This window comes from Klebsiella sp. KP20-425-1, from assembly GCF_025813515.1.
In the GTDB taxonomy this organism is placed as follows: Bacteria; Pseudomonadota; Gammaproteobacteria; order Enterobacterales; family Enterobacteriaceae; genus Klebsiella; species Klebsiella pneumoniae.
The window spans coordinates 1178167-1293509 of sequence record NZ_CP109614.1; the positions used below are offsets into that span (position 1 = coordinate 1178167).

Genomic DNA, 115343 nt, shown 5'->3' on the forward strand with positions numbered 1-115343 from the left:
TTAAAGCCGGTCGCGTGTGGACCAACTGCTATCATGTCTACCCGGCGCATGCGGCGTTCGGCGGCTATAAACAGTCCGGCGTCGGGCGGGAAACGCACAAGATGGCGCTGGATGCCTATCAGCAAACCAAAAACCTGCTGGTGAGCTACGGCACCGCGCCGCTGGGCCTGTTCTGAAGTCCATCTCATTTCTGACCGATCCTCAGTCCGCAATCCATTCGGGTTGCGGATTTTTTTTAACTTCAAAATAACCATTCGAAGAGGGTGGCTATTTTGCCGGCGGCAGCGCCCATGTATTTATGTCACTTATGTATTGGCTTTCACTTGAAAATAAAAACACTTCCATAATAAGGGATTAGCGGGTGGAGGTGGCGCACCCTGGCGTCGTTTGTGTAGAAATTATGAATATTAATACCAGGAAAATTCCTAATTTTTGTGTACGCTCTGACGAGCGCACAATAAAACAAGACGAATTTTTGAACAATTGTCTTTAAATTTGTTAATTGAATTGATCTGTTGTTGTTTAAAGGTATTTGAATTTCTTTTGTATAGATATGTAAATTAACATTGAAAAGCCATTTCAAAAATTAAATATATGGCGAACATAGCTATTAACTTATAGTTAACATCTTCCCGGGTTGCCTTTTGATACTTCGGGTAATATATTTATTTCGCACATCAAAATAACTCTTTTTTCTTCTGTTTGTTATTCATGGCCATCTATTGGCGAAATAATGCAGAGTAGAGGGGGATGTGCCTAATATCCTGCGGAAGGAACGCAACGTACATTTACAGGGAGGAGCTGACGAGCCGTTTCGCGATAGCTTTGGGGCTATTGTCGATGATGGAAAATATGTTCGTTAACGATGAGATAAATAATGAAAAAACAACCTCGCTTTATAACCATCCTCATAGGAGCGCTGCTTTCTGGCGTAGCCTTGCAGGCTACCGCGGCCAACACTATCAATCCTGACTCGGGCACCAGTTCGGAAGGCGCCGGCGGGCAGGTCATCTTCAATGGGTCAATCACCGACAGCTCTTGCAACGTCGATAGTAGTTCTAATGGCCAGAAGGTTGATCTGGGCAAATGGGCCAGCAACTATTTTACCGGCACTGGTTTTGAAACCACCAAAACCCCCTTCCATATCAAAGTGAAAGATTGCCCGGCCAGCGTGACTACGGTCGCCGTGCTGTTTGACGGCGCGCGCGATCAGTCTGATAACTCCCTGCTGGCCATCAACGGCGGCGCCAGCGGCGTAGCGATTAAGCTGTATGAGCACGATCGGTCGACGGCTGTCAGCCTCGGTAAAACGTCAGCCAAACAGACGGTCACTCCGGGTACCAGCGGCGGCACCGGCTCTGCCGACCTCGAGTTTTACGCCGACTATATCTCCACCGCGGCGACCGTGACGGCAGGTAAAGCCGACGGTACAGCTAATTTCAATATGATTTATAACTGATCTAATTGCGCGTTATTCAGAGTCAGCCCACTGCGTCTTGATTAATTACAGATAGCTAATGTGTTAATTGTCATGAAGTCACGAAATATATTCGTGACGGTATAGTTGTTTTTGCTAATTATCCCGTCGAGTACTGGCTCTGTTATTCACTGCTTTATTTTGTTGTCTGTTCAACTTTTACCTGATGGTAAGTCATGATGAAGAAAATAATTGCCGTTGCGGCTTTTCTGCTGTGCACCACGGCAGCGCAGGCCGGTATTGTCATGGGTGGAACCCGTGTGATTTATCAGGAAGGGAAGCGTGAAGCCGCTATTTCAGTCACCAATGCCGATACCCATACGCCCTATCTGGTGCAGTCGTGGGTGGAAAATTACGCGGAAAACGATAAGGCCAGGGTGCCCTTCATTGTAACGCCGCCCTTGTTCCGTCTCGATCCGGAGCAAAATAACGTTCTGCGGATTAACTTTATTGGCGCCTCGCTGCCCCGCGACCGTGAATCGGTCTTCTGGCTGAACGTCAAAAGTATCGCCCCGACGCCTCAGGGCGAGGTGAATAAGCTGCAGGTGAATATTAAATCGAAATTCAAAATCTTCTATCGCCCCAACGACCTGGCGGGCGACCCGGCAAAGGCCTGGCAGCAGCTGAAGTTTAGCCAGTCCGGCGGTCGGCTGACGGTGATAAATCCCACTCCCTACTTCGTCTCTTTTTACGCCGTCGAGGTGGGCGGGCAAAGCATCGACGATCCCGGCATGGTGGCTCCCTTCGGCGAGAAAACGTGGCCGGTGAGCGGGCACGGCACCGTCAAATGGCGGGCGATTAACGACTACGGCGGCGTCAGCGATTTCGCCCAGCAGTAATTCCCCTTTTTGATGAGCTTACCGGACGGCGCCAGCATGAAAAGAATAACAACAGCCAGGGTGCGGGAGTATGCCTTGTTGCCCGTTACCGCCGGGCGGGCGGTGGCGCTGGCGACGGTGCCGACGATGATGTTTTGTCTCAGTCCGTTGAGCCGGGCGCTGGCCGACGACTATTTTGACCCGGCGGCGCTGGAGTTTGCTGACCCGCAGCAGCAAACCTCCGATCTGCACTACTTCGCCAAACCCGGCGGCCAGCAGCCGGGGACTTATCCTGTCACCGTGGTGGTTAATGACCAGGAGCTGGGTCAGGCTGATATCACGTTTGTTGACGATGGCGGGCAGCTGCGCCCGGTGCTGACGCCCGGTCAGCTGGCGGAGTATGGCGTCAACGTCAGCGCGTTTCCCGCCTTTCAAGCGCTGCATGAAGGCGAAACCTTCACCCGGATCGAGAAGTTTATTCCCGACGCCAGCAGTCGGTTCAGCTTCGCTAACCAGCGCCTGACGCTGAGTATTCCCCAGGCGGCGATGAACGTGCAAAGCCGCGGCTATGTCGATCCGTCGCGCTGGGACGATGGCGTGCCGGCCGCGTTTGTCGATTACTATTTTTCCGGCGCGCAAATAAAGAACGCCGACGAAGGGGAGAGCAGCCGCTCAAACTATCTCAATTTACGCAGCGGCCTCAACCTGGGCGCCTGGCGACTGCGCAACATCTCCTCAATGCAGTATGACCAGCAGCGCCGGCACTGGGATACCCAGAGCACCTGGCTGCAGCGCGATGTCCGCTCGCTGAAGAGCTTGCTGCGGATCGGCGATACCTATACCACCGGCGATGTGTTTGACAGCATACAGTTTCGCGGCGTCCAGCTGATGTCTGACGATGAAATGCTCCCGGACAGCCAGCGCGGCTTTGCCCCCACCATTCGTGGCGTGGCGCACAGCAATGCTAAAGTGACCGTCTCTCAGCACGGGTATGTGATCTACGAGACCTTTGTGTCGCCGGGGGCGTTCGCCATCAGCGATCTCTACCCCACCTCGCAGAGCGGCGATCTGGAGGTGAAGGTGACCGAGAGCAATGGCGCGGTGCGTACCTTTACCCAGCCCTATTCCGCGGTGCCATATATGCTGCGCGAAGGGCGCGGCAAATTCAGTCTCAGCGCCGGCCGCTACCACTCCGGGGGGGAGTCGGTGCGCTCGCCGGAATTTCTGCAGGGCACTTTGTTCTACGGTTTGACGGCGGGATTCACCCTCTACGGTGGTACGCAGCTGGCCCGGGACTATCAGGCGTGGGCGCTGGGCCTGGGCCGCGGTTTTGGCGAGTTCGGATCGCTGGGAGGGGATGTCACCCAGGCCGTCACCCGTACGCCGTCGGGCAAGCGCTATACGGGCCATTCGCTGCGCGCTCAGTATCAGAAAAATTTTGTCAGCTCGGGCACTGCGTTCAGCCTCGCCAGCTATCGCTACTCGTCAAGCGGCTATTACGATTTTGCCGAAGCCAGCGCCCTTGAAAGCGCCCAGGGGCAAGTAGACAACCGGCGTCGCCGGGAAGAGCTGTCGGTGTCGCAAAGCCTTAGTGGCCTGGGCAGTCTGGCGGTTTCCGCCTGGTCGCAGGAGTACTGGCATCGGCAGAGTCGGGATGAGACGGTGCACCTTGGGTTCTACAGCGCCTGGAAAGGGATCTCCTGGGGCGTGGGCTATTACTACACCCGCGCCAGCGGCCAGCAAAAAAATGACCGCTCCTGGTCATTCAATATCAATATTCCGCTGGGTGGTCCGCTGTCCGACAGCGCGGTGAGCTACAACACCACCTCGGACAGCAATGGCTATACCTCGCAGCAGATGTCGCTGTATGGCGCGGTGCCGACGCGGCCAAATCTGTTCTACTCGGTTCAGCAAGGTTATGGCAACCAGGGACGAGGCAGCAACAGCAGCGCCTCCCTGGACTACCACGGCGGCTTCGGCAACGCCCAGATCGGCTATCGCCATGACGCCGCCAGCAACCAGTTGACCTGGGGAGGCGCCGGCTCGGTGGTCGCGCATCCGCACGGCGTCACCTTCGGCCAGACGGTGGGTGAGAGCTTCGCCATCGTCCGGGCGCCGGGGGCCGCCGGCGTGGCGGTGCAAAACGGCAACAATGTGCACACCGACTGGCGCGGCTATGCCGTGGTGCCCTCCCTGACCGCCTACCGGAAAAATGTCATTACCCTCGATACGGAGTCGATGGCCGACGACACCGACGTCGACCAGCAGGGGCAGACCGTGATCCCCGGCGGCGGCGCGGTGGTGATGGCCAACTACCAGACCCACATTGGCAACCGGGTGCTGTTTACCCTGCGCAATGCCCAGGGGCCGCTACCGTTTGGCGCCAGTGCGCGGCTGGTCGAGGAGGAGGAGAGCGGCAATCCGCCGGGCGGCATGGTGGCCGACGGCGGCCAGGTGTATCTCAGCGGTGTGCCGCAGGAGGGAACCCTGGCGGTGAGTTGGATCGTCAACAACCAGTCGCAGAGCTGCACGCTGCATTTTCATCTTCCGGATAACCCACAGCAGAGTCTGAATACGGTGAAAACCGTCTCCGGACTGTGCCAGACACGCTGAGGCGGCTATGAAATCTGTTTTTCGTCTACTTCCTTTCCTCTTTCTGCTGGGGCTGAGCGCCTATCTTCCCGGCGTGCGGGCTGAAACCTGCCGCGCAAATATCGGCCAGACCACGGTCAATATTCCTAATATCAAGTATTTACCCACGCTGCCGGTCAATACACAGATGACCAGCGCGATGGCGGATAACGGCAGCGGGATCCCTTTTTCCTGCGACCTGCAGCTGCCGACGGCGAGCGCCAAACGCATCGTCTATAAGCAGCTGAAAACCGGCGGCTCGCCGATGGTGATTAACGGACAGCATGTCTACCCCAGCGCTATCGACGGCATTGGTTACGCCCTCAGCTTCCAGTGCGCCGGCGGCCCGATGCGTGCCATCGATGGCAGCCACTCCGCCGGCGGCGAGTCGGTGGTGGTATGCGACAGTGCGACGCTCCCGGCGCTGATGACGCAGCAGCAAACCACGGTGAGGATTGCGGTAACCTTCTATAAAACCGGAACGGTGCAACTGGCGGACGGGACGCATACCAACTCGCCGCCGCTGCCGCAGGTGGGGGAGATGACCATTGAACAGCAGACCAGCGCAAGCGCCAGCTTTGTCGCCAGCGCGCCGGTCAGCATCGATATCGCCGCCCTGAATGTGGACATTGGCAGCAGCGGCAGCTGCCAGGTAGCGACATCGACGATCCAGGTCAGTCTGGGTACGGTTAACCGGGGGGAGTTTCATGGCAAAGGGACTACCGGCGGCCAGGCGAAGCGCTTTTCGATTCCGGTCTTCTGTCCGACGCCGACCGACGTGCGCATCGGCTTTTTCGGCGTCAGCGTGGAGAGCGATACCCTGGCCCTGAGCCAGGCCAGCAACAGCGCCAGCGGCGTCGGCGTGAAGCTGACCTACGGCAATAACCCCGGTGCGGCAGTGCCCGACGGCACCAGCGTTAAGATCAATGAGGCCAGCAACTTGCCGATCCTGAAAAGGGTGACCGGCGCCAGCGCCGGTACCGCCGAGGCGATCAATTTCAACGCCCAGTATGTGCAGACTGACGCCACGGTGGCGGCGGGCACGGCCAACAGCATGGTGACCTTCGCCCTGGAGTATAACTAGCCTGGCCCCGTGGGCAGACTGCCCTGCAGCGGGATCGGCACTACCGCGCCGTAGTCGTCGATATAGTTCAACTGGTACAGGCGAGCGCTGTCGGTGGTCATTACGGTATGGCTGCTGTAGGGCCGGAGCATCACGTTTCTTATCGGCGAGAGGTGGCCTTTATTATCGATCAGCGCCCCGTTGACCAGGGTGATATGCAGTGGGCCTGAGTTCGTCAAGCGCAGGTTATTGCCGCTCTGCTGCCACTGCAGCTTTTGCACCTCTTTGACGAGGGTGGTGGCGATGGTGGGTGGACGATAAAACAGCTTCAGACGTGTGCGGACGACAAATTGCAGCGTATGATTGCCGCCGGCGGTCGGCGGCGTCTCCTGGATATTGACCCAGAACAGGCTTTCCCGATCGTCGGGCAGCCCGCTGCCGAGATAGATAAAGCGCAGTTGGGCGGATTGCTGCGGCGATAAATAGACCAGCGGCGGCGTCGCCACCATCGGCAGGCCGACGCGCGAGGCATTGAGCCCGGCATCCAGCCAGATCTGCACTTTATAGGGGGTGCTGCTGCGGTTATTGATATTCAGGCTGGCGACTTTGTCTTTTCCTGAATAGATCACCCGTGAGGCATTAATGGTTATCCCGGCGCAGGCCTGAAAGGCCAATGCGCTGAGCAAAACAGCCACCTGAGTTTTCATGATCGCTTCCTTTACGTCGACGTTTCATCCCTGACCGGAAAGCTATTCCTGCATAATGGTAAACCGGGCCGTCGCGTTGCCGTCGCCAGGATCCATGTGGGCTTTATCCCAGGTGTAATAGAAGGCGTTCAGCCTGAAGGTTCCGGAGCCGCCGTCCACCGAGATCTCTATGCGAGGATCGTGTTGCGGATCAAGGCGTTCATCGAGGCTGAGTGGGGTGCCCGTGCGGTCCGTGAGCAGAATACCTACGTTGCTGGCCGGCTTGCCGCTGCCGTCGAGCGCCAGCACGCGGTTTTCAGGCGTGCCGGCAGGCGAGGGGCCGTCAACCACAATATAGTAAGTGCCTTTCTCACAATCTTTAACGCGAATGTCGATGCCGACCGCCGGCCCGGTCCCAGACTGACTGTTTTTCAGTCTCGACAGCGGAATAGCGCCCATACTGACGCCGATGACCCCGCTGTCGCTCACCCCTTCGAGCTTGCAGGAGGCGTTCACGACCTTGCCGATGAAATTCAGCTTGCCCTCTGCCGCGAGTGCAGAGCCGGCGGCCAGTCCGGCAAAGACCGTCGCCAGACACAGCGTGATTATTTTCATTTTCTTTCCTTCTCTATTGCCCGTAAAGCTGGCGCCAGGGCCGTTATTTTGATGAGTCTTATTTACGCCAGGTATGTTTTTTTATTTATTCATTTAACTGACTAATTTATTAATGCCTGGAAATAAACTGGCTTGTTATTTATGGGCTGCTTTTGTCAGGATAGTAGCGCGGGGGAATTGCGGCGTAAATAAGACGGTTATTGACGCGAATTGAATGCCAAATAACTCTCAATAAAAAAATTTTCTTTTTTATATCAGTGTGTTATAAATAGCTTATTGCTCTTTTTTGCCAAGCGAACGAACCCGCTTCATTGTGTAAAATACGATCGTTCACGTAAGGCTATGCCCGGCGGATGAGGGATCATTCACCGGATGGGGCTGTGTTTTATCGCCAGATTTGCGATCGGCAACCGCGCCGTCGGGTTGTATGTCCCGGTGTTTAAAAATAGGATGAATGCCCTGGCTCGCGCGGCGGATACTGTGACTGATGCGGCCGGTCACTCTGGCATGAAAAACGATAACTTTAAGGATGGCGAAATGAGACTGACGGTGGGGCTGGCGCTGACGCTGGCGATAATGACCTGCGGCGCCCAGGCGCGCGATATGCAATCCATCGAGCACAGCGGTGAACTGAAGGTGGGCGTGCCGGGCGATTACGCGCCGCTGGCGTTTCGCAATGCCGCCGGCGAACTGCAGGGCTATGACGTGGACATGGCCCGCGATCTCGGGCGCACGCTCGGCCTCAAGGTGAGCTTCGTCTACACCAGCTGGCCCGCGCTCGCCGCCGATCTGCAGGCGGACAAGTTTGATATTGCTATGGGTGGGGTTACCGAGACCCCGGCGCGGGCGCAAGCCTTCGCCCTCAGCCATCCGGTGGTGGCGAACGGAAAAATCGCCTTAGCCAACTGCCAGGCCGCCCCGCGGCTCGGTTCGCTGGAAAAAATTGACCGTCCGGACGTGAAAGTGATCGTCAACCCTGGCGGCACAAACCAGAGTTTTGTCGATGAACACATCAAGCAGGCGCAAATTATTCGCGTGCAGAACAATGTCGATAACCTGCAGGCGCTGCGGCAGAAAACGGCCGATATGATGGTGACCGATCTGATTGAAGGCGACTATTACCAGAGCAAAGAGCCCGGCGTGTTCTGCGTTGCTAACGAAACACCGTTCGCCGGTACCGCCAGCAACAAGGTGTATATGATGAGTAAAGATAACCCGGCGCTGCTGAAGAAAGTGAATCAGTGGCTGGATAGCCAGGACAAAGAGGTTCTCAAACGGAAGTGGAAAATTCGCGGTTAACCGCGGCGGCGCGCCACCGCCGGCAGATATGTCCGGCGGTGGCTATCGTCCACGGTTAGCGCTGCGGCGACAGCGCCTGTCGCGCCAGGCCGCGGAAGTAGCAGGCGTAGCCGAGGGTGGCGGTCAGGCACAGCATATAGCCAAACGACTCGCTGCCTTCCTCCACCGTATTTTTCACCACCCGGGCGTAGTTCTCTTCCAGCACGGCGTACCACAGGCCGTGCATGCCAAACAGCCGCGAGAAGACCAGAATCGCCAGCAGGCCGCTAATCATCATCCCGTAATATGGGGTGCGGGTATACTCCGCCAGCTGCGACAGGGTCTGACGCAGATGGCGCAACGGCAACACCAGCGACCCCGCGGTGGCCAGCAGGGCAAACCACACCCAGCTGCCGTGGGAGAGTAAATCAAACAGGCCATCCAGTTCGCGGATCAGCATGGCGAGAAAGAAGCCGCCGATGAGGATATTGCTATAGCGCAAGTGGGCATATTTCCGCGCCAGCAGCAGATGAACCAGCACGATAACGGCCAGCACGCTCTCCTGGACCACTTCGGTGAGCGACACCTCCGGGATGTCGTTGCCAAACACCCGAATATCCACCCACAGGCAGAGTACCGCGAGGGCGGCCGCGACCGCCGCGCCGAAAAAGAAAAGCAAGCTTCGTAACAGAGACATTAACACCACAACTTATGCTTAAAACAAATATCATAAGTTCTGGGAATACATGTTCCTGTTCACTTTGTGCGACTTTGCGGCTGTTTTTTAACATTTTGCGCTTTTTAGCGCCCAAGAAGGCGGCAGGGGAGGGAGCTCCCCTGCATAAAGGGGATTCAGAGAATATCATCCACCACGCCGCCATCGACGCGCAGCGCGGCGCCGGAGGTGGCTGACGCTTGCGGCGAGCAGACGTAGACCACCATATTGGCGACCTCTGCCACCGAGGCCGCCCGCTGGATCACCGAGCTCGGACGATGGGTCATGACAAACGCTTTCGCCAGTTCCTCCAGCGACTGACCGGTTTTCGCCACGTCGTCTTTCAGCATCTCGGCAAAGCCGTCGGAAATCGTTGGCCCTGGCAGAACGCTGTTAACGGTCACTCCGCTGCCGGCGACATATTTCGCCAGGCCGCGGGCCAGCGAGAGCTGCGCGGTCTTGGTGACGCCATAGTGGATCATGTCCGCCGGGATATTGCGCGCCGATTCCGAGGAGATAAACACCACCCGCCCCCAGCCTTTACTGACCATCGCCGGGAGCAGCCCCCGCGACAGGCGTACGCCGGACATGACGTTGGTCTGCCAGTAGTTGTCCCAGGTCGCGTCGTCGGTGGCGTAGAAATCCTGCGGGCCATAGATCCCGGCGTTATTGACCAGAATATCGACACCGGTCACGGCCCGCAGCAGCTGCGCTGCGCCGTCGGCGTCGCTGAGGTCGGCGATGGCGGGGCGCGCCTTCGCGCCCGGCACCTCATTTTGCAGACGAGCGATGGCGGCGTTCACGCTCTGCTCACTGCGCCCGTTAAGGATGATCTCTGCGCCGCTCTCCGCCAGGCCTTTGGCGATGGCGAAGCCAATACCCGCCGTGGAGGCGGTGACCAGCGCGACTTTCCCCGATAAATCAATCTTCATGTTCCTGCCTTCTGGTTGTGGATCTCCTATTAAGCGTAGCAGCGGCGATATAGCCGGGGATCAGTAACCGGCGTGCTTATTGACCAGGTTCTTCAGCGGCAGCCCGCGGCGCTGGCGCTGAATGTTCTCCAGCAGCTGGCGGGCGATCACCTCGGCAGGGGCCGCAGAGGCCATATGCGGGGTGATGACCACCTGCGGATGGCGCCACAGCGGATCGTCCGCCGGCAATGGCTCCTGCGGGAAGACGTCGAGCACCGCCCCGGCGAGCTGGCCGCTCTCCAGCGCCGCCAGCACATCCTCATTGACCATATGCTCCCCGCGGCCGCAGTTGATCAACACCGCCCCGGCGGGTAGCCGGTTGAACAGCGGCGCGGCGAGGATACCCCGGGTCTGCGCGGTGAGCGGCAGGAGGTTAATCAGCCCGTCAAGCGACCCGAGGAAGCTGTCGAGCGCCTCCTCGCCGCGATAGCAGGTGACGCCAGCCAGCTGCTTTTCACTGCGCGACCAGCCGGAGACCCGATAGCCGAGGCGGGCCAGCTGGTCGGCGATATAGCCGCCAATTTCGCCGAGCCCCATAATGCCGATATGGAAGTCGGCGGCGGCGCGCTGGGGATAGAGCTTCCAGGTTTGGGTCCGCTGGTGGGCCAGCGCCCGGTCGAAATGGCGCTGAAACCACAGGACGCTCCACAGGGCATATTCGAACATGCCGTGGCGAAAATCTTCATCGATCACCCGGCACAGCGGGATCTCGCTGGCGAACAGCGCGGGCGGCAGATGATCGACCCCGGCGGACGCGGCCTGGATCAGCTTCAGCCCCGGCGAACGGGTCAACAGCTGCGGGTCCGGGAACCAGCAGCTGGCGTACTGGGCGTCGCGCGCCGCCTGGTGATGGGGCAGAAGCGCCGTGACGTCGGGAAACTGCTGCAGGGCGGCGCAGATATCGCGGGCGAAATCCGCGTCGTTACAATCCACCACGATAGTGATATCAGACATAGGCGTTAGTCTTTGTAAGAGGTATCGAGACGGTCAAGACGGCGCAGCCACGCCTGCCAGACCTGTTGACGTTCATGCTCCACGCCCATCAGCTGCTCGCAGGCGTGCTGGCTAAGGTGCGGAGCGATGGTGTGGATCGGGCTGAGGGCCGCCAGCTGGGCGGCGGCCATCTGGATCTCGCAGGCGCGGTTCAGGTAGTACATGATGTAAAACGCGTCAGCCACGGTGCGGCCCACCGACAGCAGGCCGTGGCTCTGCAGGATCATAGCGATATTATTCCCCAGCGAGCGCTGGATGCGCGCCCGTTCGTCGAGGTCAAAGGCCACCCCTTCATAGGGATGGTAGCCGACGCGCTGGTAAAACTCGGTGCTGATCTGGTTGAGCTGCAGCAGGCCATCCTCGCAGGCGGCCACCGCCATCCCCGGCAGCGTATGGGTGTGGATCACGCAGTGGGCGTCTTCCCGGGCCATATGCACCGCGCTGTGGATGGTAAAGCCCGCCGAGTTAGCCGGCGCGTCGCCCGCTACGACCTTGCCCTGCATATCCACTACGATCAGGTTGCTGGCGGTGACTTCGTCAAACATCATGCCGAAGGGATTAATTAAAAAACGCGGCTCGCCGTCGCCGGGCAGGCGCACGGAGAAGTGGGTGTAGAGGGTATCCTCCCAGCCGAACAGCGCCGCCAGCCGGTAGGCGGCGGCCAACTGCTGGCGCAGGTGTTGCTCAGTTGCCATTTAGCGTACTCCCATAAATTCACGGATTCGTTGCAGAGAAGGGGCCTCTAGCGGGCTGCGGATCACCTGCGGGGCGATATCGGCCTGCACCACGCCGTTCTCCATCAGCACCACGCGGTCGGAAATCGACAGGGCGAAGTCCATCTCGTGAGTGACAATCAGCATGGTCATGCCTTCGCGGGCCAGCGACTGAATGACCTTCAGCACTTCGCCTACCAGCTCGGGATCCAGCGCCGAGGTCGGTTCGTCAAACAGCATAATGTCCGGCTTCAGCGCCAGCGCCCGGGCGATCGCCACGCGCTGCTGCTGGCCGCCGGAGAGCTGCCAGGGGTATTTGTGGGCATGGGCCAGCAGGCCGACGCGGTCGAGCAGCGCCAGGGCCTGCTCGCGGGCGACCGGCTGGTCAAGCAGCTGGTGATAGCGCGGGGCCAGCATCACGTTGTCGAGCACCGTGCGGTGGGGGAACAGGTTGAAGCTCTGGAAGACCATGCCGATGCGCCGCACCCCGGCGCGCATCTGGCGTTTGTCGACGATGGCTCCGCCCTTCAGATAGTCCTCGCCGTAGAGAATGATCTCCCCGCCATCAAGGCTTTCGAGGGCGTTGATGGTGCGGATCAGGGTGGTTTTGCCGGAGCCGGACGGGCCGATGATGCTGATCACCTCCCCGTTCTCCACCTGCAGATCGATGCCTTTCAGCACCTCATGCTGACCCCAGGATTTGCGGATGCCCCGCAGATCGAGCGCTGGCGGCGCGCCGTTGACGGCCGGCGTTTTGATCTCCTCCGTCAGCGCCGGCAGGCTCTGGCGCAGCGCCTGGCATTCCGCCTCGCTGAGGGTTTGCGGACGCTTGCGCTGAATATCGAGACGATTTTCCAGCGCCCGGAACAGCCAGGTGAAGACGGTAACCACCATCACGTAGTACACCGCCACCGCCAGCAGGGTCTCCATCACGAGGAAATTTTGCGCATACAAGCGCTGGCCGGTGAGCAGCAGCTCGGGTAAGGAGACCACCGACAGAATCGAGCTCAGCTTAATGATGGTGATGTATTCATTGATCAGCGTCGGCAGCGAGATGCGAAACGCCTGAGGGATCACGATCAGCCGCTGGATGCCGATAAAGCTGAAGCTCAGCGCATGGCCCGCCTCGCTCTGCCCCTTGGCCACCGACAGCAGGCCGCCGCGGTGGATCTCCGCCATATAGGCCGCTTCGGTGACGGTCATCGACACCAGCCCGGCGATAAACGGCACCCCGAGTAGCGGCTGGGTCACCGGAAACAGCTGCGGCAGGTTGTAGACAAACACCAGCAGCACCATCAGCGGCACGCTGCGAAAAAACCAGATATAGAGTTCGACGGGGATCTTGACCCAGCGCGGCGCGGAGAGCTTCGCGCAGGCTAACAGAAAACCGACCACCAGGCCGATCCCCCAGGACAAGGTGCTGACCACGATCACGGTCACGCACGCCTGCCAGAATGCTCCAATGCTAAACAGTGAAAAAAAGTATCCCCAATCGAACGCCATACCGACTCCTGTTGCGCAGTGCTTATTGTCTTAATCGATGCTTTCTAAGTTGTATTTTTTGATCAGCGCGGCATATTGGCCGTTGGCTTTCAGCGCGGCCAGGGTGGCCTTGATCGCCTCCGCCAGCTCGGTGTTGCCTTTGGCGACGTAGATCCCCAGCGGCAGCGGGTAGACCAGGCGCGTAGAGCTTATCGCCAGGCGGCCGCGGCTCTTGTCGACAATGATCTGCGCCGCCGGGGCAATCTCAAGCTGGGCGCCGATGTTCTTCGACAGCAGCGCCTGGGAGGCTTCCGGCGCCGTCGGGAACTCCTGAATGGTGATGGCCGGTTTGCCGTTTTTCAGGCACCACTCATCGGAGTGTTTTTTCAGGCTGGTCACCCAGGTGGTGCCCGCCTGCAGACCGACCTTCACGCCGCACAGCTCATCTTCGGTTTTCGGCTGCACCGCGCCGCCCTTCAGGGCGATGATCGACGCGCCGGAGAGGGCGTAAGGGATGGCGTCGGCCTGTTTCTGGCGCTCCGGCGTCACGTACATCCCGGAGATCACCGCGTCATATTTCTTGCCGATGCCGAGGATCAGGCTGGTGAACTTGGTGTCGATCAGCTGCGGTTTGGCCTGCAGATGTTGGGCGATCAGTGCGGCAAACTCCGGGTCGAGACCGACGATGTTGTTATTGCTGTCATAAGACTCAAACGGCGGGTAGGTGACCTCCATCCCCACCTTAAAGACGCCCTCGGTCAGCAGTTCCGCCGCCTGGGTGACAGGGGAAAAACAGGCGCTGACGGCGAGGGTAAGCGCAACGCGGCGCGAGATTTTTTTCAGGGTGCTAGTCATCATGGATCCTCACGGGTGGTTAGGGTTTTTTTTGCTGAGCCTGTTTTTTCAAATGGCCAAACGTATTGGTGCCGCGCGCGCGCTCCGGTAGCTGAAGTTCACCGCGATTGACCTTTTCGCGCAGGTAGCGATAGGTTTGCAGGGCCTGGCTCCACATATGCTCCCCGATGCTGAGCTCCTGATATTCACCGGCTTCGCCGGCGGCGAGAAAAGTCGGCAGCGGACGGATCAGCGTGTGGTAATCGCAGGCGAAAAACAGCGGGAAGGAGTACCGCTCCTGCGGCACTTTGCGCACCCGGTGGGCTGTAGCAACAAATGTGCCAGCGCTGAGCACTTCCAGCATGTCGCCGATATTGATCACGAACGCCTCTTCTCCGGCGGCGTTCTTGACGGGAGGTGCATCGATCCACACGCTTTCTTCATTGAGAACTTCAAGGCCGGGTTGGTCGGCGAGCAGCAGGGTGAAGCACTCATAGTCGGTGTGTGCACCAATTCCGGGAACATCTTCGACGCTGGCGTCGAACGGGTAATGGATCAGCCGCAGCTTAGCCGGCGGGCAGGTCACCATCGGTTTGAAATACCCTTCCGGCAGGCCGAGCGCGAGGGCGAAAGCGTCGAACAGACGGTGGCCGAGGGCGAAAACCGCGTCGTAGTAGGCCAGCACCCGCGCGCGGAAATCCGGCAGATCGGGCCACTCGTTGGCGCCGATCAGCGGCGTACCGGCGAGCACCAGCGGATGGTCATCCGCTGCCTGGAAGCCGATATCGAAAGCCTCTTTATGGTCCGGCTTGCCGGAGCCGTAGATCTCTTCTCCTTCCGGAACGTAGCCCTTATGGCTTTTGGAGTGGCCGATGTAATAGTTCATCTTCTCCTCCATCGGCAGGGCGAAGATCTGCTTCGCCGCCTCGCGGACGCCGGCGATCAGCGCCGGGTCGATGCCGTGGCCGGTGATGTAGAAAAAGCCCACCTCGCGCGCCGCGCGGCCGATGGCGTCGGCCACCGCCTGACGCCTGGCGAGGTCATCGCCGGCCAGATCGCGGATATCAATGGTCGGGAGTTCAGTAAAAGCGTGCTTCACGGCGGTCATGGCTGCGGTTCCTGTTCAGTGAGCGATAAAAACTGCTGAAAGTGGGCCTGCTGGCGCGCGGCCATCCAGGCGTTGAGCGACCAGAGATCGGCCACCGGAACGTTGGTGAACGGCAGATGGTGCAGATAGCCGTCGGCGCCAAACTCCGGGGTCAGCGTGGTCTGCGGGTAGCCGCGCTGGCGCTGCGAACGCCAGATTTGTTGCCAGAAGCGCTCGGCAAAGGCCAGCGCCGGCTGATACTCAGGCGCCGCCGGGTGCGGCACCTGCGGCCCCTGGTCGTAGCCCACCCGGGCCTGCACGTGATGCACGCGGTCGATAAAGGCGCTGAAGTCATCGCTGGGGTCATCCAGCAGGCGCTCGCTGACCACCACCCAGTGGCTGATGTCGGCGGTAAAGCGCAGCTGGGGGAGCTGCTGAATGATCTCCAGGGTGAGCCACGGGCTGTACAGCGAGGTGGCGCGATGGGTTTCAAAGCTGCAGGTCAAACCAAACCCGGCGGCCAGCTCGTGCGCCTTGCCGAGAAAATCGACCTGCTGCGCCAGCGGCCAGCGATCGTTGCCCGCCAGCAGATTGACAAAGCGCGGGTTGAGGCCGCTGGCCTCGGCGAAGCGGGACTGCAGGCGCGCCAGATGCTGCTCGGGCGTTTCATGCTGGGCGGGGAGCACCCCGCCGCCGCTGAAAAGAATGGCGATATACTCCAGCCCCGACGCCTGCAGGCGGTCGGCGAGCTGCCGCCGCTCGGCCACCGTTAACGGCACGCGGGCTTCGATACCGCAGCAGCCGACACGCTGCAGTTCATCCAGCGTTTGCGGCCAGGGGGTCGTCACTCCCCAGAGGGTGCGAAAGCATTTCAGCTCCATGGCGGCTTCCTCAGGCGTACTTCACGCCGGGCAGGACGCAGAGCATCTCGTACAGCAGGTTGGCCGCCAGCTGGGAGGTATTACCGCTCACGTCGTAGGGGGGCGAGACCTCGACCAGATCGGCGCCAATCAGATTCAGGCCGCGGCAGCCGCGGACGATCTCCAGCGCCTGAATGGAGGTCAGACCGCCAACCTCCGGCGTCCCGGTTCCTGGAGCCCAGATGGGATCGAGGCTATCGATATCAAAGCTGAGATACACCGGCCCGTCGCCCATCTGCTGGCGGACTTCGGCCATCAGCGGCGCCAGCGAGGTATGCCAGCACTGCTCCGCCTGCACCAGGCGAAAGCCCTGGTCAACGCCCCACTGGAAGTCGCCGGCGGCATAGCCCTGGGCGCGCTGGCCAATCTGCACCACCCGTTTGAGGTCGAGCAGTCCCTCCTCAACGGCGCGGCGGAAGGTGGTGCCGTGGGCGATTTTCTCTCCGAACATCTCATCATTGGTGTCGGTATGGGCGTCGACGTGGATGAGGCCCACCGGACCATGTTTTTTGGTCAGCGCCCGCAGGATCGGCAGGGTAATGGTGTGGTCCCCGCCGAGGGTCAGCGGGATCAGCGGATAACTATTCAAACCGGTGTAGTAATCTTCGATAATTTGCACCGATTTGAGCAGGCTGTAGGTATTGATCGGCACATCGCCGATATCAGCCACCGACAGCGAGTCGAACGGCGCGGCGCCGGTCGCCATATTGTACGGACGGATCATCACCGATTCGGCGCGAATATAGCGTGGTCCGTAGCGCGTGCCCGAGCGCTGCGAGGTGCCGATATCCAGCGGAATGCCGACAAATGCCGCGTCAAGTCCCTGTAAATCTTCGATAAACGGCAGGCGCATCATTGTGGCGCGTCCGGCGAAGCGTGGCATCTCATTGCCACCCTGCGGTTGGTGAAAGAGGTTATCCATGTCTGCTCCTGAATCTGACGGATGAAACGTAACAGGAGAGATAGTGCGCAACCCGCGCTGGACTTTACATCGTCTGGCGTAAATACTCAGTTCATTTATTGGTGAACTAAATACGATGCATCACGACGCCAGCCTCAATATTCGCCAGCTGCAGGTTTTCGAGGCGGTGGCCCGCCTGGAGAGCTACAGCCGGGCCCAGCAGGAACTGGGTATTTCGGTCTCCGCCATCAGCAATGCGATGTCGCAGCTGGAGGGACAGCTCGGCTTCACCCTCTGCCAGCGAGGGCGCGGCGGCTTTTCTCTGACCGAGAAAGGCCAGCAGTTTTTACAGCAGGCGATCCGCGTGCTGAGTGAACTCAATGAGCTGGAGCGGCAGTCGGCGCTGCTCAAAGGGGAGCACAGCGGCACCCTGTGCATCTCGACGCTCGACTCCATCGAGACCGAAACGGCGCTCTCGCTGCCGGTGGTTCTGCGCAGCTTCAGCGACAAATTTCCCCATGTGCATATCAAACTGATTATCCGCACCCCGGCGGAGCAACTGAACGGCGTGCTGAACAACCATATCGACCTGGCCATCGGCAGCTACAACTCGCAGGTGCATAACATCATCAGCGAGCCGCTGTACCGTGAACAGCACTGGCTCTACTGCAGCGATCTGCACCCGATGTTCTTCAGCCGCCAGCTCGATAAAGAGCAGATCAGCCAGTGCCCGCTGGTGACCCGCAGCTACTGGAACACCAGCGATCTCCGCCGTCGGGGCTTCAGCAAAGGGAGCGCCACCGTCGAGACCGTCGACGCCCAGCTGCTGCTGATCCTCTCGGGGAAATATATTGGCTATCTGCCGGAGCATTACGCCTGGCCGTGGATCAAAGAGAACCGCCTGCGGGTGCTGCTGCCCAACGAGTTTGGCTTTCAGTCGCCGTTCTCGGCCATCTGTAAGCGCGGGCGCAGCAATGAACCCTATCTGAAAGCGTTCCGCGATCTGCTGAAGAAAAACACGGTGGCGCGGCCGAAGTGGAATTATTAAGCGGGGCGGGCGCTTCCCTGCGCCGGGGTGGTGATTTTCGCGCTTAGCGCGCTGCCCGGCGGGGGAGTTTTCCCTGTTCAAAAAACGAACGGCAGCCGGTAGCCCGCCCGGGCTGCGGCTGCCAGGCAACTGCCTCCAGGTTATCCACAGGGTTAGGCGCCGCTGGTGTGGACAGGTCGCGGGGCGACAGGGCGCGGCTAGCGGAACAAAGGATGGCGTTTGCGTTAAATAAAACGGTACGAAGGGGAATCTGTGTTTGCCCCGCCTTTGCCCGTGAAATCAGAAAATTTACTTCGCAGGCTAACCGCAGATTGCTTCAAAAAAATTCCCGTATTTGTTATATTGTTGTTCATTGATTATTCACCTCTGCGGTGCCAAAAAGAACAAGATTCACCGCAACCCAGGACACTGCCATGTTAGATTACCGCTTCCCGACAGCTTTGCAGATGGTTCTCAGCGTAGCAATGGCGGAGCAGATGGGTGAACGTTCGACGAGTGCGATTCTGGCCTACGGCCTGGAAGCGAACCCGAGCTTTATCCGTAAACTAATGGTTCCGCTAACTCGTGACGGCATTATCGTCTCCACGCTTGGCCGCAACGGCTCAATTCATCTTGGCCGTCCGGCGGACAAGATCACCCTGCGTGATATCTATCTTTCGGTTATCGAAGATAAAAAACTGTGGGCGTCGCGTCCTGACGTCCCGGCCCGCTGCGTGGTCAGCGCCAACGCCTGCTGGTACTTCAAATCGGTTGCCGATGAAGCAGAGCAGGCTTCGTTAAACGTCCTCGCTCGCCATACCGTGGCCAGCGCGCTGGAGGCGGTCAAAAACGCCGATACCAGCGGCTGCGACCCGGTGCCGGAAATGATCGCCCGCTTTAAAAAAGCGCATTAATCATTTTCTGGTGACGAAAAAAAACCGCCTTCAAATTGTGAAGGCGGTTTTTTTGTTATCTGCTGCAGGCTAGGCGGGCAGATCCTCCTGGACCGGCTTCCTGCGGGTCACCAGTTTTCGCAGCGTCACGTAAAACACCGGCGTCAGGAACAGACCGAAGAGCGTCACGCCCAGCATCCCGGAGAACACCGTGATCCCGGTGACGCCGCGAACTTCCGCTCCTGCGCCGTGGCCAAGGATCAGCGGAATGGTCCCGGCGATAAAGGCGATGGAGGTCATCACAATCGGGCGCAGACGCAGGCGGCACGCCTCCAGCGCGGCCTCCATGATGCCTTTGCCCTGCATCTCCAGCTCACGGGCAAACTCGACGATCAGAATGGCGTTTTTACAGGCCAGGCCCATCAGGACCACCAGCCCCACCTGCACGAAGACGTTGTTATCGCCCCCGGTCAGCCAGACGCCAAATAGCGCGGAGAGCATCGTCATCGGCACGATAAGGATCACCGCCAGCGGCAGGGTCCAGCTTTCATACAGCGCGGCCAGCACGAGGAACGCCAGCAGCACCGCCACCGGGAAGACGATCAGCGCCGTGTTGCCCTGGGTGGCCTGCTGGAAGCTGAGATCCGTCCACTCAATATTCATCCCATTCGGCAGGATCTGCTTTGACAGCTCCTCCAGATGCGTCATCGCCTGCGAAGAAGAGAGGACCCGCGGATCGGCATCGCCAATCAGGTCCGCCGCCGGATAACCGTTGTAGCGGATCACCGGATCCGGCCCGTAGGTGGTACTGATATTCACCATACTGCCGATCGGCACCATTTCGCCCTGATTATTGCGGGTGCGCAGATTGGCGATATCTTCCACGCTCTCGCGGTATGGCCCATCGGCCTGGGCCATCACGCGCCAGGTACGCCCGAACTGGTTAAAGTCATTGACATAAGACGAGCCGAGATAGGTCTGCAGCGTACCGAATAGCTCGGTTAGCGATACCCCCTGCGCTTTCGCCTTATCGCGATCGACCTGCACGTCCAGCTGCGGCACGTTAGCCTGGTAAGTCGAGATCGGGAAGTGCATCCCCGGCGTTTGCATAATCGCCCCGGACATCGCATTCACCGCGCTTTGCAGCGCGCCATAGCCCAGCCCTCCGCGATCCTGGATGTACAGGGAGTAGCCGGAACCCTGACCCAGTCCTAAAATCGGCGGCGGCAGGATGGAGAAGCCAAAGCCCTGCTGGATTTGCGCGATTTTGGCGTTGATCTCCGCGTTAATTTCCGCCGCCGTGTGTTTGCGCTGGTCGAACGGTTTCAGGCCAAAAAAGACCGTCCCGGTATTCGGCGTGTTGGTGAACTGCAGCGCGTTAAGCCCCGGGAAAGCGACCGCATAGTCGACCCCTTCGGTATTCATCCCGATCTCGCTCATTTTGCGGATCACCGCGTCGGTGCGCGCCAGCGACGACCCTTCCGGCATCTTCACGCCGCCAATGAGATACAACTTATCCTGGGTGGGAATAAACCCGCCGGGGACGACTTTAAACATCACCCCAGCGGCGCAGAGCAGCAGCAGGTACACCGCAAACACTGCGCCACGGCGTCCAAGCGTTTTGCCTACCAGTCCCTGATAGCCGTTCGAGCTGCGCAGGAAAAAGCGGTTAAACGGACGGAAAATCCAGCCAAACAGGCGATCGATCAGCCGGGTAGGGAGGTCTTTCTTCGCGCCGTGCGGCTTTAACAGCAGGGCCGCCAGCGCCGGGGAGAGCGTCAGCGAGTTGATGGCCGAGATCACCGTCGAGATGGCGATGGTCACCGCGAACTGTTTGTAGAACTGGCCGGTGACCCCGGAGAGAAACGCCATCGGCACGAACACCGCACACAGCACCAGCGCAATGGCGATAATCGGCCCGGAGACCTCACGCATCGCCTGATGCGCCGCGGCAAGCGGTGCAAGCCCCTCTTCGATATTACGCTCGACGTTCTCCACCACCACGATGGCGTCGTCCACCACGATACCAATCGCCAGTACCAGCCCGAACAGGCTCAGGGTATTCAGCGAGAAGCCCAGCAGATAGAGAATGCTGAAGGTACCCACCACCGATACCGGCACCGCGATCAGCGGGATAATCGACGCGCGCCAGGTCTGCAGGAACAGGATCACTACCAGCACCACCAGCACTACCGCCTCCAGCAGCGTCTGCACCACCGCGGAGATGGAGTCGCGGACGAAAACCGTCGGGTCGTACGGCGCCGCCCATTGCATATCTTCCGGGAAGCGGGTGGCCAGCTCGGCCATTTTGGCGCGTACCGCGTTCGACAGATCGATGGCGTTAGCGCCGGGTGACTGGAAGATACCGATCCCGACCGCATCCTTATTGTTGAGCTGGGAGCGCAGCGCATAGCTACCGGAACCCATCTCGATGCGCGCCACGTCGCGCAGGCGGACCAGCGAGCCATCCTGCGCCGTTTTCAGAATGATATTGCCAAACTCTTCTTCGGTATGCAGACGGCCCTGGGCGTTAATGGAGATCAGGAAATCGCTCTCCTGCGGCAGCGGCTCGGCGCCAAGCTGTCCGGCAGACACCTGGACGTTTTGCTCCTGCATCGCCGTCACCACATCCGAGGCCGTCAGACCGCGGGCCGCGACCTTATTGGGATCCAGCCAGACGCGCATCGCATATTCACCGGAGCCAAAAATCTGGATCTGGCCGACGCCGGGCAGGCGCGCCAGCTCATCCTTCACTTTCAGCGTGGCGTAGTTGCGCATATACAGCGAGTCGTACTTACCGTTTGGCGAAAACAGATGCACCACCAGGGTCAGCGTCGGAGACTGCTTCTGGGTGGTGATCCCCAGACGGCGTACATCCTCCGGCAGACGCGCTTCCGCCTGCGCGACGCGGTTCTGCACCTGAACCTGCGCCTGATCCGGGTCGGTACCCGGGCGGAAGGTGACGGTGGTGACCAGCACGCCGTCGGAGCCGGCGACCGATTTCATGTACATCATGTTTTCAACGCCGTTGATCGCTTCCTCCAGCGGCGTCGCCACGGTCTCGGCAATCACTTTCGGGTTGGCGCCGGGATACTCCGCGCGCACCTGGACGCTCGGCGGGACGACATCCGGATATTCGCTCACCGGCAGCAGCGGGATAGCGATTAACCCGGTGATAAAAATTAAAATCGACAGCACCGCGGCGAAAATCGGCCTGTCGATAAAAAAGCGGGAAAAGTCCATGTCTTGGATTCTCTGATTAGGGATCAGTTAAGGGTGGCGCTGGAGGTCATGGCAACGGTTTTGGCGTTAACCGGCATACCCGGCATAAACACTTTTTGTAAGCCGTCGACGATGACGCTATCCCCAGGATTCAACCCCTTCTGAACGATGCGTAAACCGTCTGCCAGCCGCCCTGGGGTAATGTCGCGGCGCTGTGCTTTACCATCTTTATCAACGATATAGACGTATTTACGATCCTGATCGGTCAGTACCGCTTTGTCGTCGATCAGCGTGGCTTTGAACTCTGCGCTGCCCGGCAGACGCACGCGGGCAAACAGCCCCGGTGTGAACAGACGCTGCGAGTTATCCAGCAGCGCACGCATGCGGATGGTGCCGGTACTCGGCGTTAACTGATTATCGAGAAAATCCACTTTGCCCTGGTGGGGGTAACCCTCCTCGCCAACCAGGCCAATCTCCACCGGGAGCGCCTGATTATCGCTGGACGCGCCTTGCCCGCGGCGGGCGAGGTTTTGATAGTGGAGGTAGGTTGACTCGTCGACGTCAAAGTAGACGTACACCGTCTTCTGCGAGACCAGGGTGGTGAGCACGCTGGCGGTGTCGCCCGCGGTGACCAGGTTACCGCTGGTGATCAGCGCCCGGCTGGCGCGGCCGTCAATAGGGGCGGTCACTTTGGTGAAGTCGAGGTTAAGCTGCGCGGCATCCACCGCCGCCTGCGCGGCGCGAATGTCGGCCTGCGCCTGAACCGCGGCTGACCGGCGCTGCTCCCACTCTTCACGGGAGACGAGGTTGGTATGGACTAATTTATCGGTGCGGTTCGCCTCGCTTTGCGCCAGGCTGGCCTGCGTTTTGGCTCTTGCCAACGCCGCCTGCGCCTGCTCCAGCGCGGCGCGATAGGTTCTGTCATCTATCGTGAACAGCACCTGGCCCTTTTTCACCTCCTGGCCGTCGGTGTAATTCACTTTATCAATGTATCCCGAGACGCGAGGGCGAAGCTGAACGCTCTCCACCGCTTCAATGCGACCGTTAAAACTATCCCACTGACTGATCGACTTCACCAGCACCTTAGCGGCGCTGACCGTCGGGGCGGGAGGCGCAGCATTCTGCGCGACGCTGTCGTCGCAGCCGACGAGCAGAAAGGAGAGCATCATCGCGCCGAGCGCGGTCAGGTGAATGTTTCCCCAGGTTTTTTGCAGGCTCATTATTTTTATTCCGGTAAATGTAGCCGCCGGGCAAGACGCAGCGTGAGAAGCCGCGCCACTTCCTTTGTCCGGGCTGGCTTAAGGCCATTTGTGTCGATCATCGCCACAAAACTGTAACAATTTCGAATACACTATCGCGGCGATTGTAGGAAGGCACTTAACTAAGTGCAAGAATAATTGTTGCACTTTATGTGCGGTCCAGGGGGAGATAAAAAACCGCGATCCCGGCGTGGATTTAAATGTAACAATAAAACTTGCATTTTGTGTAAAAACAGGCCACCTTTAAATGCAACTGACAAAGATGCTTTTAACCGGCCGCGAGGGGGTAACATGATGAACACTGGCGCCATCATTCAGGATCTGATCGACTGGATCGACAACCATCTTGATAGCCGTCTGGATATTGACACCGTTGCCCGACGAGCCGGCTATTCGAAGTGGCACCTGCAGCGGATCTTCAAAGAACATACCGGGCATCCCCTCGGAGAATATATTCGGGCGAAAAAGCTGCAAAAGTCGATCGAACGCTTGGCCCACAGCAACGAGCCGATCCTGAACGTGGCGATTGCCCTCGGCTTTGACTCCCAGCAGTCCTTCAACCGCAGCTTCAAGCGCCAGTACGGCCAGGCGCCCGGCGTCTGGCGCCGGAGTATCAGCCGCTCTGTTGCGCAGACATCTCGTCAGCGATCCGCATGACCGGGGAGGGTCAGTCCTGGCCCGGCCCATGATCGAATTTGCTGCCTTTGCCGATGGCATAGAACTGCCCGCCTGCGACATAGTGAACGGTCCGTAGCTCGTCCGGCGCATCATCAAAAATCCAGTGTCCGTTGCGGAATACCCGGTCATCGCTCCAGGCGGCGACGATATCGCCCATAAACAGATTGTGTTGCTGCTGAATGTCCGGGTAGGGCATCACTTTGCACACCAGCCAGCCCGCACAGCCTGCCACAAGAGGAAGATCAAATTCCGGCTGATAAAAGAAGGGGATGGTGTCATTTTTATCCGGCGCGTCGGCATAGCTGCGCCCGCCAGCGTAGAGGACGGTTGCCATCTGGCTGACTACGGGGATCTGCACCACGAAATAGCCGCTCTTTTCCACCAGCTGACGAGTGAAAGCCTGGGTGCCAATATAGGCCACCACTTTTCGCTCGCCTGCCAGCCCAACCCAGGCGGCTGACATGACATTTTCGACGCCATCATATTTTGCGGAAATCATGGTGGTGGACCCGACCTGCAATAAACGATAGGCCTTACTTATTTCGACAGGCTGAACGGACATGGTTTTTCCTTTGTGCATGCTATTTAACGTAATGATTATCTGGATATTTATTGAGGGCATGTTCATTTTCGGGCCCCCTTTCGTAATCCACCGTGCAACGATACGCCAGGCGATTAAGCGTAAAAAGGTGCGTAAATTGTTTTCATTATTCATAATCCACGAATAATCATGCCGTCTGTCGGTAAGCTGCTCGTTACAGGAGAGAAAGAAGGTGGATCGTATTCAGGCTATGCAGATGTTTATGCGCGTCGCGGAGGCAGGAAGCTTCGTGCGTGCCGCGGAAACCCTTTCCCTGCCGGCCTCCACTGTCACCAGTACCATTAAAAACCTTGAAAAATACCTGAAGGTACGGCTGCTGAACCGGACCACAAGGCGGGTGAGCCTTACCCCGGAAGGGATGCAGTATCTGGCGCAGTGCCGGGAAATTCTCGCCCTCATCGAACATAGTGAATCCACCCTGAGCGAGTCTGTCGCGCGGCCTCAGGGGCGCCTGCGGGTTGATATGCCCGCGGGCATCGCGCATTTCATCGTCATGCCGCATCTGCCGGACTTTTACCGGCGCTATCCCGATATCTACCTGATGATCGGCGTCAGCGATCGCCAGGTCGATCTCATTCAGGAAGGCGTCGACTGCGTGATACGAACGGGAGAGCTGAACAACTCCAGCCTGGTGGCCCGCCCTCTGGGCCGCTTTCGCTGGGTCACCTGCGCGTCACCGGACTATCTCAGGGAATATGGTGTGCCGCCGTCACCGGAGGCGCTCTCTCAGCACCGGGCTGTACATTATTTCTCCGGTCAGGCGAGGCGGGCCGATGAGTTCCGCTTCGTTCGCCATGGCGAGACCTTTTCTGTACCCGTCAGCGGCAACGCCGCGGTGAATGAAACGGGGCTCTATATAAAAATGTGCCTGGCAGGATTTGGGCTGGCGCAGCTGGCGGAGAATATCGTTGCTGACCACCTGCAGGAGGGGAGACTGGTGGAAGTGCTGACGGACTGGCAGCCGCCCCCGGTACCCGTCACATTGCTCTATCCGCACCAGCGCTTTCTCTCTCCCGCCGTGCGGGCGTTTGCTGAGTGGATGAGCGAGGTGGTTTGAGGGGAGTATTGCTTGCATTTAGCGCTTCGCGATGGAGGGTAGGGTTCCAGCAGAAATATCTGGTCTGCTGATGAATCACTCGATATTCTGTAATGCTTTGTCTTTTTTGTGAACAGGAAAAAGTATGCTTAATACGCTACCCGATTTACACAGAAGTTTTGCAGAGCAACTGAAGCTTAAATTACAGTCTGATTCGCGGATCCACTCCCTTCTCGCCGGCGGCTCGTTTATCCATGGCGGGTTTGATCAATACTCCGATCTGGATTTCGTGGTGGTGATCGACCCTCTCTATTATGACGAAATCATGGCTCAGCGTATGGCGTTCGCCGGAACGCTCGGCCATCTGCTACATGCTTTCACCGGGGAACACGTCGGTGAGCCTCGCCTGCTGATCTGCCTGTTTGGCCCGGAACTTCTGCATGTCGATCTGAAATTTATCACCCTGGATATGCTCACTCAGCGCGTTGAGGAGCCTGCCGTGCTATTTACCCGTGATAACGATGCTCTCAAGCGACAGCTGGCAAAATTTAGCGCGCACTGGCCGAACATGACGCCGGAGTGGTTTGAGTCCCGGGCCTGGATCTGGCTGCATTATGCCGTGGTTAAACTGGGCAGGGGGGAACTCTTCGAAGCGCTGGGGATGCTGTCTTTCTTCCGGGAACAAGTGCTGGGACCGATGCTGTTTCGTCGCGCCAATCTACCGCAACGCGGCGTTCGTCGAATAGAAGCCCTCGGCATTGATCCCGATGGACTGCTGACTTCCACTCTGGCAACGCACGATCGTCACTCTGTCGGGATTGCCATTCGAAGGGCTGCTGACGCTTATGTCAACCTGCGGGCTGATGCGCTGCCTGACAATATCGCAGACGATGCGGCGCGTCGGGCGGTCCTTGCCATGCTGGACGCGTATTCTCACAAGGGGTAAATCTATCCCTCCGGCCGCGGACGCGGCCGGAGGGTGAAAGGTGTCGTTGGTGGTCTAATTCTGAGAGGGATGGGCTGCCGGGTAATTGGTAACGCGAAAACAACAGAGCTTTTCGTTTGGTCTATCAATGGGCCTAAAAGGTTCGGATTTAATGAGTTCTCTTCGGACTTCGCGGGATAAATTGAGGGCACAAAAAAGCCCGCAGGGCTTGCGCCGTGCGGGCTCTTAGGACTACATCGGATGACTCTGGTAATCACCGATGGAGAATTTTGGTGGAGCTGGCGGGAGTTGAACCCGCGTCCGAAATTCCTACATCCTCGGCACTACATGCTTAGTCAGTCTTTACATTCGCTTGCCAGCTGCGGACAGACACGCCACTAACAAACTAGCCTGATTAGATTTAACGCTTCAACCCCAGGCAGGGCATCCACGCGATCTCTTTTGGGTTTGACCTCTCTTTGATCCCCGTCTTAAGAGCGGAAGCTAGGGAGAGAGGGCTCAGAGCAGGTTATTAAGCTGCTAAAGCGTAGTTTTCGTCGTTTGCGACTATTTTTTGCGGCTTTTTACGAGGCCAACCGCCCCTCGGCATGCACCTTGGGTTTCGCAAATCCCGTCGAATCCAGAATCAGCCCCAATGTGTAGGTCAAGTATAACAGATTTGTGAATGTCGTTACCAGCCCCATCACGCAGGATTATTTCAGCAGGGTGGACGAAAAAGCAGCATCAACAAGGATATAGCGTAAGGGCCAGCGAGAGCTGGCCCTCGGGGAGGGGAAATTAACGTCCGGCGTGCTTCATAATACGCGCCTTGTCCAGCGCCCATTCACGATCTTTCAGGTCGGTACGCTTGTCGTGCTGTTTCTTACCTTTGGCGACGCCGATTTTCACTTTGCACCAGGCGTTCTTCCAGTACAGCGACAGGGCGACGACGGTGTAACCTTCGCGGTTAATGCGGCCGTACAGCGTGTCCAGCTCACGCTGGTTGAGCAGCAGCTTACGGGTGCGCGTCGGGTCGCAGACATAGTGGGTGGAAGCCACGGCCATAGGCGTAAAGTTGGCGCCGAACAGGAAGGCTTCGCCATCCTTCAGGATGACATAGCTATCGCCGATGTTGGCTTTGCCTGCACGCAGGGATTTGACCTCCCAGCCCTGCAGGGCGAGACCAGCCTCGTATTCATCTTCGATAAAGTATTCGTGACGGGCGCGTTTATTCAGCGCAATGGTGGCTGATCCAGGTTTGTGGGCTTTTTTCTTAGTCATAATGTCCTGAAGTCATCGTCTTATACACAGTTACCTCGATCGCATCCTGCGAGGTGTACTGCGCATCTTAGCACGAGTTGCGGCACAGCGTTTTTTTTAGCAGCAGATAAATGATATTATTTGCACTGTGTTTAAATGTGGAACCTGCTATGCCTCAGATTAGCCGTACTGCGCTGGTGCCTTTCAGCGCGGAACAGATGTATCAACTGGTAAACGATGTGAAGTCCTATCCTGATTTTCTGCCAGGCTGCACCGGTAGCCGCGTGCTGGAATTGGGGCCGACGCAAATGACGGCGGCGGTTGATGTGTCCAAAGCCGGCATCAGTAAGACCTTCACCACACGCAATACACTGACCAGCAACCAGAGCATTTTGATGAGCCTGGTGGATGGCCCGTTCAAGAAGCTGATTGGCGGCTGGAAGTTTATTCCGCTGAGCCCCGAGGCCTGCAAAATAGAATTCCATCTCGATTTTGAGTTTACCAATAAACTGATTGAGATGGCTTTTGGCCGGATCTTCAAAGAGCTGGCCGCTAACATGGTGCAGGCGTTCACTTCGCGCGCCAAAGAGGTTTACAGTGCCGGCTAATATTCGTGTTGAAGTCGCCTACGCGCTGCCTGAAAAGCAGTATCTGCAGCGGGTCACGCTGGACGAGGGGGCGACGGTCGAGCAGGCGATTATCGCCAGCGGTCTGCTGGCGCTGCGTGATGACATTGATCTGGCGAAAAACAAGCTGGGTATCTACAGTCGTCCGGTAAAGCTGCATGACGAAGTTCACGACGGCGACCGGGTCGAAATCTATCGACCGCTGATCGCAGACCCGAAAGAGCTGCGTCGCCAGCGGGCAGAGAAAAGCGCCGCAAAGTAACCTGCAGCAGACCGGCTATCAGCCATAAAAAAAGCGCTCACCGAGCGCTTTTTGCTTTTCCGGGCCTTACTGACTGGTCAGCGCAGGCTTGTTATCAATGTTAGTCAACACACCGCCGCTGTTGAAGGTCAGGGTCAGGGTCTGCTGAGTCACTTTCTGGTGGCCCGGCTCCTGACGGAAGACATAGAACCAGGTATTGGTGCCGAACGGATCCGTCATCATTGGCGTCCCCAGAGCATAAGCTACCTGCTGTTGCGTCATACCGACACGAATTTTTGCTACATCGTTTGGTGCCAGATAGTTACCCTGGTTGATGTCAGGACGGTAAACCACTCGTTCCAGAGTGGAACAGCCTGCGGTCAACATAAGAAGAACCGCTGCGGCAGCAGTCAGCGTTTTACAGCGCATAGTGATTTGATTCCTTTTTGGGCCCGAGCAGTACGTGGCTCATCTGTAATATGCCGATAATAATAGACCTTCGCGCCGTTGGAAACCTCCGGCTGCAGGTCAGCAGGCAATTTGCTGTTCACTATGACCCTGTGAAAATCAAAAAGTTTACGCCGCAAGCAACTCTTTCGCGTTCGCCAGGGTGTTGCGCGTGACTTCGCTGCCGCCCAGCAGACGGGCCAGCTCCTGCAAGCGAGCACGTTTATCCAGCGGCTGCATATGGGTTTCGGTCATCTCGCCATCGGTCTCTTTGCAGACAAAGAAATGATGGTGGCCGCAGCCTGCGACCTGCGGCAGGTGGGTCACGCACATCACCTGCGTGGACTCGCCCAGCTGGCGCAGCAGCTTGCCGACCACGGCGGCGGTCGGGCCGCTGATGCCGACGTCCACTTCGTCGAAGATGAGCGCCGGGGTTTCCATTTTACGCGCGGTGATCACTTGAATCGCCAGCGCAATGCGCGACAGTTCGCCGCCGGAGGCCACTTTGGCGATTGGCTGCAGCGGCTGACCGGGGTTAGTGGTGACGCGGAACTCAATATGGTCGGCGCCGTCGGCGGTGAGATGGCGTTCATCGAACGCGACCTCAATCGCGAAGACCCCGTGCGGCATCGAAAGTGAGTGCATACTTTCGGTGATAAGCTGGGTCAGCTCGTCGGCGCTGCCCTGGCGCAGGGCATGCAGCTGGCGTGCGGTCTCCAGCGCCAGCTGATGATGTTCGACCACCTGCTGGCTGAGGGATTCCAGCGAGCCGGCGCTGTCGTCCAGCAGGCGCTGCTCTTCCAGCATCGCCTGATAAACCGCCGGCAGCTCTTCCGGCATCACCTGATGTTTACGCGCCAGCGCGATTTGTCGGGAAATCCGTTGCTCAAGTTCAAACAGACGGTTCGGATCGAGATCCAGACGGTCATGGTAGTGGCGCAACTCGTCGCTGGCCTCGCTGAGCTGAATGGCCGCCTCTTCCAGCATATCCAGGACGCCGGAAAGCTTGCTGTCCATGCCCACCAGCTCGCTGACCAGCTGCTTCGCGGTATAAAGCTGGCTCTGCAGATTGGCCTCTTCGCCGTCCGCCAGTACCGTAAGGGCGTGCTGGCAGGTGCTGAGCAGCTGGCCGCTGTTGGCCAGGCGCTTGTACTCTTCGTCAATCTGCTCGAATTCTCCCGGCAGCGGGTTAAATTCGTTCAGCTCTTTAAGCTGATACTGCAGCAGATCGGCGCGGGCGGCGCGCTCCTGGCTCTGCTGCTGATGCTGGGCCAACTCGCGGCAGCTCTGGTGCCACTGGCGATAGTGCTCGGCCATACGCTGAGTAAGCGCATACTCACCGGTATAGCCGTCGAGCAGCGTTTTTTGGTGTTCGGGTTTGGTCAGCAGCTGGTGGGCATGCTGGCCGTGGATCTGGATCAGCAGCTGGCCCAGCTCGCGCAGCTGCGAGAGCGGGACGGCGGTGCCGTTGATGAAGCCGCGCGAGCGGCCGTCGGCGCTGATCACCCGGCGAAGTAAACACTCACGCCCGCTCTCCAGCTGATTCTCTTCCAGCCAGCGCTGGGCGGCAGGGGTATCTTTCAGCGCGAAGCGCGCGCACAGGTCGGCACGGGTGGCGCCGCGACGCACCATGTCGGCTTCCGCTCTGCCGCCGAGGCACAGCCCCAGCGCGTCGATGGCAATGGATTTCCCGGCGCCGGTTTCCCCGGTGATGGCGGTCATGCCGCTGTGGAAATCAATTTCCAGTTCACGAACGATAGCAAAATTACTGATGGTGAGTTGCGCCAACATAGCTGCCTTCCTGTATGAAAAACCAATACTGTGTTTTCGTACAGTATAGACTGGTTTTTTATCCAGTAAAGAGGCAGCCGTGAAAATCAGAACAATTTTTTCGACCAGCCGAGCTTGGTGCTTAATGTATTGAAATAGCTGTAATCTTTAGGGTGAATCAGATTGAGGTGATAATCACAGCGGCGAATGAGGACATCTTCGCCATCCTGGATCGGCAGGGCAATCTGGCTGTCGCAGCTGATCTCCAGATCGCTGCAGCGGTGAGAGAAGCGCAGGCGGATGGTGCTGTCGCCGTTGATCACCAGCGGTCGCGCTGAAAGGGTGTGCGGGAACATCGGCACCAGGGTGATGGCGTCCAGCGACGGCGTAAGGATTGGGCCGCCGGCCGACAGCGAATAGGCGGTGGAGCCGGTCGGAGTGGAGATAATCAGGCCATCGGATCGCTGAGAGAACGCAAAGACTTCGTCGATATAGACTTCGAACTCAATCATATGCGCCACTTTGCCGGGGTGCAGCACCACTTCGTTGATGGCGGTGCTGATACGTTTCTGGCAATCCTGCTGACACACCTGGGCCTCCAGCAGAAAGCGTTTCTCGGCGATGTAGTGGCCTTCCAGCACGTCGGCGAGCTGCTGCAGGGCGTTGTCCGGGTCAAGGTCGGTGAGAAAGCCGAGGTTGCCGCGGTTAATGCCGATGACGTTAATGTCGTAACGGGCCAGGGTCCGCGCCGCGCCGAGCATATTGCCGTCGCCGCCCACCACCACCGCGAGATCGGCCTGTTGGCCAATCTCCGCCAGCGTGCCGGTTTTCACGTTGCTGAGCTGAAGTTCATGGGCGATCTGCTGTTCAACCAGCACTTCATACCCTTTGCTGCACAGCCAGCGCCAGAGCATTTCATGTGTGGTCAGGGCGGTGGGGTGACGAGGATGTCCCACAATGCCGATACACTTGAAATGGTTCTTCATGATCTGGATGTCCTTGCGTTAAATGAAATAGTGACAATCTGTCCGCTTCCCTTGAAACCCGGAAACTGATCCCCATAATAAGCGAAGTTAGCGAGATGAATGCGAAAAAAACGCGGAGAAATTCATGAGTAGTAAAGAACAGAAAACGCCTGAGGGGCAAGCCCCGGAAGAAATTATCACGGAGCAGCACGACGACGTTGAGGCGGTAGAGCCTGAAGTTTCGGCTGAGCAGGTGGATCCGCGCGATGAAAAAATTGCGAATCTGGAAGCCCAGCTGGCTGAAGCGCAGAAACGTGAACGTGAAGTGATGCTGCGTGCCAAAGCCGACGAAGATAACCTGCGTCGTCGTACCGAGCAGGATATCGAGAAAGCGCACAAATTCGCGCTGGAAAAATTCGTCAATGAACTGCTGCCGGTGATCGACAGCCTGGACCGCGCGCTGGAAGTGGCTGACAAGGCTAACCCGGAGCTGGCGCCGATGGTGGAGGGGATCGAACTGACCCTGAAATCTATGCTGGACGTAGTGCGTAAGTTCGGCGTGGAAGTGATCGCCGACACCAACGTTCCGCTGGATCCGAACGTCCACCAGGCCATTGCGATGGTCGAGTCTGAAGATGTGGCGGCGGGCAACGTGCTGGCCGTGATGCAGAAAGGTTATACCCTGAACGGCCGTACTATTCGCGCCGCGATGGTGACGGTAGCGAAAGCGAAATAACGCTTGCTGCCTTGCTCAACGGCTGCCTGCGGGCGGCCGTTTTTTGTGTCATCGCTGCTGGCGCGAGATAAAAAAACGGCGGGCCGCAGCCCACCGTGATATTAATTCCTTCGCTCGCGCTACTCCGCGACGCTCTCGCGTAATGATTTCACCGGCATCACTTTCACCTGTTTGATCATGTTGTCCTGCACGTCGAGGATATCTATATCGTACTGCTCAATGCGCACGCGGGTGCCCGGGACCGGGATCTCTTCCAGCGCTTCGAGGATAATACCGTTGACGGTGCGCGCTTCATCTTCCGGCAGGTGCCAGTTAAACGCTTTGTTGATTTCGCGAACGTTGGCGCTGCCGTCGATAATCACCGTGCCGTCGTTAAGCGGGGTCACTTCCTCCGCCAGGGTGGGTGACATGGAGGTGGTGAAGTCGCCGACAATCTCTTCAAGAATATCTTCGACGGTGACCAGCCCCTGAATATCGCCGTATTCATCGACCACCAGACCGACTTTCTTTTTATTGCGCTGAAATTTCACCAGCTGGGTGCTGAGCGGCGTGCCTTCCGGCACAAAGTAGATCTCATCTGCCGCCCGCAGCATGATCTCTTTTGTGAACTCTTTCTTCTCCGTCATCAGACGGTAGGCTTCGCGAACGCGCAGCATGCTGATGGCATCGTCCAGCGAATCGCGGTAGAGCACGATGCGGCCATGCGGGGAGTGGGTCAGCTGGCGGACGATAGATTTCCAGTCATCATTGATGTCGATGCCGACAATCTCATTGCGCGGCACCATGATGTCGTTAACGCTGACCTTCTCCAGGTCCAGCACCGACAGCAGCATATCCTGATTGCGTCGTGAGATTTGTGAACGGGATTCATTCACAATCGTGCGCAGTTCATCTTTGCTCAGGGCGCTGCTGATGACGGTATCGGTGCGGATGCCCATCATGCGCATCAGTATGCGGGTGATGGTATTCAGCAGCCACACCAGCGGCATCATCAGCACCTGCAGGGGCGCCAACAGGAAGCTGCTGGGGTAGGCGACCTTTTCCGGATAGAGGGCGGCGATGGTCTTCGGCAGCACTTCGGCAAATACCAGCACCACAAAGGTAAGTACGCCGGTGGCGATCGCGACGCCGGCGTCGCCGTACAGGCGCATGCCGACGATGGTGCCCAGCGCCGAGGCGAGAATGTTGACAAGGTTATTGCCGATCAGCACAAGGCTAATCAGGCGGTCCGGCTTGCGCAGCAGCTTCTCCACGCGCTTGGCGGGGCGGTTGCCTTGTTTCGCCATGTGGCGCAACCGGTAGCGGTTCAGCGTCATCATGCCGGTTTCGGAACCGGAGAAATAGGCAGAGATAATCACCATGACGATCAGCGTTATGATCAGCGTGGTGGTGGAGATATGTTCCACGTAGGATTCCTTAAAAGACTTAGCTCACGAACTGCTGCAGCACGCGGCTACCAAAATAGGCCAGCGTCAGCAGACCGGCGCCAGCGACGCTGAACCAGACCACACGACGTCCGCGCCACCCTTCATGATAGTGCCCCCACAGCAGGACGATATAGACGAACCACGCAATAATCGACAGCACCGCTTTATCGATATTTTCGCTGCTGAACAGATTGTGCATGTAGAACAGGCCGCTGCACAGCGTCAGGGTCAGCAGCACCACGCCGACCTGGGTGATGTGGAACATTTTGCGCTCAATGCTCATCAGCGGCGGCATTTCGCTGCTGAAGGCCAGCTTTTTATTCTTGAGCTGGTAGTCGATCCACGCCAGCTGCAACGCATACAGCGCGGCAATGATCAGCGTGGCGTACGAGAAGAGCGACAGGCCGATATGCACCAGCATCCCCGGGGTGGTTTCCAGGTGGGTGATATATTCGTTAGGCACGAATGTGGCGAAGGCCAGGTTGATCAGCGCGAAGGCATAGACGATAGGCAGCAGCAGCCAGCCGCGATTGCGCGAGGCCACGATAGTCATCACCGTACAGATCATCAGGCTGACCAGCGACCCGACGTTCAGTAAGCTGAGATTTTGCCCGCTCTCGCCGCCGGGGAATATCCGTGCTTCCAGCGCAAAAGCATGGCAGATTAAGGCGATAGTCGCAGATAAAATCGCCATTCGCCGCCAGCTGCTGTTTTTTTGCAGCAAGCCGGGGATAATCAGCGCGAGGCTGACGGAGTAGGCGACAAGGGCGAGTAGAGCAAAAACAGGCATAGGTGTCGGCTGTTGGCTAAATAAGAAAGAGAAGCAGTATAACGTTAGCAGGCCTCTGCTCCAACCGTTGCAGCACATTCAGATTGATGTCGTGTTATACTCCGCCACATTCGTTTTGTGTGTCGCTGCGGCGACCGACCGTTTCCACCTCAGGCGAGAGACAATGTTTGATAATTTAACCGATCGTTTGTCGCGTACGCTGCGCAACATTAGCGGCCGCGGACGCCTTACAGAAGACAATATTAAAGACACCCTGCGCGAAGTGCGCATGGCGCTGCTGGAAGCGGACGTTGCGCTTCCGGTGGTCCGTGATTTCATCAGCCGCGTCAAAGAGAGCGCGGTCGGCCATGAAGTCAATAAAAGCCTGACCCCGGGTCAGGAGTTCGTCAAAATCGTCCGCAACGAGCTGGTGGCGGCGATGGGCGAAGAGAACCAGACGCTCGACCTGGCCGCGCAGCCGCCGGCCGTGGTGCTGATGGCTGGCCTGCAAGGTGCTGGTAAAACCACCAGCGTCGGTAAGCTGGGGAAATTCCTGCGCGAGAAGCACAAGAAGAAAGTGCTGGTCGTTTCCGCGGACGTTTACCGCCCGGCGGCGATCAAACAGCTGGAAACCCTGGCCGAGCAGGTCGGCGTCGATTTCTTCCCGTCTGATGTCGGGCAGAAGCCGGTTGATATCGTCAACGCGGCGCTGAAAGAAGCGAAACTCAAATTCTACGACGTGCTGCTGGTGGATACCGCCGGTCGTCTGCACGTTGACGAAGCGATGATGGACGAAATCAAGCACGTCCACGCCGCCATTAACCCGGTTGAAACCCTGTTCGTCGTCGATGCGATGACCGGTCAGGATGCGGCGAATACCGCGAAGGCCTTTAACGAAGCGCTGCCGCTGACCGGCGTGGTGCTGACCAAAGTGGACGGCGACGCCCGCGGCGGCGCGGCGCTGTCGATTCGCCATATTACCGGCAAGCCGATTAAATTCCTCGGCGTCGGCGAGAAAACCGAAGCGCTGGAGCCGTTCCATCCGGACCGCGTCGCTTCCCGTATCCTCGGCATGGGCGACGTGCTGTCGCTGATCGAAGATATCGAGAGCAAGGTTGACCGCGCGCAGGCCGAGAAGCTGGCCTCCAAGCTGAAGAAAGGCGACGGTTTCGACCTCACCGACTTCCTTGAGCAGCTGCGCCAGATGAAAAACATGGGCGGCATGGCCAGCCTGATGGGCAAGCTGCCGGGCATGGGGCAGATCCCGGACAACGTGAAAGCGCAGATGGACGACAAAGTGCTGGTGCGTATGGAAGCGATCATCAACTCGATGACCCTGAAAGAGCGCGCTAAGCCGGAAATCATCAAAGGTTCGCGTAAGCGCCGTATCGCCGCCGGCTGCGGCATGCAGGTGCAGGATGTGAACCGTCTGCTCAAGCAGTTCGACGACATGCAGCGCATGATGAAGAAGATGAAGTCGAAAGGCGGCATGATGAAGATGATGCGCGGGATGAAAGGGATGATGCCGCCAGGCTTCCCGGGTCGTTAAAAACAAGGGCATAAGGCTATCTTGTTTGCCATTTTAGCACCGGGGTGTGCTCGCCATCCTCACGTACTACCTGTACGTTACAGTGGTTGCGCACACGCTGGTACTAAACTGGCTGCACCGCCGACGGCCTTTTACAGCAGACTTATCAACTGCTGATTGCATTTTCCCCAGAAATCAGTAAAATTTTCGGGCTTTTAATATGACACCGGGCTCCGTTCCTCGATGGGGCCCGGTTGTTTTATTCACACAAGAGGATGTTATGGTAACTATTCGTTTAGCACGTCACGGCGCTAAAAAGCGTCCGTTCTACCAGGTTGTTGTCACCGACAGCCGTAATGCACGCAACGGTCGCTTCATCGAGCGCGTTGGTTTCTTCAACCCGATCGCTAACGGTGCGGAAGAAGAAACTCGCCTGGATCTGGATCGTATCGCTCACTGGGTTGGCCAGGGCGCTACTGTTTCCGATCGCGTTGCCGCGCTGATCAAAGCCGCTAACAAAGCAGCTTAATCTGTCACGGTGGTCATGATGAGCAAGCAACACACCGCGCAAGCACCTGTTGATCCGATCGTATTGGGGAAAATGGGTTCTTCCTACGGTATCCGTGGTTGGCTCAGAGTGTTTTCCTCCACCGAAGACGCCGAAAGCATTTTTGACTATCAGCCCTGGTTAATCCAGAAGGCGGGTCAGTGGCAGGTCGTTGAGCTGGAAAGCTGGCGCCACCACAATCAGGACATCATCATCAAGCTGAAAGGCGTTGACGATCGTGATGCCGCGAATCTACTGACTAATTGCGAAATTATCGTGGATTCATCGCAGTTGCCGGAGCTGGAAGAGGGTGACTACTACTGGAAAGACCTGATGGGCTGCCAGGTAGTTACGACGGAAGGCTATAGCCTCGGTAAAGTCATCGATATGATGGAAACCGGGTCGAATGACGTGCTCGTCATCAAGGCAAACCTGAAAGATGCATTTGGTATCAAGGAGCGGTTGGTTCCGTTCCTCGATGGGCAGGTTATCAAGAAAGTCGATCTCACTACGCGTACTATCGAAGTAGATTGGGATCCTGGTTTTTAAATTCTCCGGATAAACGGTAAAAGACGGCGCTATGTGGATTGGCATAATTAGCCTGTTTCCTGAAATGTTCCGCGCAATTACCGATTACGGGGTAACTGGCCGGGCAGTAAAAAATGGCCTGCTGAGCATCGAAAGCTGGAGTCCTCGCGACTTCACGCATGACCGGCACCGTACCGTGGACGATCGTCCTTACGGCGGCGGACCGGGGATGCTAATGATGGTGCAACCCTTACGGGATGCCATTCATGCAGCAAAAGCCGCGGCAGGTGAAGGCGCGAAGGTGATTTATCTGTCACCTCAGGGACGCAAGCTTGATCAAGCGGGCGTCAGCGAACTGGCAACGAATCAGAAACTGATTCTGGTGTGCGGTCGCTACGAAGGGATAGACGAGCGCGTAATCCAAACCGAAATTGACGAAGAATGGTCAATCGGCGATTACGTTCTCAGCGGTGGTGAGTTACCGGCAATGACGCTGATTGACTCCGTTTCCCGGTTCATTCCGGGAGTGCTGGGCCATGAAGCATCGGCAACGGAAGATTCCTTTGCTGATGGGTTGCTGGATTGCCCCCACTATACCCGTCCTGAAGTGTTAGAGGAGATGGAAGTACCGCCAGTATTGCTGTCGGGAAACCATGCTGAGATACGTCGCTGGCGTCTGAAGCAGTCGCTGGGCCGCACCTGGCTTAGAAGACCTGAACTTCTGGAAAACCTGGCTCTGACTGAAGAGCAAGCAAAGCTGCTGGCGGAGTTCAAAACTGAACACGCGCAACAGCAGCATAAACATGATGGGCAGGCGTGAGCCCCCAATATCAGTTTACCCAGGATAAGAGATTAAATTATGAGCAACATTATTAAGCAACTTGAACAAGAACAGATGAAGCAGGACGTACCTTCCTTCCGTCCGGGTGATACCGTGGAAGTGAAAGTATGGGTTGTTGAAGGTTCCAAAAAACGTCTGCAGGCATTCGAGGGCGTGGTTATCGCTATTCGTAACCGCGGTCTGCACTCTGCATTCACTGTTCGCAAAATTTCCAACGGCGAAGGCGTTGAGCGTGTCTTCCAGACTCACTCTCCGGTAGTTGACAGCATTGCTGTTAAACGTCGTGGTGCTGTACGTAAAGCTAAACTGTACTACCTGCGTGAGCGCACTGGTAAGTCTGCTCGTATCAAAGAGCGTCTTAACTAAGATTCGCTTTCGCGACATCCTGACAAAAAGGGCTGGCCTCAGGGCCGGCCCTTTTTTTATCTTTGTTGTAACCATCGTGATGTAAATCATTTACAATACGCCCTCTATACGGAGGGGCGGTGGTCAGCAACAGTTTTCAGCAAACGACACCTAAACGGCGAGCCGCCTGGCTGGCGCTGTTGGCGATCCTGCTGATCGTGGTGGCCCCCCTGATCTCCGTCTCCCTGCAAAAAGACCCCATGAGCGCCATGCCCGGCATGCACCACGCCACGATGATGGATAGCTCGTCCGCGAGCATGGCGCAGATGCCCGGGCACAAGATGGCAATGATGCACAGCACAGACGGCGCTACGCATACCGGACACGAAATGCCGCTGGACCATGCCGAAGCGTGTGGCTATTGCGTGCTGTTAGCCCATGTCCCGGGGCTCCTTTTCGCGCTGGCGCTGTTCGTCGCCATGCTCCTGCGGCGCATTCGCCTGCCGGTTTCTCGCCCGGTATTAAAGCACTGGCACTACTTTCCCTGGCTCTACCCCGAAACCCGCGCCCCGCCGCGGCTGTCTGCTTTTTCCCTTTAATAAAAATCAATCTGCGCACCGCGCAACGACCTCTTTTGCTTTAAAAAAGGAAAAGTATGACAACCTGCACCTCGCGCGCGGCATGGCTGAACCTGCTGCGTCGCCTCCATTTCTATATTGGTCTGTTTATCGGACCGTTTATCTTTGTCGCTGCCCTGACCGGTACGTTGTACGTGGCGACGCCGCAGCTGGAAAACTGGCTCTATCACGACGCGCTGCATGGCCTTGCCGAGGGGACTCCGCAGCCGCTCAGCGCCCAGATTGCGGTGGCCGAAGAAGCGACCCAGGGCAATCTGCGGCTGCTGGCGGTGCGTCCGGCGCCTGCGTTGGGCGAGACCACGCGCATTATGTTTGCCGATCCGGGTCTCGGAGAGTCGGAATCCCGGGCTATTTTTGTCGATCCGATCGCGCTGCGGGTGAAGGGCGATATGACGGTCTACGGCACCAGCGGCATCCTGCCGCTGCGCCAGTGGATTGATTATGCGCATCGCTCTCTGCTGCTGGGCGACAGCGGGAGGTTATACAGCGAACTGGCCGCCTCCTGGATGTGGGTGGCCGCGCTCGGAGGCATTGCCCTGTGGGCGATGACGCGTCCAAAACGGCGGCTGAATAACGCCCTGCAGAACCATCGTCGGCTGCACGTGACGCTGGGCTGGGGCTTACTGGTGGGTATGCTGCTCTTCTCCGCCACCGGCCTGACCTGGTCGCAATGGGCCGGCGGCAATGTGGACAAAATGCGGGCAGCGTTCGGCTGGCTGACGCCGCAGGTCAATACCCAGCTGCATGGCGAGATGCCGATGACGCACGATCCCCACGCCGGACATCATATGGATGCGTTGGCCATGGCCCAGCATCAGCCGGCGCTGCAGCTGGCCCAGTTTGACCAGGCGCTGGCGGCGGCCCGTCAGGCGGGGCTGAACGCCAGCCGGCTGGAGATCCGTCCGCCAGTGTCAGACGACCGCGCCTGGACGGTGAATGAGATCGACCGTCGCTGGCCGACGCAGGTGGACGCGGTGGCGATCGATGGCGCCACGATGCAGGTGGTGGATCGCACGCGTTTTGCCGACTTTCCGCTGATGGCGAAGCTCACCCGCTGGGGCGTCGATTTCCATATGGGGATCCTCTTTGGTCTGGCGAATCAGCTGCTGCTGGTGGGATTTGGCTGCGCGCTGTGCGTTACCATCGGGGTGGGGTACCGGTTATGGTGGATCCGCCGTCCGCCTCAGGCGGCCTGGGATCCGGCGCATTCGCTGCTGCAGGCGTGGCTGTCGCTCGCCCGGCCTGCCCGAAGCCTGGTGCTTGGGCTGGCGTTTGCCCTTGGATTGGCCATGCCGTTAATGGGAGCCAGCCTGCTGCTGTTCATTGCCGTTGACTACCTGCGCTGGCGCGCGGCAACGGCAATGAGGATGATGAAGTCCAGCGACTAAGCGAAGATTTACGGCGTGCTGATGACCACCGTTACCCGGCGGTTTTCGGCGCGCCCGGCCGCCGTGTCGTTGCTGGCGATCGGGTATTTTTTGCCAAGGCCGCGGGTGACTAAATTACTGCGTGGGACATGAGCGCCTTCCGCCCAGGCATCGGCCACGCTGTTGGCCCGCTTAAGCGACAGGGCTTCATTGTAGCTATCTTCACCATAATTATCGGTATGGCCTTCAAGGCGGCTATGGGTGATCCCGGTAGCCGCCAGCCGCGAGGCCATCGTGGTGATCTGCTGGCGGCTGTCGGGACGTAGTCGGTAGTCATTCTTGTCAAACAGGATGCTATCGGATAAGCCCAGGGACCAATCGCCATTGCTTTCAGTGAAGCCGTAAGATTTCATCGCCGCCACCTGCTCCGGGGTAAATTTTCCCTGAGGAGCCTGGCAACCTGTCAAAAGCGCCGCCGCCATCAGGGCGGGGACGAAATATTTTCTGATCATAATGAGTCCTTTATTATTTCAGCGTCTGCTGGATACGTTGGTTTTTCATCCGATACATATTCTGATCGGCAAGTTCTTGCAGTGATTCCGCGGTGGCGTGCTCCCACGCCAGGGCATAACCGACGCTCAGCGAGAGCGTGGCGCTATGACCGTTGTGCAGGTTGAATGGCGGAAGAAATTGTTCCGTTAGCGCCTGGCACAGGGCCTGCACTTCTGCTTCCGAGCGCACCTCGCGCAGCAGAACGGCAAACTCATCGCCGCCAAGACGCCACGCCAGATGGCGTTTACCGGCAAAAGTCATCAGGCGGCTGGCGACCTCCATCAGCACTTTATCGCCCGCCGCATGCCCCCAGTTGTCGTTAATCAGTTTGAAATTATCGCCATCAAGAAACAGCAATGCCGAGGTTTGATGATCGACTTCATTCTGCATCAGCTCGGCGAGCGCGTTACGAAAGGCGGCGCGGTTAGCCAGGCCGGTCAACGGATCGTGTAACGAACTGCGCAACAGCTGCGCGTTTTTGGCCTGCAGCTGGCGCTGCCAGTCCTCCATTTCCCCCAGCAGGCTGTTAAAGTCCTGGGCGAAAAGATGGAACTCCTCGATACGCTCCTCCGGCACCCGCCGGGAGAAGTGGCGGTTTTCACGTATATCATGCACGACCTCAGTGATGCTCTGCAGGGCGGCGACGATCCCCCGGTGTAGGGAGTGGGTCAGCAGCAGGGCGATGAACGAGGCGAGCAGAATGCTGCCGGTCAGCACCAGAATCGAGATACCGAGAAAGTGGCTAATCAGTTCATCAAGCGCGGTCAATCTCAGCTCGCCGATTTGTTTGCCCTGGTGCCAGATGGGCTGCACCGTGGGCTCCGGAAACAGCCATTTACTGATAAGCCCGCTCACTTGCTCTTTATTGGCCAGCGGTTCATGGCGCCACGCGGCGAAGTGCTGCATCTGGCCGTTTAGCACGATTGCCTGGGAGATCTGCCCTTGCTTGCCCAACGACGCGAGGGTCTCCTCTGCCGCCGCGCTGTCGCCAAACACCAGGGCGGCTTCGAGGCTGCGCCCCATGGTCGCGGCAGTGAGCTCAAGATTTTTCTGCGCGTACTGCTTGAGCGTGAAGATTGAGGCTGTACTCAGCAGCAGCCAGACCAGCGTCATGGAGATCACCACGCTTATCACGCTAATGCGACGGAGCGCGCGTTTGAAAGTCGGGCGCGGAGTCTGTGAAAAGTCCTTATTCATGTGGTTTCTTCCGGGCAAGCATCAGGACGTCCGGGTTAACCCGAACCCCGCTGTGCGTCAGAACGTCCAGATTAACGGAGAAGCGGACCCGGTCGTCATTGATGATCAGGCAAAACGCGCTACCAATTGAACAATCCGTATTTTGTTCTGCGATGAGTAACAGCGGCCTCGGGCCATAGCGGCGAGTGAGTTCTGACTGTTCAGTCGGCGATTCGCTGCCAAAATAAAAACCATCGCAGGTCGTTTTTAACGCTTCTTCACGATTACGTACTATCACCGGTTGATAGGGTAATGCATCCGGATCTTCATGAGCCAGGCTATGGGTGAAGCGTGATGAGGCAAAAATGCACAGCTTTGGCGCTCCTGTTAATGACGGCCAACGGGTGTAGGTCACGATCCCGGAAACAATAGCGCGAACATGTTCTGAAGGTCCGGCAGCAAAAACAGGAGATACCGCGATGAGAAAAAATACAGTCAATAAAAGACGGTGTAATACTGTCATTAACGCTTCCGTCAAAGTCGCCATAGCGCGGGAAAAGCCGCTGCCGATGCCCGGCGAAGAATACCACTGTTAATAAAACCCGTCATTAGATGCGCCCTTTGCTTTGGGACAATTCTCACCAGGATTTTTCGTAGTACCGATACCGTGGGTGCGCAAGTTTGGCTTGTTTTTTCTATGTGTAAATATTGTTATACGCATCGCGCCATTGTGAGTGGCAATTAATTCGTTTGTGTAAATTAAAATTTACGGAATATGGATTGAATTCTTTACTTTGTGTGGTATCGTTACGTCATGCCCTCTGAGGCAACCCTTATCGCAAACGAGCTACACAGGATCGCAATCATGCAAAAAGACGCGCTGAACAACGTACATATTACCGACGAACATGTATTAATGACCCCGGAGCAACTGAAGGCGGAATTCCCGCTGAGCGTCGAGCAGGAAGCGCAGATCGCGCACGCCCGTCAGACCATTTCGGATATCATCGCCGGTCGCGATCCGCGCCTGCTGGTGGTATGTGGTCCTTGCTCCATTCACGATCCGGAAGCTGCGATTGAATATGCTCGTCGGTTTAAAGCCCTTGCCGCAGAGGTCAGCGATAGCCTCTACCTGGTGATGCGCGTCTATTTTGAAAAACCCCGTACCACCGTCGGCTGGAAGGGGCTGATTAACGATCCGCACATGGATGGTTCGTTTGATGTTGAAGGCGGCCTGAAGATTGCGCGTCGTCTGCTGGTCGAGCTCGTCAATATGGGACTGCCGCTGGCGACGGAAGCGCTGGATCCCAACAGCCCGCAGTACCTCGGGGATCTGTTCAGCTGGTCCGCTATCGGCGCGCGTACCACGGAATCACAAACGCACCGCGAAATGGCCTCTGGCCTGTCGATGCCGGTCGGCTTTAAAAACGGTACCGACGGTAGCCTGGCCACGGCCATCAACGCCATGCGCGCCGCGGCGATGCCGCACCGTTTCGTCGGCATCAACCAGGCCGGGCAGGTCTGCCTGCTGCAAACGCAGGGTAATCCGAACGGCCATGTGATCCTCCGCGGCGGCAAGGCGCCGAACTACGGTCCGGAAGATGTGGCGAAATGCGAAAAAGAGATGGCGCAGGCGGGACTGAAGCCGTCGCTGATGGTAGATTGCAGTCATGGGAACTCCAATAAAGATTTCCGCCGCCAGCCGGCCGTGGCTGAATCCGTGGTCGCGCAGATCAAAGATGGCAACCGCTCCATTATCGGCCTGATGATCGAAAGTAATATCCACGAAGGCAATCAGTCCTCTGAACAGCCGCGTGAGGCGATGAAATACGGCGTCTCGGTGACGGATGCCTGCATCAGCTGGGAGACTACCGAGGCGCTGCTGCGTGAACTGGATAAGGATCTCCGCGGCCACCTGGCGGCCCGTTTGGTTTAAGAGGAAAGTATGGTTGCTGAACTGACCGCGTTACGCGATCAAATTGATGAAGTGGATAAAGCGTTGCTTAGCCTGCTGGCTAAGCGTCTGGAGCTGGTGGCCGAAGTCGGCGAGGTGAAGAGCCAGTATGGCCTGCCGATTTACGTCCCGGAGCGCGAGTCGGCGATGCTCGCCTCCCGACGTAAAGAGGCGGCTGCGCTCGGCGTACCACCGGATCTGATCGAGGATGTTCTGCGTCGCGTGATGCGGGAATCCTATTCCAGCGAAAACGACAAAGGCTTCAAAACCCTGCAGCCGAATCTGCGGCCGGTGGTCATCGTCGGCGGCGGTGGGCAGATGGGGCGTCTGTTTGAGAAGATGTTAACGCTGTCCGGCTACCAGGTGCGTATTCTGGAAAAAAACGATTGGGCCCGGGCGGCGGATATCGTCGCCGATGCCGGCATGGTTATCGTCAGCGTACCGATTCACACCACCGTGGAGACGATCGCCAGGCTGCCGCCCCTTCCGGCGGATTGCATTCTGGTTGACCTTGCCTCGGTGAAAGCGGAGCCGCTGCAGGCGATGCTGGCGGCGCATCAGGGCCCGGTTCTTGGCCTGCACCCGATGTTCGGTCCGGACAGCGGCAGCCTGGCGAAGCAGGTGGTGGTCTATTGTGATGGCCGCCAGCCGGAGGCCTATCAGTGGTTCCTCGAACAAATTCAGGTTTGGGGCGCGCGGCTGCACCGCATCAGCGCCGTTGAGCACGATCAGAACATGGCCTTTATTCAGGCGCTGCGCCACTTTGCCACCTTCGCCTATGGCCTGCATCTGGCGGAAGAGAATGTACGTCTTGAGCAACTGCTGGCGCTCTCGTCACCCATTTACCGACTGGAGCTGGCGATGGTAGGCCGTCTGTTTGCCCAGGATCCGCAGCTGTACGCCGATATTATTATGTCATCGGAAAACAACCTGGCGCTGATTAAGCGCTACTACCAGCGTTTCGGCGAAGCGATCGGCCTGCTGGAGCAGGGCGATAAGCAGGCGTTTATCGACAGCTTCCGTAAAGTCGAACACTGGTTTGGCGATTACGCTCAGCGTTTCCAGAGCGAGAGCCGCACGCTGCTGCGTCAGGCGAACGATAATCGGCAGTAAAGCGAAAAAGATGTATACAATAAAGCCAGCGACCGCTGGCTTTTTTTATAGGGATGACAACGATGGCTGAACCACAACCGCTGTTTGACTACACCGGATACCTGCCGGAATGCCCAACCTGGAGCGAGGCAGAACAGGCCCTCTACTGGGCTGATATCATGGAATGTGAAATTCACCGCTACGATATCCGCAGCGGAGAACACCAGGTGCTGCAGTTTCCGGAGGAGGTCGGCTGTTTTGCCCTGCGCGAGAAGGGCGGGTTTATCGTTGCATTGCGCAGCGGCATCTGGCTGACCGACGCCCACGGCCTGCTGCGGCGGAAAGTCTGCGATAACCCGAGCAACCCGGAGCTGGCGCGGTTTAACGACGGCGGGACCGATCGCGATGGGCGCTTTTATGCCGGTACCTTCTGGGGGCCTGGGGATTACAACGGCGCGCTGCTGATGCGAGTGGATAACGACCTGCAGCCGAAAGTGATCCAGTGTGACATCCATGGCGCCAATGGCCTGGCCTTTAGCGCCGACCGGCGCTGGATGTATACCTCTGATACGCCGAACGCCGTGATCTACCGTACGCCGCTGGATGAGCAGGGTGAGCCTGGCCGACGCGAAGTCTTTCGCCGTTTTCAGCCTGGCGAAGGGATCCCTGACGGGGCGGCGATCGACGTGGAGGGATGTTACTGGAGCGCAATGTTTGACGGCTGGCGGATCGCCCGTTTCTCGCCGCTGGGCGAGGAGCTGGAATCCTACCCGATGCCGGTTCGTTGCCCGACGATGGTCTGCTTCGGCGGGGCGGATATGAAAACGCTCTATATCACCACCACCCGGGAAAACATGGAGGACGATGAGCTGGCGCAGTATCCGCTGTCAGGCGCCATCTTCACCCTGCCGGTAGCGGTGGCAGGGATGAAGAAATTACCGTTCCGCGAATGTTAAACCGGATCCACCGGGACCACGTTTTCGCTAGGGTAGCAGCCGAGGACCTTCATGGAGCGGGTGATATCCGCCAGCTCCTTCAGCGCCTTGCGCATGGGCAGCGAATCCAGGTTGGCCTGAATATCGAGATAAAACATCTCTTCCCAGGGATTGCCGTGGATCGGGCGGGATTCCAGTTTGGTCATGATCAGATTGTGGTTGCGCAGCACCAGCAGGGCTTCCACCAGGGCGCCCGCCTGCTGACCGGTCGCCATTAACAGCGTGGTCTTGGCCGGCACCTGATCGGAGACGTTCACCGCTTTGCGCGCCAGGACGAGGAAGCGCGTGATGTTCTGCGTCTGGTTGGCCTGGCAGTGCTCCAGCACCTGCAGACCATACAGAGCGCCGCCCGCTTCGCTACCCAGGGCCGCGACGGCCGGGGAGTTCGCCTGCGCCACTTTTTCCATTGCCGCCGAGGTGCTCTCGGTATACTCAATCTTCCAGTGCGGGTAGCGGCTCAGGTACTGGCTGCACTGCTGGAACGGCTGCGGATGGCTGTAAACGGTCTGAATTTTATCGGCATCCGTCGAGGTGCTCACCAGTACGCAATGATCGATAGGGATCGTCAGCTCGCCAACGATCGACAGGCTGGTGTGCTGCAGCAGATCGTAGACGTCGTTGATCCCGCCGGAGCTGGTGTTTTCAATCGGCACCACCGCGTAATCGGCTTGGCCGGTTTCTACCTGATTAAAAATATCGGCGAACTTCGCGCAGCCGCTCTCAATAAACTGCTCAAAGTGGCGAGCGGCGTACTGACGCGCCGCCAGATGCGAGTAAGAGCCCTTGGGACCGAGGAACGCCACGCGGGCCGAATGCGGGTTAATTTTATTCAGATGCTGCTGCAGCAGGGTTTGCTGGGTAAGAACAGAGTCTTCGATAATCAGCTGGAACAGGCGGGTGATATAGTGCGCATCCAGATTATGGCGCTTGCCGATAGTCATCAGGCGCTCCAGCAGATCGCGTTCGCGGTCAATATCACGCACCGGACGATGGGAGGCCAGTTTGGCTTTTCCAACCTCAACAGCCAGTCCGCGGCGCTCCGCCAGCAGAGCAAGCAGCTTCTCGTCCAGGGCGCTTATCTTATCGCGCAGCGCCAGTAATGGGTTTTCCTCGGTCATAGATGTTGCCTTTGTTGTTATCAAATAAAAAAGGCCTCCCGGGTGGGAGGCCTTATTGTTCGTCTTCGCATTCTTTCTTATACGACGAATTGCCTCCCGGTCAGGGGAAGGTAAAAAAGAATGCGAAGAAGAACGGGACAAGTTTCATGGTAAATTCCTTTAGGTAGTGGGGATTACAGTACCTGTACTGTTTTCACTCTGTCAATAAAAAACGCGCCCGAAGGCGCGTGGCATGACACAACTTAAGTTAAGGATTACTCTTCTTCTTCCACAAAGCCAGCCTCTTTCACCGACGTCGCGGCGCGGCGGGCTTCCCCTTTGTGTTGCACTTTATTGAGCTGCCGTTCCAGCTTGTTGATCAATTCGTTAATGGCGGCGTACATATCTTCATGACGCGCACTGGCAACCAGATGGCCGTTTGGCGTGTTGATGGTTGCATCAGCGATAAAACCCTGCGGCTCCTTAGACAGAATGATGTGCGGGTTGATTAAATGAGTTTGCCACTTATCCAGTTTGGCGAGACGGTCTGCGACATGCTGGCGGATTGCCGGAGTAATTTCCATTTGTTTACTGGTAATGTTCATTGTCATAAATTTTACCTCTTGTCTTTCCCGTCTTGGTGAATCCAGCATACCTTTCCCAATGTCAAAATGTGTGATCTAAATCACATTTAATTGTCACTTTTTGTCAACAAATTCATTTTGTGAGACAGGGCAGGAAGAAGTGAGATTTTACTTGTCGAACCCGATAAAGCAGGCCATATTTGATGAGTTAACCCGGCGCTAAACCGCTTCAGCTCGTCGGGAAACGTATAAAAAAACGGCAGCCAGTGGCTGCCGTTTGCGATCGATGAGTCAGGCTCAGGTGTTCTTGCTGTTCGCGGCGATAATCTTCGCGACTTTGTCCGCCTGAGCGTTCATTTGCATCTGACGATAGGCGTTTTCCATCTTCGGCAGGGCGTCGCGGGTGGCCTGGGTATCCGGATAATTACGCATCATCCCTTCCACACGGTTAACCACGGCAACCCATGCGCCACGATCGGTGTAGTAATCCACGACCGACAGCTCATATTTGGCCAGACGATCTTTCAGGAACACCATGCGTTTATAGGCGTCAGTGGCGTACTGGCTGTTCGGATAACCACGCACCAGTTTGGAGAAGTCATTGAAGGCATCGCGCGCGTGCTGCGGATCGCGGTCGGAGCGATCAACGCCGAAGAAGCCCTGCAGGGCGCTGTCATCCAGGGCCATGTTGGTCAGGCCGCGCATATAGATGACATAGTCGATGTTCGGATGGGTGGGGTTCAAACGCATGAAGCGATCGATAGCCGCCTGAGCCAGAGGAAGATCGGCGTTTTTATAATACGCATAAATCAGATCCAGCTGTACCTGTTGGGAATAAGGGCCGAATGGATAACGATTATCCAATGCTTCCAGTTGCGTTATCGCCTGTTTCCAGTTACCGTCCTGCAGTTTTTGCTGGGCGGTCGCGTAGATTTCATTCGGCGGATTATCAGGCACCTCTTCCTTAGAGCCGGAGCAACCCACCAAAGCCAGGCTCAGTGTGGCGGCTGCCACCAGGTATTTCATGCGCGTCATGACGTTTTGACTTCCTCAAAATGTTTATGCGGGAGAATCTCTGTTCCTGCTCCCGATTAAGACCAGCTACAATAGCACACTATATTAAACGGCAAAGCCGTAAAACCCAACGTTAAACGAAGAAGCTGTATATGGCACAACGAGTACAACTCACCGCAACGGTGACCGAAAATCAACTCGGTCAACGCTTAGATCAGGCTTTGGCCGAATTGTTCCCTGATTATTCGCGATCGCGGATAAAAGAATGGATCCTCGACCAACGCGTATTAGTCAATGGCACCATTGGCGATAAGCCGAAAGAAAAAGTGCTGGGGGGAGAGCACATCGCTATCGATGTCGAAATCGAAGAAGAGGCGCGCTTCCAGCCGCAGGATATTCCGCTCAATATCGTTTACGAAGATGATGACATCCTCGTGATTAACAAACCGCGCGATCTGGTTGTGCATCCTGGCGCGGGCAACCCTGACGGTACTGTGCTGAATGCGCTGCTGCACTACTATCCGCCGATTGCCGATGTGCCGCGCGCGGGGATCGTGCACCGTCTGGATAAAGACACCACCGGTCTGATGGTGGTGGCGAAAACCATTCCGGCACAAACCCGGCTGGTGGAGTCGCTGCAGCTGCGCGAGATCACTCGCGAGTATGAAGCGGTGGCCATCGGCCACATGACTTCCGGTGGCACAGTGGAAGAGCCGATCAGTCGTCATCCGACAAAACGTACCCATATGGCGGTGCATCCGATGGGCAAACCGGCGGTGACCCACTACCGGATTATGGAACATTTCCGCATCCATACGCGCCTGCGCCTGCGCCTGGAAACCGGTCGTACGCATCAGATCCGTGTGCATATGTCGCATATCACCCATCCGCTGGTGGGTGACCAGGTGTATGGCGGCCGGCCGCGTCCGCCGAAGGGCGCGTCGGAGGAGTTCATCACCGCGCTGCGTAAATTCGACCGTCAGGCGCTGCACGCCACCATGTTGCGTCTGTATCACCCGATCACCGGCATTGAAATGGAGTGGCATGCGCCCATCCCACAGGATATGGTCGAGCTCATCGAGGCGATGCGTGCCGATTTTGAAGCCCATAAGGACGATATTGACTGGTTATGACTAAACTGATTGTACCGCAGTGGCCGATGCCCCGCAGCGTGGCGGCCTGTAGTTCGACCCGCATTGGCGGCGTGAGTCTGCCGCCCTATGACTCGCTCAACCTGGGCGCCCATTGCGGAGACAATCTGCAGCATGTTGAAGAAAACCGGCGGCGGATGTTTGCCGCCGGTGGCTTGCCGTCTTACCCGGTTTGGCTGGAGCAGGTTCATGGCACCGATGTTCTGACGCTGGACGGCGGACCCTATCCATCGAAACGCGCAGATGCTTCTTATAGTCGTACGCCAGGCACCGTCTGTGCGGTGATGACCGCCGACTGCCTGCCGGTCCTGTTCTGTAACCGCGACGGCACCGAAGTCGCCGCGGCGCATGCGGGATGGCGCGGCTTATGCGAAGGGGTTCTGGAAGAGACGGTTGCCCGTTTCGCCGATAAAGCCGAAAACATGATGGCGTGGCTGGGCCCTGCCATTGGTCCGCAGGCATTTGAGGTGGGGCCGGAAGTCCGGGATGCCTTTATGGCGAAAGACGAGAACGCGCACCGGGCTTTTCGTCCGGCAGGCGAGAAATATTTTGCTGATATCTATCAACTGGCTCGGCAGCGTCTGGCAAACGTCGGCGTTGAGCAGATTTTCGGCGGCGATCGCTGCACGCTAAGCGAAAAGGATGATTTTTTCTCTTACCGGCGCGACAAGACCACCGGTCGTATGGCAAGTTTCATTTGGCTGATATAACCTAGAGAATCAAGACGATCCAGAAGGCAAACTTATTTTTCGCATAGTTCAGGTCTTTAACCTTGAATAATTGAGGGATGACCTCATTTAATCTCCAGTAGCAAATTTGACCTGTTTATGGGAGGAGTTATGCGTCTGGATCGTCTTACCAATAAATTCCAGCTTGCTCTTGCCGATGCCCAGTCACTCGCACTCGGGCACGACAACCAATTCATCGAACCTCTTCATTTAATGAGCGCCTTACTGAATCAGGAAGGGGGATCGGTACGTCCTTTATTAACCTCGGCGGGCGTCAATGCCGGGAAACTACGCACTGACATCGAGCAGGCCTTGAGCCGTTTACCGCAGGTGGAAGGCACCGGCGGCGATGTACAACCTTCTCAGGATTTAGTGCGGATCCTGAACCTTTGCGACAAGCTGGCGCAAAAGAAAAAGGACAACTTTATTTCGTCGGAACTGTTCGTTCTGGCGGCGCTTGAATCGCGCGGTACGCTGACCGACCTTTTAAAATCCGCCGGAGCAACAACCGCCAACGTGACTCAGGCGATTGAACAAATGCGCGGAGGTGAAAGCGTGAACGATCAGGGTGCCGAAGACCAACGTCAGGCATTGAAGAAATTTACCGTCGATCTGACCGAGCGAGCCGAGCAGGGCAAGCTGGATCCGGTGATCGGCCGTGATGAAGAGATTCGCCGTACCATCCAGGTACTGCAGCGTCGTACCAAAAACAACCCGGTACTGATTGGTGAACCCGGGGTGGGTAAAACGGCAATCGTCGAAGGACTGGCGCAGCGTATCGTCAACGGCGAAGTACCAGAAGGGTTGAAAGGCCGTCGGGTATTGGCGCTGGATATGGGGGCGCTGGTGGCCGGGGCGAAATACCGCGGTGAGTTTGAAGAGCGTCTGAAAGGCGTGCTGACTGACCTGTCAAAACAGGAAGGCAACGTCATTCTGTTTATCGACGAACTGCATACCATGGTGGGCGCTGGTAAAGCCGACGGCGCGATGGATGCGGGTAACATGCTGAAGCCGGCGCTGGCGCGTGGTGAACTGCACTGCGTCGGGGCGACAACGCTTGATGAATACCGTCAGTACATCGAAAAAGACGCCGCGCTGGAACGTCGCTTCCAGAAAGTGTTCGTCGCCGAGCCGACGGTAGAAGATACCATCGCTATTCTGCGTGGCCTGAAAGAACGTTACGAGCTGCACCACCACGTGCAGATCACTGACCCGGCGATTGTCGCGGCGGCGACCTTGTCGCATCGCTATATTGCCGACCGTCAGCTGCCGGATAAAGCCATCGACCTTATCGATGAGGCGGCGTCCAGCATTCGTATGCAGATCGACTCCAAGCCGGAAGAGCTGGACCGTCTCGATAGACGTATTATCCAGCTGAAACTGGAACAGCAGGCGCTGAAGAAAGAGTCTGATGAAGCGAGCCTGAAACGTCTCGATATGCTCAACGAGGAGCTGGCGGATAAAGAACGGCAGTACTCGGTGCTGGAAGAAGAGTGGAAAGCGGAAAAAGCCTCTCTCTCCGGCACCCAGACTATTAAAGCCGAGCTGGAACAGGCGAAAATCGCTATCGAACAGGCGCGTCGCGTCGGCGATCTGGCGCGGATGTCCGAGCTGCAGTACGGCAAAATTCCGGAACTGGAGAAACAGCTGGCGGCTGCCACTCAGTCCGAAGGGAAAACCATGCGTCTGCTGCGTAATAAAGTGACGGATGCTGAGATCGCCGAAGTGCTGGCCCGCTGGACCGGTATCCCTGTCTCCCGGATGATGGAAAGCGAGCGCGACAAACTGCTGCGTATGGAGCAGGAGCTGCATCATCGGGTGATTGGCCAGGATGAGGCGGTTGAAGCGGTATCGAACGCCATTCGCCGTAGCCGCGCTGGGCTATCCGATCCGAACCGGCCGATTGGTTCGTTCCTGTTCCTCGGTCCAACCGGGGTCGGTAAAACCGAGCTGTGTAAAACGCTGGCTAACTTTATGTTCGACAGCGACGACGCGATGGTGCGTATCGATATGTCCGAGTTTATGGAGAAACACTCCGTCTCGCGTCTGGTCGGTGCGCCTCCGGGATACGTCGGCTATGAAGAGGGCGGTTACCTGACCGAGGCGGTGCGTCGTCGTCCTTATTCCGTCATTCTGCTGGATGAAGTGGAAAAAGCGCACCCGGATGTGTTCAACATTCTGCTGCAGGTACTCGACGACGGGCGTCTGACCGACGGGCAGGGGAGAACGGTCGACTTCCGTAATACGGTGGTCATCATGACCTCGAACCTCGGTTCCGATCTGATTCAGGAACGGTTTGGCGAACTGGACTACGGTCATATGAAGGATCTGGTACTGGGAGTGGTAAGCCAGAACTTCCGTCCGGAGTTTATTAACCGTATCGACGAAGTGGTGGTCTTCCATCCTCTGGGTGAGAAACACATTGCTTCTATTGCCCAGATCCAGCTGCAGCGTTTGTATAAACGCCTGGAAGAGCGTGGGTATGAAGTGCGGATGTCCGATGAGGCGCTGAAGTTGCTGAGCGCCAACGGTTACGATCCGGTATACGGCGCGCGGCCACTGAAACGCGCTATTCAGCAGCAGATTGAGAACCCGTTAGCCCAGCAGATCCTTTCCGGTGAGCTGGTTCCGGGGAAAGCTGTCGAGCTGGTGGTGAAAGACGACCGTATTGTGGCAGTGCAGTAAATCACAAAACGACAAAAACGGGCCCAACGGGCTCGTTTTTGTTTAAAAACCAGGCAAGAATTAAAGCTCAACACCTGGTTTGGTTGAAAAGTGAGCGGTTGAATTCTTTTTTTGAATTTATCCTTGTCACTTCAGAATTACTCCCTATAATGCGCCTCCACTGACACGGAACAACGGCAAACAAGCCGCCGGGTCAGGAGGATTCAACGACGGAAATCGACGTTGAAAGCCGACAGAGAAAAGCAAAATAAGCGCTTGACTCTGAATGAGGAAAACGTATTATACGGGACCTCGCGACAGAGCGCTAAAGCGCGTCGCAACTGCTCTTTAACAATTTATCAGACAATCTGTGTGGGCACTCAAAGTGACATGGATTCTTAACGTCCTCGGACGAAAAATGAATACCAAGTCTCTGAGTGAACATACGTAATTCATTACGAAGTTTAATTCACGAGCATCAAACTTAAATTGAAGAGTTTGATCATGGCTCAGATTGAACGCTGGCGGCAGGCCTAACACATGCAAGTCGAGCGGTAGCACAGAGAGCTTGCTCTCGGGTGACGAGCGGCGGACGGGTGAGTAATGTCTGGGAAACTGCCTGATGGAGGGGGATAACTACTGGAAACGGTAGCTAATACCGCATAACGTCGCAAGACCAAAGTGGGGGACCTTCGGGCCTCATGCCATCAGATGTGCCCAGATGGGATTAGCTAGTAGGTGGGGTAACGGCTCACCTAGGCGACGATCCCTAGCTGGTCTGAGAGGATGACCAGCCACACTGGAACTGAGACACGGTCCAGACTCCTACGGGAGGCAGCAGTGGGGAATATTGCACAATGGGCGCAAGCCTGATGCAGCCATGCCGCGTGTGTGAAGAAGGCCTTCGGGTTGTAAAGCACTTTCAGCGGGGAGGAAGGCGTTAAGGTTAATAACCTTGGCGATTGACGTTACCCGCAGAAGAAGCACCGGCTAACTCCGTGCCAGCAGCCGCGGTAATACGGAGGGTGCAAGCGTTAATCGGAATTACTGGGCGTAAAGCGCACGCAGGCGGTCTGTCAAGTCGGATGTGAAATCCCCGGGCTCAACCTGGGAACTGCATTCGAAACTGGCAGGCTAGAGTCTTGTAGAGGGGGGTAGAATTCCAGGTGTAGCGGTGAAATGCGTAGAGATCTGGAGGAATACCGGTGGCGAAGGCGGCCCCCTGGACAAAGACTGACGCTCAGGTGCGAAAGCGTGGGGAGCAAACAGGATTAGATACCCTGGTAGTCCACGCCGTAAACGATGTCGATTTGGAGGTTGTGCCCTTGAGGCGTGGCTTCCGGAGCTAACGCGTTAAATCGACCGCCTGGGGAGTACGGCCGCAAGGTTAAAACTCAAATGAATTGACGGGGGCCCGCACAAGCGGTGGAGCATGTGGTTTAATTCGATGCAACGCGAAGAACCTTACCTGGTCTTGACATCCACAGAACTTTCCAGAGATGGATTGGTGCCTTCGGGAACTGTGAGACAGGTGCTGCATGGCTGTCGTCAGCTCGTGTTGTGAAATGTTGGGTTAAGTCCCGCAACGAGCGCAACCCTTATCCTTTGTTGCCAGCGGTTCGGCCGGGAACTCAAAGGAGACTGCCAGTGATAAACTGGAGGAAGGTGGGGATGACGTCAAGTCATCATGGCCCTTACGACCAGGGCTACACACGTGCTACAATGGCATATACAAAGAGAAGCGACCTCGCGAGAGCAAGCGGACCTCATAAAGTATGTCGTAGTCCGGATTGGAGTCTGCAACTCGACTCCATGAAGTCGGAATCGCTAGTAATCGTAGATCAGAATGCTACGGTGAATACGTTCCCGGGCCTTGTACACACCGCCCGTCACACCATGGGAGTGGGTTGCAAAAGAAGTAGGTAGCTTAACCTTCGGGAGGGCGCTTACCACTTTGTGATTCATGACTGGGGTGAAGTCGTAACAAGGTAACCGTAGGGGAACCTGCGGTTGGATCACCTCCTTACCTTAAAGAACCTGCCTTTGTAGTGCTCACACAGATTGTCTGATGAAAGTAAAGAAGCAAGGCGTCTTGCGATTGAGACTTCAGTGTCCCCTTCGTCTAGAGGCCCAGGACACCGCCCTTTCACGGCGGTAACAGGGGTTCGAATCCCCTAGGGGACGCCACTTGCTGGTTCGTGAGTGAAAGACGCGTGCCGATGTATCTCAAAACTCATCTTCGGGTGATGTTTGAGATATTTGCTCTTTAAAAATCTGGATCAAGCTGAAAATTGAAACGACACATCTTTAATGGTGTGTTCGAGTCTCTCAAATTTTCGCGACACGATGGTGTTTTACGAAACATCTTCGGGTTGTGAGGTTAAGCGACTAAGCGTACACGGTGGATGCCCTGGCAGTCAGAGGCGATGAAGGACGTGCTAATCTGCGAAAAGCGTCGGTAAGGTGATATGAACCGTTATAACCGGCGATGTCCGAATGGGGAAACCCAGTGCAATTCGTTGCACTATCGTTAACTGAATACATAGGTTAACGAGGCGAACCGGGGGAACTGAAACATCTAAGTACCCCGAGGAAAAGAAATCAACCGAGATTCCCCCAGTAGCGGCGAGCGAACGGGGAGCAGCCCAGAGTCTGAATCAGCTTGTGTGTTAGTGGAACGGTCTGGAAAGTCCGACGGTACAGGGTGATAGTCCCGTACACCAAAATGCACAGGCTGTGAACTCGAAGAGTAGGGCGGGACACGTGGTATCCTGTCTGAATATGGGGGGACCATCCTCCAAGGCTAAATACTCCTGACTGACCGATAGTGAACCAGTACCGTGAGGGAAAGGCGAAAAGAACCCCGGCGAGGGGAGTGAAAAAGAACCTGAAACCGTGTACGTACAAGCAGTGGGAGCACCTTCGGGTGTGACTGCGTACCTTTTGTATAATGGGTCAGCGACTTATATTCTGTAGCAAGGTTAACCGTATAGGGGAGCCGCAGGGAAACCGAGTCTTAACTGGGCGTTAAGTTGCAGGGTATAGACCCGAAACCCGGTGATCTAGCCATGGGCAGGTTGAAGGTTGGGTAACACTAACTGGAGGACCGAACCGACTAATGTTGAAAAATTAGCGGATGACTTGTGGCTGGGGGTGAAAGGCCAATCAAACCGGGAGATAGCTGGTTCTCCCCGAAAGCTATTTAGGTAGCGCCTCGTGAATTCATCTTCGGGGGTAGAGCACTGTTTCGGCTAGGGGGTCATCCCGACTTACCAACCCGATGCAAACTACGAATACCGAAGAATGTTATCACGGGAGACACACGGCGGGTGCTAACGTCCGTCGTGAAGAGGGAAACAACCCAGACCGCCAGCTAAGGTCCCAAAGTCATGGTTAAGTGGGAAACGATGTGGGAAGGCACAGACAGCCAGGATGTTGGCTTAGAAGCAGCCATCATTTAAAGAAAGCGTAATAGCTCACTGGTCGAGTCGGCCTGCGCGGAAGATGTAACGGGGCTAAACCATGCACCGAAGCTGCGGCAGCGACACTATGTGTTGTTGGGTAGGGGAGCGTTCTGTAAGCCTGCGAAGGTGACCTGTGAGGGTTGCTGGAGGTATCAGAAGTGCGAATGCTGACATAAGTAACGATAAAGCGGGTGAAAAGCCCGCTCGCCGGAAGACCAAGGGTTCCTGTCCAACGTTAATCGGGGCAGGGTGAGTCGACCCCTAAGGCGAGGCCGAAAGGCGTAGTCGATGGGAAACAGGTTAATATTCCTGTACTTGGTGTTACTGCGAAGGGGGGACGGAGAAGGCTATGTTAGCCGGGCGACGGTTGTCCCGGTTTAAGCATGTAGGCTGGTTATCCAGGCAAATCCGGATAATCAAGGCTGAGGTGTGATGACGAGGCACTACGGTGCTGAAGTAACAAATGCCCTGCTTCCAGGAAAAGCCTCTAAGCATCAGGTAACATCAAATCGTACCCCAAACCGACACAGGTGGTCAGGTAGAGAATACCAAGGCGCTTGAGAGAACTCGGGTGAAGGAACTAGGCAAAATGGTGCCGTAACTTCGGGAGAAGGCACGCTGGTGTGTAGGTGAAGTCCCTGCGGATGGAGCTGAGACCAGTCGAAGATACCAGCTGGCTGCAACTGTTTATTAAAAACACAGCACTGTGCAAACACGAAAGTGGACGTATACGGTGTGACGCCTGCCCGGTGCCGGAAGGTTAATTGATGGGGTTATCCGTAAGGAGAAGCTCTTGATCGAAGCCCCGGTAAACGGCGGCCGTAACTATAACGGTCCTAAGGTAGCGAAATTCCTTGTCGGGTAAGTTCCGACCTGCACGAATGGCGTAATGATGGCCAGGCTGTCTCCACCCGAGACTCAGTGAAATTGAACTCGCTGTGAAGATGCAGTGTACCCGCGGCAAGACGGAAAGACCCCGTGAACCTTTACTATAGCTTGACACTGAACATTGAGCCTTGATGTGTAGGATAGGTGGGAGGCTTTGAAGCGTGGACGCCAGTCTGCGTGGAGCCAACCTTGAAATACCACCCTTTAATGTTTGATGTTCTAACGTTGGCCCCTTACCGGGGTTGCGGACAGTGTCTGGTGGGTAGTTTGACTGGGGCGGTCTCCTCCCAAAGCGTAACGGAGGAGCACGAAGGTTAGCTAATCCTGGTCGGACATCAGGAGGTTAGTGCAATGGCATAAGCTAGCTTGACTGCGAGCGTGACGGCGCGAGCAGGTGCGAAAGCAGGTCATAGTGATCCGGTGGTTCTGAATGGAAGGGCCATCGCTCAACGGATAAAAGGTACTCCGGGGATAACAGGCTGATACCGCCCAAGAGTTCATATCGACGGCGGTGTTTGGCACCTCGATGTCGGCTCATCACATCCTGGGGCTGAAGTAGGTCCCAAGGGTATGGCTGTTCGCCATTTAAAGTGGTACGCGAGCTGGGTTTAGAACGTCGTGAGACAGTTCGGTCCCTATCTGCCGTGGGCGCTGGAGAATTGAGGGGGGCTGCTCCTAGTACGAGAGGACCGGAGTGGACGCATCACTGGTGTTCGGGTTGTCATGCCAATGGCACTGCCCGGTAGCTAAATGCGGAAGAGATAAGTGCTGAAAGCATCTAAGCACGAAACTTGCCCCGAGATGAGTTCTCCCTGAGACTTTAAGTCTCCTGAAGGAACGTTGAAGACGACGACGTTGATAGGCCGGGTGTGTAAGCGCAGCGATGCGTTGAGCTAACCGGTACTAATGAACCGTGAGGCTTAACCTTACAACGCCGAAGATGTTTTGGCGGATTGAGAGAATTTTCAGCTTAGATTCAGAGTTGAGTACGCAATATAAAGAATTGCATACTGAGCACAAAGAATTTGCCTGGCGGCACTAGCGCGGTGGTCCCACCTGACCCCATGCCGAACTCAGAAGTGAAACGCCGTAGCGCCGATGGTAGTGTGGGGTCTCCCCATGTGAGAGTAGGGAACTGCCAGGCATCAAATAAAGCAGAAAGCCCGGTCAAAAGACCGGGCTTTTTGTTTTTGCGTTTAAAAAGAACCCCGTCCCGAAAGGTGCGGGTTTTTTTGCTGTGTGGGGTATATCTCCCCCGGTGGCGCTGCGCTTACCGGGGCTACAAAAGCGTAGCCCGGACAAAGTGCGCAGCACCGCCTCCGGCGAGAATTACGCCATGTTCGCTCCATTATCTCCTTTCAACGCAAAATAAAACCCCGTCATGGCAATCCCTTCGCCATAATCCACTTTTTCCCTGCCCCTGCGCTGGCGATGATCGCGAAAACCGTGCTTGCGAAAAAAAATGTGAATCCAATCACATATAAAAAAATAACAATTATATAACATTTAGTTTACTAATTAATTTGTCTGCGTGACGTGGTACGCCCGACAAGACAGATTGCAGTCTTTGCTGGAGCAATATAACAATGACAGAAAGTAGCATTACCGAACGGGGCGCGCCGGAACTGGCCGATACCCGTCGTCGTATTTGGGCAATTGTTGGCGCTTCCTCGGGGAATCTGGTTGAATGGTTTGATTTTTACGTTTACTCATTCTGCTCGCTCTATTTCGCGCACATCTTCTTTCCATCCGGAAATACCACCACCCAACTGCTGCAAACGGCAGGCGTATTTGCCGCCGGATTTCTGATGCGTCCTATCGGTGGATGGCTGTTTGGTCGGATCGCTGACCGCCGGGGACGTAAAACGTCCATGCTTATCTCGGTCTGCATGATGTGCTTTGGCTCACTGGTGATTGCCTGTCTGCCGGGTTATGCGGTGATCGGCTCCTGGGCCCCGGCGCTTCTGCTGCTGGCGCGTCTGTTCCAGGGGCTGTCTGTTGGCGGAGAATACGGCACCAGTGCGACCTATATGAGTGAAGTCGCGGTGGAGGGTAAGAAAGGCTTCTATGCCTCCTTCCAGTACGTTACGCTGATTGGTGGTCAACTGCTGGCTGTATTAGTGGTTGTGGCGCTCCAGCAGGTGCTTAACGATGAAGATCTCCATGCCTGGGGATGGCGTATTCCTTTTGCCCTCGGGGCGGTACTGGCTATCGTCGCGCTGTGGCTGCGTCGCCAGCTGGACGAAACCTCGAAGCAAGAGACCCGGGCGCTGAAAGAGGCTGGCTCATTTAAAGGGTTGTGGCGCAATCGCCGGGCCTTTGCGATGGTGTTAGGCTTTACCGCCGCCGGATCGCTGACCTTCTACACCTTCACCACCTATATGCAAAAGTATCTGGTCAACACGGCGGGCATGACGGCCAGCACCGCCAGCGTGATCATGACCGCGGCGCTGTTCGTTTATATGCTGGTTCAGCCGCTATTCGGCGCCTTCTCGGATAAAGTTGGCCGCCGGACCTCCATGCTGTGCTTTGGCGTGCTGGCGACGTTATTTACCGTGCCTATTCTCAGCGCCTTGCAAAAAGTGAGCTCACCCTATGCCGCCTTCGGCCTGGTGATCTGCGCCTTACTGATTGTCAGTTTCTATACCTCGATCAGCGGCATCCTGAAAGCAGAGATGTTCCCGGCTCAGGTTCGCGCGCTTGGGGTCGGGTTGTCCTATGCCGTCGCGAACGCATTGTTCGGCGGCTCTGCGGAGTACGTCGCGCTGTCGCTTAAGTCGGCAGGGATAGAGCACGCGTTCTACTGGTATGTGACGGTGATGGCCGCCATTGCCTTCCTTGTCTCCCTGATGTTGCATCGCAAAGGGAAGGGGTTGCGTCTGTAACGCTTACTGATGAGCCAACTGCCATACAGCGTAGCCGGTGGTCGCGCCGGCGACATCCCAGGCAAAATCCTTCCAGCTCCAGCCGCTCCCAGCCGGGCGGCTGTCCCAAAGCTCTTTTGAGGCGCCAAGGCTGACGGAAAACATCAGGCCGATAGCGGCGCTGCGGTCCCGGCTGTAACCCTGATGTTGCGCATATTCATTGCCAGCGGCAGAGAGCATCGCTGAGGCCAGAAAATGCTGGGCTTTGTCCTGACCGGACCATGCATCATTTGCCATGTGGCTGCAGCCGGTTAACAGCAGCGAAGCAATCACTAATATCGTACGCATAGCGCTTCCAGAAAAAAGCCCCGTCGAGGCGGGGCTGATAGTCAGAGAATACGGCTGATCAGCCGGTCAATGCGGATCCGCCGCAGGCGGCGGATCAGTTTTCGCACTTTCACCGGATAGTCGGCGATACTTTGCAGATCCCGATAATGTTTCACTACCGTGGTGTGGGTGCGGATGAGCTTCAGCTCTTTCTCCCGCATGGCCCCCAGCTGCCGCTTTGGATCGTGGATCAGAATGGCGTTTTCCAGATCGAGCCGCCAGGCGCGCGGGTTCAGGTTGTTGCCAGTGAGCAGCATCCACTCATCGTCAACCCACATGCCTTTCAGGTGGTAGCTGTTATCGTCATCCTTCCACAGGCGGACGATCAGCTGATCGGTATTGACATAATACTGCAGCCGACTGAGGAAACGCCGCAGGTTGATCTCATACAGATAGGGAAGGGCGCCGATGATTTTAAACGGCTGATCTTCAGGAATGTAGAAATCGTTAGCCGTTTTATCGCCGACAATAATCTCCACCTGTTTTCCGTCGCGCAGCAGCTGGATGATATTTCTTACCAGTACGGCAGGGAGGTTGAAGTAGGGGGTGCAGATCGTCAGCTTGTGTTCGGCACAGGGCATCAGGTGAAAGATGGTTTTATTCAGCAGGCTCGATTTACCCAGGCCTACCAGCGGGGTGACGGAGAGTTCTTCGTCACCAGCGGTGCCGACAAAATGGTAGCTGCGGTCGCGGAGCTCCTGACGGTACTGGCGAATGTCGTTTTTGATTTCCGGGCTTCTTGGCCGATCCGGTCTGTCGAGACGGTTAACGCCGCGCCCCTGAACCAGATTGTTGTCGACCCAGTCGAACATGATGTCCGCCATTTTGCCGTTACGGATGCACTGATAGCGATCATAGCGATACTTATCATGCTGATGCAGATAAACATCATTCAGGCTGGCGCCGCTGTAGAGGACGCAGTCATCAATAATAAAGCCTTTGAAATGGAGAACGCCGAGCGCCTCCCGGGTGTTAATCGGCACGCCGTAAACGGGGATATCTACCCCTGGATTTTCATTGGCCATCCGACAATACCAGTCGGCATTGGTATTAGAGGCGGCGGCGCCGATCCGGCCACGCTGAGCGCGGTGCCAGTCCACCAGAACGCGGACATCCAGTTCCGGACGCTGGCGTTTGGCGTCATAAAGGGCCTGCAAAATTCCTTTTCCGCCATCATCTTGCTCCAGATAGAGCGCAATAATGCATATACGCTGAGTGGCGTGGGCAATCCGGGTCAGTAACGCTTCCCTGAATTCCGCAGGGGCGTAAAAGAACTCTACATCATCAACTGACTGAGAAAGCTTAGGGAGTTGGGCAAGGTGTTGTTGATGTTTATTACGCTTAAATTTTGACAACATCACAGTGCGTTTCTTCTCTGTTTATTGAAGGGTCTTCTGTACCATGCAGACGACGTAAGCGGGCAATAATACCATTACTACCCGCTAATGTGGTCAACAATTGCGGTCAGCGTCGCGCGATTATCCCTGATTCAGGGGCAGCGACAGGCTGACAATCCCATCTTCCAGCTGAATATCGACGGTGAATCCCAGCTTTCTGGCGAGGCCTATCATGCCTCGGTTATTTGGCATCGTAATACCATTAAGGCGCTGCAGGCCATGGCTTTGCGTATAGGCGATCAGCTTTTCCAGCAACCTTCGCCCCAGGCCTAACCCTTTTAAATCTGAACGGACCAGAACGGCAAACTCGGCGTCAATATTATCGGGATCGGAGATCGCCCGCGTCACGCCGAGGATCTCGCTCTTCTCTGCGCTGGTCCTGACGGCAACGAACGCCATTTCTCGATCGTAGTCGATCTGGGTCATATTGGCTAAGTCGTCATGGGTAAATTCGTTGATCTCACTAAAATAGCGATAATAGAGATCTTCTTTGGTGACCTGGGCGATAAATGCGAGCAACTGTGGCTCATCTTCCGGGAGGATCGGCCGGAACAGACAGCGATCGCCATTTTTCATCACCACCCACTCCTCCAGTTGGTGCGGATAGGGACGAATAGCGAGACGGCTTTCACTGTCGCCGCTGAAGGGAGCAAGCCCCAGGGTAACGTCCAGCGCCGTAAACTCGTTGCCGGAAGCGAGCAGGGGATGAATATCCAGGCGCTGGATCTCCGGGCAGTCGACGATCAGGTTCGAGACCTGAACCAGCAGCTGGCTTAAGCCAGCGATATCCAGCGGGCGCAAGGCGCTGCGGCCGCGGATCTTCTTATTTTTGATCGCCTGGATCACCAGATAACGCGCCAGGTTCATATTCAGCGGCGGCAGCGCCACGGCGGCCTGGTCCTCGGCCCGCCACTCCACGCCGCCCTCGCCCAGCATAATCAACGGGCCGAAGACGGGATCGTGCTCAACCACTACTCTTAGCTCCTGGGCGCCAGCGCGATTGGCCATGCTTTGCACCAGCAATCCATGGATGCGCGCCTGGGGCCAGGCCAGTTTGACGCGATCGATCATCGCATCTGCAGCCTGCTGCACCTCGGCGGCGGTACGCAAATAGAGCATGACCCCCTGTACTTCCGATTTGTGCGGGATATCCGGAGAACGCAGCTTCAGCGCAACCGGATAGCCTATCTGCTCAGCGATATGCACCGCTTCCGCGCTGTCAGCGGCAATCCAGGTTGGCAGCGTGTGGATGCCATAGGCCCGAAGCACCGGGCTGACCTCGTGAGTATCCAGCGTGGTGGCGCCGTCTTCTATCGCTTGCTGCAGCAGAGCATGCGCCTCGCTGGTATTGGCGGTTAAGGAGTCTGGTAGCACCGGCGTCTCGCGCAGTTGTTTCTGGTTGCGACGGTATTCCACCATATGCATAAAAGCGGTGATCGTGCCCTCCGGCGTACGGTAGGTAGGGAGGCCGGCATCGCTGAATAAACGTCGCGCTTCCTGCGAGGAAAATTCGCCGCACCAGTTGGTCAGCACGGTGACATATTTACCGCGCGGGTGATGCTTCAGAGCGTCAATCAGGGCCAGGGCACTCTCGGTGCCCGGCGCGGCGGCGCTGGGAGAGTGGATCACCAGCAGCGCGTCATAGTCCTGACTGTTGAGCAAAACATTCACCGCCCGCTGATAGTGTTCGCTACTGGCGTCATCGCGTAGATCCAGCGGGTTGGCGATCTCCACGCCAACCGGCAACGCCTGGCGCAGGGCGTCGCGCGTCTCCTCGCTGAGAGTCGCCAGCTTACCGTTTCGCAACCAAAGCTCATCCAGCGCCAGCGCCGCCGGCGCCGCACCGTTGCTGACGATCATCAGTTTTTCACCGCGCAGCGGGCGCATGTGGCTGAGGGTTTCCACCGCAGAGAACAGCTCATGGGTATCCTGCACCCGCAGCAGACCAGCGCGCTGAATGGCCGCATCCCATGCCGGGTCCATCCCGGAATTGGCGTGCAATAGCTTCTGCGCCGCCGGACTACGGCCGCTTTTAATCACCAGGATAGGTTTGTTTCGCGAAGCGCTGCGCGCGGCGGAGACAAAGCGGCGCGCGTCGCTGAGATGCTCGAGGTACAGCAAAATGGCGCTGGTCTTGCTGTCGCGGGCCAGAAAGTCCAGCAGGTCATCGACATCAATATCCAGGCTATCACCCAGGGCGATGAAGTAGGAAAAACCCATCTCGCGCTGTTGCGCCCAGTCAAGGATAGTATTGGAGACGGCGGCCGACTGCGAGATAAAGGCCAGTTTACCGCGATGGATCGGCACCGGTGAAAAGCTGGCGTTCAGCCCTTGCCATGGGGCCAGCAGTCCGAGACTGTTGGGGCCGAGCAGACGCATCTGATAGCGCGCGGCGCATTCGAGCAGCGCCGGGTACTGTTCCGGCTGCGAAGAGAGGATGATGCAGGTCTTGCAGCCTTTTTGCCCTAAGGCTTCGAGCAATTCGAGATTACGCCTGGCGTTAGTACAGAGCACCGCCAGATCCGGGGTAAACGGCAGGCTCTCGATGGTAGGCCATGCCAGTACCCCAAGAACCGCCTTCCAGGCGGGGGTGACCGGCATCACCGGGCCATTGAAGCCGCCGGCTAACAGGTTGCGCATCATGAGATAGCCAGCGCGCTGCGGCTTCATTGATGCGCCAATAACGGCGATGGACTTTGGTCGCAGCAGCGCTTCCAGGCCTCGTTGGCTCATACCGGTCTCCTTTCATCCCAGTGACCGAATGATTTTAAACGTTTTCCACCTGGCCCGCTGTGATACTGCCCTTATGCTGGGTTTTTCCCGCCAGATAGCGGGCCCGGAAGCGGGTGAAGTGCTCGCCAAGCGCAGCGGCGGCCGGGGCATCGCCCGCCAGATCCAGCAGGGCGATGGCCACTTCCGCGGTACAATATTGTCCGTCGGCGTGCGCCTCGCGCAGATGGTAGGCAGAGATGCGCGACAGATCGACGGAGATAATCGGCAGCGCGTCGAGATAAGGACTCTTACGGAACATTTTGCGCGCTTCGGTCCAGGTGCCGTCGAGCATGATAAACAGCGGCGGTTTACCGGACGGCGGCGCGCTCAGGACCTGGCGCTCCGGCCCGGCATAGGAGGCCGGAAATACGACCATGGGCTGATAATCAGGATGGGCGACCAGATCGAGCAGCGCCTGCGGCGGTTCGGTACGCGACCACTGAAACGCTTCGGTATCTGGCAGAATATCGGCGATGAGCCGGCCAGTGTTGCTGGGCTTCATCGGTTCCGTATCAAACATCACCAGGCAGAAGCGGCTGGCGGCCTGCGCTGAGGTTAATGTGGCGCACAGGCACTGCTTGAGCGGCAGCAGACAGCGCTGGCAGCGGCGGATGCGATTGCCGCGCGCAAGGAAAGGGCGGGTAGCTCGCGCGAGACGTTCGGCGCGCAGGCGAAGGACAGCGTTATCAGTCATGGGAGTCGCTAGTGAAAAACGCTATTGTCGCAGAGGTGAAAACGGGGCACAAGCGGTGCCCCGGAAGGGTTATTGTTGGCCGGCTTCGTTAAGCCAGCTATCGAATGGCGCTTTTGGCACTGCGCCATTGAGCATGTCGATCACTTCGCCATTTTTGAACATCATAATGGTCGGGATGCTGCGGATACGAAACCGGGCGCTAAGCTCACGTTCCGCTTCGGTGTTGACTTTCACAAAACGCATCTTCCCGCTACGCTCTTCCGCGACGTCTTCAAAGATCGGCGCGAAGCTACGGCAGGGTCCGCACCATGGCGCCCAGAAATCGACAACGACCGGCAGATCGTCCTTCAAGAGTTTATCCAGCGTTGCCCCGGTCGCGTTGATGACGTCGCCATCAAAAAGATCGTGACCGCAGCGTCCGCACTTTGCGCCATCCGCGCTACGATCGTCCGGGAGGCGGTTCAGAGCCTGACAACTGGCACAAACGGTATTCATAACTAACCTCTGGTTATGGGTTGCAACGTGGCACGTGGCCGATATGTTTCTGTGATGTTACATATTATCGATGAAGTGTTATTTGAGGACAATGCGTTTTGTTCGATGAGTGCAATAGAGGCCGGCTTTTAAACGAAATCATGGCGAAGCGATGGCACATCGGGTAATCTGCGCGCTTCGCGCAGCGCAGGTGGAGAAAATTGATGAGCGACGAACTGAAAAATAAAAGCGGCAAGGTCAAAGTGATGTATGTCCGCAGTGATGATGATTCTGATAAACGCACCCATAACCCACGTACCGGGAAAGGGGGAGGTCGTCCAGGAAAATCTCGTGTTGACGGCCGCAGCCGCCCTGCGCGTGACGAACGAAACAGCCGCGGCGATGATCGCAAACGTGACGACCGTAAGCGTGACGAGCGCAAACGCGATGATTTTCATCGCGACGATGCGTCTCCGTGGCGTACCGTTTCCCGCGCTCCTGGCGATGAGACGCCGGTAAAAGAAGATCACGGCGGGATCAGCGGGAAGAGCTTTATCGATCCGGAAGTGCTGCGTCGTCAGCGTGCGGAAGAGACCCGCGTATATGGCGAAAACGCCTGCCAGGCGCTGTTCCAGAGCCGTCCGGAAGCTATCGTTCGCGCCTGGTTTATTCAGAGCGTGACGCCGCGCTTTAAAGAGGCGCTGCGCTGGATGGCGGCCAACCGTAAGGCCTATCACGTGGTGGACGAAGCCGAGCTGGCGAAAGCCTCCGGCACCGAGCACCACGGCGGCGTCTGCTTCCTGATCAAAAAACGCCACGGCACTTCTGTTGCTCAATGGGTCGCGAAGGCCGGGGAAGAAGATTGCGTTCTGGCGCTGGAAGATGTGGGTAACCCACATAATCTCGGGGCGATCATGCGCAGCTGCGCGCACTTTGGCGTGAAGGGCGTGGTGGTTCAGGATGCCGGCGTGCTGGAGTCCGGGGCGGCGATCCGTACGGCGGAGGGCGGTGCGGAGCATGTTGAACCGATCACCGGCGACAGCTTTATCGATACCCTCGATCAGTTCCGCAAAGCGGGCTACGCGATTGTCTCAACGTCCAGCCATAATGGTACCCCGCTGTTTAAAGCCGAGCTGCCGAAGAAAATGGTGCTGGCGTTAGGCCAGGAACGTGATGGTCTGTCCGATGCGGCGATTTCCAGCGCCGATCTCAGCGTTGCCATCGACGGTACCGGCAACGTTGAAAGCCTGAACGTCTCTGTGGCGACCGGCGTCCTGCTGGCGGAATGGTGGCGTCAGAACAAGGCGTGATTCGCCTGCCTGAATGCAAAAAAGCCAGCTGATGCTGGCTTTTTTTATGGCTGTCAATCACTCGCTTTCAGCGGGAAGGACCGGCATCCAGTCGATCGGCGTTTCGCCGCGGTCAACCAGCCACTGGTTGGTCTGTACGAAATGGTTGCAGCCAAAGAAGCCGCGATGCGCAGAGAGCGGTGATGGATGCGGCGCCTTCAGCACGCAGTGGCGCTGACGATCGATAATCGCGCCTTTCTTCTGCGCATGGGAGCCCCACAGCAGAAAAACTACTCCCTCGCAATGCTCATTGATTAAAGCGATAACCTTATCGGTAAAGGTCTCCCAGCCCAGACTGGCGTGCGAGTGCGCCTGTCCGGCGCGGACGGTCAGGACCGTATTCAGCAGCAGCACGCCCTGTCGTGCCCAGCTTTCGAGATAACCGTGGGTGGGGCGGGTAAAGCCGGGGATCGTGGCCTCCAGCTCTTTATACATATTCAGCAACGAAGGCGGGATCGCGACGCCCGGACGAACTGAGAACGCCAGACCGTGGGCCTGACCCGGGCCGTGATAGGGGTCCTGGCCGAGAATGACGACTTTGACATCGCCCAGTTCAGTAAAGCGAAACGCATTGAAGACGTCTTTTTGCGGTGGATAGATGGTGATCCCCGACTGGCGCTCTTCGGCGACGGTCTTCAGAGTATTGAGAAAATAGGGTTGTTGCTTTTCATCCGCCAGCACGTCATGCCAGGTTAAAGGGGTGGTCATCTTGCTCTCCTGCAAAAGGGTCATCGCTATAGCTTAACGGCTTCTTTCTATAGAACAAAATCGGCACGGCTTGATGCCGGCTTTTATGCAAAAAAAATTGAAAATTTACAAAATTATTTATAGCTCACAATGGCGTAACTTGATGTAAAACAATAAAAACCTCATATACCCACGTTGGGTGAGTGGTTTTTATTGATTTATATCAAGGAATGCCGAGGGTGCGGCTGATATATATACACTCATACAACAATGGTTTTACCAATTGGCCGCGAAGAGGCCAAAATCGAATAAACACTGCCTGGGAGGCATCAAATGATTACTGGTATCCAAATTACTAAAGCGGCAAACGACGACCTGCTCAACTCTTTCTGGCTGCTGGATAGCGAAAAAGGCGAAGCGCGCTGCCTGTGCGCCAAAGGTGGTTTTGCGGAAGATGATGTGGTTGCGGTAAGCAAACTGGGTGAAATCGAATACCGTGAAATCCCGGTGGACGTGAAACCGGAAGTGCGCGTCGAAGGCGGTCAGCACCTGAACGTTAACGTGCTGCGTCGCGAAACCCTGCTGGACGCGGTTGAGCATCCGGAAAAATATCCGCAGCTGACCATTCGTGTTTCCGGCTACGCGGTACGCTTCAACTCTCTGACGCCGGAACAGCAGCGCGACGTTATCGCCCGTACCTTTACCGAAAGCCTGTAAGGTTAACGCCAGATGTGAAAACGCCGGGATATCCCGGCGTTTTTTTTACTCATCGCTGGACGGCGTCCCGGCCGCGCTTGGCTTCCGGCGCTTACCGATATTTTTCGTATCGCGGTGGCGCTTCTTCACCCGCGGTTTCTCTTTTTCATCTTTTTTCTTCTGCGCACGCTTCGCCAGCACTTTCTTCGATGGCTTACCTGTCAGCTTCTCGCTCGGCGCACGGGTCGTCGGGCGCAGTTCATCGATAACCCTGGCTTTCAACGGCTCTTCAATATAGCGACCAATCTTACCCAGCAGCAGGTGGTCATGAGCCTCGACCAGAGAAATGGCGGTCCCTTTTTTACCGGCGCGGCCGGTACGACCGATACGGTGCAGGTAGGTATCCGCGGTACGCGGCATATCGAAGTTAAAGACGTGGCTGACGTCCGGAATATCGATACCGCGGGCAGCGACGTCGGTGGCGATCAGCACGTTGACGCGGCCGTCGGTCAGGCGCTTAATAGCTTCGTTTCGCTTGGCCTGCACCATCTCGCCTTCCAGCCAGCAGGTGTTAATCCCGGCCTCACGCAGCCAGTTAGCCAGCTCATGCACGCGCTCACGCTTACGCACAAACACGATAGCGCGGGTGGCTTCCGGCTGTTGCAGCAGATTCACCAGCAGTTTGGTTTTATGTTCGATATCGTCGGCGCGGTAGTACCACTGATGGATTTTCTTACGCTCGCGGGTTGACGGATTGGCGGAAACTTCAACCGGCTCCTCCAGCAGACGCTCAGCAAAGTCTTTGATCGCATCGCCTTCCAGCGTCGCGGAGAACAGCATAGTCTGCTTGCGCCAGCGAGTTTCACCGGCGATGGTTTCGATATCCTGGGCAAAACCCATATCCAGCATGCGGTCGGCTTCATCGAGGATTAGGGTCTCGACGGCGCGGCAGTCGAAATTCTCTTCTTTAATATATTGCAGCAGGCGACCGGTGGTGGCGACTACGATGTCCTGGTTTTCGCTGAACACTTCCGCGTGGTTCATGTACGCCACGCCGCCGGTAATGGTAGCAATGTCCAGATGGGTATGCTTCGCCAGCTCGCGGGCGTGGTCGGCCACCTGCATCGCCAGCTCACGGGTCGGCGTCAGGATAAGAATGCGCGGCGGGCCGGATTTCTTGCGCGGGAAATCGAGCAGGTGCTGCAACGCTGGCAGCAGATACGCCGCCGTTTTACCGGTGCCGGTCGGCGCTGAACCGAGAATGTCACGGCCATCGAGCGCAGGCGGAATAGCGGCGGCCTGAATGGCTGTCGGGCGAGTGAAACCTTTATCCTGGAGGGCCTCCAGCAGGTTTTCGTCGAGTTCAAGTTCGGAAAAAGTCGTTACAGTCATGTTCTACCTCTGAGTGGGCCGCCGATTATAGACGTTACTGACGTAATGTTCATCTGTTTGTAAGGCTATCTGTTCTCCGGTATTGTGCATAGCCTTAGGTTCAGGAGTTTTTGTCGGCAAGGTTATTGAGGATGTCTCAGTCGAAGTTTGCGCTGCCGCGCAATGGTTTTACCTTCAAACGGTTCTTTGTCGCTCACGATCGCTGCGCCATGAAGGTGGGTACCGACGGCATTTTGCTGGGCGCCTGGGCGCCGATTGCCGGAGTGAAGCATGTGCTGGATATTGGCGCGGGCAGCGGCCTGCTGGCGCTAATGCTCGCGCAGCGTACCGGAGATGATGTGCATGTCGAGGCGGTCGAACTGGACGAAGAGGCCGCCGCTCAGGCGCGGGAAAACGCCCTCGCGTCGCCGTGGGCTTCGCGGATTGAGGTCTGGCAGGCCGATATTCATCAGTGGCAGCCGTCGCAAACTCGACGCTATGAACTGATAATAAGTAATCCGCCCTTTTTTGCCGAAGGCGTGCCATGCGCGACCTCGCAGCGAGAGCAGGCGCGGTACACCACTACGCTCGATCACGCCTCCCTGCTGACCTGTGCCGCAGAGCATATTACCGAAGAAGGTTTTTTTTGCGTGGTGTTGCCAGTGGATATTGGTAATGCGTTCATCGAACGGGCAAGGGCGATGGGCTGGCATCTGCGACTGCGTACTGACGTGGCGGAGACCGAGCTGCGACCGCCGCATCGGGTGCTGCTGGCTTTCTCCCCGACGGCAGGGGAGTGTTTCAGCGACAGGCTGGCGATCCGCGGGCCAGAGCAGCAATATTCGGAAGGCTTTACCGCTCTGACCGAGGACTTTTATCTCTTTATGTGAGCCAGGGGCGAGAGTATCGACGGGCCGCTGTCAGGCAGCGGCTGCGGATAGTCGAGGGTATAATGCAGACCGCGGCTCTCCTTACGCAACATCGCGCAGCGTACGATAAGCTCCGCCACCTGCACCAGATTGCGCAGTTCCAGCAAATTATTCGAGACGCGGAAGCGGGCGTAATACTCATCCAGCTCCTGTTGGAGCATGGTAATGCGCCGCAGGGCGCGCTCCAGCCTGCGGGTGGTGCGCACAATCCCCACGTAATCCCACATCAGCAGGCGCAGTTCGTGCCAGTTGTGCTGGATAACCACCAGTTCATCCGGGATCTCCACCTGACTTTCATCCCAAGCTGGCAGCGTGGCGACCTTCTGGGCGAGCGGCAGGCGCCGGGTAATATCCTCCGCGGCGGACCAGCCATAGACCAGGCACTCCAGCAACGAGTTCGACGCCATACGATTCGCGCCGTGCAGCCCGGTGTAGCTGACTTCGCCGATGGCGTATAAACCATCGACGTCGGTGCGGCCATTATCATCCACCATCACGCCGCCGCAGGTGTAATGCGCGGCGGGGACGACCGGCACCGGATCTTTGGTTAAATCAATTCCCAGGCCGAGCAGCTTTTCATAAATCATCGGGAAATGCTGGCGAACAAACGCCTCGGGTTTATGGCTGATATCAAGGAACATACAGTCTACGCCCAGGCGCTTCATTTCATGGTCGATGGCGCGGGCGACGATATCGCGCGGGGCCAGCTCGCCGCGCTCGTCAAAGTCCGGCATAAAGCGGGTGCCATCCGGGCGTTTAAGGTGGGCGCCTTCGCCGCGCAGCGCTTCAGTAAGCAGGAAATTACGCGCCTGGGGGTGATATAGCGCGGTGGGGTGGAACTGGTTAAACTCCAGATTCGCCACCCGACATCCCGCCCGCCAGGCCATTGCAATCCCGTCTCCGGAAGAGACGTCGGGGTTAGTGGTATATTGATAAACCTTCGCGGCCCCGCCGGTAGCGAGTACTACGGCTTTCGCGCTGCAGGTTTCCACCCGCTCTTTATTACGATTCCAGATCCATGCCCCGACCACCCGGCGGGTGCCCGGCAGGCCAATCTTATCCGATACGATTAAATCGACGGCATTGCTGCGCTCAAGGATGCGGATATTAGGATGGGCAAGCGCTTTATCGACCAGCGTCGTCTCTACCGCTTTGCCGGTGGCGTCGGCGGCGTGAAGAATGCGCCGATGGCTGTGCCCCCCTTCGCGCGTGAGATGATAGCTCTCTTCGCCATTGGCCTGGACCTGGGTGTCAAACAGCACTCCCTGATCGATAAGCCACTGGACGCATGATCGGGCGTTGCTGGCGACGAAGGTGACCGCATGACGATCGCAGAGTCCCGCGCCGGCGATGAGGGTATCTTCGACATGGGATTCAATACTGTCCGTCTCATCGAAGACGGCGGCAATCCCACCCTGGGCGTAGAACGTCGAACCTTCGCTGATCGGCCCTTTACTTAGCACGGTCACCGAACTGTGCTCAGCCAGGCGCAGGGCAAGGGAAAGACCGGCAGCGCCGCTGCCGATAATCAACACATCACAAGAGAAGTCAGGAGTGGTATTCATTGTCTTTGTTTAATTTACTAAACACATTTAGCTCACAATAGCACCGGTCCGCGAGGAATCGTACAATTTTTTTGTCTGCTGTTGTGACGGCTAAACAAAAGGCGAACGGAAACGGCGTCTTGCGCGCTGAAAATGAGACGCGGGGAAGGTTGATGGCATTGGATTTTATAGTGAAATAAACGGCGTGTTACGATACCCTTCAGACGGGCCTGCGCTTTTTCTTATTGACTTACCTATCGTTTAGCAACCTGGGCATATAATGATTGATAACGATCTGCCGCCGTTGCCAGACAAAAAACAAAAAGCGTAACGGAACTTTATTGTTTTCATGCACTCCAACAGTCAGCTTGCTCATAATGCAGATTTTGGGTGGTGTTTTGAAGACGCATGGGAATTGGGTTTGGGGAGACATTACCTCGGATGAGCGAGCAGTTAACGGATCAGGTCCTTGTTGAACGGGTCCAGAAAGGAGATCAGAAAGCGTTTAATTTGCTGGTAGTGCGCTATCAGCATAAGGTCGCGAGCCTGGTTTCCCGCTATGTACCGCCGGGCGATATCGCTGACGTTGTTCAGGAATCGTTCGTTAAGGCATGGCGTGCGCTGGACTCTTTCCGGGGAGATAGCGCTTTTTACACCTGGTTATACCGTATCGCCGTCAACACGGCGAAGAATTATCTGGTTGCTCAGGGGCGCCGTCCGCCGTCCAGCGATGTTGACGCCAACGAGGCGGAAAACTTCGAAAGCGGCGGGGCGTTGAAAGAAATTTCGAACCCTGAGAACTTAATGTTGTCAGAAGAACTGAGACAAATAGTTTTTCGTACCATTGAATCGCTCCCGGAAGATTTACGCATGGCAATTACGTTACGGGAGCTGGATGGCCTGAGCTATGAAGAGATAGCCGCTATCATGGATTGTCCGGTTGGGACGGTGCGTTCGCGTATCTTCCGGGCGCGAGAAGCTATTGATAATAAAGTTCAACCGCTTATCAGGCGTTGACGATAGCGGAATACTGGAAAAGGGTATCAGGCATGCAGAAAGAAAAACTTTCGGCTTTAATGGATGGTGAAACGCTGGATAACGAACTGCTCAACGAGCTGAGTCGTTCTTCTGAGATGCAAAAAACCTGGGAGAGTTATCACCTTATCCGCGATACGCTGCGTGGCGATACCGCTGAGGTGCTGCAATTTGATATCTCCGCCCGGGTGATGGCCGCCATTGAAAATGAGCCCGTTCGTCAGACGGCTCCGCTTATTCCTGAATCTCAGCCCGCACCGCATCAGTGGCGGCAGATGCCGTTCTGGAACAAGGTGCGTCCGTGGGCCAGCTCCCTGACTCAAATGGGCGTTGCCGCCTGTGTATCGCTTGCGGTTATCGTCGGCGTCCAGCACTATAATGGTCAGTCTGATTCCGCTCAGCAGCCAGAAGCGCCGGTGTTCAATACGCTGCCCATGATGGGTAAAGCAAGCCCGGTAAGTCTTGGCGTGCCGGCTGACGCGTCAGCGGGAAGCGGCCAGCAGGCGCAGGTCCAGGAACAGCGCCGCCGAATTAACGCCATGCTGCAGGACTACGAACTGCAGCGCCGCCTGCACGCTGAGCAGCTTCAGTTTGGCCAGGCCCAGACTCAGCAGGCCGCAGTCCAGGTACCGGGCTATCAAACTTTAGGAACACAATCGCAGTAATGAAGCAACTTTGGTGTGCCATGTCGCTCATGGCAGGCAGCCTGTTGTTCTCTGTCAACGCCTCGGCTGATACATCGTCCGGGGCGTTGTTGCAGCAGATGAACCTGGCCAGCCAGTCTCTCAATTATGAGCTGTCTTTTGTTAGCATCAGCAAACAAGGCGTTGAGTCGCTGCGCTATCGTCACGCGCGACTGAACAACCAACCGCTGGCGCAGTTGCTGCAGCTGGACGGTCCGCGCCGGGAAGTGGTCCTGCGCGGCACGGAAATCAGCTATTTTGAACCCGGTCTCGATCCGTTCACCCTGAACGGGGACTATATCGTCGATTCGCTGCCATCGCTGGTATATAGCGATTTCAAACGCCTCTCCGCGGCGTATGATTTTATCTCCGTGGGCCGTACCCGTATCGCTGACCGCCTCTGCGACGTGATCCGCGTCGTGGCTCGCGACGGCACGCGCTACAGCTTTATCGCCTGGCTGGATGCTGAAACTAAGCTGCCGCTGCGCGTCGATTTGCTCGACCGCGACGGGGAAACGCTGGAGCAGTTCCGGGTCGTCTCCTTCAACGTTGGCGATAACGTCAGCGCCAGCATGGAGACGCTGGCAAAAGCGAATTTGCCGCCGCAGCTGTCGGTGCCTGAAGGAGGCGACAAAGCCAACTTCAACTGGGCGCCGACGTGGCTCCCGCAGGGCGTGACTGAGGTTTCCAGCAGCCAGCGCCGTCTTCCCACCTTTGACGGTCCGGTAGAATCACGTCTCTATTCCGACGGCTTGTTTAGCTTCTCGATCAATATCAACCGCGCCACGGCGGCCAGCAGCGACCAGTTGTTGCGCACCGGCCGACGCACCGTCAGCACGACGGTGCGCGATAACGCGGAGATAACCGTAGTGGGCGAGCTGCCGCCGCAGACGGCGAAGCGTATCTCTGACAGTATTAAATTCAAGGCAGTACAATGATTAAAGAGTGGGCTACCGTGGTTTCCTGGCATAACGGCGTGGCGCAGGTGCACTGCGACGTTAAAGCCTCCTGCAGCAGCTGCGCCTCCCGTGCCGGCTGTGGTAGCCGGGTGCTAAACAAGCTGGGGCCGCAGACCAGCCATACCATTAGCGTGCCCTGCGAGCAGCCGTTGGCCGCGGGGCAAAAAGTGGAGCTGGGGATCGCTGAAAGCAGCCTGCTGGGCTCAGCGATGCTGGTGTATATGGCGCCGCTGGCGGGGCTGTTTGTAATGGCGTCTATTTTTCAGGTGCTGTTTGCCAGCGATATTGCGTCACTTTGCGGCGCGCTGCTGGGCGGCGTCGGCGGCTTCCTGGTGGCGCGCGGTCTGTCGCCGCGACTGGCGGCACGTCAGTCCTGGCAGCCGGTGATTTTGAACGTCGCACTGCCGCCGGATCTGCTGCGTGTTGATACGCCTTCCTCCGACATGGGCCAGTGATTTCACTGGCCCTTATCTTTATTTACCTTTCCTGTTACAACGCCACAATTTCTGCGGGTATGCTGGATCTAACAGCATTTCCTGGTTTCGCGGATGTAGTGTAGAATGCGGCGTTTTCGGATTAAAAAACGTCAGGCACAGTACAGCGGCCTCATGATACTCGTAAGGCATAATTAACTCTAAATATGAAGAATATACGTAACTTTTCGATCATCGCTCACATCGACCACGGTAAGTCGACGCTGTCTGACCGTATCATCCAGATTTGCGGTGGCCTTTCTGATCGTGAAATGGAAGCCCAGGTTCTGGACTCCATGGATCTTGAGCGCGAACGCGGGATCACCATCAAGGCGCAGAGCGTCACCCTGGACTATAAGGCCAGCGACGGTGAGACCTACCAGCTGAACTTTATCGACACCCCGGGCCACGTGGACTTCTCTTATGAAGTTTCCCGTTCTCTTGCCGCGTGCGAAGGCGCGCTGCTGGTGGTAGACGCCGGGCAGGGGGTAGAAGCCCAGACCCTGGCCAACTGCTACACCGCCATGGAGATGGATCTCGAAGTGGTTCCGGTACTCAACAAGATCGACCTGCCTGCGGCCGACCCTGAGCGCGTAGCGGACGAGATTGAAGATATCGTCGGGATCGACGCCCACGACGCGGTGCGCTGCTCAGCGAAAACCGGCGTCGGCGTGACCGACGTGCTGGAGCGTCTGGTGCGCGATATCCCGCCGCCGGAAGGCGATCCGGACGCGCCGCTGCAGGCGCTGATTATCGACTCCTGGTTCGATAACTACCTCGGCGTGGTGTCGCTGGTGCGGATTAAAAACGGCACCATGCGCAAGGGCGACAAGATCAAGGTCATGAGCACCGGCCAGGTCTATAACGCTGATCGTCTGGGCATCTTCACCCCGAAACAGGTTGACCGTACCGAGCTGAAATGCGGCGAGGTAGGCTGGCTGGTCTGCGCGATCAAAGACATCCTCGGCGCGCCGGTGGGCGATACCCTGACCGCCGCCCGCAACCCGGCAGACAAAGCACTGCCTGGCTTTAAGAAGGTGAAACCGCAGGTGTATGCCGGCCTGTTCCCGGTGAGCTCCGATGATTATGAAGCTTTCCGCGACGCGCTGGGCAAACTGAGCCTTAACGATGCCTCTCTGTTCTACGAGCCGGAAAGCTCTACCGCGCTGGGCTTCGGCTTCCGCTGCGGCTTCCTCGGCCTGCTGCACATGGAGATCATTCAGGAGCGTCTGGAGCGTGAATACGATCTCGACCTGATCACCACCGCGCCGACGGTAGTCTACGAAGTAGAGACCACCTCCAAAGAAGTTATCTACGTCGACAGCCCGTCCAAGCTGCCGCCGCTGAATAATATTCAGGAGCTGCGCGAGCCGATCGCCGAGTGTCACATGCTGCTGCCGCAGGAGTTCCTCGGCAACGTGATTACCTTGTGTGTCGAGAAGCGTGGGGTGCAGACCAACATGGTTTACCACGGTAAACAGGTGGCGCTGACCTATGAAATTCCGATGGCGGAAGTGGTTCTCGACTTCTTTGACCGCCTGAAGTCCACCTCCCGCGGCTATGCGTCGCTGGACTACAACTTCAAACGCTTCCAGGCGTCGAACATGGTTCGCGTCGATGTGCTGATCAACGGTGAGCGCGTCGATGCGCTGGCGCTGATCACCCACAACGATAACGCGCCGTATCGCGGCCGCGAGCTGGTGGAAAAGATGAAAGATCTGATTCCGCGTCAGCAGTTCGATATCGCGATTCAGGCGGCCATCGGTAACCACATTATCGCGCGCTCTACGGTGAAACAGCTGCGTAAAAACGTCCTGGCGAAATGCTACGGCGGCGACGTCAGCCGTAAGAAAAAGCTGCTGCAGAAGCAGAAAGAAGGTAAGAAGCGTATGAAGCAGGTCGGTAACGTTGAGCTGCCGCAGGAAGCGTTCCTCGCCATTCTGCACGTTGGTAAAGACGGCAAATAACCCTAAGGAGTTGGCATGGCGAACATGTTTGCCCTGATCCTGGTGATTGCAACCCTGGTGACGGGCGTTTTATGGTGCCTGGACAAGTTCATTTTTGCACCGAAACGTCGTGAACGTCAGGCCGCTGCTCAGGCAGCGACCGGCGAGCAACTGGACAAGAAGACGCTGAAGAAAGTCGGCCCGAAACCGGGCTGGCTGGAAACCGGCGCATCGGTTTTCCCGGTGCTGGCGATCGTTCTGGTGGTACGTTCATTTATTTATGAGCCTTTCCAGATCCCTTCAGGTTCGATGATGCCAACGCTGCTCATCGGCGATTTTATTCTGGTGGAGAAATTTGCCTACGGCATTAAAGATCCTATCTACCAGAAAACGCTGATCGAGACCGGCCATCCGAAGCGCGGCGACATCGTGGTGTTTAAATATCCGGAAGACCCGCGTCTGGACTACATTAAGCGCGCGGTGGGGTTACCGGGTGATAAGGTCACCTACGATCCGGTTGCCAAACAGGTCACTATTCAGCCGGGCTGCAGTTCCGGACAGGCCTGCGGCAACGCGCTGCCGGTGACCTATTCCAACGTGGAGCCGAGCGATTTTGTTCAGACCTTCTCCCGCAGCAACGGCGGCGAAGCGAGCAGCGGTTTCTGGCAGTTGCCGAAGGGCGAAACCAAAGCCGACGGCATTCGTCTTACCGAGCGTCAGGAGACATTGGGCGACGTGACGCACCGAATTTTGATGGTGCCGATTGCCCAGGATCAGGTTGGGATGTACTACCATCAGTCCGGTCTGCCGCTGGCCACCTGGATTGTGCCGCCCGGTCAGTACTTCATGATGGGCGACAACCGGGATAACAGCGCCGACAGCCGGTACTGGGGCTTTGTGCCGGAAGCCAACCTGGTCGGAAAAGCAACCGCTATCTGGATGAGTTTTGAAAAGCAGGAAGGTGAATGGCCGACCGGCGTGCGGTTATCGCGCATTGGTGGAATTCATTAATTTCCTCTGCTGAATTCACGTCGCTGCTGTTATCGCAGCGGCGTGAATTATTTAGTATTTAAATCCATTCAAACTAACGACATCCCGTGTCGTTGCGTATAGAATATCCCCCCGAAGTTTTTGGTTGTCGCTCTGCCGGGTGACACTGCACACGAAAGCGTATTGGTCTGTTTCAAATTACTGTTTGAAGCGAATGCTCAGGTCGGTTTCGTGTGCTGCATCTTTGACGCATTCATTTATTGGTAACGCATGAACCCCATCGTAATTAATCGGCTTCAACGAAAGCTGGGCTACACTTTTCATCATCAGGAGCTGTTGCAACAGGCATTAACTCACCGCAGTGCCAGCAGCAAACATAATGAGCGCCTGGAATTTTTAGGTGACTCCATTTTAAGTTTCGTGATCGCGAATGCGCTGTATCATCGCTTTCCTCGTGTAGATGAAGGCGATATGAGCCGTATGCGCGCGACGCTGGTGCGCGGCAACACGCTGGCGGAGATCGCCCGCGAGTTTGAGCTGGGCGAGTGTCTGCGCCTCGGGCCGGGAGAGCTGAAAAGCGGCGGTTTCCGTCGCGAATCGATTCTCGCGGATACCGTTGAAGCGTTAATTGGCGGGGTTTTCCTCGACAGTGATATTCAGAACGTTGAACGCTTAATCCTCTCCTGGTACCAGACCCGTCTGGACGAAATCAGTCCGGGCGATAAGCAAAAGGATCCGAAGACGCGTCTGCAGGAGTATCTGCAGGGACGTCATCTGCCGCTGCCGTCTTACCTGGTGGTCCAGGTTCGCGGCGAAGCGCACGATCAGGAATTTACTATCCACTGCCAGGTCAGTGGCCTGAGTGAACCGGTGGTTGGCACAGGTTCCAGCCGTCGTAAGGCGGAGCAGGCTGCCGCCGAACAGGCGCTGAAAAAGCTGGAGCTGGAATGAGCGAAGAAAAAAGTTATTGTGGGTTTGTCGCCATCGTGGGTCGTCCAAACGTTGGCAAATCCACGCTGTTGAATAAGCTGCTTGGGCAGAAGATCTCGATCACCTCCCGTAAAGCGCAGACCACCCGTCACCGCATCGTCGGTATCCATACCGAAGGGCCGTATCAGGCGATTTACGTTGATACTCCGGGCCTGCATATGGAAGAGAAGCGTGCCATTAACCGCTTAATGAACAAAGCAGCCAGCAGTTCGATTGGCGACGTGGAACTGGTCATCTTCGTGGTGGAAGGCACTCGCTGGACGCAGGACGATGAGATGGTGCTCAACAAGCTGCGCGACGCGAAAGCGCCGGTGATCCTCGCGGTCAACAAGGTGGATAACGTGCAGGAAAAAGCGGATCTGTTACCGCACCTGCAGTTCCTCGCCAGCCAGATGAATTTCCTCGATATCGTACCGATCTCAGCGGAAACCGGCACCAACGTTGATACCATCGCGGCGATCGTGCGTAAGCATCTGCCGGAAGCGATCCATCACTTCCCGGAAGATTATATTACCGATCGCTCACAACGCTTTATGGCCTCCGAAATCATCCGTGAAAAACTGATGCGTTTCCTCGGCGCTGAGCTGCCGTACTCCGTCACCGTGGAAATCGAACGTTTCGTCAGCAACGAGCGCGGCGGTTACGATATCAACGGCCTGATCCTCGTCGAGCGCGAAGGGCAGAAAAAGATGGTGATTGGCAACAAAGGCGCCAAAATTAAAACCATCGGTATCGAAGCGCGTAAGGACATGCAGGAGATGTTTGAAGCGCCGGTGCACCTCGAGCTGTGGGTGAAAGTGAAATCCGGCTGGGCCGATGACGAGCGCGCCCTGCGCAGTCTCGGTTACGTTGACGACCTCTGAGTTAACGCAACGTGGATGGATGGCAGCGCGCCTTTGTCCTGCATAGCCGTCCGTGGAGCGAAACCAGCCTGATGCTGGACGTCTTCACGGAAGAATCCGGTCGTGTGCGCCTGGTTGCCAAGGGCGCACGCTCCAAACGCTCTAATCTCAAAGGCGCTTTACAGCCCTTTACCCCCTTGCTGGTTCGCTTCGGCGGTCGCGGCGAAGTCAAAACCCTGCGCAGCGCGGAAGCCGTTTCGCTGGCGCTGCCGCTCAGCGGCATCACCCTCTACAGCGGTCTCTACGTTAACGAGCTTATCTCCCGCGTGCTGGAGCACGAAACACGCTTCTCCGAACTCTTTTTCGACTACCTGCACTGCATTCAGGCGCTCGCCGGGGCCAGCGGCTCGCCGGAGCCCGCGCTGCGGCGTTTTGAGCTGGCGCTGCTCGGGCACCTGGGCTATGGCGTGGATTTTCTCCACTGCGCCGGGAGCGGCGAGCCGGTAGACGACACCATGACCTACCGCTATCGTGAAGAAAAAGGCTTTATTGCCAGCCTGGTGATTGATAACAACACGTTTACCGGGCACCATTTGAAAGCATTGGCGAGTCGCGAGTTTCCTGATGTTGATACGCTGCGCGCCGCGAAGCGCTTTACCCGTATCGCCCTGAAGCCCTATCTCGGCGGCAAACCGCTCAAGAGCCGGGAGTTGTTTCGCCAGTTTATGCCCGCGCGAAAGGCGCGAGCCGATAATACGAATAATGATTAACGAGGATTGTCATGGCTGAATTATTGTTAGGGGTCAATATTGACCATATCGCGACCTTGCGTAACGCCCGCGGCACCGCTTACCCGGATCCGGTTCAGGCGGCTTTCATTGCCGAACAGGCCGGCGCCGACGGCATTACCGTGCATCTGCGCGAAGACCGTCGCCATATTACCGATCGCGATGTGCGTATCCTGCGCCAGACGCTGCACACCCGCATGAATCTTGAAATGGCGGTCACCGAAGAGATGCTGACGATCGCCTGCGAAACCAAACCGCACTTCTGCTGCCTGGTGCCGGAGAAGCGTCAGGAAGTGACCACCGAAGGCGGGCTGGACGTCGCCGGCCAGCGCGACAAGATGCGCGATGCCTGTCAACGCCTGGCGGATGCCGGCATCCTGGTCTCCCTGTTTATCGATGCGGATGAAGCGCAGATCAAAGCGGCGGCAGACGTTGGCGCGCCCTATATCGAAATCCACACCGGCTGCTATGCCGATGCCAAAACCGACGCCGAGCAGGCCAGGGAGCTGGAACGTATTGCCAAAGCGGCCACCTACGCCGCCAGCCTCGGCCTGAAGGTGAATGCCGGCCACGGTCTGACCTACCACAACGTGAAAGCGATTGCTGCGCTGCCGGAAATGCATGAGCTGAATATCGGTCACGCGATTATTGGCCGTGCGGTGATGAGCGGCCTGAAAGAGGCGGTGGCGGAAATGAAGCGTCTGATGCTGGAAGCGCGCGGCTAATGGCCATTCTCGGGTTGGGTACCGACATCGTCGAGATCGCCCGCATCGAAGCAGTGATCGCCCGCAGCGGCGATCGCCTTGCCCGCCGGGTGCTGAGCGACCATGAATGGAGCATCTGGGAGCAGCACCAGCAGCCGGTGCGTTTCCTGGCGAAACGCTTTGCGGTCAAGGAAGCGGCGGCGAAAGCGCTGGGAACCGGGATCCGTAACGGGCTGGCGTTTAACCAGTTCGAGGTTTACAACGACGAGCTGGGCAAGCCGAAGCTGCGGCTATGGGGTGAAGCAAACCTTTTAGCTGAACGCATGGGAGTAAGCGCTATTCACGTTACTCTCGCTGATGAACGCCACTACGCCTGCGCCACGGTGATTGTCGAAAGCTAGCCAGGAGGGCGGTTAAATTTTATCCGCGTGGTGCATCAGCACGAATTTATCCCACAGCTGTTCTTCACTCTCGACGTGTGCCGGATCTTTCAGGATCGTATTCGGGATCGGGCACACTTTCTGGCAGGTTGGCGTGTCGTAATGACCCACGCACTCGGTGCAGCGGTCGTTGTTAATCTCATAAATGCTCTCACCCATCGAAATGGCCTCATTCGGGCACTCCGGCTCGCACATATCGCAGTTGATGCATTTTTTGGTAATTAACAGCGCCATCAGGAAAGTCTCAGAAACAACACAAACAGGGCGGGCATTATACGCCCATTTTCTGCTCAGACCAGCTTTTTCACCAGCGCTTCGCTATGGCGAATGCGCTCCGGCGCCCGCTCCAGATCCTGCTGCACCAGCCCCATAAACAGCAGATCGGTGAGCATCATTTGCGCGCTGGTGGAGGAGATGGCCGCGCTGCGCGTCGCCTGTTCTTCGGCGATAGTATACAGGCAGTGGGTCGCCTGCTGTTGCAGGGCGTTCGGGCTAAACCCGGTGATCGCCAGGATCTTACAGCCGACGCGCAGCGCTTCACCGGCCGCCATATTGATCTCCCGGCGCTCGCCGGAGTAAGAGATCGCCAGCAGAAGATCGTCGCTGGACATGGCCTGCACCGTCGCCAGCAGGGCATGCATATCCTGCTCAGAAACAGCGTTGATGCCGATCTTCATCAGCTTCCAGCTAAAGTTACGCGCCACCAGGCCGGAGGCGCCAATCCCGGTGACGATCACTCGCCGGGCGTTGCGCAGCAGCGTGACGGCTTCCCGTAGCGTCTCTTCAGTGTTGACGTCCAGCGAGGCATGCATGGCGGCGACATTGTCTTTAATGAGTTTCTCGCCGACCAGACGCAGCGGATCGTCACCGCGAATGTGGTTATGCACCGGGACGGAGTGCGGATCCGGGCTACTCGCCAGCGCTTCACTAAGGGCCAGCTTCAGCGCCGGAAAGCCTTTGAATCCCAGCTTCTGGGCAAATTTAACCACGCTGGACTGACTCACACCGGCTTCCGCCGCCAGCTGCTGCGAGCTGAGGTGCCGGGTCTCATCGGGCTGGCTCAGAATATAATCGGCCAACTTTTTGTCGCTCGCCGCCAGGGTGGGATAGCGCTGACGAATACGCGTTAAACAGTTCATTGGAGCTCCGCTGGAGCCGTCCGGCTCGTGACTGACAGAATTTTTATTCGATTATAAGGGGTATACCATGAATTAAAAATTCTTAAGCCACAATTTTTCCTTCGCCTGCTACTTTAATTCTTTCTTAACGGCAGGGGATGTTTTCCCTCGACATGGCGTCAGGCTGTTAAGCTTACCCTAACGAGAAGCGAGTTCTGAGATAAAGGAGGCAGTTTGCAGCACACTGAACGGAGAGTGGTGTTTTTCGATCTGGACGGAACCTTACACCAACAGGATATGTTCGGCAGTTTTCTGCGCTATCTGCTGCGCCATTTGCCGCTGAACCTGTTGCTGGTGGTGCCGATGGGGCCGGTGATCCTTGCCGGACTGGCAGTGAGCGGACGGGCGGCGCGCTGGCCGATGAGCCTCCTGCTGTGGGCGACAACCTTTGGCCGCCGCGAGGCGGTGCTGAAGCGGCTGGAAGCGGAGTTTGTCGGCTGGTTTCGCCATCATGTGACGGCGTTTCCGGTAGTTCATGCGCGGCTTACCGCCTACCTGACCAGCACCGATGCCGACGTCTGGTTGATCACCGGCTCGCCGCAGTCGCTGGTGGAGCAGGTCTATCGCGATACCCTCTGGTTGCCGCGGGTGAATCTGATAGCCAGCCGCACCGCGCGCCGCTGGGGCGGCTGGGTATTGACCCTGCGCTGCCTGGGGCATGAAAAGGTGGTACAGCTGGAGAAAAAGATTGGCGCCCCGCTGCGGCTGTATAGCGGCTATAGCGATAGTGAGCAGGATAATCCATTGCTCGGCTTTTGCCAGCATCGCTGGCGGGTAACCCCTCAGGGAGAGCTTCAGCAGCTGGAGTAATAGTGTGTAATTGATAGCGCCCATGTATAATGCGCCCCGCTTTTTCTGCTGGAGTGGCCGCTGTGTCTGACCTCGAACTCAATGATGAATACTGGATGCGTCATGCCCTGACGCTGGCGAAACGCGCCTGGGAAGAGGGCGAGGTGCCGGTGGGCGCGGTGCTGGTGCATAACAATCAGGTCATTGGCGAGGGCTGGAACCGGCCGATAGGCCGTCACGACCCCACCGCCCATGCGGAGATTATGGCCTTACGCCAGGGCGGACTGGTGCTGCAAAACTACCGCCTGATCGACGCCACGCTGTACGTGACCCTCGAGCCCTGCGTCATGTGCGCGGGCGCGATGGTGCACAGCCGTATCGCCCGCCTGGTGTTTGGCGCCAGGGATGCCAAGACCGGCGCCGCCGGCTCGCTGATGGATGTTCTGCACCACCCGGGAATGAACCATCGGGTTGAGATTAGCGAAGGCGTGCTGGCAGAGTCCTGCTCTGCCATGCTGAGCGACTTCTTTCGCTGGCGGCGGGAAGAGAAAAAAGCGCTGAAGAAAGCCCGGGAGCAGACCGGGGAAAGTTAATACAGGTGGCCGGGGAGTTTCATCCGGGCATTATCCATCTGCTTATCGGCGCGAAACTTGAAAAAGGGCAGGGTGATCTCCTGCGGCTGTTCGAGCTCATTGGGGAGCACGGCCGGGTAATCCTCCGCCAGGGCCAGCGTTTGCTGCTGCTGGCGCTCCTTCTCTGACAAATAGCCGACAAGGCTTATCTGATATTTGCGGATGTTTTCCACATAGGCGTAGGCCTCATGGCCGCGGGCATAGCCGTATTTTAGTTTGCTGTAATAGGGTTTCTGGCTCAGCAACGGTAAACGCAGCTTAACGTCCGCCCAGCTGTTAGGATTGCCTTTCTGTTTGCGGGTGAGCGCCATGGCGTCCAGCATATGGGCATAGCCCATATTATAAGCGGCCAGCGCAAACCAGATGCGTTCATCTTTCGGGATCGAATCCGGCACTTTATCCATCATATCCTGCAGGTAGCGCATGCCGCCGTCGATACTCTGCGCCGCATCGGTGCGGTCGGTTAGACCCAGGCTTTGCGCCGTATTGCGTGTGAGCATCATCATACCGCGCACGCCGGTGGGGGAGGTGGCCTGCGGATCCCAGTGGGATTCCTGCCAGGCGATGGCGGCCAGCAGGCGCCAGTCAATCTCGCGGGCGTATTTTTCAAACAGCGGCTGCACCTCCGGAAGAATATTTTCCACCGCGCGCAGGAAGGTGCGGGTATCGACATAATCGAAATCGTTGCCGTGGCCGAGGTACTTCTCCTCGAGGCGCGCCAGGGTGCCGTCTTCATTGATGTTGTTGAAGAAATCAAGCATTGCCGCCGACAGCGAATTATCGTCGTCCCGGGCGCTAAACCAGGTGACCGGCTGTTCGTCGGTGATATCGAGGGCCACCGCCAGCTCCGGATGGACGCGCTGAAACAGGCTGACGGCCACCGAGTCGGCGATGGTGTAATCAAGTTTACCGTCAATCACCGCCTGCATCAGCGCCGTGGTACCGCGTTTTTCGTCCACGCGCCAGGCAAGATCCGGGTATTTCTCGGCTTTTAAGGTCTGCAGGTCGTTGATCGCCACGTGGCCCGGAGCGATAGTGAGCTGCTCGGCGGTCAGCGCCGCGAGGGTGCGCGGCCGGGTATTGCCGACGCGGTAGACCAGCTGTTGCGAAACAGAATAGTAGGTGGGGCCGGCCTGATAGTTTTTCACTCGCTCCTGGTTATAGACCAGTCCGGCGGCCAGCATATCGGCCTGACCGTCGTCGAGGTCGTCAAACAGCTGGCTGATGTTTTGCCGGACGGTTATCTTAAGCGTTACGCCAAGGTAGTCGGCAAACTGCTTCGCCAGTTCATAATCCAGACCGAACGCTTTATTGTTCATGGTGGCGAAGGTCATTGGCGAGTTGATAGTGCTGATGCGCAGCTCGCCGCGAGCGATAATGCCCGCCACCCGGTTCTCGGGTTTACCAGACCAGGGGATCGACGGCCACAGGGCCGCCGCCAGCAAAAGGGTGACAATGCCGATCAGCAGATAATTAATCTTTAATTTTTTCAGAGAGTTAATCTTCTGCAGCTTCAGGTTCCTCAGCAGGCGATGTCCGGAAAAAACGCAAGGTTGTCGTCGAATGTGCGGCATTCTGCTTAATAATGCGCCAGTTGGCAACTTATTCGCGATGGTCGTCACATTTATTGATAAACAGCATCAATGATTTTATTTCTACGCAAACGGTTTCGTCGGGGCGCAGGATTCACTATAATGACGCCCGTTTCCCCCCCTGGCTCACCCTGAAAGCTTCGAAGACGAGAGACTTATGATGGAAATTTTGCGTGGTTCACCTGCACTGTCGGCATTCCGTATTAATAAACTGCTGGCACGATTTCAGGCGGCCAACCTTCCGGTAAGCGCCATATATGCCGAATATATTCATTTTGCCGATCTGAACGCCCCGCTGAGCGCTGACGATCGCGAGCGCCTGGCGCGACTGCTTCAGTATGGCCCGAGCTTAAGCAGCCATACCCCGACCGGTAAATTACTGCTCGTGACCCCTCGCCCTGGCACCATCTCTCCCTGGTCTTCTAAAGCTACCGATATCGCTCACAACTGCGGTCTGGCGCAGGTTGTGCGTCTTGAGCGCGGCGTGGCGTATTACGTTGAAGCCTCAACCCTGACCGAAGCGCAGTGGGCCGCGGTGGCGGCGGAGCTGCATGACCGCATGATGGAGAGCGTCTTCGACGAGCTGGAAGCGGGCGAGAAGCTGTTCGCTCACCATCAGCCGACGCCGGTCACCAGCGTCGACCTGCTGGGCGAAGGGCGTCAGGCGCTGATTGACGCCAACCTCCGTCTGGGTCTGGCGCTGGCCGACGACGAAATTGACTACCTGCAGGACGCGTTTACCCGCCTGGGACGCAACCCGAACGATATCGAGCTGTATATGTTCGCCCAGGCGAACTCAGAGCACTGTCGCCACAAGATTTTCAACGCCGACTGGATCATCGACGGCGAACAGCAGCCGAAGTCGCTGTTCAAAATGATCAAAAACACCTTTGAAAAAACGCCGGACTACGTGCTGTCGGCCTATAAAGATAATGCCGCGGTGATGGAAGGGTCTGAAGTCGGGCGCTATTTCGCCGACCATCAGACCGGGCGCTACGACTTCCATCAGGAGCCGGCGCACATTCTGATGAAGGTGGAAACCCATAACCACCCGACGGCCATCTCTCCATGGCCGGGCGCGGCAACCGGCTCCGGCGGCGAAATCCGCGATGAAGGCGCCACCGGCCGCGGCGCGAAGCCGAAAGCGGGCCTGGTGGGCTTCTCGGTTTCCAACCTGCGTATCCCGGGCTTCGAACAGCCGTGGGAAGAAGATTTCGGTAAACCGGATCGCATTGTCACCGCCCTGGACATCATGACCGAAGGCCCGCTGGGCGGCGCGGCGTTTAACAACGAATTTGGTCGTCCGGCGCTGAACGGCTACTTCCGCACCTATGAAGAGAAAGTCACCAGCCACAATGGCGAAGAGCTGCGTGGCTACCACAAACCGATCATGCTGGCCGGCGGTATCGGCAACATCCGCGGTGAGCACGTGCAGAAGGGCGAGATTACCGTCGGCGCGAAGCTGATCGTGCTGGGCGGCCCGGCGATGAACATCGGCCTCGGCGGCGGCGCAGCGTCTTCTATGGCCTCCGGCCAGTCCGATGCCGATCTCGATTTCGCCTCCGTACAGCGTGACAACCCGGAAATGGAGCGCCGCTGTCAGGAAGTGATCGACCGCTGCTGGCAGTTGGGCGACGCCAACCCGATCCTCTTTATCCACGACGTTGGCGCCGGCGGTCTCTCCAACGCCATGCCGGAGCTGGTGAGCGACGGCGGCCGCGGCGGTAAATTCCAGCTGCGCGATATTCTCAGCGATGAGCCAGGGATGAGTCCGCTGGAGATCTGGTGTAACGAATCGCAGGAACGTTATGTTCTGGCGGTCGCCCCGGAGCAGCTGCCGCTGTTCGACGAACTGTGCCGCCGCGAGCGCGCGCCTTATGCCGTTATCGGCGAAGCTACCGCTGAGCAGCATCTGAGCCTGAGCGACAGCCACTTTAACGATCAGCCGATCGACCTGCCGCTGGACGTCCTGCTCGGCAAAACGCCGAAAATGACCCGCGACGTGCAGACTCTGAAAGCTCAGGGTAGTGCACTGGATCGCCAACCGATTACCCTTGCCGATGCGGTTAACCGCGTTCTGCATCTGCCGACGGTGGCCGAGAAAACCTTCCTCGTCACCATCGGCGACCGCACCGTGACCGGTATGGTCGCCCGCGACCAGATGGTTGGCCCGTGGCAGATCCCGGTGGCCAACTGCGCGGTGACCACCGCCAGCCTCGACAGCTACTATGGCGAAGCGATGGCGATGGGCGAGCGCGCCCCGGTCGCCCTGCTGGACTTCGCGGCCTCTGGCCGTCTGGCGGTCGGTGAAGCGCTGACCAACATCGCCGCCACGCAGATTGGCGAGCTGAACCGCGTGAAGCTGTCGGCTAACTGGATGGCCGCCGCCGGCCACCCGGGTGAAGACGCTGGCCTGTATGAGGCGGTGAAAGCGGTAGGCGAAGAGCTGTGCCCGGCGCTGGGCCTGACCATTCCGGTCGGTAAAGACTCTATGTCGATGAAAACCCGCTGGCAGGAAGGCAGCGAGCAGCGCGAGATGACCTCTCCGCTGTCGCTGGTCATCTCTGCCTTCGCCCGTGTCGAAGATGTCCGTCATACCGTCACGCCGCAGCTTTCGACGGAAGATAACGCCCTGCTGCTGATCGACCTCGGTAAAGGGCACAACGCGCTGGGCGCGACGGCGCTGGCGCAGGTCTATCGCCAGCTCGGCGACAAGCCGGCTGACGTGCGCGATGTCGCGCAACTGAAAGGCTTCTGGAATGCGATGCAGGCCCTGGTGGCGCAGCGTAAACTGCTGGCCTACCACGACCGCTCCGACGGCGGTCTGCTGGTCACGCTGGCGGAAATGGCCTTTACCGGCCACTGCGGCATGGAAGCGGATATCGCCGCGCTGGGCGACGACCATCTGGCCGCGCTGTTCAACGAAGAGCTGGGGGCGGTGATTCAGGTCCGCGCCGCAGACCGTGAGGCGGTGGAAGCCATTCTGGCGGTTAACGGCCTGGCGGACTGCGTGCATTACCTCGGTAAAGCGGTTGAGGGCGATCGCTTCGTGCTGACCGCCGGCGGTCAGACGGTGTTCAGCGAAAGCCGCACCACGCTGCGCATGTGGTGGGCGGAAACCACCTGGCAGATGCAGCGTCTGCGCGACAACCCGGCCTGCGCCGATCAGGAGCATGAGGCGAAAGCCAATGATGCCGACCCGGGCCTCAATGTGAAGCTCTCGTTTGATATTAACGACGACGTCGCCGCCCCGTACATTGCCACCGGCGCGCGGCCGAAAGTGGCCGTCCTGCGCGAGCAGGGGGTGAACTCCCACGTTGAAATGGCGGCCGCCTTCCATCGTGCCGGCTTTGACGCCATCGACGTGCATATGAGCGACCTGCTGGCCGGCCGGACCGGTCTGGGCGATTTCCATGCCCTGGTAGCCTGCGGCGGCTTCTCCTACGGCGACGTGTTGGGCGCGGGCGAGGGCTGGGCGAAGTCGATTCTGTTCAACGAGCGCGTGCGCGATGAGTTCGCGACCTTCTTCCATCGTCCGCAGACGCTGGCGCTCGGCGTGTGCAACGGCTGTCAGATGATGTCCAACCTGCGCGAGCTGATCCCGGGCAGCGACCTGTGGCCGCGCTTTGTGCGCAACCAGTCTGACCGCTTTGAAGCGCGCTTTAGCCTGGTGGAAGTGACGCAAAGCCCATCCCTGCTGCTGGAAGGCATGGTTGGCTCACGGATGCCGATTGCGGTCTCCCACGGCGAAGGTCAGGTGGAAGTGCGCGACAGCGCGCATCTGGCTCAGCTTGAGAGCAAAGGTCTGGTGGCGCTGCGCTTCGTGGATAACTTCGGCAAAGTGACCGAAACCTATCCGGCGAACCCGAACGGTTCCCCGAACGGTATCACCGCGGTGACCAGCGAAAGCGGGCGCGCGACCATCATGATGCCGCACCCGGAACGCGTCTTCCGCACCGTAAGCAACTCCTGGCACCCGGAGAACTGGGGCGAGGATAGCCCGTGGATGCGTATCTTCCGTAACGCGCGTAAACAGCTGGGTTAATCTTCCCGCCGCGCTTCACGCGAACGTATCAGCCCCCTGCCTGACAGGGGGCTTTTTTTTATCTGTGATGGTCGGCACGCCAGGGTGTCGGGAATTGCCGACAACTGCGATATTGCAGTGTCGTCAATAGGCGACACTTAAGTTATTGATTTAAATGATGAGTAATCGGTAGCCTATTTGGTGTCGCTAAATAGCGACAACGCGGGTGAAAAATAAACAGAGGTAGTTCGACTGTTCTTGCGGTTAATGTCATATATATCAGTATGTTAATAAAATGTTTTGAGAGCTGGCATAGTTCATGCATAATATTAACCAGTGGCTCATTCACCTTCTTATGTCAGCCCCTTCGGGACGCGCTACATAAACTTCGAATGACGCACAAACAGGTGCCTGCCGTCCAACTCCTGATAACAGCCTGGCTTTATCAGACATCGGGCGAAACGTCGAGTAAGGCACCGCCTCATTCCTGAACAAAGCCAGGCCTTGCGCCTGGCTTTGTTGTTTCTGCGGCGCAGCACTCAGCGGTAGCGCTTTTCTCCGGCGCGCTCCTCAGTTAGCATCGACCAGAGCTAATGATTGAGACAACATCCTTGAAGCGACTCTCTCTTTTCCCCCGTTCGCTGCGTCAGCTGGTGACGCTCTCTTTTGTGCTGATCCTGCTGCCATTGCTGGTGCTGGCCTGGCAGGCTTGGCAGAGCCTGAACGCCCTTAGCGCCCAGGCGGCGCATATTAACCGTACCACCCTGGTCGACGCCCGACGCAGCGAGGCGATGATCAATGCCGCACTGGAGATGGAGCGCAGCTATCGCCAGTACTGCGTGCTGGACGATCCGACGCTGGCGCGCGTCTATCAAAACCAGCGGCAGCGCTACAGCCAGATGCTGGACGCCCACGCCGGCGTGCTGCCGGACGAGAAGCTCTGGCAGGCGCTGCGTCAGGATGTCAGCGATCTGGCGCAGCTGCAGTGTAAAAATAGCGGCCCCGATGCCCAGGCAGCCGCCAGACTGGAAGTTTTCGCCAGTAATAACAGCGATATGGTGCAGGCGACCCGGGCGGTCGTCTATTCTCGTGGCCAACAGCTGCAGCAGGAGATAGCCGAACGCGGCCAGTTTTTTGGCTGGCAGGCGCTGGTGCTGTTTCTGCTGAGCCTGGCGCTGGTGCTACTCTTCACCCGCATGATTATCGGCCCGGTGAAAGGCATCGAAAGAATGATCAATCAGCTGGGGGCAGGGAAGTCGCTGGACGACGCCGCATTGTTTACCGGCCCGCGCGAGCTGCGATCGGTGGGCAAGCGCATCATCTGGCTCAGCGAGCGCCTGGCGTGGCTGGAGTCGCAGCGGCATCAATTTCTTCGCCATCTGTCGCATGAGCTGAAAACCCCGTTGGCCAGTATGCGTGAAGGTACCGAGCTGTTGGCCGACCGGGTCGCGGGGCCCCTGACCCCTGAGCAGCAGGAGATTGTCGAGATCCTCGACAGCAGTAGCCGTAACCTGCAAAAGCTGATTGAACAGCTGCTGGACTATAACCGAAAACAGGCCGACGGCCCGGTGGCTCGCGAAGCGGTGGACCTGGTGGACCTGGTGGAAAACGTCGTGGCGGCGCACAGCCTGCCCGCGCGGGCTAAACTGATGCATACCGAACTGACGCTGCAGGCGCGGCGTTGCCTGGCAGAGCCTGCGCTATTGATAAGCGTAATGGATAATCTCTACTCCAATGCGGTGCACTATGGCGCTGAATCCGGTAACATCCGTATCCATAGCTACCGGCACGGAGAGCAGGTGCGTATTGATGTCGCCAACAGCGGCGAACCGATCCCGGCCGCGGAAAAAAACATGATATTCGAGCCTTTTTACCAGGGGAGTCACCAGCGTAAAGGGGCCGTTAAGGGCAGTGGACTGGGGTTGAGTATCGCCCGCGACTGCGTCCGGCAGATGCAAGGGGAGCTCAGCTTAGTTGATGCGCCCGCCGGGCAGGTCTGTTTTCGCATTACGCTTCCCTCAGCGCCGGAATAATCCAACTTATGAATCGATATCGGGGAACTATGTCCCAATTCCTGGCCTGGCGCCGTTCCCTCAGCGGATGGCTGCTTTCAGGCATTGCTTGTCTGACGCTGGCGGGGTGTTCCGCCGGCTTTTCACCGCATACCGCGGAAGGTACCGCCGCGCCCGGGCAGGCGCAGCATCAGGTGGCCGATTTTGTCGCGGTAGACTGCGCGGATATCTGGGCGCACAGCAGCGATGCCAGCGACAAAAATCCCCTCTACTGGCTGCGGGGCATTGACTGTGCCGATCGCCTCGCGCCGGCGCAGGCGCGGGCGGAGGCGAAACGCCATACCGACGACAGCTGGCAGGACGCGTTTCGTCGCGGCATCCTGCTTGCTGATGCTAAAATTACCCCTGAGGAGCGCCGCGACCTGGTGGCGCGTCTCGATACCTTCAGCCCGCAAATCGCCGTTCAGGTCCGCCCGCTGTATCAGCTCTGGCGCGACGGCCAGACCCGTCAGCTGCAGCTGGTGGAAGAGCGTGCCCGTTACGCTAAGCTTCAGCAGTCCAGCGATAGCGAACTGGAGACACTGCGTCAGCAGGAGCTGGCGCTGCGCGAGCAGCTGGAGCTGACCACCCGCAAGCTGGAGAACCTGACGGATATCGAACGCCAGCTCTCCAGCCGCAAGCCGGGCGGTAATTTTGGCAGCGAAAAAGTGCCGGAGGTGATCCATGACGATCCGTAAACCGGCGCGTTTACTGCTGGTGGATGACGATCCGGGACTGTTGAAGCTACTGGGCATGCGCCTGGTCAGCGAAGGCTACAGCGTGGTCACCGCCGAGAGCGGGCCGGAAGCGCTGCGCGTGCTGGGGCGTGAGAAAGTTGATCTGGTGATTAGCGATCTGCGGATGGATGAAATGGACGGCCTGCAGCTGTTTAGCGAGATCCAGAAGGGCCACCCCGGCATGCCGGTGATCATTCTCACCGCTCACGGTTCGATTCCCGACGCCGTGGCGGCTACCCAGCAGGGGGTGTTCAGCTTCCTGACCAAGCCGGTCGATAAAGATGCCTTATATAAAGCCATTGATGAGGCGCTGGAGCAGCGCTCGCCGGCCACCGACGAAGCCTGGCGCCAGGCGATTGTAACCCGCAGCCCGCTGATGCTGCGCCTGCTTGAGCAGGCCGGGATGGTGGCGCAATCGGATGTCAGCGTACTGATTAATGGCCAGAGCGGGACCGGGAAGGAGATCGTCGCCCAGGCGATCCACAACGCCAGCCCGCGTCATGATAAGCCGTTCGTGGCGATCAACTGCGGCGCGCTGCCGGAACAGCTGCTCGAATCCGAACTGTTTGGCCATGCGCGGGGCGCTTTTACCGGCGCGGTCAGTAACCGTGAAGGATTATTCCAGGCCGCTGAGGGTGGTACGCTGTTTCTCGACGAGATCGGTGATATGCCGGTTGCGTTGCAGGTGAAGCTGCTGCGCGTCCTGCAGGAGCGCAAGGTGCGCCCGCTGGGCAGCAACCGCGATATCGAAATCAACGTGCGGATTATCTCCGCCACCCACCGCGACCTGCCGAAGGCGATGGCCCGCGGCGAGTTTCGTGAAGACCTGTTCTACCGCCTCAACGTAGTGAACCTGAAAATACCGCCGCTCTCCGAACGTACGGAAGACATCCCGCTGTTGGCCAACCATCTGCTGCGTCAGTCTGCCGATCGCCATAAGCCGTTCGTGCGGGCGTTTTCCAGCGATGCGATGAAGCGGCTGATGGCCGCCAAGTGGCCGGGCAACGTGCGCCAGCTGGTGAACGTGATCGAGCAGTGCGTGGCCCTGACTTCGTCGCCAGTGATCGGCGACGCGCTGGTTGAGCAAGCGCTGGAGGGCGAGAACACGGCGCTGCCGACCTTCGTGGAGGCGCGCAATCAGTTTGAGCTGAACTACCTGCGCAAGCTGCTGCAAATTACCAAGGGCAACGTCACTCACGCCGCGCGGATGGCAGGGCGCAACCGCACCGAATTCTATAAGCTGCTGTCGCGCCATGAGCTCGACGCCAACGACTTTAAAGAGTAGCTCCGCACTATAGCGCAAGTTATGATACGGTAAGCAACCGGTTACGCGATTAAGACAGGAACCCCATGAAAAAGATTGATGCGATTATTAAACCTTTCAAACTGGATGACGTGCGTGAAGCGCTGGCCGAAGTCGGCATCACCGGGATGACGGTAACGGAAGTGAAAGGCTTTGGCCGCCAGAAAGGGCACACCGAACTGTACCGTGGTGCCGAGTATATGGTCGATTTTCTGCCGAAAGTAAAAATTGAAATTGTGGTGACCGACGATATCGTCGATACCTGTGTGGATACCATCATCCGTACCGCACAGACCGGTAAAATCGGCGACGGTAAAATCTTTGTCTTCGACGTGGCGCGGGTCATTCGTATTCGTACCGGCGAAGAAGACGACGCGGCGATTTAACGCTCGCCGCTCGCTGCAGTATTGCCGGGTGGCGCTGCGCTTACCCGGCCTACAGATCCCCGCGTCGTCGGGGCTTACAGCACCTTATGCGGGCCGAAGCATTCGTAATGAATGTTTTCTTTGTTGACCCCTAATTCGACCAGCTGCTTCGCTGCAAACTGCATAAACGCTACCGGGCCGCAGAGATAATACTGCATCTGCGGGTCGCGAATATTGTCCGCCACTGCTGCTAAATCCATCAAACCTTCGCTATCAAAACGTCCAGCCTGACGGTCGGCCTCAGTCGGGGTGCGATACCAGACGTGAGAGGTAAACGCCGGCAGCGCCGCGCCGAGCGCCTTCACTTCATCGGCAAAGGCGTGAACGTCGCCATTTTCCGCCGCATGGAACCAGTTCACCTGACCCTGATGACCGCTCTTCGCCAGCGCATCCAGCATCGCCAGCATCGGCGTTTGCCCGACGCCGCCAGAGAGCAGGGTGACCGGCGTCTGTGGCTTAACGTTAAGGAAGAAATCTCCCGCCGGGGCGGCCAGATAGACCACATCGCCTTCGCTGGCATGGTTATGCAGCCAGCTGGAAACCTGACCGCCTTCCTCGCGTTTAACCGCAATGCGGTAGCCTTTGCCGTCCGCTTTGCGGGTCAGGGAATACTGGCGGATTTCCTGATATTCGAAGCCTTCCGGTTTCAGCCAGATGGCCAGGTACTGGCCAGGCTGGTAATCGGCGACCGGCTGGCCATCAACCGGTTCGAGCTCAAAGCTGGTGATAAGCTGGCTGCGCGGGGTTTTCTTCACGATGCGAAACGCGCGGGTCCCTTCCCAGCCGCCGGTTTTACTGGCGTTTTGCTGATAGATCTCGGCTTCACGGCCGATAAAGACGTTCGCCAGCACGCCGTAGGCTTTACCCCAGGCATCGAGCACTTCCTGGCCCGGACTGAACATTTCATCGAGGGTCGCCAGCAGATGGCTGCCAACAATATTGTACTGCTCCGGTTTGATCTGGAAGCTGGTGTGCTTCTGGGCGATCTTTTCCACCGCCGGCAGCAGGGCAGGCAGGTTATCGATATTGCTGGCGTAGGCGGCAATAGCGTTGAATAACGCTTCACGCTGATCGCCGTTGCGCTGGTTGCTCATGTTGAAGATCTCTTTGAGCTCCGGATTATGCGCGAACATACGATCGTAGAAATGGGCGGTTAATTTCGGGCCGGTCTCTACCAGCAGGGGAATGGTGGCTTTTACCGTGGCGATGGTTTGAGCGTCAAGCATAGCGTGCTTCCTTATGTGTTATCTTAATGATGCATTTTAAATGCATCTTAAAGAAATAACCCTGCGTTGTAAATGGTTCTTTAACACATTCCCCCGATCCAGTTACAACATGAAGAATTTGCATCACAAACCTGAAAAGAAATCCGTTGATACTGAGAGAGGCGTTATTGCTCAAAGCCTTGTGTCATGCGGAGCCAATCGTTTGCGTAAAATCCTTTGTCAAGACCTGTTATCACAGAATGATTCGGTTATACTGTGGGCCGTTGTCCAATCGGACCGCCTTTTTAGGCCGAAATTTTATTGTTAGCTGAGTCAGGAGATGCGGATGTTAAAGCGTGAAATGAACATTGCCGATTATGATGCCGAACTGTGGCAGGCTATGGAGCAGGAAAAAGTACGTCAGGAAGAGCACATCGAACTGATCGCCTCCGAAAACTACACCAGTCCGCGCGTTATGCAGGCGCAGGGCTCTCAGCTGACCAACAAATATGCTGAAGGGTATCCGGGCAAGCGTTACTACGGCGGCTGTGAATACGTCGACGTGGTTGAACAGCTGGCAATCGACCGCGCGAAAGAACTGTTCGGCGCTGACTATGCTAACGTCCAGCCGCACTCCGGCTCCCAGGCTAACTTTGCCGTCTACACCGCGCTGCTGCAGCCGGGCGACACCGTGCTCGGTATGAACCTGGCGCAGGGCGGCCACCTGACTCACGGCTCTCCGGTTAACTTCTCCGGCAAACTGTACAACATCATCCCTTACGGTATCGATGAGTCCGGTAAAATTGACTATGACGACATGGCGAAGCAGGCTCAGGAACACAAACCGAAGATGATCATCGGTGGTTTCTCCGCTTACTCCGGTATCGTTGACTGGGCGAAAATGCGTGAAATCGCTGACAGCATCGGCGCTTACCTGTTCGTCGATATGGCGCATGTGGCAGGCCTGATTGCCGCTGGCGTGTACCCGAACCCGGTTCCGCATGCTCACGTTGTGACCACCACCACCCACAAAACCCTGGCGGGTCCGCGCGGCGGCCTGATTCTGGCGAAAGGCGGTAGCGAAGAGCTGTACAAAAAACTGAACTCTGCCGTGTTCCCAAGCGCGCAGGGCGGCCCGCTGATGCACGTTATCGCGGCGAAAGCGGTGGCGCTGAAAGAAGCGATGGAGCCAGAGTTTAAAGTTTACCAGCAGCAGGTTGCGAAAAACGCTAAAGCGATGGTGGAAGTGTTCCTGAACCGCGGCTACAAAGTGGTGTCTGGCGGTACTGAGAACCACCTGTTCCTGCTGGACCTGGTGGATAAAAACCTGACCGGTAAAGAAGCTGACGCTGCCCTGGGCCGCGCCAACATCACCGTCAACAAAAACAGCGTGCCGAACGATCCGAAGAGCCCGTTCGTAACCTCCGGTATCCGTATCGGTTCTCCGGCAGTGACTCGCCGCGGCTTTAAAGAAGCGGAAGTCAAAGAGCTGGCTGGCTGGATGTGTGACGTGCTGGACAATATCAATGACGACGCGGTCATTGAGCGCGTGAAAGGTAAAGTGCTGGATATCTGCGCCCGCTTCCCGGTATATGCGTAAGCGTTAGCGTTGACATCAAAAAGGCCGCGTATGCGGCCTTTTTTGCGTCTGGAGATTAGCGGCGGTCGAGGGAGATCGCCCCGGGGCCGGTTATTGCCAGCAGCAGGAAAGCGCCGGCGATGCTGACGTTTTTCCAGAAGTTAATCATGTTCGGCAATACCGCATCGCCAGTCATATCCCAGTAGTGATGGCCAATCACCGCCGTGCCCAGGGTGTAGAAAATAAAGATGACCGCCAGCGGGCGGGTGAAAAAGCCGAGCACAATCAGAATCGCGGCAGGCACTTCCATAATGACGGCGATAATCGCCGCCAGGGTCGGCATCGGCGCGCCGGAGGCGGCCATGTACTGCACCGTACCGTCAAAGCCCAGCAGTTTGGGGTAGCCAAAAAGAATAAACAGAATCACCACGGCGATGCGGGCGATAAGCAGCAACAGAGAGCGGGAAGCGCCAAAATCAAAATAGCGGAGTGTGTTCATAATCAGCTCGTTATGAGAGACGTGTGATTTAAACGTAATACACAAATTTGCGCTCCGCCACGTTCGTTTATGACTAAACCAGCGTCTGCAATTGCTCCTCAACGTACAGATAACCTATCCCCATCAGCTGCTGGGCGCGTGTCAGCTGGCCAAAGCCAATTTGGGTGGCGTGCGCTCGCGGCGTATCCCGGTGGTCAAAGGGGTTGAAACCCGTTTGTTTGACGATACTTTCCAGCCACTGCTCACCGAAGGCGCAGCTGCGCCCGTAAAGCCAGATTTGATTAATATTTAATATATTCAGGAAATTATAGAGGCTTAAGCCAATCGCGTTGGCAGCGTTATCAACCCATGCGCGAATTTGCACATCTCCCTCTTTCCAGGCCTCAATGAGCGACGCCGTGGTTAACTGCTCGGGGGCGAGCGTTGCTTCAGGCTGCGTTTTGAGCCACATTCGGGCCTGTTTTTTCAGCGCGCTGAGAGAGGCGACGGTTTCGAGGCAACCGTATCTTCCGCAGTCGCAGGCGTTGCCGTCAGGATTGACAATCGTATGCCCAATCTGCCCGCTGCCGTACAGACTGCCGCGATAAATATGATCGTTAATCACAAATGACGAGCCGATACCGTAGTCGACGTTGATCACGCAAAAATCCTGCTGTGTACCCTGATGCTGCCACTTCTCCGCCAGCGCCAGCATCACGCAGTCGTTATCCACCCGAACCTGCACGCCAAGCCGCTCCTCAAGCAGATACTTTATTTCGATCGGTGTTTTCCAGCGTGCCTGGGGCATGGTTTGTGAAACGCCGGTAATCGGATCAACCTGTCCATGCACGCCAAGGGCGAGATTGATGCTGTGCTGCGGGTAGCGGCGGTGGATATGCCGCCAGCATTCAACGATGGCCTCAAGCAGGGCCTGAGGAGTGGGCGCGTTGACCGGCAAATGCTGATGGCCATCCACTGCCAGCAGGCGGGCGTCGGCAAGCTGATATTCAATGCTGGTCGGGGTGATATTCATGCACAGTGTCCAGGCGCCGTGCTCGGGGATCTGGTAGCTGCCGCTGTTCACGCCCCGTTTGCTCAAGTGTTCCGTTGAGTGACCGATCAATCCCTCGCTAAGCAGCTCGGCCAGAATATTGCTCACCGCCGGAATGGAGAGACCGGTGAGTTGAGAGAGCTGTGATTTACTGAGCTGCTTTTCCCGCCACAGATGGGAAAGAAAAATCGACTTATTGGCCTGCCGGACCCGGGCGTTATTAAAGCCAGTACGCTGCATACACTTAACTCCTTTAACTATATTGCGTGAGTATTGCGCATTTTAACAGCGAATTGGCGATATAGACTCCTGTTATTGCAACTTTTACTTCGTTTTGTTTAGTGGAGGCATCATGTACGGTTCGGTTAAGGTCTGGCAGGAAATCATTTCATTACCAACGTGGACGACGGGCGCGGAAGATCCGAACCCTATGTTTCTGGAAAAACGTGTTTATCAAGGTTCTTCCGGCAGCGTCTATCCCTACGGCGTGATTGATACCCTGACCGGCGAACGCGAAATGCGCGATTATCAGGCAGTGTGGATGGAGAATGATTTCCTTCGGGTCATGCTGCTACCGGAGCTTGGCGGCCGTATTCACCGGGCATATGACAAAGTCAAACAACGTGATTTCGTCTATTACAATGAGGTGGTTAAGCCAGCCCTGGTAGGGCTGCTCGGGCCCTGGATCTCCGGCGGAATCGAATTTAACTGGCCGCAACATCACCGGCCGACGACCTTTAAGCCGGTCGATTTTTCTATTCAGCAGGGAGAAAACGGCGCGCAGACCGTATGGATGGGGGAAGCGGAGCCCATGCGCGGTTTGCAGGTTATGGCCGGGTTTACGCTCTATCCTGACCGCGCGCTGATTGAAATCACTGGCAAGATCTTCAATGGTAACGCCACGCCGCGCCATTTCCTGTGGTGGGCCAACCCTGCAGTAAAAGGCGGCGATGCCCACCAGAGTGTATTCCCACCCGATGTCACCGCTGTATTCGACCATGGTAAGCGTGATGTTTCCGCTTTCCCGATTGCCACCGGTACCTACTACAAAGTGGACTATTCTGCGGGGGTTGATATCTCCCGTTATAAAAACGTCCCGGTACCCACTTCGTATATGGCGGAGAAGTCGGATTACGATTTTGTCGGCGCTTATCATCATGACGAGCGAGGCGGGTTACTGCATGTTGCCGATCACCATGTCTCTCCTGGCAAGAAACAGTGGAGCTGGGGGTACGGGGATTTTGGCCAGGCCTGGGATCGAAATCTGACTGATGAAAATGGCCCTTATATTGAGCTGATGACCGGCGTCTTCACCGATAACCAGCCTGACTTTACGTGGCTTGCGCCTTATGAAGAGAAGGTGTTTGTGCAAAATTTCCTTCCCTACAGCGAGTTAGGGATGGTGCAAAATGCCAATACACAGCTGGCACTGAAGCTGGTTCGCGAGTCTGGGCAACTGCAGCTTGGCGTATATGCCATTGCTCCGCTAAATCATATCGTGGTTGAACTCAGCGCTGACCATCAGCCATTGTACGAAACTCAGCTGACGCTGAAGCCCGGTGAGAGCTGGCAGCAGACGCTGCCGGAAAATGGCGTCGGGCGCTTAACCCTCAAAGTGAAAACCGCCGAGAACCAGCCGCTGCTGGATTATCAGGAACATATTACCCAACAGACGCCGCTGCCCGAACCAGCTATAGCGCCCGCGTTACCGGAAGCGATCCACAATGGCGACGAGCTCTATTTTATCGGCCAGCACCTTGAACAATACAACCACGCAAGCCGCTACGCCGGGGATTACTATCGTCGGGCGGTTGAGCTCGATCCGCAGGATTATCGCAATAATGTTGCCCTCGGTACCCTGGCGTTCAACAGTGCCGACTGGGCGCTGGCGGAACAGTGTGCCCGTGCTGCGCTACAGCGCGCGCATCGTTTGAATAAGAACCCGCGAGATGGCGAAGCCAGTATGCTGCTTGCCAGCGTGCTGGAAAGGATGGGGGATGATGCAGGCGCCTGGGATCACTATTACAAAGCCTCCTGGAGCGGTAACTGCCGTGACGCCGCCTGGTGGTCGCTGGCGCGGCTGGCGATGAAGCGCGGTGATGTTGCCGATGCGCTGGAAAAAGTAAACACCAGTCTGCGGTTCAACGCCAGCAATCCTCTGGCGATGGGGTTGAAAGCGCTGGCATTAGCCAACAGTGGGCAGAAGAAAGCAGCGCTGGAGTTTATTTTCGCCTCTCTTGAGCAATACCCATTGAGCTATCCGCTGCACTGCGCGCGCTGGATGATTGAGCGGAGCGACGACGCGCGAGAAACCCTGCTGCGCATCACGGGGCGCAGAGGGGTCAACGCCAGCCTGCTGGCGGGTTGGTTGCTCTCTATCGGACAGACGTCGGCGGTGAAAGAGGTTCTTGCGGTTCTGGACAGTCAGGAAGCGCTGCCGATGCTCTGGCGTGCGTCGCTAAGTGATGATGCCAATGAACGCCAACAGTTTATTGCCGCCGCCGAGCACTGCCATGCGCACAATGTTCGTTTCCCTAACTCGCTCGATGAAGTTCAGATGCTGCAGTCGCTGGGCGACAGCGCTTTTGCCCGCTATCTACTCGGTTGCTTCTGGTACAGCAAACGTCGCTATGACGAGGCGGTGAGCTGCTGGCGCGAGACGCTCGAAAAATCTCCCGATTATGCGCCCGCTCATCGTCTGCTGGGCGTTTACTCCTGGAATAAACAGCAGGATGCAACGCAGGCGCTGGCTTATCTGCAGCGCGCCGTAGCGCTGGAGCCGGACAATGCGCGCTTCCTGTTTGAACTCGATTTTTTGCAAAAATTACTGGCCAGGCCGGTACATGAGCGACTGACGACGCTGGTGGAACGTAAAGCCGTGGTGCTGAAGCGGGACGACCTGACCGCTGAGCTGCTAAGCCTGTGGAACGCGTCCGGTCATTATGCCGATGCCGCCGCGATTCTGGATACGCGCGTATTCCATCCCTGGGAAGGAGGAGAAGGGAAAATCACCGGCCAGTATTTGCTCAATCAGCTCCATCGGGCATTACAGTTCATCGAGCGTGGGGCGTTTAAACAGGCCACGGACTGTCTGAAAGCCGCATTACGCTATCCCGACAATCTGGGGGAGGGGCGACTGCCTGGGCAAACGGATAACGATATCTGGTATTTGCTGGGCTACTGCGCAGAACAGGCTGGGGATGCGCAGCAGGCGGCGGAATATTACCAGCTTGCCCGGCAAGGGGGCTCAACGCTGGACGCCGGGCGGTACTACAACGATCAACCCGCCGATTATCTTTTCTGGCAGGGCATTGCGCTGCGTAAGAGCGGTAACCCAGCGCAGGCCGAGCAGCACTTTCGCCATTTTATCGACTGGGCCGCGCAGCATCGGGATGACGTTCCGCAAGTCGATTTTTTTGCCGTCTCTCTTCCGGACCTGGTGGTTCTCGATGTATCAGCGCAGCAGAGACATCAGCAGCACTGCTTGTTTATTGAAGCTTTGGGCCATCTGGGGCTGGGCAACGTATCCGCCTGCCAGCAGAGGATGCAGCAGCTTCTGCAAATAAATCCGGCTCATGATAAGGCGCATCTGATTCGCCATGCCCTGCAAAGCGGCATTTTTTCCTGAACCTCAATGGGCGGGCTCGGCCCGCCTGAACCCTACTGTTCCCTGCGTTTCCCTTATAGAGGAATCATTATGAACAACGCGCAGACACATCTCAAAATGGGCTACGTCTGGACGATTTGTCTGGTCGCCGCCTGCGGTGGTTTACTGTTTGGCTATGACTGGGTGGTGATTGGCGGCGCTAAGCCATTTTATGAAGCCTGGTTTTCAATTACGGACCCGGCGCAGTCCGGCTGGGCGATGAGCTCAGCGCTGTTGTGCTGTATTTTCGGCGCATTAATTTCGGGATGGTGCGCAGACAAACTGGGGCGCAAGCTGCCATTAATTCTTTCCGCCGTGCTGTTCAGCGCGTCGGCCTGGGGGACGGCGGTCGCCAGTCATTTCGATATGTTTGTGGTTTACCGCATTGTGGGCGGCGTAGGGATTGGTCTGGCTTCCGCTCTCAGCCCGCTTTACATTGCCGAAGTCAGTCCGGCAGAGAAAAGAGGGCGTTTTGTCGCGGTCAATCAGCTCACCATCGTGATTGGCGTACTGGCCGCTCAGTTAATCAATCTGATGATTGCTGAACCGGTGGAGCCGGGGGCGACGCAGCAGATGATTGTGGACAGCTGGAATGGGCAGATGGGCTGGCGCTGGATGTTCGGTGCGGAACTGGTGCCGGCGCTGGCGTTTCTGGTCCTGATGTTTTTTGTCCCCGAGTCGCCGCGCTGGCTCATGAAGGCCGGTAAACCGGAGCGCGCCCGGGCTGCGCTGGAACGCATTGGTTCTGCCGACTATGCCGACAGGATCCTGCGTGAAATCGCGCATACCCTGGAAAAGGATAACAATAAAGTCTCCTATGGCGCGCTGTTGGCTCCCCAGGTGAAACCGATTGTGATCATTGGCATGGTGCTCGCCATATTCCAGCAGTGGTGTGGGATTAACGTCATCTTTAACTACGCGCAGGAGATTTTTGCCTCGGCGGGGTTCGATATTAACAGCACGCTGAAATCGATCGTCGCGACGGGCGTCGTTAATCTGGTCTTTACCATTGCGGCGCTGCCGCTGGTGGATAAAATCGGTCGCCGTAAATTAATGCTGCTTGGCGCTTCGGGATTGACGCTGATCTATGTGCTGATCGCCGGCGCTTACGCCATGGGCATTATGGGGTGGCCGGTACTGTTGCTGGTGCTGGCGGCGATTGCTATTTATGCGTTGACCCTGGCGCCGGTGACCTGGGTGCTGCTGGCGGAGATTTTTCCCAACCGCGTACGTGGACTCGCGATGTCTTTAGGTACCCTGGCGCTGTGGATCGCCTGTTTCCTGTTAACCTATACTTTCCCGCTGCTTAATGCCGGTCTGGGCGCGGCAGGAAGCTTCCTGCTGTATGGTGTCATTTGCGCTGCCGGCTACCTCTATATCCTGCGCAACGTCCCGGAAACGAAAGGTATCACCCTCGAAGCGCTGGAAGAGCAGCTGGCGCAGCGTCATACGGGCGTTAATGCGGCGAAGCAGGAGCAGATGCGCTAATGGCGGAAGAGTGGATTCTGGAGAACGCGCATCTGCGGATGTGCGTCTCTTCTCTGGGCGGCAAAGTGCAAAGTTTATTCTCGCGGCAATATCAAGCGCCGGTGCTATATGAAAATCCCGCCGGCGGCATGTTTCCGATGCTGCCATTGGCCAATCGCGTCGCCGGCAACCGTTTTATTTTTCATGGGCAGGAGATTGTCCTGCCTCGCCACCATGCCGACGAGTATTTCTTTCTTCACGGTGACGGCTGGTTACAGCGCTGGGATATTATTGAGTGCGGCGCCGAGTATTGTGTATTACAGCTGCGTCGGCAGCATGCCTGCGGTTTCGATTATCTGGCGCAGCTCCGCTACCAGTTGCTGCGTAACCAGCTGATAGCGGAGCTAACGCTTACCCACTATGGGGAGGTCCCTGCGCTTTACGGCTGCGGCTTTCATCCCTTTTTCCCTTTCGATGAACGCAGCAAGGTTCAGTTCCAGGTCAGCGGTTACTGGCCGGAAGGGGAGAATCATTTACCTCTCAACTGGCAAGGAAACTTGCCCGACTATGCCAATTTCAGCGTGGCTCAGTTCGGTGAAGATCGTTGGCTGAACGTGGGTTATTCCGGCTGGGGCGGGCGGGCGAAGGTAAGTAATGACGTGATGAATATCACAATTCTATCGCAAACTCCGTGGTTGATGCTGTTCAGAATGCAAGGTGAATCATTCCTTTGCCTCGAGCCGCAAAGCCATCCGGTAAACGCCCACAACATGGACGGGCAGCCGGGGCTGCGAGTTTTAGGCGCGGGAGAGAAGCTGAATTTTTCGCTGAAAATCATCATCGAGGGGGCATAAATAACGAGCTATCAGCAGACAAGAGCATCTTGCGCCCGCCGGGGTTTATCGCCAGACTATCGCCACCATTCGGGAGGAAATCATGGTCTTGCACTCCACGCGCTGGCTGGCGCTCAGTTATTTCACCTACTTTTTTAGCTACGGTATTTTTCTGCCCTTCTGGAGCGTCTGGCTGGCCGGAAACGGGCTGACTCCGGAAACCATCGGCATTTTGCTTGGCGCCGGTCTGGTGGCCCGTTTTCTCGGCAGTCTGCTGATTGCCCCGCGGGTGAGCGATCCCTCCCGGCTGATCGCCGCGCTGCGCGTGCTGGCGCTGTTAACCTTACTCTTCGCGCTGGCCTTCTGGGCCGGCAGCCACGTAGCATGGCTGCTGGCGATCATCATCGGCTTCAACCTGTTCTTTTCGCCGCTGGTGCCGCTGACGGATGCTCTGGCCAATACCTGGCAAAAGCAGATCACCATGGACTATGGCCGGGTGCGGCTATGGGGCTCTATTGCCTTTGTAATTGGTTCGGCGCTGACCGGCAAGCTGGTGAGCCTGTTCGATTACCGGGCGATCCTGCTGATGCTCAGCCTGGGGGTCGCCTCGATGCTGCTCGGCATGCTGCTTAAGCCGTCGGTGATGCCCCAGGGGGAGTCGCGCCAGCAGCAGGGGGCCGGAATGGCGGCCTGGCTGACGCTGGTGCGCCAAAGCTGGCGCTTTCTCGCCTGCGTTTGTCTGCTGCAGGGAGCGCATGCCGCCTACTATGGCTTTAGCGCCATCTACTGGCAGCAGGCCGGCTATTCCGCCTCGGCGGTCGGTTATCTGTGGTCGTTAGGCGTGGTGGCGGAAGTGGTGATCTTCGCGTTGAGTAAAAAGGTGTTCCGCCGCTTCAGCGCCCGCGACCTGCTGTTGCTCTCCGCCGCCTGCGGGCTGATTCGCTGGGGACTGATGGGCTGGACCACGGCGCTGCCGGGACTCATCCTTGCGCAGATCCTTCACTGTGGCACCTTCACGGTGTGTCATCTGGCGGCGATGCGCTATATCGCCGCCCGTCAGGGAAGCGAAGTGATCCGTCTGCAGGCCGTCTACTCCGCGGTGGCGATGGGCGGCAGTATTGCCATCATGACCGTCTTCGCCGGTTTCCTCTATCAGCACCTGCACCAGGGCGTATTCTGGGTGATGGCCCTGCTGACGCTCCCGGCGATGGCTATACGGCCAAAAGCGGTGGCGGCCTAGTCCTCGAGCATGGCGCAGATATGCTGCTGCTGGCGTTCAGTGAAGTAGTTCTCCGCGTGGATCAGCGGCGGCGAAAACAGCGGCAGCGCCGTCGCATAGGGGGTGACGATAAGCGTCACCCCTTTGGGCGCACCTTCCTTCTGAAAGCGCTCTACGCTCTGGTATTTGATATTCAGCGGCAGCAGCGTTAGTTCGCGCAGCTGTTGTTCCAGGGCCTCTTCAATAGCTGGGTTGTCATCGGTTAGCAACAGCACCTGTTTCTCGTGCAGGTCGCTTTTCTGCATCAGCCAGGCGCCAAAGATCACCGCGATTAAACCGGTCTCTTCCTCATTAAAACGGATGTGCCAGGCCTCCTCGAATTCGCTCAATGCCGCCTGGGTGGTACGCAGTAAGCGAGGGTAGAGCCGGGTCACTTCCTCTGTGAGCGTGCTGTCGATGCCGATAGCAAACACGCTGCGGATCAACGCCTGCGACAAATGAATATAGAGTTGATCGCTGAGCCCCTGCTCATCACTGAACGCTCTGCCAGCGAGGATCTGAAAGCGGTGGATCAGGCCGGAGATAGCCAGCCGCAGGCGGCGATCGTGCGGGTGACCGTCGCGGACCGGGTCGGGGGTTTTGAGCAACATAAACAGCAGCGAGAGGAAAAAAGGTTCTCCGACATGGGGCGGAGCGCCGACCCGACGCTGCCAGTGGCGGACAATCTCCTGCGCCAGGGTGAACTCGGCGGCGGTTTGAGCCCAGCGTTGCTGTTCCTCATTGAAGTCCGGAGAGTATCCCCGGTGATGTTCGAGCAGACAGTACTGCAGGTACAAGCGCAGAAACTGCACGTCGCGGCAGTCAAACTGGCGATTGAGCGCCCGCGCGCAGCGGTTCACCAGCGCCTGCAGATTGGTATCATCGTATAAGGTGCGGGCAATGCCTTCCTGTTTAAGCTGCGTTTTCAGCGCCGGGGTAAAATGATGATTAACGAACTGTGGGCAGAGGCGCAGCCCCCGCCGCAGCGCATGCAGCAGACATAAACGTTGGTCGAGCGCGGCGCCTTCAATCCGATAGCTGCCGTCCACCTGTGACTGGAGGGTCAAACGGTGGTAACGCTGAATTTCGCGTCCGGTCTCCTCAATATCCTGCCGGGCCGTGGTCTCATCAACGAGGTTGATCCTGCCAAGCCGTTCAGTCGTCACCGACTGTCCGGGCAGATAAAACATCAGGAGCACCTGGCTACGGCGCTGTGGACTGGAAAGCGCAGATGGTGGTTCAATGACGGTCATCATCTGGTAAGTTCCAGTTAGGGTTTCCGCTAAGGATAGACAATGACCGCGGCGTGGGCAGGGAAGAGCGTCCGCTTTTACTCAGGATTGCTGGCGAAGTTCACAGAATTTTTCACGTGAGGAACAGATGAACAGAGTGAAACAATGCACAAGCGCGGCGTTTTTCATGGTTTTATCATGGTCGGCCGCTGCGCATCCGCATAGCTTCATCAGCCTGCAAAGCGAGCCGGTGGTCAAGGACGGTCTGCTGAGCGCCTTTAAAATGCGCTGGACGATGGATGAAATTACCTCATCGGATCTGCTCTATGATGCCGGAAACGCCAAACCGGGCAGCGAAGTCTGGAAAAAGCTGGCGGCGGAGGTGATGGCCAACGTGCTCGGTCAGCACTATTTCAGCGAGCTGTGGCATAACGGTCAGCGGGTTAAATTTGACAATCGTCCCGACGGTTACGGCCTCGAACGTGACGGACTGCAGGCGGTACTCACCTTTACTCTGCCGCTGGCGACGCCGCAACCCATTGCCGGGCAGACGTTTACCTTTTCCACCTTCGACCCGACCTACTACGTCGATATGTTTTATGACAAGGATAGCGATTTTTCCCTGCCCGCAGGGTTGCGGGCCGCCTGTAAGGCAACGGTGATGACGCCAAAACCGAACGACAAAATGCTCTCATACGCCCAGTCGCTGGATAAAGCGGATGCGCCGCCGGAGGATATGGCGCTGGGCAGCTATTTTGCCCAGAAGGTGACCCTGACATGTCAGTAATTTTTACTCCGCGCGCGCGATCTTCGCGCTGGAAAGCGCTGTGGCCGCTGGCGCTGTTGCTGGCGGTGAGCATCATCGGCGGCATCTGGCTGTGGCGGGCGTGGCCGCAGGTGCTGATGCAGAGCGCAGTCTGGCAGCGTTCGCTCAACCTGGAACTCAGCCGCCTGCTGCAGGCGGTGGCGGAGAACCCGGCGGCGGCAGGGCTGTCGCTGCTGGGGTTTAGCTTTGTTTACGGGGTGCTCCATGCCTTAGGGCCCGGCCACGGTAAAATTGTCATTACGACCTGGCTTGCCACCCATCCCGCGAAGCTGAAATCAAGCATTGGCCTGACGCTGGCCGCCTCTTTATTACAGGGGCTGGTGGCCATCGCGCTGGTGGTCGTGGTGCTGGCGCTGCTGCAGCTGCCGGCGCGCCAGCTGCACCTCAGCAGTTTCTGGCTGGAGAAGGGGAGCTATTTGCTGGTGGGTGCGTTAGGGCTGCTGCTGTGCTGGCGGGCGTTAAAAAAGCTGCGTCTGCTGCTGCGCCGGCCAACGTTTACCGCTTTTACCCCGCATCATGTTCATAACGAACACTGCGGCTGCGGGCATCAGCATCTCCCGGCCCCGGAGCAGCTGCAGGCCGGCGACGACTGGCGGGCTCGCGCCGCGATTGTCCTGTCGATGGGCATGCGTCCCTGCTCGGGGGCGATCATGGTTCTGCTGTTCAGCAAGGTAATCGGCGTTTTTGGCTGGGGGATGGCGGCGGCGCTGGCGATGGCGGCGGGAACCTCGTTGACTATCACGGCGCTGGCGCTGTTGGTGCATGGGTTCCGCCAACTGGCGATCCGCCTCAGTCGCCATCAGGCGCCAGCGTTATGGAAGCAGGTTAGTTGGGCGACGCTGGCGCTGGCCGGCGGCGTCATATTGCTGGCGGCGGCAGGGGTGATGTGGCTCAGCGCCGTCCCTGCCGGCGGTGGGATCCGTCCGTTTTAGACAGACGCCGGGCGCAAATCCTAAAGTGGGCGCCAGCGCTTGCCGCTGGCGAAGCGATGCTCTAGTTTTCCGCTTTTCGGCGGATGACAAGGAGTCGCTATGGCCGCAAATATCGTTTCTCCCGCGCAGAGCGGGCGGTTCTATTATGGCTGCGCCGGCGCCGCCGGGCTGCTGGCGGGCCTGGCGATCATATTCTGGTTTCCAGCCCTGGCCAGCTGGTGGCCGTCAGATCTGGTGCGTGTCTACCACGCCATGCCGTATGTTATGCGATTCGGGGTGGCGAGTGTCGCGGATATTCCGCTGGTGGCCTACGCCACCCTAACGCTGTCGGGCTTCGTGCTGGCCTTTTGTCATCCCGGTCACAGTAAACTGCCCATTGTTGCCTGGGCTGTGCATAACCAGCCCTCGCCGCGGGAGATGGTCGACTGGATCCTGCGCAGCTGGGTGTTGCAGTTCGGTTTTCTGGTGATCATTTTCTGGCGTTTCGCGTTTATGGGTAAGCTAAGCAGCGACAGGCTAATGCAGATCGTGGGCATCTTTAACGACGTATGCTATCTGGCCACGCTGGTGCTGGCTGGAATACTGCTGCGCGACGGCTGGCGCGACTTTCAGGGCGTTGCCGCACCGGCAGGGAATATTCGCATTCCGCTGATCTTTGCCCTGAGCTTTTATCTGCCGTTTCAGCTGGTATGGATTTTACTCAGTGCGCAGCAGTATGAGCTGCCGCTGTGGGGATGGCTGCTGCTGGTTCCGGCGATGGTCGGCGTGCTGTTAGCCCGCCTGGCGACGGTAGGGATAGCGCTGTGTTTCCGGCGCTGGCTGGGGACGCAGGGCTGTCTGCGCTGGCGCGGACCGCTGGCCTTATTTAGCGGCCTGACGGTGCTCTGTATTGGCGGCAATGCGGTGATTCGCCAGATCCTCAACATGATAAAATGACATAAAAAAAGGAAGCCGCGGCTTCCTTTTTGACATCAGTAAGAGATTAACGCTTCAGCGCGTCGCTCAGCTGCTCGCGCATGTTCGCCAGCATCGCTTTCACCACGCGCGGGTTACCGGCAACGATGTTGCCCGTCAGCATATAGTTATGACCGCCGGTGAAGTCGCAGACAATCGCGCCAGCTTCACGGGCGATCAGCTCGCCTGCGGCGAAATCCCATGGTTTCAGGGCGATCTCAAAGTAACCGTCAACGCGGCCGGCGGCCACATAGGCCAGATCCAGCGCGGCAGAGCCGGTGCGACGGAAGTCGGCACATTCGGTAAACATGTTGCCGAGAATATTCATGTAGGTGGTGGCGTGCTGCTTCGCTTTGAACGGGAAGCCGGTCGCGATAATGGTGCCGTCGAGGTCGCGAGCGTTGCTGCCGCGCAGACGGTAGCCGTTCAGCTGCGCGCCCTGGCCGCGGGTCGCGGTAAACAGTTCGTTACGCATCGGATCGTAGACCACCGCGACTTCAGTACGACCTTTGATGCGTACGGCGATGGAAACAGAGAAGTGCGGCAGACGTTTAACGAAGTTGGTGGTGCCATCCAGTGGATCGATAACCCATTGAACATCCTGCTCTTCGCCAGCGTGTTCACCGCTTTCTTCGGTGATAATGGTGTGCTGCGGGTAAGATTTGCGAATGGTTTCGATAATAATCGCTTCGGCGGCTTTATCGACGTTGGTCACAAAATCATTGCTGCCTTTCTGGCTGGTTTCTACGGTGTCTGGCGTTTCGTAGTGTTTGGCAATTAAATTACCCGCCTTGCGCGCGGCGCGCACGGCGATGTTCAGCATCGGATGCATCGGTCTCTCTCACTGGATGTTAAAGAACGGGAAAAAACGGCGCATATAATAGCAGCCAAATCTGCTTATGTCTCCGTTTTATGGTAGCATGCACGAATAATCTTTAGCCGAAGAACCATAATGCTGCAAAATATTCGAATCGTACTGGTAGAAACCTCCCATACCGGCAACATGGGCTCCGTAGCCCGCGCGATGAAAACCATGGGCTTAACTAACCTGTGGCTGGTCAATCCGCTGGTCAAACCTGATTCGCAGGCGATAGCCCTGGCCGCGGGCGCCAGCGACGTGATCGGCAACGCGCAGATTGTCGATACCCTTGATGAAGCGCTGGCAGGCTGTAGCCTGGTGGTTGGCACCAGCGCGCGCTCCCGCACGCTGCCGTGGCCGATGCTCGACCCGCGCGAATGCGGTCTGAAAAGCGTCGCCGAAGGTCAGCATGCGCCGGTGGCGCTGGTCTTTGGCCGCGAGCGCGTTGGTCTGACCAACGATGAACTGCAGAAGTGCCACTATCACGTGGCGATCGCCGCCAACCCGGAGTACAGCTCGCTGAACCTGGCGATGGCGGTGCAGGTTATCGCCTATGAAGTGCGGATGGCCTGGCTGGCGGCGCAGGAGCAAGCGCAGCCGGCGGTTGAGCATGAAGAGGCGCCGTACCCGCTGGTGGACGATCTGGAGCGATTCTACGACCATCTTGAGCAGACGCTGCTGGCGACGGGCTTTATCCGCCCGAATCATCCGGGGCAGGTGATGAACAAGCTGCGTCGTCTGTTCACCCGCGCGCGTCCGGAAAGCCAGGAGTTGAACATCCTGCGCGGCATGCTGGCGTCTATTGAGCAGCAGAATAAAGGTAAGTAACCGCGTTAACGCCGGATGGCGCTTCGCTTATCCGGGCTACGAATCGGGCTCGCCTGGCGGGATGAAGGTATCAGGCTATGCGGAAGTAAAACGGCACGGAAAGCCAAATACCTGACTAAAACAGTCAAGTAAATAGTTGACCAAATTACTCGGGAATGTCAGACTTGGCCCTGCTATGCAATACCCATATTAATAAAAAGCCCGGCCAGGGGCGAGTTTGAGGTTAAGTAAGACATGAGACTGACATCTAAAGGGCGTTATGCCGTGACCGCGATGCTTGACGTTGCGCTCAACTCTGAAACGGGCCCGGTGCCGTTGGCAGATATTTCAGAGCGTCAGGGAATTTCGCTTTCCTATCTGGAACAGCTGTTCTCTCGCCTGCGTAAAAATGGCCTGGTTTCCAGCGTTCGTGGCCCAGGTGGTGGTTATCTGTTAGGTAAAGATGCCGGCAGTATCGCCGTCGGCGAAGTCATTAGCGCCGTGGACGAATCCGTTGACGCCACCCGTTGCCAGGGCAAGGGCGGCTGTCAGGGCGGCGATAAATGCCTGACTCACGCGCTGTGGCGCGACCTGAGCGAGCGCCTGACCGGCTTCCTGAACAATATCACCCTCGGGGAACTGGTGAATAACCAGGAGATCCTCGATGTTTCCGGTCGTCAGCATCAGCACGAAACCCAGCGCAATGCGCGCACCCAGGACGCGATTGACGTTAAACTGCGCGCCTGAGTGACCCGTCCCGTTTCGGGCTGCGGCTGACAGGGCAAGGCGGCGCGAAACGGCGGGACAACGATTATAAAGAGCTTTCAGAATCAGGCCGGGATGCTCCGACATTCCGTGTACTCGGTCGTACATCAAGCCGGTTGCCTGATTCCTTGCATTGAGTGATGTACGGAGTTTAAGAGCAATGAAATTACCGATTTACCTCGATTACTCCGCAACCACGCCGGTGGACCCGCGTGTTGCCGAGAAAATGATGCAGTTCCTGACCATGGACGGGACCTTTGGTAACCCGGCCTCCCGTTCCCACCGTTTTGGCTGGCAGGCTGAAGAGGCGGTTGATATCGCCCGCAATCAGATTGCCGAGCTGGTCGGCGCCGACCCGCGCGAAATCGTCTTTACCTCTGGTGCGACTGAATCCGACAACCTGGCGATCAAGGGTGCAGCCAACTTTTATCAGAAAAAAGGCAAGCACATCATCACCAGCAAAACCGAGCATAAAGCGGTTCTGGATACCTGCCGTCAGCTGGAGCGCGAAGGCTTCGAAGTGACCTACCTGGCGCCGCAGAACAACGGGATTATCGATCTGAAAGAGCTGGAAGCAGCGATGCGTGACGACACCATCCTGGTTTCCATCATGCATGTGAATAACGAAATCGGCGTGGTGCAGGATATCGCTACCATCGGCGAGATGTGTCGCGCCCGCGGTATCATTTACCACGTAGACGCCACCCAGAGCGTGGGCAAGCTGCCTATCGATCTGAGCCAGCTGAAAGTTGACCTGATGTCCTTCTCCGGTCACAAAATCTACGGTCCGAAAGGCATCGGCGCGCTGTACGTGCGTCGTAAGCCGCGTATTCGTATCGAAGCGCAAATCCACGGCGGCGGCCACGAGCGCGGTATGCGTTCCGGTACTCTGCCTGTTCACCAGATCGTCGGCATGGGTGAAGCTTACCGTATCGCCAAAGAAGAGATGGAAAGCGAGATGGCGCGTCTGCGCACGCTGCGCAACCGTCTGTGGAACGGCGTGAAGGATATGGAAGAAGTGTACCTCAACGGCGACCTCGAGCAGGGCGCGCCGAACATTCTTAACGTCAGCTTCAACTATGTTGAAGGCGAGTCGCTGATTATGGCGCTGAAAGACCTGGCGGTTTCCTCCGGTTCAGCCTGTACTTCCGCGAGCCTTGAGCCATCCTACGTGCTGCGCGCGTTAGGCATGACTGATGAACTGGCGCACAGTTCTATTCGTTTCTCTTTAGGTCGTTTCACTACCGAAGAAGAGATTGACTATGCCATCGATCTGATTCGCAAATCCATTGGCCGTCTGCGCGAGCTTTCTCCGCTGTGGGAAATGTTCAAACAGGGCGTGGATCTGAACAGCATTGAATGGTCACATCACTAATTCGGCACCAATAAGGAGAATTCATCATGGCTTACAGCGAAAAAGTTATCGATCATTACGAGAATCCGCGCAACGTCGGCTCTTTTGACAACAGCGACGAGAACGTCGGCAG

The 115343-nt window shown here is 57.3% G+C and carries 105 protein-coding genes, 1 tRNA gene, 3 rRNA genes, 1 other RNA gene and 1 other annotated feature (2 of these 111 only partly in view); of the genes, 66 read left to right on the forward strand and 44 right to left on the reverse strand.

The window, feature by feature from the left end:
* The 5 genes from OHJ17_RS05875 to OHJ17_RS05895 all read left to right on the forward strand — a co-directional run.
* A protein-coding gene (locus OHJ17_RS05875) for an acetaldehyde dehydrogenase ExaC (RefSeq protein WP_023328388.1) crosses the window boundary here: on the forward strand, positions 1–176 show its end. Its footprint begins 1345 nt before the window's first position; the window shows 176 of its 1521 coding nt (coding positions 1346–1521); its start codon lies off the left edge, out of view; the stop codon is at positions 174–176.
* Positions 177–877: 701 nt separating this feature from the next.
* The gene (locus tag OHJ17_RS05880) at positions 878–1459 is read left to right on the forward strand and encodes a fimbrial protein (RefSeq protein WP_004145710.1); all 582 of its coding nucleotides are present in this window, start codon (positions 878–880) and stop codon (positions 1457–1459) included.
* Positions 1460–1653: 194 nt separating this feature from the next.
* A complete protein-coding gene (locus OHJ17_RS05885) occupies positions 1654–2316 on the forward strand; it encodes a fimbrial biogenesis chaperone (protein WP_004185341.1) in 663 nt (220 codons plus the stop codon).
* A 36-nt stretch (positions 2317–2352) separates the two neighbouring features.
* Positions 2353–4908: a fimbria/pilus outer membrane usher protein gene (locus OHJ17_RS05890; protein WP_045327870.1), complete on the forward strand. Its 2556-nt coding sequence runs from the start codon at positions 2353–2355 to the stop codon at positions 4906–4908.
* Positions 4909–4915: 7 nt separating this feature from the next.
* Positions 4916–6010, forward strand: a complete 1095-nt coding sequence (locus OHJ17_RS05895; protein ID WP_032433461.1) for a fimbrial protein — start codon at positions 4916–4918, stop codon at positions 6008–6010.
* On the opposite strand, the gene OHJ17_RS05900 is transcribed toward OHJ17_RS05895, so the two are convergent.
* Together OHJ17_RS05900 and OHJ17_RS05905 are read right to left on the reverse strand one after the other, a co-directional pair.
* Positions 6007–6696: a fimbrial biogenesis chaperone gene (locus tag OHJ17_RS05900; protein ID WP_023282925.1), complete on the reverse strand. Its 690-nt coding sequence runs from the start codon at positions 6694–6696 to the stop codon at positions 6007–6009. The two genes, OHJ17_RS05895 and OHJ17_RS05900, sit on opposite strands and share 4 nt — an antisense overlap.
* A 42-nt stretch (positions 6697–6738) precedes the next feature.
* A complete protein-coding gene (locus OHJ17_RS05905) occupies positions 6739–7290 on the reverse strand; it encodes a fimbrial protein (RefSeq protein WP_016947594.1) in 552 nt (183 codons plus the stop codon).
* Between the two features lie 450 nt (positions 7291–7740).
* Here OHJ17_RS05905 and OHJ17_RS05910 point away from each other — a divergent pair, with 450 nt between their 5' ends.
* On the forward strand, positions 7741–8589 hold the full coding sequence (locus OHJ17_RS05910; RefSeq protein ID WP_004149417.1) for a transporter substrate-binding domain-containing protein: 849 nt from the start codon (positions 7741–7743) through the stop codon (positions 8587–8589).
* A gap of 55 nt (positions 8590–8644) precedes the next feature.
* Here OHJ17_RS05910 and OHJ17_RS05915 read toward each other — a convergent pair whose 3' ends face one another.
* From OHJ17_RS05915 to speB, 9 genes are all read right to left on the reverse strand, one after another.
* Positions 8645–9265 carry a hypothetical protein gene (locus OHJ17_RS05915; protein ID WP_032433457.1) on the reverse strand — a complete coding sequence of 207 codons (621 nt, stop codon included), beginning with the start codon at positions 9263–9265 and terminating at the stop codon, positions 8645–8647.
* A 155-nt stretch (positions 9266–9420) separates the two neighbouring features.
* On the reverse strand, positions 9421–10215 hold the full coding sequence (locus OHJ17_RS05920; protein WP_032433455.1) for an SDR family NAD(P)-dependent oxidoreductase: 795 nt from the start codon (positions 10213–10215) through the stop codon (positions 9421–9423).
* A gap of 60 nt (positions 10216–10275) precedes the next feature.
* Entirely contained in the window at positions 10276–11208 is a 933-nt protein-coding gene (locus OHJ17_RS05925) for a 2-hydroxyacid dehydrogenase (protein WP_021469944.1), read from the reverse strand.
* A gap of 5 nt (positions 11209–11213) precedes the next feature.
* Positions 11214–11942 carry a class II aldolase/adducin family protein gene (locus OHJ17_RS05930; RefSeq protein WP_004180964.1) on the reverse strand — a complete coding sequence of 243 codons (729 nt, stop codon included), beginning with the start codon at positions 11940–11942 and terminating at the stop codon, positions 11214–11216.
* Positions 11943–13463: an amino acid ABC transporter permease/ATP-binding protein gene (locus OHJ17_RS05935; protein ID WP_008806112.1), complete on the reverse strand. Its 1521-nt coding sequence runs from the start codon at positions 13461–13463 to the stop codon at positions 11943–11945. It lies immediately after the preceding gene.
* Between the two features lie 30 nt (positions 13464–13493).
* A complete protein-coding gene (locus OHJ17_RS05940; protein WP_032433453.1) occupies positions 13494–14297 on the reverse strand; it encodes an ABC transporter substrate-binding protein in 804 nt (267 codons plus the stop codon).
* 19 nt (positions 14298–14316) lie between these two features.
* On the reverse strand, positions 14317–15384 hold the full coding sequence (locus tag OHJ17_RS05945) for an isopenicillin N synthase family dioxygenase (protein WP_004212914.1): 1068 nt from the start codon (positions 15382–15384) through the stop codon (positions 14317–14319).
* Positions 15381–16244 (reverse strand): sugar phosphate isomerase/epimerase family protein, encoded by an 864-nt coding sequence (locus OHJ17_RS05950; RefSeq protein ID WP_002914200.1) that lies wholly within the window; start codon positions 16242–16244, stop codon positions 15381–15383. The genes OHJ17_RS05945 and OHJ17_RS05950 overlap by 4 nt, the downstream gene beginning before the upstream one ends.
* Positions 16245–16254: 10 nt before the next feature.
* A complete protein-coding gene (speB, locus tag OHJ17_RS05955; RefSeq protein ID WP_004145693.1) occupies positions 16255–17205 on the reverse strand; it encodes an agmatinase in 951 nt (316 codons plus the stop codon).
* Positions 17206–17320: 115 nt separating this feature from the next.
* Here speB and OHJ17_RS05960 point away from each other — a divergent pair, with 115 nt between their 5' ends.
* Both OHJ17_RS05960 and OHJ17_RS05965 read left to right on the forward strand, forming a co-directional pair.
* A complete protein-coding gene (locus OHJ17_RS05960; RefSeq protein ID WP_002914199.1) occupies positions 17321–18232 on the forward strand; it encodes a LysR family transcriptional regulator in 912 nt (303 codons plus the stop codon).
* A gap of 413 nt (positions 18233–18645) precedes the next feature.
* Complete coding sequence (locus OHJ17_RS05965; RefSeq protein WP_000888203.1) at positions 18646–19125, forward strand: RrF2 family transcriptional regulator; 480 nt, start codon at positions 18646–18648, stop codon at positions 19123–19125.
* A 69-nt stretch (positions 19126–19194) separates the two neighbouring features.
* Here the strand turns inward: OHJ17_RS05965 and oqxB are convergent, their stop codons facing one another.
* Positions 19195–22347, reverse strand: coding sequence for a multidrug efflux RND transporter permease subunit OqxB (oqxB, locus tag OHJ17_RS05970; protein ID WP_032433452.1), 3153 nt, complete (start codon positions 22345–22347; stop codon positions 19195–19197).
* Between the two features lie 23 nt (positions 22348–22370).
* Entirely contained in the window at positions 22371–23546 is a 1176-nt protein-coding gene (gene oqxA, locus OHJ17_RS05975) for a multidrug efflux RND transporter periplasmic adaptor subunit OqxA (RefSeq protein ID WP_002914189.1), read from the reverse strand.
* A gap of 333 nt (positions 23547–23879) precedes the next feature.
* Here oqxA and OHJ17_RS05980 point away from each other — a divergent pair, with 333 nt between their 5' ends.
* Positions 23880–24242 (forward strand): helix-turn-helix domain-containing protein, encoded by a 363-nt coding sequence (locus tag OHJ17_RS05980; RefSeq protein ID WP_032433884.1) that lies wholly within the window; start codon positions 23880–23882, stop codon positions 24240–24242.
* A 10-nt stretch (positions 24243–24252) separates the two neighbouring features.
* Here OHJ17_RS05980 and OHJ17_RS05985 read toward each other — a convergent pair whose 3' ends face one another.
* Positions 24253–24825: a flavin reductase family protein gene (locus OHJ17_RS05985; RefSeq protein WP_004174789.1), complete on the reverse strand. Its 573-nt coding sequence runs from the start codon at positions 24823–24825 to the stop codon at positions 24253–24255.
* A gap of 211 nt (positions 24826–25036) precedes the next feature.
* Between OHJ17_RS05985 and OHJ17_RS05990 the strand changes: the two genes are divergently transcribed.
* Positions 25037–25921 carry a LysR family transcriptional regulator gene (locus OHJ17_RS05990; protein WP_002914178.1) on the forward strand — a complete coding sequence of 295 codons (885 nt, stop codon included), beginning with the start codon at positions 25037–25039 and terminating at the stop codon, positions 25919–25921.
* A gap of 124 nt (positions 25922–26045) precedes the next feature.
* Complete coding sequence (locus OHJ17_RS05995; RefSeq protein ID WP_004180956.1) at positions 26046–26846, forward strand: hypothetical protein; 801 nt, start codon at positions 26046–26048, stop codon at positions 26844–26846.
* 270 nt (positions 26847–27116) lie between these two features.
* Here OHJ17_RS05995 and ssrA read toward each other — a convergent pair.
* Both ssrA and smpB read right to left on the reverse strand, forming a co-directional pair.
* Positions 27117–27479: a transfer-messenger RNA gene (gene ssrA / locus OHJ17_RS06000) on the reverse strand.
* Positions 27480–27623: 144 nt separating this feature from the next.
* Complete coding sequence (gene smpB / locus OHJ17_RS06005) at positions 27624–28106, reverse strand: SsrA-binding protein SmpB (protein ID WP_002914164.1); 483 nt, start codon at positions 28104–28106, stop codon at positions 27624–27626.
* A 149-nt stretch (positions 28107–28255) separates the two neighbouring features.
* Here smpB and OHJ17_RS06010 point away from each other — a divergent pair, with 149 nt between their 5' ends.
* Both OHJ17_RS06010 and OHJ17_RS06015 read left to right on the forward strand, forming a co-directional pair.
* A complete protein-coding gene (locus tag OHJ17_RS06010; RefSeq protein ID WP_004174798.1) occupies positions 28256–28693 on the forward strand; it encodes a type II toxin-antitoxin system RatA family toxin in 438 nt (145 codons plus the stop codon).
* Positions 28683–28973, forward strand: a complete 291-nt coding sequence (locus tag OHJ17_RS06015; RefSeq protein ID WP_004145682.1) for an RnfH family protein — start codon at positions 28683–28685, stop codon at positions 28971–28973. The genes OHJ17_RS06010 and OHJ17_RS06015 overlap by 11 nt, the downstream gene beginning before the upstream one ends.
* 66 nt (positions 28974–29039) lie before the next feature.
* Here the strand turns inward: OHJ17_RS06015 and bamE are convergent, their stop codons facing one another.
* The 3 genes from bamE to nadK all read right to left on the reverse strand — a co-directional run bounded on the left by bamE (position 29040) and on the right by nadK (position 32155).
* A complete protein-coding gene (bamE, locus tag OHJ17_RS06020; RefSeq protein ID WP_002914160.1) occupies positions 29040–29381 on the reverse strand; it encodes an outer membrane protein assembly factor BamE in 342 nt (113 codons plus the stop codon).
* Between the two features lie 147 nt (positions 29382–29528).
* A complete protein-coding gene (recN, locus tag OHJ17_RS06025; protein WP_032433451.1) occupies positions 29529–31190 on the reverse strand; it encodes a DNA repair protein RecN in 1662 nt (553 codons plus the stop codon).
* A gap of 86 nt (positions 31191–31276) precedes the next feature.
* Positions 31277–32155: an NAD(+) kinase gene (gene nadK, locus OHJ17_RS06030; protein ID WP_002914158.1), complete on the reverse strand. Its 879-nt coding sequence runs from the start codon at positions 32153–32155 to the stop codon at positions 31277–31279.
* 124 nt (positions 32156–32279) lie between these two features.
* Here nadK and grpE point away from each other — a divergent pair, with 124 nt between their 5' ends.
* A complete protein-coding gene (gene grpE, locus OHJ17_RS06035; RefSeq protein ID WP_004174800.1) occupies positions 32280–32870 on the forward strand; it encodes a nucleotide exchange factor GrpE in 591 nt (196 codons plus the stop codon).
* 119 nt (positions 32871–32989) lie between these two features.
* Here the strand turns inward: grpE and OHJ17_RS06040 are convergent, their stop codons facing one another.
* Positions 32990–34276 carry an HlyC/CorC family transporter gene (locus OHJ17_RS06040; RefSeq protein ID WP_004149392.1) on the reverse strand — a complete coding sequence of 429 codons (1287 nt, stop codon included), beginning with the start codon at positions 34274–34276 and terminating at the stop codon, positions 32990–32992.
* Positions 34277–34295: 19 nt separating this feature from the next.
* Positions 34296–35087: a cytochrome C assembly family protein gene (locus tag OHJ17_RS06045; RefSeq protein WP_002914153.1), complete on the reverse strand. Its 792-nt coding sequence runs from the start codon at positions 35085–35087 to the stop codon at positions 34296–34298.
* Between the two features lie 163 nt (positions 35088–35250).
* Here OHJ17_RS06045 and ffh point away from each other — a divergent pair, with 163 nt between their 5' ends.
* The 7 genes from ffh (at position 35251) to OHJ17_RS06080 (ending at position 40881) form a co-directional block, all read left to right on the forward strand.
* Positions 35251–36615 (forward strand): signal recognition particle protein, encoded by a 1365-nt coding sequence (ffh, locus tag OHJ17_RS06050; RefSeq protein WP_002914152.1) that lies wholly within the window; start codon positions 35251–35253, stop codon positions 36613–36615.
* Between the two features lie 259 nt (positions 36616–36874).
* A complete protein-coding gene (gene rpsP / locus OHJ17_RS06055; RefSeq protein ID WP_002914149.1) occupies positions 36875–37123 on the forward strand; it encodes a 30S ribosomal protein S16 in 249 nt (82 codons plus the stop codon).
* 18 nt (positions 37124–37141) lie between these two features.
* Positions 37142–37690 (forward strand): ribosome maturation factor RimM, encoded by a 549-nt coding sequence (gene rimM / locus OHJ17_RS06060; RefSeq protein ID WP_004150977.1) that lies wholly within the window; start codon positions 37142–37144, stop codon positions 37688–37690.
* A gap of 31 nt (positions 37691–37721) precedes the next feature.
* Positions 37722–38489: a tRNA (guanosine(37)-N1)-methyltransferase TrmD gene (trmD, locus tag OHJ17_RS06065; RefSeq protein ID WP_002914147.1), complete on the forward strand. Its 768-nt coding sequence runs from the start codon at positions 37722–37724 to the stop codon at positions 38487–38489.
* Positions 38490–38528: 39 nt separating this feature from the next.
* Complete coding sequence (gene rplS, locus OHJ17_RS06070; RefSeq protein WP_002914145.1) at positions 38529–38876, forward strand: 50S ribosomal protein L19; 348 nt, start codon at positions 38529–38531, stop codon at positions 38874–38876.
* Positions 38877–38995: 119 nt separating this feature from the next.
* Positions 38996–39454 (forward strand): DUF2946 domain-containing protein, encoded by a 459-nt coding sequence (locus OHJ17_RS06075; protein WP_032433448.1) that lies wholly within the window; start codon positions 38996–38998, stop codon positions 39452–39454.
* Between the two features lie 56 nt (positions 39455–39510).
* Positions 39511–40881: a PepSY-associated TM helix domain-containing protein gene (locus OHJ17_RS06080; RefSeq protein WP_032433447.1), complete on the forward strand. Its 1371-nt coding sequence runs from the start codon at positions 39511–39513 to the stop codon at positions 40879–40881.
* An 8-nt stretch (positions 40882–40889) separates the two neighbouring features.
* Here the strand turns inward: OHJ17_RS06080 and OHJ17_RS06085 are convergent, their stop codons facing one another.
* From OHJ17_RS06085 to OHJ17_RS06095, 3 genes are read right to left on the reverse strand one after another with little or no spacing between them, the layout of a single operon-like run.
* Positions 40890–41372, reverse strand: coding sequence for an OmpA family protein (locus tag OHJ17_RS06085; RefSeq protein WP_004145671.1), 483 nt, complete (start codon positions 41370–41372; stop codon positions 40890–40892).
* Positions 41373–41385: 13 nt separating this feature from the next.
* On the reverse strand, positions 41386–42609 hold the full coding sequence (dgcN, locus tag OHJ17_RS06090) for a diguanylate cyclase DgcN/YfiN (RefSeq protein WP_002914116.1): 1224 nt from the start codon (positions 42607–42609) through the stop codon (positions 41386–41388).
* Positions 42602–43111, reverse strand: coding sequence for a regulatory sequestration protein YfiR (locus OHJ17_RS06095; protein ID WP_004174804.1), 510 nt, complete (start codon positions 43109–43111; stop codon positions 42602–42604). Before OHJ17_RS06095 ends, dgcN begins: the two co-directional genes overlap by 8 nt.
* A gap of 342 nt (positions 43112–43453) precedes the next feature.
* On the opposite strand from OHJ17_RS06095, the gene aroF reads away from it, so the two are divergent.
* The 3 genes from aroF to OHJ17_RS06110 all read left to right on the forward strand — a co-directional run bounded on the left by aroF (position 43454) and on the right by OHJ17_RS06110 (position 46590).
* Positions 43454–44524 carry a 3-deoxy-7-phosphoheptulonate synthase AroF gene (aroF, locus tag OHJ17_RS06100; RefSeq protein ID WP_002914114.1) on the forward strand — a complete coding sequence of 357 codons (1071 nt, stop codon included), beginning with the start codon at positions 43454–43456 and terminating at the stop codon, positions 44522–44524.
* Positions 44525–44533: 9 nt separating this feature from the next.
* Positions 44534–45655, forward strand: a complete 1122-nt coding sequence (gene tyrA / locus OHJ17_RS06105; protein WP_032433445.1) for a bifunctional chorismate mutase/prephenate dehydrogenase — start codon at positions 44534–44536, stop codon at positions 45653–45655.
* Between the two features lie 62 nt (positions 45656–45717).
* On the forward strand, positions 45718–46590 hold the full coding sequence (locus OHJ17_RS06110) for an SMP-30/gluconolactonase/LRE family protein (RefSeq protein ID WP_002914112.1): 873 nt from the start codon (positions 45718–45720) through the stop codon (positions 46588–46590).
* Here OHJ17_RS06110 and pheA read toward each other — a convergent pair.
* From pheA to bamD, 4 genes are all read right to left on the reverse strand, one after another.
* Positions 46587–47747 carry a bifunctional chorismate mutase/prephenate dehydratase gene (pheA, locus tag OHJ17_RS06115; RefSeq protein ID WP_004150975.1) on the reverse strand — a complete coding sequence of 387 codons (1161 nt, stop codon included), beginning with the start codon at positions 47745–47747 and terminating at the stop codon, positions 46587–46589. The two genes, OHJ17_RS06110 and pheA, sit on opposite strands and share 4 nt — an antisense overlap.
* A gap of 24 nt (positions 47748–47771) precedes the next feature.
* Positions 47772–47896 (reverse strand) — a sequence feature (Phe leader region).
* Entirely contained in the window at positions 47848–47895 is a 48-nt protein-coding gene (pheL, locus tag OHJ17_RS06120; protein ID WP_100250063.1) for a pheA operon leader peptide PheL, read from the reverse strand. It overlaps the preceding feature by 48 nt.
* Before the next feature lie 105 nt (positions 47897–48001).
* A complete protein-coding gene (gene raiA / locus OHJ17_RS06125) occupies positions 48002–48337 on the reverse strand; it encodes a ribosome-associated translation inhibitor RaiA (protein ID WP_002914111.1) in 336 nt (111 codons plus the stop codon).
* 270 nt (positions 48338–48607) lie between these two features.
* A complete protein-coding gene (gene bamD, locus OHJ17_RS06130) occupies positions 48608–49345 on the reverse strand; it encodes an outer membrane protein assembly factor BamD (protein ID WP_004145664.1) in 738 nt (245 codons plus the stop codon).
* Between the two features lie 131 nt (positions 49346–49476).
* Here bamD and rluD point away from each other — a divergent pair, with 131 nt between their 5' ends.
* The 8 genes from rluD (at position 49477) to OHJ17_RS06170 (ending at position 61104) form a co-directional block, all read left to right on the forward strand.
* Positions 49477–50457 (forward strand): 23S rRNA pseudouridine(1911/1915/1917) synthase RluD, encoded by a 981-nt coding sequence (rluD, locus tag OHJ17_RS06135; RefSeq protein ID WP_032433442.1) that lies wholly within the window; start codon positions 49477–49479, stop codon positions 50455–50457.
* The gene (yfiH, locus tag OHJ17_RS06140) at positions 50454–51185 is read left to right on the forward strand and encodes a purine nucleoside phosphorylase YfiH (RefSeq protein ID WP_008806081.1); all 732 of its coding nucleotides are present in this window, start codon (positions 50454–50456) and stop codon (positions 51183–51185) included. The genes rluD and yfiH overlap by 4 nt, the downstream gene beginning before the upstream one ends.
* Positions 51186–51314: 129 nt before the next feature.
* The gene (clpB, locus tag OHJ17_RS06145) at positions 51315–53888 is read left to right on the forward strand and encodes an ATP-dependent chaperone ClpB (RefSeq protein WP_008806080.1); all 2574 of its coding nucleotides are present in this window, start codon (positions 51315–51317) and stop codon (positions 53886–53888) included.
* A gap of 465 nt (positions 53889–54353) precedes the next feature.
* Positions 54354–55893, forward strand: a 16S ribosomal RNA gene (locus tag OHJ17_RS06150).
* Positions 55894–55978: 85 nt separating this feature from the next.
* A tRNA-Glu gene (locus OHJ17_RS06155) sits at positions 55979–56054 on the forward strand.
* 191 nt (positions 56055–56245) lie between these two features.
* Positions 56246–59147: ribosomal RNA gene (locus OHJ17_RS06160) — 23S ribosomal RNA — on the forward strand.
* 100 nt (positions 59148–59247) lie between these two features.
* Positions 59248–59363 (forward strand): 5S ribosomal RNA (rrf, locus tag OHJ17_RS06165).
* Together the 16S, 23S and 5S rRNA genes with 1 tRNA gene alongside form the textbook arrangement of a ribosomal RNA operon.
* A 442-nt stretch (positions 59364–59805) precedes the next feature.
* A complete protein-coding gene (locus OHJ17_RS06170; RefSeq protein ID WP_032433440.1) occupies positions 59806–61104 on the forward strand; it encodes an MFS transporter in 1299 nt (432 codons plus the stop codon).
* Between the two features lie 3 nt (positions 61105–61107).
* On the opposite strand, the gene OHJ17_RS06175 is transcribed toward OHJ17_RS06170, so the two are convergent.
* The 5 genes from OHJ17_RS06175 to trxC all read right to left on the reverse strand — a co-directional run bounded on the left by OHJ17_RS06175 (position 61108) and on the right by trxC (position 66828).
* Entirely contained in the window at positions 61108–61431 is a 324-nt protein-coding gene (locus tag OHJ17_RS06175; RefSeq protein ID WP_004888435.1) for a YfiM family lipoprotein, read from the reverse strand.
* Between the two features lie 41 nt (positions 61432–61472).
* Positions 61473–62828 carry a CDP-diacylglycerol--serine O-phosphatidyltransferase gene (pssA, locus tag OHJ17_RS06180; RefSeq protein ID WP_002914094.1) on the reverse strand — a complete coding sequence of 452 codons (1356 nt, stop codon included), beginning with the start codon at positions 62826–62828 and terminating at the stop codon, positions 61473–61475.
* A 120-nt stretch (positions 62829–62948) separates the two neighbouring features.
* Positions 62949–65600, reverse strand: coding sequence for a bifunctional acetate--CoA ligase family protein/GNAT family N-acetyltransferase (locus tag OHJ17_RS06185; RefSeq protein WP_004149373.1), 2652 nt, complete (start codon positions 65598–65600; stop codon positions 62949–62951).
* 34 nt (positions 65601–65634) lie between these two features.
* On the reverse strand, positions 65635–66333 hold the full coding sequence (gene tapT / locus OHJ17_RS06190; protein ID WP_023285464.1) for a tRNA-uridine aminocarboxypropyltransferase: 699 nt from the start codon (positions 66331–66333) through the stop codon (positions 65635–65637).
* Positions 66334–66402: 69 nt separating this feature from the next.
* Positions 66403–66828, reverse strand: a complete 426-nt coding sequence (gene trxC / locus OHJ17_RS06195; RefSeq protein ID WP_002914091.1) for a thioredoxin TrxC — start codon at positions 66826–66828, stop codon at positions 66403–66405.
* A gap of 203 nt (positions 66829–67031) precedes the next feature.
* On the opposite strand from trxC, the gene OHJ17_RS06200 reads away from it, so the two are divergent.
* Positions 67032–68117 carry a tRNA/rRNA methyltransferase gene (locus OHJ17_RS06200; RefSeq protein WP_004174810.1) on the forward strand — a complete coding sequence of 362 codons (1086 nt, stop codon included), beginning with the start codon at positions 67032–67034 and terminating at the stop codon, positions 68115–68117.
* Between the two features lie 57 nt (positions 68118–68174).
* On the opposite strand, the gene ung is transcribed toward OHJ17_RS06200, so the two are convergent.
* Positions 68175–68864: a uracil-DNA glycosylase gene (ung, locus tag OHJ17_RS06205; protein WP_002914088.1), complete on the reverse strand. Its 690-nt coding sequence runs from the start codon at positions 68862–68864 to the stop codon at positions 68175–68177.
* A gap of 312 nt (positions 68865–69176) precedes the next feature.
* Between ung and grcA the strand changes: the two genes are divergently transcribed.
* On the forward strand, positions 69177–69560 hold the full coding sequence (gene grcA / locus OHJ17_RS06210) for an autonomous glycyl radical cofactor GrcA (protein WP_002914084.1): 384 nt from the start codon (positions 69177–69179) through the stop codon (positions 69558–69560).
* A gap of 45 nt (positions 69561–69605) precedes the next feature.
* On the opposite strand, the gene srmB is transcribed toward grcA, so the two are convergent.
* Positions 69606–70931, reverse strand: coding sequence for an ATP-dependent RNA helicase SrmB (gene srmB, locus OHJ17_RS06215; protein WP_004174811.1), 1326 nt, complete (start codon positions 70929–70931; stop codon positions 69606–69608).
* A 131-nt stretch (positions 70932–71062) separates the two neighbouring features.
* Between srmB and trmN the strand changes: the two genes are divergently transcribed.
* Positions 71063–71800 (forward strand): tRNA(1)(Val) (adenine(37)-N(6))-methyltransferase TrmN, encoded by a 738-nt coding sequence (gene trmN, locus OHJ17_RS06220; RefSeq protein ID WP_002914079.1) that lies wholly within the window; start codon positions 71063–71065, stop codon positions 71798–71800.
* Here trmN and nadB read toward each other — a convergent pair.
* Positions 71785–73404, reverse strand: a complete 1620-nt coding sequence (nadB, locus tag OHJ17_RS06225; protein ID WP_004144357.1) for an L-aspartate oxidase — start codon at positions 73402–73404, stop codon at positions 71785–71787. The genes trmN and nadB overlap by 16 nt on opposite strands.
* Positions 73405–73732: 328 nt before the next feature.
* On the opposite strand from nadB, the gene rseD reads away from it, so the two are divergent.
* The 12 genes from rseD to acpS all read left to right on the forward strand — a co-directional run bounded on the left by rseD (position 73733) and on the right by acpS (position 83194).
* Positions 73733–73828, forward strand: a complete 96-nt coding sequence (rseD, locus tag OHJ17_RS26430; RefSeq protein ID WP_121980491.1) for a rpoE leader peptide RseD — start codon at positions 73733–73735, stop codon at positions 73826–73828.
* On the forward strand, positions 73825–74400 hold the full coding sequence (gene rpoE / locus OHJ17_RS06230; RefSeq protein ID WP_002914074.1) for an RNA polymerase sigma factor RpoE: 576 nt from the start codon (positions 73825–73827) through the stop codon (positions 74398–74400). The genes rseD and rpoE overlap by 4 nt, the downstream gene beginning before the upstream one ends.
* Before the next feature lie 32 nt (positions 74401–74432).
* Complete coding sequence (gene rseA / locus OHJ17_RS06235) at positions 74433–75083, forward strand: anti-sigma-E factor RseA (protein WP_002914072.1); 651 nt, start codon at positions 74433–74435, stop codon at positions 75081–75083.
* Positions 75083–76039, forward strand: coding sequence for a sigma-E factor regulatory protein RseB (gene rseB, locus OHJ17_RS06240; protein ID WP_002914070.1), 957 nt, complete (start codon positions 75083–75085; stop codon positions 76037–76039). Before rseA ends, rseB begins: the two co-directional genes overlap by 1 nt.
* On the forward strand, positions 76036–76515 hold the full coding sequence (gene rseC, locus OHJ17_RS06245; RefSeq protein WP_004144354.1) for a SoxR-reducing system protein RseC: 480 nt from the start codon (positions 76036–76038) through the stop codon (positions 76513–76515). Before rseB ends, rseC begins: the two co-directional genes overlap by 4 nt.
* 185 nt (positions 76516–76700) lie before the next feature.
* Complete coding sequence (gene lepA, locus OHJ17_RS06250; RefSeq protein ID WP_002914069.1) at positions 76701–78500, forward strand: translation elongation factor 4; 1800 nt, start codon at positions 76701–76703, stop codon at positions 78498–78500.
* Between the two features lie 15 nt (positions 78501–78515).
* Entirely contained in the window at positions 78516–79490 is a 975-nt protein-coding gene (gene lepB, locus OHJ17_RS06255) for a signal peptidase I (protein WP_002914067.1), read from the forward strand.
* A 249-nt stretch (positions 79491–79739) separates the two neighbouring features.
* The gene (gene rnc, locus OHJ17_RS06260; RefSeq protein WP_002914065.1) at positions 79740–80420 is read left to right on the forward strand and encodes a ribonuclease III; all 681 of its coding nucleotides are present in this window, start codon (positions 79740–79742) and stop codon (positions 80418–80420) included.
* On the forward strand, positions 80417–81322 hold the full coding sequence (gene era, locus OHJ17_RS06265) for a GTPase Era (RefSeq protein WP_002914063.1): 906 nt from the start codon (positions 80417–80419) through the stop codon (positions 81320–81322). The genes rnc and era overlap by 4 nt, the downstream gene beginning before the upstream one ends.
* A gap of 11 nt (positions 81323–81333) precedes the next feature.
* Positions 81334–82071: a DNA repair protein RecO gene (gene recO / locus OHJ17_RS06270; protein WP_002914062.1), complete on the forward strand. Its 738-nt coding sequence runs from the start codon at positions 81334–81336 to the stop codon at positions 82069–82071.
* 11 nt (positions 82072–82082) lie between these two features.
* Positions 82083–82814 carry a pyridoxine 5'-phosphate synthase gene (gene pdxJ / locus OHJ17_RS06275; protein WP_004180923.1) on the forward strand — a complete coding sequence of 244 codons (732 nt, stop codon included), beginning with the start codon at positions 82083–82085 and terminating at the stop codon, positions 82812–82814.
* Positions 82814–83194, forward strand: coding sequence for a holo-ACP synthase (gene acpS / locus OHJ17_RS06280; protein WP_004144351.1), 381 nt, complete (start codon positions 82814–82816; stop codon positions 83192–83194). The genes pdxJ and acpS overlap by 1 nt, the downstream gene beginning before the upstream one ends.
* Positions 83195–83206: 12 nt before the next feature.
* Here the strand turns inward: acpS and OHJ17_RS06285 are convergent, their stop codons facing one another.
* Both OHJ17_RS06285 and OHJ17_RS06290 read right to left on the reverse strand, forming a co-directional pair.
* Positions 83207–83467 carry a YfhL family 4Fe-4S dicluster ferredoxin gene (locus tag OHJ17_RS06285; protein WP_032412166.1) on the reverse strand — a complete coding sequence of 87 codons (261 nt, stop codon included), beginning with the start codon at positions 83465–83467 and terminating at the stop codon, positions 83207–83209.
* A 56-nt stretch (positions 83468–83523) separates the two neighbouring features.
* Positions 83524–84372 carry a MurR/RpiR family transcriptional regulator gene (locus tag OHJ17_RS06290; protein ID WP_004144349.1) on the reverse strand — a complete coding sequence of 283 codons (849 nt, stop codon included), beginning with the start codon at positions 84370–84372 and terminating at the stop codon, positions 83524–83526.
* Positions 84373–84609: 237 nt separating this feature from the next.
* Between OHJ17_RS06290 and yfhb the strand changes: the two genes are divergently transcribed.
* The gene (gene yfhb, locus OHJ17_RS06295; RefSeq protein WP_004144348.1) at positions 84610–85221 is read left to right on the forward strand and encodes a phosphatidylglycerophosphatase C; all 612 of its coding nucleotides are present in this window, start codon (positions 84610–84612) and stop codon (positions 85219–85221) included.
* A gap of 62 nt (positions 85222–85283) precedes the next feature.
* Complete coding sequence (gene tadA, locus OHJ17_RS06300) at positions 85284–85793, forward strand: tRNA adenosine(34) deaminase TadA (protein WP_004180920.1); 510 nt, start codon at positions 85284–85286, stop codon at positions 85791–85793.
* On the opposite strand, the gene mltF is transcribed toward tadA, so the two are convergent.
* Positions 85790–87406: a membrane-bound lytic murein transglycosylase MltF gene (gene mltF, locus OHJ17_RS06305; protein ID WP_032433438.1), complete on the reverse strand. Its 1617-nt coding sequence runs from the start codon at positions 87404–87406 to the stop codon at positions 85790–85792. The two genes, tadA and mltF, sit on opposite strands and share 4 nt — an antisense overlap.
* A gap of 175 nt (positions 87407–87581) precedes the next feature.
* Here mltF and purL point away from each other — a divergent pair, with 175 nt between their 5' ends.
* The 5 genes from purL (at position 87582) to glnB (ending at position 95925) form a co-directional block, all read left to right on the forward strand.
* Complete coding sequence (purL, locus tag OHJ17_RS06310) at positions 87582–91469, forward strand: phosphoribosylformylglycinamidine synthase (protein ID WP_032433436.1); 3888 nt, start codon at positions 87582–87584, stop codon at positions 91467–91469.
* Positions 91470–92059: 590 nt separating this feature from the next.
* Positions 92060–93481, forward strand: a complete 1422-nt coding sequence (locus OHJ17_RS06315; RefSeq protein ID WP_002914044.1) for a sensor histidine kinase — start codon at positions 92060–92062, stop codon at positions 93479–93481.
* Positions 93482–93510: 29 nt separating this feature from the next.
* A complete protein-coding gene (qseG, locus tag OHJ17_RS06320) occupies positions 93511–94197 on the forward strand; it encodes a two-component system QseEF-associated lipoprotein QseG (RefSeq protein WP_002914033.1) in 687 nt (228 codons plus the stop codon).
* Entirely contained in the window at positions 94184–95521 is a 1338-nt protein-coding gene (glrR, locus tag OHJ17_RS06325; protein ID WP_004149357.1) for a two-component system response regulator GlrR, read from the forward strand. The genes qseG and glrR overlap by 14 nt, the downstream gene beginning before the upstream one ends.
* 65 nt (positions 95522–95586) lie before the next feature.
* On the forward strand, positions 95587–95925 hold the full coding sequence (gene glnB / locus OHJ17_RS06330) for a nitrogen regulatory protein P-II (protein WP_002914032.1): 339 nt from the start codon (positions 95587–95589) through the stop codon (positions 95923–95925).
* A 74-nt stretch (positions 95926–95999) separates the two neighbouring features.
* Here the strand turns inward: glnB and hmpA are convergent, their stop codons facing one another.
* Positions 96000–97190, reverse strand: coding sequence for an NO-inducible flavohemoprotein (gene hmpA, locus OHJ17_RS06335; protein ID WP_023313485.1), 1191 nt, complete (start codon positions 97188–97190; stop codon positions 96000–96002).
* A 325-nt stretch (positions 97191–97515) separates the two neighbouring features.
* Between hmpA and glyA the strand changes: the two genes are divergently transcribed.
* Positions 97516–98769 carry a serine hydroxymethyltransferase gene (gene glyA, locus OHJ17_RS06340; protein ID WP_002914027.1) on the forward strand — a complete coding sequence of 418 codons (1254 nt, stop codon included), beginning with the start codon at positions 97516–97518 and terminating at the stop codon, positions 98767–98769.
* 55 nt (positions 98770–98824) lie between these two features.
* Here the strand turns inward: glyA and OHJ17_RS06345 are convergent, their stop codons facing one another.
* Entirely contained in the window at positions 98825–99247 is a 423-nt protein-coding gene (locus tag OHJ17_RS06345) for a DoxX family protein (protein WP_004197379.1), read from the reverse strand.
* 73 nt (positions 99248–99320) lie between these two features.
* Entirely contained in the window at positions 99321–100517 is a 1197-nt protein-coding gene (locus OHJ17_RS06350; RefSeq protein ID WP_004174823.1) for an ROK family transcriptional regulator, read from the reverse strand.
* Positions 100518–100629: 112 nt separating this feature from the next.
* Between OHJ17_RS06350 and OHJ17_RS06355 the strand changes: the two genes are divergently transcribed.
* The 4 genes from OHJ17_RS06355 (at position 100630) to OHJ17_RS06370 (ending at position 107463) form a co-directional block, all read left to right on the forward strand.
* Positions 100630–103905 carry a DUF5107 domain-containing protein gene (locus OHJ17_RS06355; protein ID WP_032433434.1) on the forward strand — a complete coding sequence of 1092 codons (3276 nt, stop codon included), beginning with the start codon at positions 100630–100632 and terminating at the stop codon, positions 103903–103905.
* A 69-nt stretch (positions 103906–103974) separates the two neighbouring features.
* Complete coding sequence (locus OHJ17_RS06360; RefSeq protein ID WP_032433432.1) at positions 103975–105411, forward strand: sugar porter family MFS transporter; 1437 nt, start codon at positions 103975–103977, stop codon at positions 105409–105411.
* Complete coding sequence (locus tag OHJ17_RS06365; RefSeq protein ID WP_002914015.1) at positions 105411–106244, forward strand: aldose 1-epimerase; 834 nt, start codon at positions 105411–105413, stop codon at positions 106242–106244. Before OHJ17_RS06360 ends, OHJ17_RS06365 begins: the two co-directional genes overlap by 1 nt.
* Positions 106245–106326: 82 nt before the next feature.
* A complete protein-coding gene (locus OHJ17_RS06370) occupies positions 106327–107463 on the forward strand; it encodes a 3-phenylpropionate MFS transporter (protein WP_004144329.1) in 1137 nt (378 codons plus the stop codon).
* Here OHJ17_RS06370 and csiE read toward each other — a convergent pair.
* Entirely contained in the window at positions 107460–108737 is a 1278-nt protein-coding gene (csiE, locus tag OHJ17_RS06375) for a stationary phase inducible protein CsiE (RefSeq protein ID WP_002914002.1), read from the reverse strand. The genes OHJ17_RS06370 and csiE overlap by 4 nt on opposite strands.
* A 124-nt stretch (positions 108738–108861) precedes the next feature.
* Between csiE and OHJ17_RS06380 the strand changes: the two genes are divergently transcribed.
* The 3 genes from OHJ17_RS06380 to OHJ17_RS06390 all read left to right on the forward strand — a co-directional run bounded on the left by OHJ17_RS06380 (position 108862) and on the right by OHJ17_RS06390 (position 111407).
* Positions 108862–109500: a DUF1007 family protein gene (locus OHJ17_RS06380; RefSeq protein WP_004151988.1), complete on the forward strand. Its 639-nt coding sequence runs from the start codon at positions 108862–108864 to the stop codon at positions 109498–109500.
* Positions 109491–110471 (forward strand): nickel/cobalt transporter, encoded by a 981-nt coding sequence (locus tag OHJ17_RS06385; protein WP_004185122.1) that lies wholly within the window; start codon positions 109491–109493, stop codon positions 110469–110471. The genes OHJ17_RS06380 and OHJ17_RS06385 overlap by 10 nt, the downstream gene beginning before the upstream one ends.
* 99 nt (positions 110472–110570) lie before the next feature.
* On the forward strand, positions 110571–111407 hold the full coding sequence (locus OHJ17_RS06390; RefSeq protein ID WP_021440564.1) for a hypothetical protein: 837 nt from the start codon (positions 110571–110573) through the stop codon (positions 111405–111407).
* Between the two features lie 46 nt (positions 111408–111453).
* Here the strand turns inward: OHJ17_RS06390 and suhB are convergent, their stop codons facing one another.
* Complete coding sequence (gene suhB, locus OHJ17_RS06395) at positions 111454–112257, reverse strand: inositol-1-monophosphatase (protein ID WP_002913995.1); 804 nt, start codon at positions 112255–112257, stop codon at positions 111454–111456.
* 120 nt (positions 112258–112377) lie between these two features.
* Here suhB and trmJ point away from each other — a divergent pair, with 120 nt between their 5' ends.
* From trmJ to iscU, 4 genes are all read left to right on the forward strand, one after another.
* Positions 112378–113112: a tRNA (cytosine(32)/uridine(32)-2'-O)-methyltransferase TrmJ gene (gene trmJ / locus OHJ17_RS06400; protein ID WP_002913994.1), complete on the forward strand. Its 735-nt coding sequence runs from the start codon at positions 112378–112380 to the stop codon at positions 113110–113112.
* A gap of 234 nt (positions 113113–113346) precedes the next feature.
* The gene (gene iscR / locus OHJ17_RS06405; protein WP_002913993.1) at positions 113347–113838 is read left to right on the forward strand and encodes a Fe-S cluster assembly transcriptional regulator IscR; all 492 of its coding nucleotides are present in this window, start codon (positions 113347–113349) and stop codon (positions 113836–113838) included.
* A gap of 178 nt (positions 113839–114016) precedes the next feature.
* Positions 114017–115231, forward strand: a complete 1215-nt coding sequence (iscS, locus tag OHJ17_RS06410; protein ID WP_032433430.1) for a cysteine desulfurase — start codon at positions 114017–114019, stop codon at positions 115229–115231.
* A gap of 26 nt (positions 115232–115257) precedes the next feature.
* Positions 115258–115343 carry the beginning of a Fe-S cluster assembly scaffold IscU gene (gene iscU, locus OHJ17_RS06415; RefSeq protein WP_032433428.1) on the forward strand. Its footprint extends 301 nt past the window's final position, so only the first 86 of its 387 coding nucleotides appear in the window; the start codon lies at positions 115258–115260; its stop codon lies off the right edge, out of view.

Bases quoted from the DNA above. Each gene is read 5' to 3' on its own strand.
- OHJ17_RS05890 (WP_045327870.1), top strand. From the start codon at position 2,353: ATGAAAAGAATAACAACAGCCAGGGTGCGGGAGTATGCCTTGTTGCCC.
- OHJ17_RS05905 (WP_016947594.1), bottom strand. From the start codon at position 7,290: ATGAAAATAATCACGCTGTGTCTGGCGACGGTCTTTGCCGGACTGGCC.
- raiA (WP_002914111.1), bottom strand. From the start codon at position 48,337: ATGACAATGAACATTACCAGTAAACAAATGGAAATTACTCCGGCAATC.
- OHJ17_RS05965 (WP_000888203.1), top strand. From the start codon at position 18,646: ATGTTAGATTACCGCTTCCCGACAGCTTTGCAGATGGTTCTCAGCGTA.
- nadB (WP_004144357.1), bottom strand. From the start codon at position 73,404: ATGAATACCACTCCTGACTTCTCTTGTGATGTGTTGATTATCGGCAGC.
- rpsP (WP_002914149.1), top strand. From the start codon at position 36,875: ATGGTAACTATTCGTTTAGCACGTCACGGCGCTAAAAAGCGTCCGTTC.
- OHJ17_RS05960 (WP_002914199.1), top strand. From the start codon at position 17,321: ATGCATCACGACGCCAGCCTCAATATTCGCCAGCTGCAGGTTTTCGAG.
- OHJ17_RS05980 (WP_032433884.1), top strand. From the start codon at position 23,880: ATGAACACTGGCGCCATCATTCAGGATCTGATCGACTGGATCGACAAC.
- tapT (WP_023285464.1), bottom strand. From the start codon at position 66,333: ATGACTGATAACGCTGTCCTTCGCCTGCGCGCCGAACGTCTCGCGCGA.
- OHJ17_RS06085 (WP_004145671.1), bottom strand. From the start codon at position 41,372: ATGATCAGAAAATATTTCGTCCCCGCCCTGATGGCGGCGGCGCTTTTG.
- trmN (WP_002914079.1), top strand. From the start codon at position 71,063: ATGTCTCAGTCGAAGTTTGCGCTGCCGCGCAATGGTTTTACCTTCAAA.
- trmD (WP_002914147.1), top strand. From the start codon at position 37,722: ATGTGGATTGGCATAATTAGCCTGTTTCCTGAAATGTTCCGCGCAATT.
- OHJ17_RS06185 (WP_004149373.1), bottom strand. From the start codon at position 65,600: ATGAGCCAACGAGGCCTGGAAGCGCTGCTGCGACCAAAGTCCATCGCC.
- OHJ17_RS06365 (WP_002914015.1), top strand. From the start codon at position 105,411: ATGGCGGAAGAGTGGATTCTGGAGAACGCGCATCTGCGGATGTGCGTC.
- rimM (WP_004150977.1), top strand. From the start codon at position 37,142: ATGAGCAAGCAACACACCGCGCAAGCACCTGTTGATCCGATCGTATTG.
- rpoE (WP_002914074.1), top strand. From the start codon at position 73,825: ATGAGCGAGCAGTTAACGGATCAGGTCCTTGTTGAACGGGTCCAGAAA.
- recN (WP_032433451.1), bottom strand. From the start codon at position 31,190: ATGTTGGCGCAACTCACCATCAGTAATTTTGCTATCGTTCGTGAACTG.
- glnB (WP_002914032.1), top strand. From the start codon at position 95,587: ATGAAAAAGATTGATGCGATTATTAAACCTTTCAAACTGGATGACGTG.
- tyrA (WP_032433445.1), top strand. From the start codon at position 44,534: ATGGTTGCTGAACTGACCGCGTTACGCGATCAAATTGATGAAGTGGAT.
- acpS (WP_004144351.1), top strand. From the start codon at position 82,814: ATGGCCATTCTCGGGTTGGGTACCGACATCGTCGAGATCGCCCGCATC.
- csiE (WP_002914002.1), bottom strand. From the start codon at position 108,737: ATGATGACCGTCATTGAACCACCATCTGCGCTTTCCAGTCCACAGCGC.
- OHJ17_RS05935 (WP_008806112.1), bottom strand. From the start codon at position 13,463: ATGGCGTTCGATTGGGGATACTTTTTTTCACTGTTTAGCATTGGAGCA.
- OHJ17_RS06045 (WP_002914153.1), bottom strand. From the start codon at position 35,087: ATGCCTGTTTTTGCTCTACTCGCCCTTGTCGCCTACTCCGTCAGCCTC.
- bamD (WP_004145664.1), bottom strand. From the start codon at position 49,345: ATGACGCGCATGAAATACCTGGTGGCAGCCGCCACACTGAGCCTGGCT.
- OHJ17_RS05915 (WP_032433457.1), bottom strand. From the start codon at position 9,265: ATGTCTCTGTTACGAAGCTTGCTTTTCTTTTTCGGCGCGGCGGTCGCG.
- iscR (WP_002913993.1), top strand. From the start codon at position 113,347: ATGAGACTGACATCTAAAGGGCGTTATGCCGTGACCGCGATGCTTGAC.
- trxC (WP_002914091.1), bottom strand. From the start codon at position 66,828: ATGAATACCGTTTGTGCCAGTTGTCAGGCTCTGAACCGCCTCCCGGAC.
- pssA (WP_002914094.1), bottom strand. From the start codon at position 62,828: ATGTTGTCAAAATTTAAGCGTAATAAACATCAACAACACCTTGCCCAA.
- speB (WP_004145693.1), bottom strand. From the start codon at position 17,205: ATGGATAACCTCTTTCACCAACCGCAGGGTGGCAATGAGATGCCACGC.
- OHJ17_RS06390 (WP_021440564.1), top strand. From the start codon at position 110,571: ATGGCCGCAAATATCGTTTCTCCCGCGCAGAGCGGGCGGTTCTATTAT.
- glrR (WP_004149357.1), top strand. From the start codon at position 94,184: ATGACGATCCGTAAACCGGCGCGTTTACTGCTGGTGGATGACGATCCG.
- era (WP_002914063.1), top strand. From the start codon at position 80,417: ATGAGCGAAGAAAAAAGTTATTGTGGGTTTGTCGCCATCGTGGGTCGT.
- OHJ17_RS06170 (WP_032433440.1), top strand. From the start codon at position 59,806: ATGACAGAAAGTAGCATTACCGAACGGGGCGCGCCGGAACTGGCCGAT.
- OHJ17_RS05900 (WP_023282925.1), bottom strand. From the start codon at position 6,696: ATGAAAACTCAGGTGGCTGTTTTGCTCAGCGCATTGGCCTTTCAGGCC.
- OHJ17_RS06370 (WP_004144329.1), top strand. From the start codon at position 106,327: ATGGTCTTGCACTCCACGCGCTGGCTGGCGCTCAGTTATTTCACCTAC.
- pdxJ (WP_004180923.1), top strand. From the start codon at position 82,083: ATGGCTGAATTATTGTTAGGGGTCAATATTGACCATATCGCGACCTTG.
- oqxA (WP_002914189.1), bottom strand. From the start codon at position 23,546: ATGAGCCTGCAAAAAACCTGGGGAAACATTCACCTGACCGCGCTCGGC.
- OHJ17_RS05920 (WP_032433455.1), bottom strand. From the start codon at position 10,215: ATGAAGATTGATTTATCGGGGAAAGTCGCGCTGGTCACCGCCTCCACG.
- rplS (WP_002914145.1), top strand. From the start codon at position 38,529: ATGAGCAACATTATTAAGCAACTTGAACAAGAACAGATGAAGCAGGAC.
- qseG (WP_002914033.1), top strand. From the start codon at position 93,511: ATGTCCCAATTCCTGGCCTGGCGCCGTTCCCTCAGCGGATGGCTGCTT.
- OHJ17_RS05880 (WP_004145710.1), top strand. From the start codon at position 878: ATGAAAAAACAACCTCGCTTTATAACCATCCTCATAGGAGCGCTGCTT.
- OHJ17_RS05925 (WP_021469944.1), bottom strand. From the start codon at position 11,208: ATGTCTGATATCACTATCGTGGTGGATTGTAACGACGCGGATTTCGCC.
- OHJ17_RS05945 (WP_004212914.1), bottom strand. From the start codon at position 15,384: ATGACCGCCGTGAAGCACGCTTTTACTGAACTCCCGACCATTGATATC.
- suhB (WP_002913995.1), bottom strand. From the start codon at position 112,257: ATGCATCCGATGCTGAACATCGCCGTGCGCGCCGCGCGCAAGGCGGGT.
- rluD (WP_032433442.1), top strand. From the start codon at position 49,477: ATGGCACAACGAGTACAACTCACCGCAACGGTGACCGAAAATCAACTC.
- OHJ17_RS06345 (WP_004197379.1), bottom strand. From the start codon at position 99,247: ATGAACACACTCCGCTATTTTGATTTTGGCGCTTCCCGCTCTCTGTTG.
- OHJ17_RS05885 (WP_004185341.1), top strand. From the start codon at position 1,654: ATGATGAAGAAAATAATTGCCGTTGCGGCTTTTCTGCTGTGCACCACG.
- OHJ17_RS06175 (WP_004888435.1), bottom strand. From the start codon at position 61,431: ATGCGTACGATATTAGTGATTGCTTCGCTGCTGTTAACCGGCTGCAGC.
- OHJ17_RS06080 (WP_032433447.1), top strand. From the start codon at position 39,511: ATGACAACCTGCACCTCGCGCGCGGCATGGCTGAACCTGCTGCGTCGC.
- OHJ17_RS06200 (WP_004174810.1), top strand. From the start codon at position 67,032: ATGAGCGACGAACTGAAAAATAAAAGCGGCAAGGTCAAAGTGATGTAT.
- OHJ17_RS06360 (WP_032433432.1), top strand. From the start codon at position 103,975: ATGAACAACGCGCAGACACATCTCAAAATGGGCTACGTCTGGACGATT.
- OHJ17_RS06290 (WP_004144349.1), bottom strand. From the start codon at position 84,372: ATGAACTGTTTAACGCGTATTCGTCAGCGCTATCCCACCCTGGCGGCG.
- ung (WP_002914088.1), bottom strand. From the start codon at position 68,864: ATGACCACCCCTTTAACCTGGCATGACGTGCTGGCGGATGAAAAGCAA.
- OHJ17_RS05985 (WP_004174789.1), bottom strand. From the start codon at position 24,825: ATGTCCGTTCAGCCTGTCGAAATAAGTAAGGCCTATCGTTTATTGCAG.
- clpB (WP_008806080.1), top strand. From the start codon at position 51,315: ATGCGTCTGGATCGTCTTACCAATAAATTCCAGCTTGCTCTTGCCGAT.
- iscS (WP_032433430.1), top strand. From the start codon at position 114,017: ATGAAATTACCGATTTACCTCGATTACTCCGCAACCACGCCGGTGGAC.
- lepA (WP_002914069.1), top strand. From the start codon at position 76,701: ATGAAGAATATACGTAACTTTTCGATCATCGCTCACATCGACCACGGT.
- lepB (WP_002914067.1), top strand. From the start codon at position 78,516: ATGGCGAACATGTTTGCCCTGATCCTGGTGATTGCAACCCTGGTGACG.
- purL (WP_032433436.1), top strand. From the start codon at position 87,582: ATGATGGAAATTTTGCGTGGTTCACCTGCACTGTCGGCATTCCGTATT.
- rseC (WP_004144354.1), top strand. From the start codon at position 76,036: ATGATTAAAGAGTGGGCTACCGTGGTTTCCTGGCATAACGGCGTGGCG.
- OHJ17_RS06380 (WP_004151988.1), top strand. From the start codon at position 108,862: ATGAACAGAGTGAAACAATGCACAAGCGCGGCGTTTTTCATGGTTTTA.
- trmJ (WP_002913994.1), top strand. From the start codon at position 112,378: ATGCTGCAAAATATTCGAATCGTACTGGTAGAAACCTCCCATACCGGC.
- glyA (WP_002914027.1), top strand. From the start codon at position 97,516: ATGTTAAAGCGTGAAATGAACATTGCCGATTATGATGCCGAACTGTGG.
- dgcN (WP_002914116.1), bottom strand. From the start codon at position 42,609: ATGAATAAGGACTTTTCACAGACTCCGCGCCCGACTTTCAAACGCGCG.
- srmB (WP_004174811.1), bottom strand. From the start codon at position 70,931: ATGACTGTAACGACTTTTTCCGAACTTGAACTCGACGAAAACCTGCTG.
- nadK (WP_002914158.1), bottom strand. From the start codon at position 32,155: ATGAAGAACCATTTCAAGTGTATCGGCATTGTGGGACATCCTCGTCAC.
- bamE (WP_002914160.1), bottom strand. From the start codon at position 29,381: ATGCGCTGTAAAACGCTGACTGCTGCCGCAGCGGTTCTTCTTATGTTG.
- OHJ17_RS06285 (WP_032412166.1), bottom strand. From the start codon at position 83,467: ATGGCGCTGTTAATTACCAAAAAATGCATCAACTGCGATATGTGCGAG.
- OHJ17_RS06385 (WP_004185122.1), top strand. From the start codon at position 109,491: ATGTCAGTAATTTTTACTCCGCGCGCGCGATCTTCGCGCTGGAAAGCG.
- mltF (WP_032433438.1), bottom strand. From the start codon at position 87,406: ATGCCGCACATTCGACGACAACCTTGCGTTTTTTCCGGACATCGCCTG.
- ffh (WP_002914152.1), top strand. From the start codon at position 35,251: ATGTTTGATAATTTAACCGATCGTTTGTCGCGTACGCTGCGCAACATT.
- OHJ17_RS06355 (WP_032433434.1), top strand. From the start codon at position 100,630: ATGTACGGTTCGGTTAAGGTCTGGCAGGAAATCATTTCATTACCAACG.
- rseD (WP_121980491.1), top strand. From the start codon at position 73,733: ATGCACTCCAACAGTCAGCTTGCTCATAATGCAGATTTTGGGTGGTGT.
- aroF (WP_002914114.1), top strand. From the start codon at position 43,454: ATGCAAAAAGACGCGCTGAACAACGTACATATTACCGACGAACATGTA.
- hmpA (WP_023313485.1), bottom strand. From the start codon at position 97,190: ATGCTTGACGCTCAAACCATCGCCACGGTAAAAGCCACCATTCCCCTG.
- rseA (WP_002914072.1), top strand. From the start codon at position 74,433: ATGCAGAAAGAAAAACTTTCGGCTTTAATGGATGGTGAAACGCTGGAT.
- oqxB (WP_032433452.1), bottom strand. From the start codon at position 22,347: ATGGACTTTTCCCGCTTTTTTATCGACAGGCCGATTTTCGCCGCGGTG.
- OHJ17_RS05930 (WP_004180964.1), bottom strand. From the start codon at position 11,942: ATGGCAACTGAGCAACACCTGCGCCAGCAGTTGGCCGCCGCCTACCGG.
- OHJ17_RS06110 (WP_002914112.1), top strand. From the start codon at position 45,718: ATGGCTGAACCACAACCGCTGTTTGACTACACCGGATACCTGCCGGAA.
- OHJ17_RS05910 (WP_004149417.1), top strand. From the start codon at position 7,741: ATGAATGCCCTGGCTCGCGCGGCGGATACTGTGACTGATGCGGCCGGT.
- OHJ17_RS06350 (WP_004174823.1), bottom strand. From the start codon at position 100,517: ATGCAGCGTACTGGCTTTAATAACGCCCGGGTCCGGCAGGCCAATAAG.
- OHJ17_RS05995 (WP_004180956.1), top strand. From the start codon at position 26,046: ATGCTTAATACGCTACCCGATTTACACAGAAGTTTTGCAGAGCAACTG.
- pheA (WP_004150975.1), bottom strand. From the start codon at position 47,747: ATGACCGAGGAAAACCCATTACTGGCGCTGCGCGATAAGATAAGCGCC.
- OHJ17_RS06095 (WP_004174804.1), bottom strand. From the start codon at position 43,111: ATGACAGTATTACACCGTCTTTTATTGACTGTATTTTTTCTCATCGCG.
- grcA (WP_002914084.1), top strand. From the start codon at position 69,177: ATGATTACTGGTATCCAAATTACTAAAGCGGCAAACGACGACCTGCTC.
- smpB (WP_002914164.1), bottom strand. From the start codon at position 28,106: ATGACTAAGAAAAAAGCCCACAAACCTGGATCAGCCACCATTGCGCTG.
- yfiH (WP_008806081.1), top strand. From the start codon at position 50,454: ATGACTAAACTGATTGTACCGCAGTGGCCGATGCCCCGCAGCGTGGCG.
- grpE (WP_004174800.1), top strand. From the start codon at position 32,280: ATGAGTAGTAAAGAACAGAAAACGCCTGAGGGGCAAGCCCCGGAAGAA.
- OHJ17_RS05895 (WP_032433461.1), top strand. From the start codon at position 4,916: ATGAAATCTGTTTTTCGTCTACTTCCTTTCCTCTTTCTGCTGGGGCTG.
- rnc (WP_002914065.1), top strand. From the start codon at position 79,740: ATGAACCCCATCGTAATTAATCGGCTTCAACGAAAGCTGGGCTACACT.
- OHJ17_RS05940 (WP_032433453.1), bottom strand. From the start codon at position 14,297: ATGACTAGCACCCTGAAAAAAATCTCGCGCCGCGTTGCGCTTACCCTC.
- rseB (WP_002914070.1), top strand. From the start codon at position 75,083: ATGAAGCAACTTTGGTGTGCCATGTCGCTCATGGCAGGCAGCCTGTTG.
- OHJ17_RS05950 (WP_002914200.1), bottom strand. From the start codon at position 16,244: ATGGAGCTGAAATGCTTTCGCACCCTCTGGGGAGTGACGACCCCCTGG.
- OHJ17_RS06010 (WP_004174798.1), top strand. From the start codon at position 28,256: ATGCCTCAGATTAGCCGTACTGCGCTGGTGCCTTTCAGCGCGGAACAG.